The sequence below is a fragment of the Luteimonas sp. MJ250 genome, assembly GCF_039548455.1.
Lineage (GTDB): Bacteria > Pseudomonadota > Gammaproteobacteria > Xanthomonadales > Xanthomonadaceae > Luteimonas.
This window is the reverse complement of sequence record NZ_JBCLVB010000015.1, coordinates 112,264-225,667: the sequence shown is the minus strand read 5'-3', so window position 1 is coordinate 225,667 and position 113,404 is coordinate 112,264. Positions and strand designations below refer to the sequence as shown.

97 protein-coding genes, 3 pseudogenes and 1 riboswitch (2 of these 101 running past the window's edge) are annotated in these 113,404 nt (G+C 69.8%); of the genes and pseudogenes, 54 read left to right on the top strand and 46 right to left on the bottom strand.

All coding sequences use genetic code 11. The features are described 5' to 3' along the window. On the bottom strand, positions 1–310 hold the 5' portion of the coding sequence (locus WCE37_RS13615; protein WP_343279827.1) for a DUF488 family protein. 44 nt of this gene lie to the left of the window's left edge; only the first 310 of its 354 coding nucleotides appear in the window; its start codon is at positions 308–310; its stop codon lies beyond the left edge, outside the window. A 154-nt stretch (positions 311–464) separates the two neighbouring features. On the opposite strand from WCE37_RS13615, the gene WCE37_RS13610 reads away from it, so the two are divergent. Together WCE37_RS13610 and rmuC are read left to right on the top strand one after the other, a co-directional pair. After that, a complete protein-coding gene (locus WCE37_RS13610; protein ID WP_343279826.1) occupies positions 465–896 on the top strand; it encodes a hypothetical protein in 432 nt (143 codons plus the stop codon). A 135-nt stretch (positions 897–1,031) separates the two neighbouring features. After that, a complete protein-coding gene (rmuC, locus tag WCE37_RS13605) occupies positions 1,032–2,405 on the top strand; it encodes a DNA recombination protein RmuC (protein WP_343279825.1) in 1,374 nt (457 codons plus the stop codon). A gap of 32 nt (positions 2,406–2,437) precedes the next feature. On the opposite strand, the gene WCE37_RS13600 is transcribed toward rmuC, so the two are convergent. The 6 genes from WCE37_RS13600 to WCE37_RS13575 form a co-directional block, all read right to left on the bottom strand. Then, complete coding sequence (locus WCE37_RS13600) at positions 2,438–3,547, bottom strand: MlaA family lipoprotein (protein WP_343279824.1); 1,110 nt, start codon at positions 3,545–3,547, stop codon at positions 2,438–2,440. A gap of 13 nt (positions 3,548–3,560) precedes the next feature. Continuing rightward, on the bottom strand, positions 3,561–3,860 hold the full coding sequence (locus tag WCE37_RS13595) for an STAS domain-containing protein (RefSeq protein ID WP_343279823.1): 300 nt from the start codon (positions 3,858–3,860) through the stop codon (positions 3,561–3,563). Beyond that, the gene (locus WCE37_RS13590; RefSeq protein ID WP_343279822.1) at positions 3,844–4,512 is read right to left on the bottom strand and encodes an ABC transporter substrate-binding protein; all 669 of its coding nucleotides are present in this window, start codon (positions 4,510–4,512) and stop codon (positions 3,844–3,846) included. The genes WCE37_RS13595 and WCE37_RS13590 overlap by 17 nt, the downstream gene beginning before the upstream one ends. Then, the gene (gene mlaD, locus WCE37_RS13585; RefSeq protein WP_343255222.1) at positions 4,509–5,054 is read right to left on the bottom strand and encodes an outer membrane lipid asymmetry maintenance protein MlaD; all 546 of its coding nucleotides are present in this window, start codon (positions 5,052–5,054) and stop codon (positions 4,509–4,511) included. The genes WCE37_RS13590 and mlaD overlap by 4 nt, the downstream gene beginning before the upstream one ends. A gap of 64 nt (positions 5,055–5,118) precedes the next feature. Continuing rightward, complete coding sequence (locus WCE37_RS13580; protein WP_343279821.1) at positions 5,119–5,868, bottom strand: MlaE family lipid ABC transporter permease subunit; 750 nt, start codon at positions 5,866–5,868, stop codon at positions 5,119–5,121. Then, positions 5,868–6,683 carry an ATP-binding cassette domain-containing protein gene (locus WCE37_RS13575; RefSeq protein WP_343279820.1) on the bottom strand — a complete coding sequence of 272 codons (816 nt, stop codon included), beginning with the start codon at positions 6,681–6,683 and terminating at the stop codon, positions 5,868–5,870. The genes WCE37_RS13580 and WCE37_RS13575 overlap by 1 nt, the downstream gene beginning before the upstream one ends. Before the next feature lie 285 nt (positions 6,684–6,968). Between WCE37_RS13575 and WCE37_RS13570 the strand changes: the two genes are divergently transcribed. The 7 genes from WCE37_RS13570 to WCE37_RS13540 all read left to right on the top strand — a co-directional run bounded on the left by WCE37_RS13570 (position 6,969) and on the right by WCE37_RS13540 (position 21,644). Further along, positions 6,969–7,421, top strand: a complete 453-nt coding sequence (locus WCE37_RS13570; protein ID WP_343255219.1) for a hypothetical protein — start codon at positions 6,969–6,971, stop codon at positions 7,419–7,421. After that, a complete protein-coding gene (gene recC / locus WCE37_RS13565; protein WP_343279819.1) occupies positions 7,418–10,843 on the top strand; it encodes an exodeoxyribonuclease V subunit gamma in 3,426 nt (1,141 codons plus the stop codon). Before WCE37_RS13570 ends, recC begins: the two co-directional genes overlap by 4 nt. After that, positions 10,840–14,703: an exodeoxyribonuclease V subunit beta gene (locus WCE37_RS13560; protein WP_343279818.1), complete on the top strand. Its 3,864-nt coding sequence runs from the start codon at positions 10,840–10,842 to the stop codon at positions 14,701–14,703. Before recC ends, WCE37_RS13560 begins: the two co-directional genes overlap by 4 nt. Positions 14,704–14,735: 32 nt before the next feature. After that, positions 14,736–16,544 (top strand): exodeoxyribonuclease V subunit alpha, encoded by a 1,809-nt coding sequence (recD, locus tag WCE37_RS13555; RefSeq protein WP_343279847.1) that lies wholly within the window; start codon positions 14,736–14,738, stop codon positions 16,542–16,544. 323 nt (positions 16,545–16,867) lie between these two features. Further along, on the top strand, positions 16,868–17,566 hold the full coding sequence (locus WCE37_RS13550; RefSeq protein WP_343279817.1) for a hypothetical protein: 699 nt from the start codon (positions 16,868–16,870) through the stop codon (positions 17,564–17,566). A 2-nt stretch (positions 17,567–17,568) separates the two neighbouring features. Continuing rightward, positions 17,569–19,110 carry an Eco57I restriction-modification methylase domain-containing protein gene (locus WCE37_RS13545; protein ID WP_343279846.1) on the top strand — a complete coding sequence of 514 codons (1,542 nt, stop codon included), beginning with the start codon at positions 17,569–17,571 and terminating at the stop codon, positions 19,108–19,110. Further along, the gene (locus WCE37_RS13540) at positions 19,107–21,644 is read left to right on the top strand and encodes a GIY-YIG nuclease family protein (protein WP_343279816.1); all 2,538 of its coding nucleotides are present in this window, start codon (positions 19,107–19,109) and stop codon (positions 21,642–21,644) included. The genes WCE37_RS13545 and WCE37_RS13540 overlap by 4 nt, the downstream gene beginning before the upstream one ends. 171 nt (positions 21,645–21,815) lie before the next feature. Here the strand turns inward: WCE37_RS13540 and WCE37_RS13535 are convergent, their stop codons facing one another. Further along, complete coding sequence (locus WCE37_RS13535; RefSeq protein ID WP_343279815.1) at positions 21,816–22,109, bottom strand: hypothetical protein; 294 nt, start codon at positions 22,107–22,109, stop codon at positions 21,816–21,818. Between the two features lie 502 nt (positions 22,110–22,611). Here WCE37_RS13535 and WCE37_RS13530 point away from each other — a divergent pair. Then, positions 22,612–23,430, top strand: a complete 819-nt coding sequence (locus tag WCE37_RS13530) for a hypothetical protein (RefSeq protein ID WP_343279814.1) — start codon at positions 22,612–22,614, stop codon at positions 23,428–23,430. 2,311 nt (positions 23,431–25,741) lie between these two features. On the opposite strand, the gene WCE37_RS13525 is transcribed toward WCE37_RS13530, so the two are convergent. After that, entirely contained in the window at positions 25,742–26,008 is a 267-nt protein-coding gene (locus WCE37_RS13525) for a cupin domain-containing protein (protein WP_343279813.1), read from the bottom strand. 267 nt (positions 26,009–26,275) lie between these two features. After that, entirely contained in the window at positions 26,276–26,680 is a 405-nt protein-coding gene (locus WCE37_RS13520) for a hypothetical protein (protein WP_343279812.1), read from the bottom strand. Positions 26,681–26,815: 135 nt separating this feature from the next. On the opposite strand from WCE37_RS13520, the gene WCE37_RS13515 reads away from it, so the two are divergent. Both WCE37_RS13515 and WCE37_RS13510 read left to right on the top strand, forming a co-directional pair. Then, the gene (locus tag WCE37_RS13515) at positions 26,816–27,733 is read left to right on the top strand and encodes an AEC family transporter (protein WP_343279811.1); all 918 of its coding nucleotides are present in this window, start codon (positions 26,816–26,818) and stop codon (positions 27,731–27,733) included. A 71-nt stretch (positions 27,734–27,804) separates the two neighbouring features. Next, the gene (locus tag WCE37_RS13510; RefSeq protein ID WP_343279810.1) at positions 27,805–28,023 is read left to right on the top strand and encodes a polyprenyl synthetase; all 219 of its coding nucleotides are present in this window, start codon (positions 27,805–27,807) and stop codon (positions 28,021–28,023) included. On the opposite strand, the gene WCE37_RS13505 is transcribed toward WCE37_RS13510, so the two are convergent. Next, complete coding sequence (locus WCE37_RS13505) at positions 28,013–28,396, bottom strand: hypothetical protein (protein WP_343279809.1); 384 nt, start codon at positions 28,394–28,396, stop codon at positions 28,013–28,015. The genes WCE37_RS13510 and WCE37_RS13505 overlap by 11 nt on opposite strands. A 151-nt stretch (positions 28,397–28,547) precedes the next feature. On the opposite strand from WCE37_RS13505, the gene WCE37_RS13500 reads away from it, so the two are divergent. Both WCE37_RS13500 and WCE37_RS13495 read left to right on the top strand, forming a co-directional pair. Further along, entirely contained in the window at positions 28,548–28,931 is a 384-nt protein-coding gene (locus WCE37_RS13500; protein WP_343279808.1) for a YchJ family protein, read from the top strand. A gap of 60 nt (positions 28,932–28,991) precedes the next feature. Beyond that, positions 28,992–30,209 (top strand): RtcB family protein, encoded by a 1,218-nt coding sequence (locus WCE37_RS13495; protein ID WP_343279807.1) that lies wholly within the window; start codon positions 28,992–28,994, stop codon positions 30,207–30,209. Between the two features lie 19 nt (positions 30,210–30,228). Here WCE37_RS13495 and yjjJ read toward each other — a convergent pair whose 3' ends face one another. Next, positions 30,229–31,662 (bottom strand): type II toxin-antitoxin system HipA family toxin YjjJ, encoded by a 1,434-nt coding sequence (gene yjjJ / locus WCE37_RS13490; RefSeq protein ID WP_343279806.1) that lies wholly within the window; start codon positions 31,660–31,662, stop codon positions 30,229–30,231. A gap of 252 nt (positions 31,663–31,914) precedes the next feature. Here yjjJ and WCE37_RS13485 point away from each other — a divergent pair, with 252 nt between their 5' ends. From WCE37_RS13485 to WCE37_RS13475, 3 genes and pseudogenes are all read left to right on the top strand, one after another. After that, positions 31,915–32,106: a hypothetical protein gene (locus tag WCE37_RS13485; protein WP_343279805.1), complete on the top strand. Its 192-nt coding sequence runs from the start codon at positions 31,915–31,917 to the stop codon at positions 32,104–32,106. Beyond that, a pseudogene (locus WCE37_RS13480) lies at positions 32,051–32,536 on the top strand (NAD(P)-dependent alcohol dehydrogenase); the annotation flags it as partial. The gene WCE37_RS13485 and the pseudogene WCE37_RS13480, both read left to right, overlap by 56 nt. Before the next feature lie 98 nt (positions 32,537–32,634). Continuing rightward, a complete protein-coding gene (locus tag WCE37_RS13475; protein ID WP_343279804.1) occupies positions 32,635–33,639 on the top strand; it encodes an alpha/beta hydrolase-fold protein in 1,005 nt (334 codons plus the stop codon). Between the two features lie 224 nt (positions 33,640–33,863). On the opposite strand, the gene WCE37_RS13470 is transcribed toward WCE37_RS13475, so the two are convergent. The 9 genes and pseudogenes from WCE37_RS13470 to WCE37_RS13430 form a co-directional block, all read right to left on the bottom strand. Then, positions 33,864–34,268, bottom strand: a complete 405-nt coding sequence (locus WCE37_RS13470; RefSeq protein WP_343277165.1) for an acyl-CoA thioesterase — start codon at positions 34,266–34,268, stop codon at positions 33,864–33,866. After that, positions 34,265–34,606 (bottom strand): thioredoxin family protein, encoded by a 342-nt coding sequence (locus WCE37_RS13465; protein WP_343277164.1) that lies wholly within the window; start codon positions 34,604–34,606, stop codon positions 34,265–34,267. Before WCE37_RS13465 ends, WCE37_RS13470 begins: the two co-directional genes overlap by 4 nt. Beyond that, positions 34,600–35,124, bottom strand: coding sequence for a flavodoxin (locus tag WCE37_RS13460; protein ID WP_343279803.1), 525 nt, complete (start codon positions 35,122–35,124; stop codon positions 34,600–34,602). Before WCE37_RS13460 ends, WCE37_RS13465 begins: the two co-directional genes overlap by 7 nt. A 22-nt stretch (positions 35,125–35,146) precedes the next feature. Further along, positions 35,147–36,211: a ribonucleotide-diphosphate reductase subunit beta gene (locus tag WCE37_RS13455; RefSeq protein WP_343277162.1), complete on the bottom strand. Its 1,065-nt coding sequence runs from the start codon at positions 36,209–36,211 to the stop codon at positions 35,147–35,149. An 84-nt stretch (positions 36,212–36,295) separates the two neighbouring features. After that, positions 36,296–38,608: pseudogene (locus WCE37_RS13450) on the bottom strand (ribonucleoside-diphosphate reductase subunit alpha); the annotation flags it as partial. Positions 38,609–38,824: 216 nt separating this feature from the next. Beyond that, positions 38,825–39,074, bottom strand: a riboswitch (cobalamin riboswitch). 48 nt (positions 39,075–39,122) lie between these two features. Next, positions 39,123–41,276 carry a peptidyl-dipeptidase Dcp gene (gene dcp / locus WCE37_RS13445; RefSeq protein ID WP_343279802.1) on the bottom strand — a complete coding sequence of 718 codons (2,154 nt, stop codon included), beginning with the start codon at positions 41,274–41,276 and terminating at the stop codon, positions 39,123–39,125. An 89-nt stretch (positions 41,277–41,365) separates the two neighbouring features. Next, positions 41,366–42,193 (bottom strand): type II toxin-antitoxin system RelE/ParE family toxin, encoded by an 828-nt coding sequence (locus WCE37_RS13440; RefSeq protein WP_343279801.1) that lies wholly within the window; start codon positions 42,191–42,193, stop codon positions 41,366–41,368. 192 nt (positions 42,194–42,385) lie between these two features. Then, positions 42,386–42,820 (bottom strand): DUF3597 domain-containing protein, encoded by a 435-nt coding sequence (locus WCE37_RS13435; RefSeq protein WP_343279800.1) that lies wholly within the window; start codon positions 42,818–42,820, stop codon positions 42,386–42,388. Between the two features lie 122 nt (positions 42,821–42,942). Further along, positions 42,943–43,398, bottom strand: coding sequence for a PA2169 family four-helix-bundle protein (locus WCE37_RS13430; protein ID WP_343279799.1), 456 nt, complete (start codon positions 43,396–43,398; stop codon positions 42,943–42,945). Between the two features lie 169 nt (positions 43,399–43,567). Here WCE37_RS13430 and WCE37_RS13425 point away from each other — a divergent pair, with 169 nt between their 5' ends. Both WCE37_RS13425 and WCE37_RS13420 read left to right on the top strand, forming a co-directional pair. Beyond that, positions 43,568–43,840, top strand: coding sequence for a hypothetical protein (locus WCE37_RS13425; RefSeq protein WP_343279798.1), 273 nt, complete (start codon positions 43,568–43,570; stop codon positions 43,838–43,840). After that, the gene (locus WCE37_RS13420) at positions 43,837–44,061 is read left to right on the top strand and encodes a hypothetical protein (RefSeq protein ID WP_343279797.1); all 225 of its coding nucleotides are present in this window, start codon (positions 43,837–43,839) and stop codon (positions 44,059–44,061) included. Before WCE37_RS13425 ends, WCE37_RS13420 begins: the two co-directional genes overlap by 4 nt. A gap of 123 nt (positions 44,062–44,184) precedes the next feature. On the opposite strand, the gene htpG is transcribed toward WCE37_RS13420, so the two are convergent. Continuing rightward, complete coding sequence (gene htpG, locus WCE37_RS13415; protein ID WP_343279796.1) at positions 44,185–46,137, bottom strand: molecular chaperone HtpG; 1,953 nt, start codon at positions 46,135–46,137, stop codon at positions 44,185–44,187. 236 nt (positions 46,138–46,373) lie between these two features. On the opposite strand from htpG, the gene WCE37_RS13410 reads away from it, so the two are divergent. After that, positions 46,374–49,829 (top strand): amidohydrolase family protein, encoded by a 3,456-nt coding sequence (locus tag WCE37_RS13410; protein WP_343279795.1) that lies wholly within the window; start codon positions 46,374–46,376, stop codon positions 49,827–49,829. 183 nt (positions 49,830–50,012) lie between these two features. Here the strand turns inward: WCE37_RS13410 and WCE37_RS13405 are convergent, their stop codons facing one another. Further along, entirely contained in the window at positions 50,013–51,911 is a 1,899-nt protein-coding gene (locus WCE37_RS13405; protein WP_343279794.1) for a DUF885 domain-containing protein, read from the bottom strand. A 174-nt stretch (positions 51,912–52,085) separates the two neighbouring features. On the opposite strand from WCE37_RS13405, the gene folE reads away from it, so the two are divergent. Next, a complete protein-coding gene (gene folE, locus WCE37_RS13400) occupies positions 52,086–52,685 on the top strand; it encodes a GTP cyclohydrolase I FolE (protein ID WP_343255195.1) in 600 nt (199 codons plus the stop codon). Between the two features lie 32 nt (positions 52,686–52,717). Beyond that, the gene (locus WCE37_RS13395; RefSeq protein WP_343255194.1) at positions 52,718–52,954 is read left to right on the top strand and encodes a hypothetical protein; all 237 of its coding nucleotides are present in this window, start codon (positions 52,718–52,720) and stop codon (positions 52,952–52,954) included. 9 nt (positions 52,955–52,963) lie between these two features. On the opposite strand, the gene WCE37_RS13390 is transcribed toward WCE37_RS13395, so the two are convergent. The 5 genes and pseudogenes from WCE37_RS13390 to WCE37_RS13370 form a co-directional block, all read right to left on the bottom strand. After that, positions 52,964–53,302 carry a hypothetical protein gene (locus tag WCE37_RS13390; RefSeq protein WP_343279793.1) on the bottom strand — a complete coding sequence of 113 codons (339 nt, stop codon included), beginning with the start codon at positions 53,300–53,302 and terminating at the stop codon, positions 52,964–52,966. Positions 53,303–53,406: 104 nt separating this feature from the next. Next, positions 53,407–53,823, bottom strand: coding sequence for a barstar family protein (locus WCE37_RS13385; protein WP_343279792.1), 417 nt, complete (start codon positions 53,821–53,823; stop codon positions 53,407–53,409). After that, a pseudogene (locus tag WCE37_RS13380) lies at positions 53,820–54,095 on the bottom strand (ribonuclease domain-containing protein); the annotation flags it as partial. The pseudogene WCE37_RS13380 and the gene WCE37_RS13385, both read right to left, overlap by 4 nt. Positions 54,096–54,243: 148 nt before the next feature. Continuing rightward, positions 54,244–54,588, bottom strand: a complete 345-nt coding sequence (locus tag WCE37_RS13375; protein ID WP_343279791.1) for an I78 family peptidase inhibitor — start codon at positions 54,586–54,588, stop codon at positions 54,244–54,246. Between the two features lie 74 nt (positions 54,589–54,662). Next, positions 54,663–55,148, bottom strand: a complete 486-nt coding sequence (locus tag WCE37_RS13370; protein ID WP_343279790.1) for an MgtC/SapB family protein — start codon at positions 55,146–55,148, stop codon at positions 54,663–54,665. A 146-nt stretch (positions 55,149–55,294) separates the two neighbouring features. Between WCE37_RS13370 and WCE37_RS13365 the strand changes: the two genes are divergently transcribed. Next, the gene (locus WCE37_RS13365) at positions 55,295–56,605 is read left to right on the top strand and encodes a lytic murein transglycosylase (protein WP_343279845.1); all 1,311 of its coding nucleotides are present in this window, start codon (positions 55,295–55,297) and stop codon (positions 56,603–56,605) included. Between the two features lie 100 nt (positions 56,606–56,705). Here the strand turns inward: WCE37_RS13365 and WCE37_RS13360 are convergent, their stop codons facing one another. Then, positions 56,706–56,906, bottom strand: coding sequence for a helix-turn-helix transcriptional regulator (locus WCE37_RS13360; RefSeq protein WP_343279844.1), 201 nt, complete (start codon positions 56,904–56,906; stop codon positions 56,706–56,708). Between the two features lie 48 nt (positions 56,907–56,954). Continuing rightward, entirely contained in the window at positions 56,955–57,572 is a 618-nt protein-coding gene (locus WCE37_RS13355; RefSeq protein ID WP_343255189.1) for a hypothetical protein, read from the bottom strand. Between the two features lie 134 nt (positions 57,573–57,706). Between WCE37_RS13355 and WCE37_RS13350 the strand changes: the two genes are divergently transcribed. Then, positions 57,707–59,452 carry a M28 family metallopeptidase gene (locus tag WCE37_RS13350; RefSeq protein ID WP_343279789.1) on the top strand — a complete coding sequence of 582 codons (1,746 nt, stop codon included), beginning with the start codon at positions 57,707–57,709 and terminating at the stop codon, positions 59,450–59,452. Here the strand turns inward: WCE37_RS13350 and WCE37_RS13345 are convergent. Beyond that, positions 59,421–60,866 carry an Hsp70 family protein gene (locus WCE37_RS13345; RefSeq protein WP_343279788.1) on the bottom strand — a complete coding sequence of 482 codons (1,446 nt, stop codon included), beginning with the start codon at positions 60,864–60,866 and terminating at the stop codon, positions 59,421–59,423. The genes WCE37_RS13350 and WCE37_RS13345 overlap by 32 nt on opposite strands. Positions 60,867–60,986: 120 nt before the next feature. Between WCE37_RS13345 and WCE37_RS13340 the strand changes: the two genes are divergently transcribed. From WCE37_RS13340 to WCE37_RS13325, 4 genes are all read left to right on the top strand, one after another. Then, entirely contained in the window at positions 60,987–61,622 is a 636-nt protein-coding gene (locus tag WCE37_RS13340; protein WP_343279787.1) for a DUF938 domain-containing protein, read from the top strand. Positions 61,623–61,800: 178 nt separating this feature from the next. Further along, positions 61,801–62,721 carry a hypothetical protein gene (locus WCE37_RS13335; protein WP_343279786.1) on the top strand — a complete coding sequence of 307 codons (921 nt, stop codon included), beginning with the start codon at positions 61,801–61,803 and terminating at the stop codon, positions 62,719–62,721. A gap of 53 nt (positions 62,722–62,774) precedes the next feature. Continuing rightward, positions 62,775–63,557 (top strand): hypothetical protein, encoded by a 783-nt coding sequence (locus tag WCE37_RS13330; protein WP_343279785.1) that lies wholly within the window; start codon positions 62,775–62,777, stop codon positions 63,555–63,557. A 126-nt stretch (positions 63,558–63,683) separates the two neighbouring features. Further along, on the top strand, positions 63,684–63,920 hold the full coding sequence (locus WCE37_RS13325) for a hypothetical protein (protein ID WP_343279784.1): 237 nt from the start codon (positions 63,684–63,686) through the stop codon (positions 63,918–63,920). Positions 63,921–63,949: 29 nt separating this feature from the next. On the opposite strand, the gene WCE37_RS13320 is transcribed toward WCE37_RS13325, so the two are convergent. Further along, positions 63,950–67,771, bottom strand: a complete 3,822-nt coding sequence (locus tag WCE37_RS13320) for an indolepyruvate ferredoxin oxidoreductase family protein (RefSeq protein WP_343279783.1) — start codon at positions 67,769–67,771, stop codon at positions 63,950–63,952. Positions 67,772–67,991: 220 nt separating this feature from the next. On the opposite strand from WCE37_RS13320, the gene WCE37_RS13315 reads away from it, so the two are divergent. After that, positions 67,992–68,630 carry a tetratricopeptide repeat protein gene (locus tag WCE37_RS13315; protein WP_343279782.1) on the top strand — a complete coding sequence of 213 codons (639 nt, stop codon included), beginning with the start codon at positions 67,992–67,994 and terminating at the stop codon, positions 68,628–68,630. Between the two features lie 30 nt (positions 68,631–68,660). Here the strand turns inward: WCE37_RS13315 and WCE37_RS13310 are convergent, their stop codons facing one another. Then, positions 68,661–69,314, bottom strand: coding sequence for an ankyrin repeat domain-containing protein (locus WCE37_RS13310; RefSeq protein ID WP_343279781.1), 654 nt, complete (start codon positions 69,312–69,314; stop codon positions 68,661–68,663). A 96-nt stretch (positions 69,315–69,410) separates the two neighbouring features. Then, on the bottom strand, positions 69,411–70,943 hold the full coding sequence (locus WCE37_RS13305) for an Mbeg1-like protein (RefSeq protein WP_343279780.1): 1,533 nt from the start codon (positions 70,941–70,943) through the stop codon (positions 69,411–69,413). 169 nt (positions 70,944–71,112) lie between these two features. Here WCE37_RS13305 and WCE37_RS13300 point away from each other — a divergent pair, with 169 nt between their 5' ends. Beyond that, on the top strand, positions 71,113–72,156 hold the full coding sequence (locus WCE37_RS13300; RefSeq protein WP_343279779.1) for a hypothetical protein: 1,044 nt from the start codon (positions 71,113–71,115) through the stop codon (positions 72,154–72,156). 66 nt (positions 72,157–72,222) lie between these two features. Here the strand turns inward: WCE37_RS13300 and WCE37_RS13295 are convergent, their stop codons facing one another. The 3 genes from WCE37_RS13295 to WCE37_RS13285 all read right to left on the bottom strand — a co-directional run bounded on the left by WCE37_RS13295 (position 72,223) and on the right by WCE37_RS13285 (position 76,307). Continuing rightward, positions 72,223–73,011 (bottom strand): ankyrin repeat domain-containing protein, encoded by a 789-nt coding sequence (locus WCE37_RS13295; protein ID WP_343279778.1) that lies wholly within the window; start codon positions 73,009–73,011, stop codon positions 72,223–72,225. Between the two features lie 54 nt (positions 73,012–73,065). Beyond that, entirely contained in the window at positions 73,066–74,730 is a 1,665-nt protein-coding gene (locus WCE37_RS13290) for a hypothetical protein (protein WP_343279777.1), read from the bottom strand. An 89-nt stretch (positions 74,731–74,819) separates the two neighbouring features. Beyond that, positions 74,820–76,307: an AAA family ATPase gene (locus tag WCE37_RS13285; RefSeq protein WP_343279776.1), complete on the bottom strand. Its 1,488-nt coding sequence runs from the start codon at positions 76,305–76,307 to the stop codon at positions 74,820–74,822. Between the two features lie 109 nt (positions 76,308–76,416). Here WCE37_RS13285 and WCE37_RS13280 point away from each other — a divergent pair, with 109 nt between their 5' ends. The 10 genes from WCE37_RS13280 (at position 76,417) to WCE37_RS13235 (ending at position 85,520) form a co-directional block, all read left to right on the top strand. Further along, positions 76,417–77,052 carry a ParA family protein gene (locus WCE37_RS13280; protein WP_343279775.1) on the top strand — a complete coding sequence of 212 codons (636 nt, stop codon included), beginning with the start codon at positions 76,417–76,419 and terminating at the stop codon, positions 77,050–77,052. A gap of 44 nt (positions 77,053–77,096) precedes the next feature. Next, entirely contained in the window at positions 77,097–77,573 is a 477-nt protein-coding gene (locus WCE37_RS13275; RefSeq protein ID WP_343255237.1) for a histidine phosphatase family protein, read from the top strand. Beyond that, positions 77,570–78,184, top strand: a complete 615-nt coding sequence (locus tag WCE37_RS13270) for a YceI family protein (RefSeq protein ID WP_343279774.1) — start codon at positions 77,570–77,572, stop codon at positions 78,182–78,184. Before WCE37_RS13275 ends, WCE37_RS13270 begins: the two co-directional genes overlap by 4 nt. Continuing rightward, a complete protein-coding gene (locus tag WCE37_RS13265) occupies positions 78,181–80,046 on the top strand; it encodes a phospholipase D-like domain-containing protein (RefSeq protein ID WP_343279773.1) in 1,866 nt (621 codons plus the stop codon). Before WCE37_RS13270 ends, WCE37_RS13265 begins: the two co-directional genes overlap by 4 nt. A gap of 130 nt (positions 80,047–80,176) precedes the next feature. Beyond that, positions 80,177–80,398, top strand: coding sequence for a hypothetical protein (locus tag WCE37_RS13260; protein ID WP_343255171.1), 222 nt, complete (start codon positions 80,177–80,179; stop codon positions 80,396–80,398). 74 nt (positions 80,399–80,472) lie between these two features. Beyond that, positions 80,473–80,907 carry a hotdog fold thioesterase gene (locus WCE37_RS13255; protein WP_343279772.1) on the top strand — a complete coding sequence of 145 codons (435 nt, stop codon included), beginning with the start codon at positions 80,473–80,475 and terminating at the stop codon, positions 80,905–80,907. Between the two features lie 47 nt (positions 80,908–80,954). Then, entirely contained in the window at positions 80,955–81,755 is an 801-nt protein-coding gene (locus WCE37_RS13250) for a lysophospholipid acyltransferase family protein (protein ID WP_343279771.1), read from the top strand. Next, positions 81,752–82,744, top strand: coding sequence for an alpha/beta fold hydrolase (locus tag WCE37_RS13245; RefSeq protein WP_343279770.1), 993 nt, complete (start codon positions 81,752–81,754; stop codon positions 82,742–82,744). Before WCE37_RS13250 ends, WCE37_RS13245 begins: the two co-directional genes overlap by 4 nt. Positions 82,745–82,804: 60 nt before the next feature. Then, the gene (locus WCE37_RS13240) at positions 82,805–84,874 is read left to right on the top strand and encodes a tetratricopeptide repeat protein (protein ID WP_343279769.1); all 2,070 of its coding nucleotides are present in this window, start codon (positions 82,805–82,807) and stop codon (positions 84,872–84,874) included. A 31-nt stretch (positions 84,875–84,905) separates the two neighbouring features. Then, positions 84,906–85,520 carry a YbhB/YbcL family Raf kinase inhibitor-like protein gene (locus WCE37_RS13235; protein WP_343279843.1) on the top strand — a complete coding sequence of 205 codons (615 nt, stop codon included), beginning with the start codon at positions 84,906–84,908 and terminating at the stop codon, positions 85,518–85,520. A gap of 43 nt (positions 85,521–85,563) precedes the next feature. On the opposite strand, the gene WCE37_RS13230 is transcribed toward WCE37_RS13235, so the two are convergent. Together WCE37_RS13230 and WCE37_RS13225 are read right to left on the bottom strand one after the other, a co-directional pair. Further along, positions 85,564–86,409, bottom strand: a complete 846-nt coding sequence (locus WCE37_RS13230; RefSeq protein ID WP_343279768.1) for an META and DUF4377 domain-containing protein — start codon at positions 86,407–86,409, stop codon at positions 85,564–85,566. A gap of 67 nt (positions 86,410–86,476) precedes the next feature. Beyond that, positions 86,477–87,274 (bottom strand): undecaprenyl-diphosphate phosphatase, encoded by a 798-nt coding sequence (locus WCE37_RS13225; RefSeq protein ID WP_343279767.1) that lies wholly within the window; start codon positions 87,272–87,274, stop codon positions 86,477–86,479. Between the two features lie 273 nt (positions 87,275–87,547). On the opposite strand from WCE37_RS13225, the gene glnA reads away from it, so the two are divergent. Then, positions 87,548–88,957 carry a type I glutamate--ammonia ligase gene (glnA, locus tag WCE37_RS13220; protein ID WP_343256056.1) on the top strand — a complete coding sequence of 470 codons (1,410 nt, stop codon included), beginning with the start codon at positions 87,548–87,550 and terminating at the stop codon, positions 88,955–88,957. 154 nt (positions 88,958–89,111) lie between these two features. After that, positions 89,112–89,867: an N-acetylmuramoyl-L-alanine amidase gene (locus WCE37_RS13215; RefSeq protein ID WP_343279766.1), complete on the top strand. Its 756-nt coding sequence runs from the start codon at positions 89,112–89,114 to the stop codon at positions 89,865–89,867. Positions 89,868–89,949: 82 nt separating this feature from the next. On the opposite strand, the gene WCE37_RS13210 is transcribed toward WCE37_RS13215, so the two are convergent. Beyond that, on the bottom strand, positions 89,950–94,248 hold the full coding sequence (locus WCE37_RS13210; RefSeq protein WP_343279765.1) for a polymorphic toxin type 46 domain-containing protein: 4,299 nt from the start codon (positions 94,246–94,248) through the stop codon (positions 89,950–89,952). Between the two features lie 181 nt (positions 94,249–94,429). Between WCE37_RS13210 and WCE37_RS13205 the strand changes: the two genes are divergently transcribed. From WCE37_RS13205 to WCE37_RS13190, 4 genes are all read left to right on the top strand, one after another. Continuing rightward, on the top strand, positions 94,430–95,581 hold the full coding sequence (locus tag WCE37_RS13205) for an ATP-binding protein (RefSeq protein WP_343279764.1): 1,152 nt from the start codon (positions 94,430–94,432) through the stop codon (positions 95,579–95,581). Further along, a complete protein-coding gene (ntrC, locus tag WCE37_RS13200) occupies positions 95,568–97,010 on the top strand; it encodes a nitrogen regulation protein NR(I) (protein ID WP_343279763.1) in 1,443 nt (480 codons plus the stop codon). The genes WCE37_RS13205 and ntrC overlap by 14 nt, the downstream gene beginning before the upstream one ends. A gap of 71 nt (positions 97,011–97,081) precedes the next feature. After that, complete coding sequence (locus tag WCE37_RS13195; protein ID WP_343279762.1) at positions 97,082–97,618, top strand: superoxide dismutase family protein; 537 nt, start codon at positions 97,082–97,084, stop codon at positions 97,616–97,618. Between the two features lie 16 nt (positions 97,619–97,634). Continuing rightward, positions 97,635–98,267, top strand: a complete 633-nt coding sequence (locus WCE37_RS13190) for a superoxide dismutase family protein (protein WP_343279761.1) — start codon at positions 97,635–97,637, stop codon at positions 98,265–98,267. 1 nt (position 98,268) lies between these two features. Here WCE37_RS13190 and WCE37_RS13185 read toward each other — a convergent pair whose 3' ends face one another. After that, the gene (locus tag WCE37_RS13185) at positions 98,269–99,192 is read right to left on the bottom strand and encodes a hypothetical protein (RefSeq protein ID WP_343279760.1); all 924 of its coding nucleotides are present in this window, start codon (positions 99,190–99,192) and stop codon (positions 98,269–98,271) included. Positions 99,193–99,270: 78 nt separating this feature from the next. Here WCE37_RS13185 and WCE37_RS13180 point away from each other — a divergent pair, with 78 nt between their 5' ends. Beyond that, complete coding sequence (locus WCE37_RS13180) at positions 99,271–100,548, top strand: acetyl-CoA C-acetyltransferase (RefSeq protein ID WP_343279759.1); 1,278 nt, start codon at positions 99,271–99,273, stop codon at positions 100,546–100,548. A gap of 12 nt (positions 100,549–100,560) precedes the next feature. Here WCE37_RS13180 and WCE37_RS13175 read toward each other — a convergent pair whose 3' ends face one another. From WCE37_RS13175 to WCE37_RS13165, 3 genes are all read right to left on the bottom strand, one after another. Beyond that, positions 100,561–101,856 carry a heme biosynthesis HemY N-terminal domain-containing protein gene (locus WCE37_RS13175; protein WP_343279758.1) on the bottom strand — a complete coding sequence of 432 codons (1,296 nt, stop codon included), beginning with the start codon at positions 101,854–101,856 and terminating at the stop codon, positions 100,561–100,563. 82 nt (positions 101,857–101,938) lie between these two features. Beyond that, positions 101,939–102,994: a uroporphyrinogen-III C-methyltransferase gene (locus WCE37_RS13170; protein WP_343279757.1), complete on the bottom strand. Its 1,056-nt coding sequence runs from the start codon at positions 102,992–102,994 to the stop codon at positions 101,939–101,941. A gap of 32 nt (positions 102,995–103,026) precedes the next feature. After that, positions 103,027–103,803 (bottom strand): uroporphyrinogen-III synthase, encoded by a 777-nt coding sequence (locus tag WCE37_RS13165; RefSeq protein ID WP_343279756.1) that lies wholly within the window; start codon positions 103,801–103,803, stop codon positions 103,027–103,029. Positions 103,804–103,873: 70 nt separating this feature from the next. Here WCE37_RS13165 and WCE37_RS13160 point away from each other — a divergent pair, with 70 nt between their 5' ends. From WCE37_RS13160 to WCE37_RS13140, 5 genes are all read left to right on the top strand, one after another. Further along, positions 103,874–104,332: a YiiD C-terminal domain-containing protein gene (locus WCE37_RS13160; protein WP_343256068.1), complete on the top strand. Its 459-nt coding sequence runs from the start codon at positions 103,874–103,876 to the stop codon at positions 104,330–104,332. A 31-nt stretch (positions 104,333–104,363) separates the two neighbouring features. Further along, positions 104,364–104,798: a hypothetical protein gene (locus tag WCE37_RS13155; RefSeq protein ID WP_343279755.1), complete on the top strand. Its 435-nt coding sequence runs from the start codon at positions 104,364–104,366 to the stop codon at positions 104,796–104,798. Positions 104,799–104,888: 90 nt separating this feature from the next. Next, positions 104,889–105,329: a rhodanese-like domain-containing protein gene (locus WCE37_RS13150; RefSeq protein WP_343256070.1), complete on the top strand. Its 441-nt coding sequence runs from the start codon at positions 104,889–104,891 to the stop codon at positions 105,327–105,329. A gap of 57 nt (positions 105,330–105,386) precedes the next feature. After that, a complete protein-coding gene (gene secB, locus WCE37_RS13145) occupies positions 105,387–105,932 on the top strand; it encodes a protein-export chaperone SecB (RefSeq protein ID WP_343279754.1) in 546 nt (181 codons plus the stop codon). 21 nt (positions 105,933–105,953) lie between these two features. After that, positions 105,954–106,979, top strand: a complete 1,026-nt coding sequence (locus WCE37_RS13140; protein WP_343279842.1) for an NAD(P)H-dependent glycerol-3-phosphate dehydrogenase — start codon at positions 105,954–105,956, stop codon at positions 106,977–106,979. 120 nt (positions 106,980–107,099) lie between these two features. On the opposite strand, the gene WCE37_RS13135 is transcribed toward WCE37_RS13140, so the two are convergent. Both WCE37_RS13135 and WCE37_RS13130 read right to left on the bottom strand, forming a co-directional pair. Beyond that, entirely contained in the window at positions 107,100–107,666 is a 567-nt protein-coding gene (locus WCE37_RS13135) for a diffusible signal factor-reguated Ax21 faimly protein (protein ID WP_343279753.1), read from the bottom strand. 204 nt (positions 107,667–107,870) lie between these two features. Then, positions 107,871–108,485: an alkaline phosphatase gene (locus WCE37_RS13130; protein WP_343279752.1), complete on the bottom strand. Its 615-nt coding sequence runs from the start codon at positions 108,483–108,485 to the stop codon at positions 107,871–107,873. A gap of 321 nt (positions 108,486–108,806) precedes the next feature. Between WCE37_RS13130 and WCE37_RS13125 the strand changes: the two genes are divergently transcribed. Together WCE37_RS13125 and WCE37_RS13120 are read left to right on the top strand one after the other, a co-directional pair. Then, entirely contained in the window at positions 108,807–111,806 is a 3,000-nt protein-coding gene (locus WCE37_RS13125) for a TonB-dependent receptor (protein ID WP_343279751.1), read from the top strand. An 11-nt stretch (positions 111,807–111,817) separates the two neighbouring features. After that, positions 111,818–113,404 carry the 5' portion of a metallophosphoesterase family protein gene (locus tag WCE37_RS13120; RefSeq protein ID WP_343279750.1) on the top strand. The gene runs 264 nt beyond the window's last position, so 1,587 of the gene's 1,851 nt are visible here — the first part of the coding sequence; it begins with the start codon at positions 111,818–111,820; its stop codon lies beyond the right edge, outside the window.

The following is a 113,404-nucleotide window of genomic DNA, read 5'->3' as shown; positions in this document are numbered from 1 at the left end:
TGTGGTCTTTGTCGTGGGCGGCATACAACAGGGTGGCGCGGACGCCGCGGCCCAGGGCCTTGCGCAGCTCGGCCAGGCCGTCGGGGTTGGCGTCGAGTTCGGCGAAGTAGCGGCGCTTGAACCCGGGCCATTTCGCGGCCTCATGGTCGAACCAGTGGCGGAGGTCGTCGCTGGGGGCCACCGACTTCACCCAGGGCACGCCTTCCAGGTCGGCCTTCGACTTGCCGCGTGGCCACAGGCGATCGACGAGGACGCGGCGGCCTTCGCCGGGGGGCGGGTCGTCGTAGATGCGGCGGACGTGGAGTTCCATGGCGGGGCTGTTGGTGGGGCAGGACGGCCTGGGGGGCAGTCGCAGCTGTAGCTGCCCAGAATGGACTCGCAGGTGTCCAAGCCTTGTTGAGAATGGGCGGGCACTGATCGCAACTTCCGCGCACGCCGCGGGCCCTGAAGCCGGCCGCTGGTCGATGTCGCTGATCGGCGGCGTGGACGTGCCCGTCAACGGCGATGTCCACGATGGCGCCACCGCGATCGTGCCCGATCTCGGCCCGCTCAACCCCGCCCTCGCCGGCGTCGATGCCGAGCTGCGCATCGGCGCGCGCGTCGGCGCGACCCGCGTCGACGAGATCCGGGCCACGTTCGAGATCCCCGACGCCGGCATCACCATCGCCGATGCGCCGTTCAACGACTCGGGCTGGCTGGCCAGCGGCGGCCTGGACGTGGGCGTGATCGTGCCCTTCGGCGAGACCTTCAGCATGACCCTGGCCAGCGGCGTTCGTTACACCGCTGACCTGAAGGACGATGACAGCGCGATCGGTGGCCTGGGCCTGGCCACGATCAACGACACCGGCAGCCGCTTCTCGGTGCCGGTGACGCTTTCGGCACGCTGGGACTTCTGAGCGTGCCGGCGTACCCGCCGGCCGGGTGACTGTCGGCGGGTACGCACTCTCAACGCGGCAGATGCCGCGAATGCAGCAGTGCGATCGCGCCGATGAGGTCGCAGGGCATGCGACCGCGTTGGCTACACTGGGCGGATGGAAATCCAGACCTTGTTGATCCTCGTGCTGGCGGCGGTGTCGCTGGCCCTCGTGTTGCTTTTGGTCCTGCTGCTGCGGCGGCCCGAGGCGGGGCTGGTGGCGCTGCGCCAGGAGCTGGAAGAAGCGCTGCGCTCGGAGCAGCGTGACGGTCGTGGGGAGCTGAGGCTGCAGCTCGACAGCCTGGGCATGGCGCAGGGCCAGCGCATCGATGGCTTCGGCGCGAGATTGACCGAATTCAGTGCGCGCACCGACCAGCGCCTCGACGTGCTGCGCGAAGCGCTGGGCGAGGACGCGCGCAAGGCGCGCAGCGAGGGCGCCGAGGCGCAGCAGCGCTTCGCCGACCAGCTGGGCCAGCGCCTGGGCGAGCTCACCCAGCGCAACGAGCAGCGCATCGGCGAGATGCGCGCCACCCTGGAGTCGCAGCTGAAGTCGCTGCAGGCCGACAACGCGCAGAAGCTGGAGCAGATGCGCGAGACCGTGGACGAAAAGCTGCAGACCACGCTGGAGGCGCGCCTGGGCGCGTCGTTCAAGCTGGTGTCCGAGCGCCTGGAGCAGGTGCAGCGCGGCCTGGGCGAGATGCAGGAGCTGGCCACCGGCGTCGGCGACCTCAAGCGCGTGCTGGGCAACGTCAAGACCCGAGGCATCTTTGGCGAGGTGCAGCTGGCCGGCCTGCTGGAGCAGGTGCTGACCATCGGCCAGTACGAGACCAACTGTGCCACCGTGCCCGGAAGCGGCGACCGGGTGGAGTTCGCGATCCGCCTGCCCGGCACGCAGCCGGGGCAGCCGATCCTGCTGCCGATCGACGCCAAGTTCCCGCGCGAGGACTACGAGCGCCTGCTCGATGCCCAGGACCGCGCCGATCCCGAGGCCGCAGTGCAGGCGGCGACCGCGCTTGAACGCCAGGTACGGACGGAAGCCAAGCGCATCCGCGACAAGTACCTGGCGCCGCCGCACACCACCGACTTCGCCCTGCTGTTCCTGCCCACCGAAGGCCTGTACGCCGAAGTGCTGCGCCGGCCGGGGCTGTTCGAGGCGCTGCAGCGCGATTTCCGCGTGACCCTGGTCGGGCCGACCACGCTGCTGGCCTTGCTCAACAGCCTGCAGATGGGCTTCCGCACGCTGGCGATCGAGCAGCGCTCAAGCGAGGTCTGGCAGCTGCTGGGCGCGGTGAAAAGCGAGTTCGGCAAGTTCGCCACGGTGCTGGAGCGGGCGCACGGCCAGCTGGACACGGTGCAGAACAGCATCAAGCAGGCGGGCGTGCGCACGCGGGCGATCGAGCGACAGCTGAAGGGCGTGGAGTCGCTGCCGGGAGAGGAGGCGCGGGAATTGTTGGGGGATGCGGGGAGCAGCGGGGACGACGCGGCGGTGTGAATCGCCGCTATAGCGGCTCCCGCAAGTGCGGGTCAGTTGGGGGAGGAGCCGGGGATGATCGGCATCACGTCCACGGGAACGGTGGGGTTGGCTTCGTCGTCCAGCAGATAGTCGGGAAGGCCGTCCTGGTCCTGGCGGATGCGGTCGCCGTGGATCTGGTAGCTGCGGCGCTGCATCCAGGCGTCGCGCACCAAGGCGTACTCGTCTTCCGCGCCTTCGCGCAGGCGGTCGACGGCGAACAGCTGGGTGCGCAGGTCGACCAGCTGAAGGCCCTGCAGGCCGATGCGCACGGTGTCGTCGTCGACCTGGCGCAAGGGCGAGACCTGGCCGTCGCCAACCAGGCCGAACACGTCGCGCACGGTGCGCGGGCCGAACAGCGGCAGCTCGACGAAGCGCGACCTTTCCCAGCCCCAGACGCCCAGGGTCTGGCCGAAATCCTCGCTGCGGTTGGGGATGTTCATGCGCGAGGCCGGATCGAACAGGCCGGCGACGCCCAGGGTGGCATTGACCAGAAAGCGGCCCAGCGACTGCCCGGCCTGCTTCGGCTTGCCCTGCAGCAGCGCGTTGAGGGCGCTGACCGGCTGGCCGAGGTTGTTGAAGAAGTTGCCCACACCCAGCCGCACCGGACGCGGCGCCACCTTCATGTAGGCGCGCGCCAGCGGCTCGGCGACGGTCCGGTCGATGGCCATGTTGAAAGCGTGCACGCGCCGGTTCCAGCCTTCCCACGGGTCGGCGCTCGCGCCCGGAAGCTGTGCGGGCGCGGGGAGGGTCGGGTCGGCGATCGGATCGTAGACCTGGGTGCCGTACAGGGCGGCGTAGTCGAGCTCGGCCTCGGTGGGTGCGTTGGGGATGGTGCCGTTGGCTTCGAAGCCGTCGCCGCTTGCGGCGGCCGCGGCGGAATCGATGCTGGAGCCGGAGGCGCTGACAGTGTCGACATCTGCGGTGCCTGCTGCCGGGTCGACCACCGTCGCCGGATCTGCGGCCACCGCTGGTGCGACGGCCGCGTGCGGAGCAGCGGGCGTCGAAGGTCCGATTGGCGCGTCGGCGCGCGGCGCGGTGCCGGCACATGCGGCCAGCATCGCGAAGGCCAATGCGAGCGCGGCCGCGCGCAGTCGGGAATGGGGTTGGCTGTCCGTGCGCATACGTGCTCGCTGTCTAGGAGGCGAAGCCGAGCGCCGCATCAAGCCGATAGGCTGCGCGCAGGTCGGCCAGGTCGGGCGGTGTACCCGCCATTTCAATGGCGCCGCCTTGCCCGGTGGCCTTGGCCAGGACGGAAAGCAGCGCCAACCCGGCGCTGTCGAGCCGGGTCACCGCGGTGATGTCCAGGCTGCGCGCGCCCGCCGCCTGCGGCGCTGCGGCGCGCCACAGCGCGGGCACGGCTTCGCGCACGACGGCGCCGCTGACGCGCAGCGCGTCGCCATCGCGGCGCACGCCGGGCTCAGTTGGTGCCGGCATCGGCCTGTACGCGGCCGGCGCTCAGGTCGGCCGCAACCGCACGGATCGACTTGCGCGACAGCGGTGTGTCGAACTGCTGGCGGAACGTCTGCACGAAGGACACGCCTTCGACCATCACGTCGAACACACGCCAGCCGTCGGCCGTCTTGCGCATCAGGTAGTCGACCGGGATCGGCTCGCCGCCCGAGCGCAGCATCTCGCTGGAGACCTTCACGCCCAGGCCGCGCGGCAGCGGAGTTTCCGACTTCACGCGCGCGCGCAGCTGGGTGTTGAAATCGAGCAGCGAGCTGCCGTAGCGGCGCATCAGGCTTTCGGCCAGCGCATCGGCGAACACCTTGACGTCGGCGTCGCTGGCGCCGCGGCCGTGGCGGCCCAGCACCTGGCGCGCGGAGTAGTCGCGGTCGAACATCTGGTCGAATTCGCTGGTGATGAAGGCCTGGAGCTTGCCGCGGTCGGCGCTGAACTCGGCGCGGCGCGATTCCAGCGTGGAGAGCACGCGCTGGCTGTTGTCGAGCACCAGCTTGCTGGGCGATTCGCCCTGGGTGGTGGCGGCTGCGGGCTTGGCGGCCGGGGCCTGGGCCAGCGCGGAAAACGGCGCCGCGGCAAGGATGGCCGAGGCCAGCACGAGGGGAAGCAGGGGGCGGACGGTCATGGGGTGATCTCCGTGGGGGACGGGGTGTCTTCGGCGGCGGGTGCCGGCACGCTGGTGCCATCACCGGCAGCGCCATCATTGCCACCGCCGCTGAACATGTACTTGCCGACCATCTGCATCAGGTCGACGGCGGGCTGGGTGTAGACCAGTTCCTCGCCGGGCGCGAACACTTCCATGTCGCCGCCGGGCTGCAGGCCAACGTAGCTTTCGCCAAGCAAGCCGCCTGTGAGGATCTGCGCCGAGGTGTCGATCGGGATCTCGTTGAAGCGGTTGTCGATCGCCAGGGTCACGATGGTGTCGAACTTCACCGGATCAAGGTCGATCCCTGAAACGCTGCCGATCGTCACCCCGCCGACCTTGACCGGCGCGTTGGGGCGCAGCTGGCCGAGATTGGTGAAACGCGCGGTCAGCTCGTAGCTGTCGCGCGCGAAGCCGAACTTGCCGTTGGTCGATGCCACGGCCAGCACCAGCACGGAGGCGAGCGCCAGCAGCAGGAAGGCGCCGACGGCGAATTCGAGTCTTGGGCCACGGGATGTATTCATAGGGGACATACCTTTGAAAAGCTTTCCTGCCGCGCAGATCCGAGGCAAATGCTCTTTCCGCGGCTCATCGGAACAGCAGCGCGGAGAGGACGAAGTTGAACATCAGCACCAGCAAGGAAGCGTTGACGACGGCGCGGGTGGTGGCGACCGAGGTGCCTTCGATGGTCGGTTCGGCGTGGAAGCCGACGTAGGCCGCGACCAGGGCCGCGGTGCCGCCGAAGACGGCCGATTTCATGAACGCGACCAGGAAGTCGTCGCGGAAATCGACCACGTCGCGCATGGTCTGCCAGAAGGTGCCGTTGTCGACGCCGAGGATCTGCACGGCCTCGAACCAGCTCGCCGTCAGGGCCAGGCTGACAAAGAACGCGGTCAGCAGTGGCACGCAGATCACCGCCGCCCAGAAGCGCGGGGCGACCGCCTTGGCGATCGGGTCGATGGCCATCAGGCCCAGGGCCTGGATCTGGTCGGTGGCGCGCATCAGGGCGAGCTCGGCGGCGATCGACGAGCCGGCGCGGCCGATGAACAGCAGCGCGGTCAGCACCGGCGCCAGCTCGCGGTACAGGCCGAGGCCGATCAGCACGCTGACCTGGTTGGAGGCGCCGTAGGTTTCCAGCGCGCGGTAGCCCAGCAGGGTCAGGGACAGGCCGACGAAGGCGCCGCCCACGGCGATGATCGGCAGCGAGCGCGCGCCGATCTTGTAGATCTCGCGCACGAGCTCGGTGAAGAAATCGCGGGTGGGCTTCGAGGCTGCGAACACCGACAGAGAGAACAGGCCGGCGCGGCCGAGGGAGCGGATGCTGGAGACAACAGGCATCAGGAGGCCCCGGCAATGGACGACGCGGCCGAGGCCGGATCGAACGCGATCGGGCCGTCGGGCTCGCCGCGCAGGAACTGGCGCAGCAGCGGGTCGTCGCTGGATTCAAGCTCGGCCGGCTTGCCGGCGAAGACGATGCCGCGGTTGGCGGTGACCAGCACCTGGTCGGCGATCGGCAGCGTCTCGCGCACGTGGTGGCTGACGATGATGCTGGTCATGCCGAGGGTGGCGTTGAGGCGCGCGATCAGCGACATGATCACGCCGGACGCGATCGGGTCGAGGCCGGTCAGCGGCTCGTCGTAGAGCATCAGCGGCGGATCGAGCGCGATCGCCCGCGCCAGCGCCACGCGGCGCGCCATGCCGCCGGAGAGCTCGCGCGGGTACAGGTCGGCGGCGGTGCGCAGGCCCACGGCGTGCAGCTTCATCAGCACCAGTTGTTCGATGACCGGCGCCGGCAGCTTCGTGTGCGCGCGCAGCGGCAGTGCGACGTTCTCGCCGGCGGTGAGGTCGGTGAGCAGGCCATTGCCCTGCAGCAGCACGCCGATGCCCTTGCGCAGCTCGAGCAGCTCGCGATGGCGGCGCGGCACCGGCTGGCCGAAGACCTCCACCGTGCCCGCGGCCGGCACCAGCTCGCCGGTCAGCGCGGCGAGCAGGGTGGACTTGCCGCTGCCCGAGGGGCCGAGGATCGCGGTGATGCTGCCGCGCGGGACCACCAGGTCGATGTCGTCCAGGATGGTGCGCGCACCGCGGTCCAGTCGCACGCCGAAGAGGCGGACGGCGGGATCGTGCGTAGCGGATGACGCGACCTGGGGCATGGGACCTGAAGGGAGCGGGCGGGGGAATGCGATGCGCAGAACCGGCGAAGCATCGCCCGGAGCGGCTGAACTGGGGGCGAAGCAGGGTCTGGCGATTATCGCCGATCAGGATCAGCGATGCCCGGCACTGCTGCTCCCGTGGGAGCGGCTACAGCCGCGATGGCGCGCGATCGCGGCCAGATAGCCGCTCCCACAGGGGTCCTTCGCTGCGTATCACTGCCTGCGACCGGCCTGCGGCATCATGGCGGTCGGTACAGGGGGGCAGGAATGGGCGGGCTTGGGCTGGTGGCGCATCTGCGGAAGGAGTTCCGCCTCGACTGGAACGGCATCCACGGTGCGGCGCACTGGGCGCGCGTGCGCTTCCACGGTGTCTCGCTGGCCCGCGGACTCGGTCTGGACGAACGCGTGCCGGCCCTGTTCGGATTGGTGCACGACTCGCAGCGCCGCAACGACGACCACGATCCCGAACACGGGCCGCGCGCGGCGGAGTACGCCGACTGGCTGTGGCGCAAGGGCGTGATCGCCCTGGACGCGGATTCGCTGGCGCTGCTCAAGCAGGCCTGCCAGGGCCACAGCGATGGCCACGTCGATGCGCACCCCCTGGTGCAGGCGTGCTGGGATGCCGACCGGCTCGACCTCGGTCGCGTGGGCATCCGTCCGGATCCACGGCGCCTGTGCACGCCGCTTGCCAGGGATGCGGAGCGGATCGAGCGCGCGTGGCGGTGGTCGCTGCGATGAGTGGACGGTCCGATTTCCGCCTGTACCACTCGAACGCGCTGGATGTGCTCGCGGGACTGCTGTCGGCCGAGCTGCGCGTGCCGGCGCCGGGACAGGGCCTGCTCGAACCCGACGTCGTCCTGATTCCCCAGCCCGCCATGCGCCGCTGGCTGCAGGCCACGCTGGCCGAAGCGCACGGCGTGGCCGCCAACCTGGAGTTCCTGACCCCGGGTGAATTCGTGCAGCGCGCGCTGGATGCCAACGTGCCGGCGCGCGGCGAAGACCTGGACGCGGCCGCGCTGCGCTGGCGCATCCACGCGGCGCTGTCGGACCCGGCGGTGCTGCGCGATCGCGCGCTGCAGCCCATGCGTGCCTATCTGGAATCGGCGCCGGACCCGCTGAAGGCCTGGTCGCTGGCCGGCGAGCTGGCGCAGGCCTTCGAGAAGTACAAGGCCTGGCGCCGCGAGTGGCTGCTGGCCTGGGAGGCCGGCGAGGCGCCAGGCGATCCGCAGGCGGCGCTGTGGCGGCGCGTGGCCGGCGGCACGGACCACCGCGCGCGGCGCATCGATGCGTATCTGCGCGGCTTCGCGGCACCCGGCGCGCCGCTGCCCGCCGGCCTGCCGAAGCGGCTGTTCGCCTTCGCCATCCTCAACGTGTCGCCGGACGTGCTGCGCGTGATCGCGACCGTCGCGCGCGTCGGCACGCTGCATCTCTACGTGCCCTCGCCCAGCCGCGACTATTGGGGCGACCTGCAGCGCGTGCGCGGCGGTGATCCCGACGCGGCCGCCGGCGAGAACCCGCTGCTGCGCGCCTGGGGGGCGGCCGGGCGCGACTTCATGGCGGTGCTGGGCACTTACGAAGTGGTGCACCCGGACGTCGAGTTCCGCGGCGATGCCGATCCGGGCGAGGGCGGCGGCGCGCTGAAGGGCAGTCTGCTGCGGCGGCTGCAGTCGGACCTGTTCCATCGCCGGCCGTCGCCACCGCTGGCGCCAACCGCCGAGGACGCCCGTGTCCGGCTGCCGGCGCTGCGCCGCGACGACCCCAGCCTGCAGGTGCACGCCTGCCACACCCGCCTGCGCGAACTGCAGGTGCTGCACGACCAGCTGCGCGCGCTGTTCGAAGACCCGCGCTTCGATCCGCCGCTGCAGCCGCGCGACGTGGCGGTGCTGGCGCCGGACATCGATCCCTACCTGCCCTACCTTGACGCCGTCTTCGGCGGCCGCGGCCGCGGCCGCAACGAGGCCGGCTTCAACCAGGCGATTCCCTATGCCGTCGCCGACGCCAGCCCGCTGGCCGGCGAGCCTCTGGCCGACGTGTTCCTGCGCCTGCTGGCCTTGCCCGTGGCGCGCTTCGGCCTGGTGGAAACGCTGGACCTGCTGGCCAGCCCGCCGCTGGCCGAGGCCGCGCAGCTCGACGCCGCCGCCTTCGACCGCCTGCACGCCTGGCTGCACGCGGCCGGCGCGCGCTGGGGCCTGGACGCCGCGCACCGCGCGCGCCTGAATGCGCCTGCGGACGACGCCTACACTTGGGCCTTCGCGCTCGACCGCCTGCTGCTCGGCCATGCCACCGGCAGCGATGCGCCCATCACCACCGCCAGCGGCCAGGTCGTCGCACCGATGTCGGAGCTGGAAGGCAGCGCACTCGACGCCCTCGACACCCTGGTGCGGCTGCTGCGCGTGCTCGCGCGCCACGCCCGCGTGCTCGATGAAGCGCTGACGCCCGACGGCTGGCGCGAGCGCCTGCTCGGCCTGCTCGATGCGCTGCTGCCGCAGCCGCCGTCGTCACCGGCTACGCGCCGCGCGCTCGACCGATTGCGCACGCTGATCGACGATTTCGCCGCCGATGCGCGCCGCGCCGGCGTGGAGCTGCCGGTGCCGGCCGGGATCGTGCGCGCGCACTTCACCGCCGCGCTGTCGGAGGCCGACACCCGCGCGCCGCTGCTCACCGGCGGCGTCAGCATCGCGCGCATGGTGCCGATGCGCCTGCTGCCGTTCCGCGCGATCTGCCTCTTGGGCATGGACGACGGCGAGTTCCCGCGCCGCGATCCCGCCGGTGGCCTGGACCGCCTCACCGCGGATCTCGCCGGCGGCCAGCGCCGCCAGGGCGACCGCTCCACGCGCGACGACGACCGCTTCCTGTTCCTGCAGCTGTTCACCGCCGCCCAGGACGTGTTCTACGTCAGCTACCAGGGCGCCGACCCGCGCGACGGCAGCGTGCGCGAGCCGTCGGTGCTGGTGGCGGACCTGCTGGCGGCGGTTGATGCGCAGCACGTGCCGGAGGCGAAGGCCGGGGACGCGTTGGTGGTGAGGCATCCGCTGCAGCCGTTCGCACCAGCGGCGTTTGGTGGCGAGGACGAGCCGCGGCGGTTCTCGTACAGCGCGCAGTGGTGGCCGGCGGCGGCGCAGCCGTTCGCGCGGCGGCAGGCGCTGCCGGCGTGGTTCGTTGGCCAGGCGTTGCCGCTACTGGAGGAGGGCGACGGTGGTGGCGCACATCAAGAACCCGCCACGCTGTCCCTCGACGCCTTGCGCCGCTTCCTGCAGGCACCGGCCGATGTCTTCCTGCGTGAGCGGCTCGGGCTGCGCCTGGCCGAGGTCGAGGAGATCGACGAAGACGTGGAGCCGCTGCTCGCGCCCAGCCGCGGCCTGGAGCGCGTGGCGCTGCAGAAGGCGGTGTTCGAAGCCGTGCTGCGCGGTGGCGAGGATGCGGCCACGCACGCGCTGCTGCGCGCCCGCGGCCTGCTGCCGTCGGGCCCGCTGGGGCGCCGCGCGCTGGAGCAGGTGCGCGCCCAGCTCGACCCCTACGCGCAGGCCTTCGCTGCCTGGCGCGGCGATGCCGAGGCCGAAGCGCCGCGCCTCGAAGTGTCGCTGAGCGACGTCACGCTGCAGGGTCGGTTGGCCGATGCCTATGCGCACGGCTTGGCGCGCGTGCGCTTCGATCCGCCCACCGGCCAGTCGGCGATCCGCAACGGCCTGGACTGGCTGCTGGCGAGCGCTGCCGGCCTCGACACGCCGCTGGTCGAATTCCATGACGACAAGGATCGCGGCGTCGGCCCGCACCTGCGCGAGGCGCTCGATCCCGCGCAGGCGCGCAAGCTGCTGCGCATGCTCATCGCCCTGCGCGATACCGGCCTGCGCCAGCCGCTGCCGTTCGCGCCCTACAGCGGCTGGGAGCTGTTCAAGGCCGGCGACATGCGCAAGGGCCTCGAGGCTGCGGCCAAGAAATGGCACGGCAGTGATTTCAGCTGGGCGGAAAGCAGTGGTGAAGCGCTGCGGCTCGCCTTGCGCGGGCGCGACCCCTTCAGCGACGACGCGACCCAGGTGGCCTTTATCGATCTGGCGATGGGCATCTACCTGGCGGTGGTGCGCGGTGAGCTGTACGCGGGCACCGACCCGGCGGCGCTGCGTGCGATCGCGGATGCGCTGGACCTGGAGGAGGCGGAATGAGCGCGGAAACCGACCCCTACCTCGACCTCGCGCTCGACGGCGTCCATGCCATCGAAGCCTCGGCGGGTACCGGCAAGACTTTCACCCTCGCCACGCTCGTGGTGCGCTTGGTGGTCGAAGGCGGCCTGCGCGTGGGCCAGGTGCTGGCCGTGACCTTCACCGAAGCCGCCACCCAGGAGCTGCGCAGCCGCATCCGTGCGCGCTTGCTGCTGGCGGGCGAGCTGGTCGGCACGCCGCCCGCGACTGACGCCGCGCCCGAAGCCGCGCTCACCCGCGCCGTGCTCGATGCGCATCTCGCCCGCGGCACCGAAACGGCCGACGCCCTGCGTCGCCGCCTGCTCGCCGCGGCCAACGACATCGACCTCGCCGCGATCTTCACCATCCACGGCTTCTGCGCCCGCGTGCTGCGCGAGCACGCGCTGGAGGCCGGGCAGGCCTTCGATGCGCCCGAGCTGCTGACCAGCGACGCGCCGCTGTACGAGGCCATCGCCGCCGACCTGTGGCGCACGCATGGCAGCGACGCAGAGGCCGCCGACGACCTGCTGGCGCTGTGGCCGCAGGGTCCGGCGGCGCTGGCCGGCGACCTGCCTGACCTGGTGCGCGAGCGCACGCTGCGCCCGATGCTGTCCGAGCTCCCGGCCGATCCCGCGCCGCGCCTGCACGCCACCGGCGAGGCGCTGGCCGAGGCCTTCCGCGCGCATGGCGATGACTTCCGCGCATCGCTGGTGTCCGCGGTCGAGGGCAAGGTGCTGCATGGCGGCAGCTACAAGCCCGCCTGGATCGCAGAACTGTTCGACGCCCTGCACCAGTGGTGCCATGCCGGCGCGCGCGGCGCGCCGTTCCAGCACGCCAAGCTGCCGCAGCTCACGCGCGAGACCCTGGAACTGCGCACGGGCGTGAAGCACACCGGCAAGACGCCGGATTCGCCGCTCTGCGACACCGTCCCCCCCTATCTCGACGCCCTCGCCGCCATGGCCGAGTGGCAGGACGCCCGCCGCGTCGAGCTGCTGCACCGCCTGCGCGATGACGCCCGCCAGCGCGTCGCCCGCGCCAAACGCCAGCAGCGCGTGCAGACCTACGACGACTTGATCGACCGCGTCGCCGATGCGATCGATGGTCCGCAGGCCGCGGACCTGGTTGAACGCCTCCGTGCCCAGTACGCCGTCGCCCTGGTCGACGAGTTCCAGGACACCGATGCCCGCCAGTGGCGCATTTTTGACCATGTGTTCGGCGCCGCCAGTGCCGCGCTGCACGGCCAGGCGCCGGCGCTGTTCGTGATCGGCGATCCCAAGCAGGCGATTTACGGCTTCCGCGGCGGCGACGTCGAGACCTACCTCGCCGCGCGCGACACCGCCGACGAGGCGCCGCCGCTGTCGAGCAATTTCCGCTCGCGGCCCTCCGTGCTGCGCGCGGTCTCGGCGCTGTACGCGCAGGCGCAGGCGGCGGCTGACGAGGATGCCGCGGCGGATCCGGCGAAGAAGATCCCGCCGCCCTTCATCGACCCGCGCATCGGCTTCCGCGAAGTGCTGCCCGGCGGCGTGCGCCGCGACGATGACTTCCTCCGCGACGGCGCGCCCGCACCGGCACTCACCGTCTGGCGCGCACCCCTGCCGGACGAGGTCGACAGCAAGGGCAAGATCAAGCCCTACAAGGCCGGCCGCTCGCGCGAACTCGCCACCGCCGCCTGCGTGGCCGCCATCCACCGCGTGCTCTGCGATGCGCGCGCGGGCCAGGCCAGCATCGAAGGCCGTCCCGTGCAGCCGGGCGATATCGCCGTGCTAGTGCGCAGTCACAACGAGGCCACGCGCATCCGCCACGCCCTGGCGATGGCCGGCATCCCCGCGGTCGCCGCCGGCAAGCAGAGCCTGTTCGCCACGCACGAGGCGCGCGACCTGCACGCCCTGCTGCTCGCCCTGCTGCACGGCGCCGACGACGGCCGCCTGCGCATGGCGCTCTCGACCGTGCTGGTGGGCCTGGACGCCACCAGCATTGCCGCGATGGACGACGACGGCGAAGCCCTGCGCCACTGGCAGTTCGAAGCCCTGGCCTGGCGCGAGCGCCTGCAGCGCGGCGGCCCACTGGCCCTGGTCAATGCCCTGTGCGCCGAACATGCCGGCCGCCTGCTCGGCCTGCTCGACGGCGAGCGCCGCCTCACCAACTACCTGCAGCTGGCCGAACTGCTGCAGGACGCGCAGTCGCGCGCGCTGGGCCTGCACGGCCTGGTCGACTGGCTGGCGAACGCCATCGCCGACGCCAATGCCAACGACGAGAGCCAGCTGCTGCGCCTGGAGTCCGACGCCCGGCGCGTGCAGGTGGTGACCCTGCACAAGAGCAAGGGACTGGAATACCCGCTGGTGTTCATGCCCTTCGCCGCGATCGGCGCGCATGCGCGCAATCCCGGCCAGCGCGCCGTGGTCAATACCGAAGAGGGCCGCGTGCTGCACTGGAAGCTGCTGGCCTCGCTGTCCGGCTGGGAGGCGGCCAAGGATGCCTGGTGCCTGGCGCAGCGCGCCGAGGATGCGCGCCTGCTCTACGTCGGCCTGACCCGCGCGCGCCATGCGCTGTGGCTGGCGAGCGGGATGCTCTGCAATTACGACAAGTCGCCGCTGCGGCACATGGTGGCGAAGCCGGAGGCGCTGGTGGCTGCGTTGGGTGCGGAGGTCGTTGCGGTCGATAGCGACGAGCCGCCGGCTTCGCTGCCGTGGTTGCCGCCGGCCTCGACGGAAGCCGTGCCGCCGGCGCGCATCGCCGCGCGTTCGCTGGCCAGCGACTGGTGGGTCTACAGCTTCACCCAGCTCGCGAATGCCGAAGGGCAGGAGGACACCGCGGCCAGCGCGACGCAGCCGGCTGCCGGTGGGCAGGACGAGCCTGCGGGCGAGGTCGATGCCGGCATGGATGTGGCCATGTCGGCGGGCGCGAGCGTTGACGCGGGTGAGGGCAGGCGCGACGTCGCCGCCGCGGGCGAGGGCGCGCATGACGACGTCGCCGTCGCGGGCGAAGGCGCGGATGACCACGTCGCCGAGGGCGCTGGCATCAGCCCGCCCGACGCGCTGCATCCGGCGAGTGCCGGCGCAGCAGCCGATGGCTTCGACCCGCGCTTCGCCGGCACCCGCTTCGGCGTGGTGCTGCACGATGTGCTTGAGAACACAGACTTCGCGCGCTGGGCCGCCTGGACGCCCGGCGCGCCGGCGCCCGATGCCGACGCGGTCGACCTGATCGCCAAGCGCCTGCGCGCCGGCGGCTATCCGGCCGAAGACATCGAAGACGGCATTCGCGTGCTCACCCCGCTCATCGGCCACACGCTCACCGTGGCCCTGCCGGAAGGCGTGCGCCTGGCCGACGTGCCCGCGGACGCCCGCCGCCCGGAGATCGAATTCCAGTTTGCGCTCGCGCCCACCCGCGTCGACGCGCTGCTCGCGCTGCTGCACCGCCACGGCCTGCTCACCGCGCGCCAGGGCTTCGGCGCGCGACGCCGGCTGGAAGGCCTGATGACCGGCCTGATCGACCTCACCTATGTGCACGACGGCCGCTGGTACGTGCTCGACTACAAGTCCAACCGCCTGCCCGGTTACGGCCCCGCGCAGCTGGAGGCCGCGATGGCGCACAGCGAGTACGACCTGCAGGCGTTGATCTACACGCTGGCGCTGCATCGCTGGCTGCGTTTCCGCCTGGGCGATGCCGCTACCGGCGGCGCTTACGACTACGACCGCGACTTCGGCGGCGTGCGCTACGCGTTTTGCCGCGGGCTGGATGCCGCACGCACCGACGCGCAGGGTGTGCAGGCGTGGCGCTTCGATCCGGAACTGGTCGATGAACTCGACACGCTGTTTGCTGGCAAGGACGTGGAGGTGGAGGCATGACCACGTTGCCGCAGGAGCAAGGCGCACGCCGCATCGGCCTGCTGCAGGACCTCGTCAGGGCCGGCGCGCTGCGCACGCTCGACTACGCATTGGCGCAGAGCCTGCGCCGGCTGGATCCCGACACGCCGGACAGCGTGTTGGCCGCGGCTACGCTGGCCTCGCTCGCGGTTGCATCCGGCCACGCGGGCTTCGATCCCGCCGAGCCACGGCGCCTGGTGGATGCCGCGATCGACTGGCCCACGCCTGATGTTTGGCGCGAAGCGCTCGAAGCCTCGCGCTGGGTCGCCCGCCCGGACAGCGGCGATGCCGAATCCGCCGCCGACGCCCCGTTCGTGTACGAGCACGGCCTCCTCTACCTGCGCCGCTACCGCGAATACGAGCGCCGCCTGGCCGACGGCCTGCGCCGCATCGGCCGCGCCGTGCCGCACACAGGGGCGGCCGCAAGCGATGGCGACGACGCGCACGTCCCCGCACACATCGCGCCCCTCTTCGCCCAGCTGTTCCCCGAAGCCGCCACCACCGACGACCCCCAGTCCCGCGCCGCGGCCGCCGCGCTCCATCACCGCCTGCTGCTGGTCACCGGCGGCCCCGGCACCGGCAAGACCACCACCATCACCCGCATGCTGGTGCTGCTGGCCGCGCAGGCGCTCGAAGCCGGCGCGGCGCCCCCGCGCATCGCCCTGGCCGCGCCCACCGGCCGCGCCGCCGAACGGATGGCCGAGAGCGTGCGCAACGCCGTGCAGGCGCTGCCCGCGCTGGGCGTCGACGCGGCGCTGTGCGCGCAGCTGCCCACCACCGGCACCACCCTGCACCGCCTGCTCGGCACCATCCCGGACTCGCCGCGCTTCCGGCACCACGCCGACAACCCGCTGCCCTTCGACGTGGTGGTGGTGGACGAAGCCTCGATGATCGACCTGCCGCTGATGGCCAAGCTGGTCGAAGCCGTGCCCGACTGCGCGCGCCTGGTCCTGCTCGGCGATCCCGACCAGCTGCCGTCGGTGGAGGCGGGCGACGTGCTCGCCGGCATCCTGCGCGCGGCCGAAGCGGGCGCGGGCGGCACCGACTTCCCGGCGCGCCACATCCACCTCACCCGCGGCTACCGGCAGAGTGCGGCGCTCGACCTCGCGCCACTCGCTACCGCCGTCCGCGATGGCGACACCGCGACCGCACTGTCGCTACTGCGCGGCGGCACGCTCGCCGGCGTGCACTTCCACGAAGGCAACGCAGACCCGCTGCAGTCCCACCGCGACCACTTGCTCGCCCACTGGGCCGCGCTGGCCGACGCCACCGACCCCGCCGACGCTCTCGCGCTCGCCGGCCGCCTGCGCATCCTCACCGCCGTGCGCGAAGGCCCGCAGGGCGCGCGCGGCCTCAACGCCCGCATCGAGGACCTGCTGGCCGGGACCCGTCGTGGTGCCGGCCCCGCCACCGCCGGCAGCCGCCATTTCCATGGCCGCCTGCTCCTGGTCACCGAGAACAGCTACCGCCACCGCCTGTTCAATGGCGACATCGGCATCTGCCTCCGCGACGCCAGCGGCACGCTGATGGCGTGGTTCCCGGGCGATGACCCGCGCAACCCGCGTCCGTTCCACCCCGCCGCGCTGCCCGCGCACGACAGCGCGTTTGCCATGACCGTGCACAAGGCCCAGGGCAGCGAGTTCGACGAGGTGTGGCTGGTGCTGCCCGAACGCTACAACCGCGTGCTGTCGCGGGAGCTGGTGTACACGGGGATGACGCGGGCGCGGCGCGTATTGCATGTGGCCGGCAGCGAACCCCAGATCCGCGAAGCGTTGGCGCGGCATGCCAGCCGGTGGTCGGGAGTGCGGTGGAGGCTGGCTTAGATGTTCAGGGCGCGATCGCAGGAAAGGTTGCGGGCGGCAATCCATCGACGTCCTTGCTTGGTAAGCTATCCGGAAATCTCCAGAGGGAAAGCACAGCCGCTGTGACGGGAATAGGCGCGACCAATCCAATCGATGTCTTTGCTCCGCCAATCCTTGGTCTGTACTGAGCAATATGCCGGAAGGAATTGGGGCGTTCAGGTGGGCAAGTTCAATGAGGATTTCGGGTGACATCTGGTTTATTGCCTGAATCCGTCCTTGCACGTCGACGTGTTCAGTGCCTGGAGCACTGCGCGCGGGCTGGAGACACCGATGGAGGTTGATCAGTGAGTGCCGCCAGGACACTGGCCCCCGACCCGCGTGGCCAGATAAAGACGCGCCAGCGCGTGCGTGACCTCGCCGAGGTATTCACCCACGAGCGCGAGGTCAAAGCGATGCTGGACCTCATCCCCGACATGTTCCCGGCTGGCAGCACGAAGACAGTGGATGCGAAGTTTCTGGAGCCGGCCTGCGGTTCGGGCAACTTCCTGGAAGAAATCTTGCGGCGAAAACTCGCGGGTGTCCGCTTCGCCCGCGTCCACTTGGTGTCTCGCTACGAGCATTGGTTGCTCCGCGCGCTGGCGTCCATCTATGGCGTGGACATCTGCGCCGACAACGTGAACGAGTCGCGCCTCCGCCTGCTAGAAGTTCTGCGCTCGCATTACCACAACGACGCCAACACAATGGCGCCCAGCGAAGGGTTTGCCGCTGCCGCGCGCGCCATCGTGGCGAGCAATATCGTCCATGCCGACTTCCTCGCCGACGCATCACGCATTGAGGTGGTGGACTACCAGCCCGGGCGTGGCGGCACGTTCTTGCGGGTGTGGTCGATGCTGGATGACTCCGCAGAAGTCAGGCGCATGCCCGACCTCTTCCATCCCGAGCCCGCACCCAAACGCGACGAAGTTCCTGTCCACTACACAATGCTTGCCGCCAACGGCGAGCCCACGCGCGCATCCGAACTGGTCAATACGAAAGGGGGGTGACCATGTACGACGCCACGGGACGCAAGCAACACGTGCCCGACATCCTCGACTGCCTGGCGCAGTTGTCTAACGACGAAGTGCCCACGCCACCGAGACTGGCGCGCGCCATGCTGGACCTTCTCCCGGCGGAGGTTTGGTCCAACCCCGATTACCGCTGGCTCGACCCGTGCTGCAAGTCCGGCGCAATCCTGCGTGAAGTCGCCGCGCGGCTGCTGGCGGGGCTGGAAGCGTGGCAGCCGGATTTCGGCAAGCGCCGCGAGCACATCTTCCGCAACATGCTGTTCGGTACCTCGGTCACCGAGCTGACCGGCCAAGTGGTGCGCCGCAGCGTGTACTGCTCGCGCGATGCCTCGGGCGACCGCAGCGTCGTCCGTTTCGAGCTGCCAGCCGGCAACATTCCGTTTGTGCCGGCAAAACACGACTTTGGTCCGGACGGCAATGAGAGCAAATGCAGAATCTGCGGCGCGCCCGCCGATCTTGAACGCGGGGAGAAACGCGAGAACTACGCTTACGCCTTCATCCACGGCGCGTACCCGACCCAGGAGCTGTCCAAGATGAAATTCGATGTAATTGTCGGGAATCCGCCGTATCAGATTAACGATGGCGGACATAACGCGAGTGCGACGCCGGTCTACCACCGCTTTGTTGAGACTGCTATCAGCTTGAAACCGCGCTATGTCTTGATGATCACGCCGTCGCGTTGGTTTGCAGGCGGGAAGGGGCTCGGCGGGTTCAGGGAACGCATGCTGACGAGTGGGCAGGTGAGAAGGTTGGTCGATTATCCGAAGCTTTATGACGCATTCCCGAGCGTCAAGATTCGAGGCGGAGTGTCGTATTTTCTCTGGGATCGTAACCATCAAGGTACGGCTGCAGTCTCAACGCGTTGGAACGGTGAGCAGGTTGGGCCGGAAGTAGCCAGGCCACTCGATGAGTTCGATGTCTTCGTGCGTCGGAACGAGGCGGTGCCGATCCTGAAAAAAATTAGGGCCAAAAATGAAGCGGTTCTCAGCGAACGTGTCTCAAGTGCCAAGCCATTTGGGTTTCGAACCTTTTTCCATGGGCGAAAATCTGCCAGAAACCTCAAGGATCCGATCAAACTCTATGGTTCCCAAAGAGTGAGCTGGATCAAGCGGACCGACATCGTCGTCAATCCTGATTGGGTCGACGATTGGAAGGTATTAATGACCGCCGTCCAGGGTACGAGTGCTGCCGTCGAGACGCGGTTCCTAAGCCCTCCACTTATCGCTGCACCTGGTGAGGCCTGCACGGAGACGTACCTCGTCGCAGGTCGTTTTAGTGACAAACTGTCGGCTGAGCGCTTTGCCCTCTATCTTCGAACGCGCTTCGTCCGTTTTTTGGTGTCACTCCGCAAGGCCACGCAACATGCTACGCGCGATGTCTACAAGTTCGTTCCCGACTTGCCGATGGATCGCACTTGGACCGACAAGCTTTTGTACAAGCGATACAAGTTGACGCCGGATGAAGTCGCTTTCATCGAGTCCCAAGTGAAGGAATTGCCGGCGGATGGGAAGGACAACGCATGACCCGCCGCGTCTACGCCTACACCGTGATCGGCAAGGATGCTGAACCGTGGCGACGCAAGGTCGGCCGCGGGCTAATCGAGGGCGCCGGCCTGGTCAAAGTCGGCGAAACCACGAAACGCACCGCGCGCGAACGCATCAAGCAGCAACTCGGTACCGCCTATCCCGATCTGGAGGGCGTCAACATCCTGCTGGACGAGCCCGCCGCACGCGACGATGGCAGCCAGTTCAGCGACCGCGACGTGCACTTGGCACTGGTCGCAGCGGGCATCAAGAGGCCCGGCGGTGAGTGGTTCGAGTGCACGCTGGACGAGGTCAAGGCAGCCCTCCACACTGTCCGCACCGGCGCGGCCTTCGATGCCACCCGCACCGAATCGTTCCGGATGCGGCCGGAGCAGCAGGCCGCCGTGGACATGACGGCCGGGTATCTACGCCGGCACGCCAAAGGCAAGGCGGGCGGCACTACCAATGCGCGCGCTCCGAAGTTCCTGTGGAACGCCAAGATGCGCTTCGGCAAGACCTTCGCCACCTACCAGTTGGCGCGCGCGATGGGCTGGAAGAAAGTGCTGGTGCTCACCTACAAACCAGCGGTGCAGGCCGCCTGGCACGACGACCTGATGAACCACGTCGATTTCAAAGGCTGGCGCTTCATTGATCGGGACACGCCGATCGCCGATCGCGACACGGCCGCCGACAGCAGGGATCCGCAGGTGTGGTTCGCCTCGTTCCAGGACCTGGGCGGGCGTACAGCGGACGGCAGCATCAAGGCGCACAACGAGGCGATCCATCTGGTCGAGTGGGACTGCATTGTCATCGACGAGTACCACTTCGGTGCCTGGCGCAGCGCGGCCCGTGACCTGTACGACCCGACCGAGAAAGCACTGGCCGAGCGCGAGGAGCCAGAGGACAGCGTCACCGACGACGACCTCGGACTGTCGGGGGCGCATTACCTATACCTGTCGGGCACGCCGTTCCGCGCCATCACCAACGGTGAGTTCACCGAAGATCAGATCTTCAACTGGACCTACATCGACGAGCAGTCGGCCAAGGAATTCTGGAGCGCTGCCAACGGGTCCAATCCGTATCGCGAATTGCCGCGCATGGAGCTGTACGCCTACCGCATGGGTGAGCAGGCCGAGGCCTGGGCCGACGATGGCGAGTTCGACGGATTTTCCCTTAATGCCTACTTCAAGGCGAAGAAAGTGGACCCGGCCAGCCGCGATATCGGGCCGGGTGCCTACATGTTTGAGGATCCGGCACGGGTGTCGGAGTTTCTGCAGATGCTGCGCGGCAAGCTGGTCGAGCAGATGAAGTTGCAGGTGCTCGCGGTCGGAAAGAAGGCACCGTTTCCCTATGAATCGCCGGACTTCGCGGCTGCGGTCAAGCACACGGTCTGGTATCTGCCCGACGTGGCCGCGTGCCATGCGATGCGCGACCTGCTCAAGCTTCACAAGTATTTTGCCGATTTCGAGATCGTGGTGGCAGCTGGCAATGCCGCCGGACAGGGCGCGGACGCGCTGCCGCCGGTGGAGCTGGCCATTGAGACCGCGGTCAGGAGCCACAAGGCCGGGTCGATCACGCTGTCATGCGGCAAGTTGCTGACCGGGGTAACGGTGCCGGAGTGGAGCGCGATCTTCATGCTGCGCTCGCTGAAGTCGCCAGAATCGTATTTCCAGGCCGCCTTTCGCGTGCAGTCGCCGTGGGCACAGCGTGATGCCGAAGGAAATCTCGAAGTCAGGAAGGACACCTGCTACGTCTTCGAGTTCGACCCCAACCGTGCGTTGCAGCTGGTGGCCGAATACGGCATCCGTCTGGGCTCGACCGGCGAGGTCAAGCCGGCCGACGCGGTGGGCCAGCTGATCAACTACCTGCCGATCTTCGCGTTTGAAGGCGGGCAGATGCACCAGCTGGATGCGCAGGCAGTGATGGACTGGGCCACAGCTGGCATTGGCGCGTCGGCGCTGGCCGCGCGCTGGAACTCGCCGTTGCTGGTGGAAGTGAACGAGCACACCTTGAATGCGGTGCTCGATCATTCTGACCTGCTGGCGACGCTGGAACAGATCGAGGATTTCCGCGCGCTGGCGCAGAACGCCCAGCAAGTCGTCACATCGACTAAAAAGCTCAAGAAGGCGAAGCGCGAACAGGGTGGGGAGCTGGACCCGGGCCAGAAGAGGGAGCAGTCGGATACCGCGAAAAAGCGCAAGGAAATCCGGGAGAAGCTGCAGAAGTTCCTCGCCCGCATCCCGGTCTTCATGTACGTAACCGATTTTCGCGAGGAAGCGCTCAAGGATGTGATCGAGTCGCTGGACTCGGCTTTGTTCGAGCGGGTGACGGGGCTGACGGTCGCAGACTTCCAACTATTGAGCCGGCTGGGCTTGTTCAACGCCCAAAACATGAACGCCGCGATCTACCAGTTCAAGGCATTCGAGGACGCCAGCCTGCACTACGCTGACGAACACCAGCCCGGTGCGCGCGAGATGCGCATGGGGCTTTGGGATCGGATCGTTCCAGTCCGGGTTGCGGAAGATCAACCATGAACAGAAGCGGTGTTAGGTCCACCTTCTGGCATGCCCATCGCCGTCCTGCCCTTGAACCGGCAGCTTGGTGCCGAAGGCGGCACCGGACCCGCTGAGCTCAGGCGCCTCAGCGAAGCGGCAGCGACGGCGCTACCGCGTCGGGCCACCGCAGACACCAGCGTCTACTTCTCCTCAAGCTGGGTCGCGCGCGAACCAGGCGTCGCTGTCGGCACGCATGGCCTCTGGGGCGGGCAGCGCGCTGCGGCACAGAATCACGTCACGCGCCAGCCAAGCCTGAGCATAGAGCATGTTGAACGTGTAGTACTGGTCCTGCATGCCGAGATAGACCAGCCTCGGTTTGTCGATCCAGAGCACGCCCTTGTACAGCTTCCGGGGGTACAGGCGGTTGCTGGTACGCAGGATCGGTTCGTCGGACAGTAAAGGGAAGTGGCGCTGGTGGCTGGTGCACAGGATGATCGCGTCCACGTCCTGGCTTTGGGGAATTGGACTCCAGATCGCCGTGCTACTCAAAACCGGGGGGCGTAGCCTCGAGACGAACTGCCATTTGACTTTCCTGCGCATGGGACATCCCCCAAGAGAGCTGACAGCTTACTGCGGCGGCTATGCGTTCCCCTTCCAGTTGAGCGCCTCTCACGGCCGCAGTGTCCGGCTGGGCGCTGTGACTTTAGCGTAGCTTGTGGGGCAGAAATCTTGGTGCGCCATGGAGGAGCGGGTGTCGCTAGTGACGGGGGCGGCGCACTATGCAATCCTCGGAGGTCGGGGAATAGATGCTTAGGAGGGGGGGATGCCAATAGGGAACGTAGGCGGTGGCGGGCGGCGGCGTACGAAAAAATCGCTGCGAGCGTTGCGGAACAGGAAAAAGGCCCGCCGCGCGAAAGTTCCTTATCTGGTTATCGTCGAGCATCGGATACGCTTTAGGACGAACGAGCCGGTCAGCGTTGAGGCAGTGATTGCATCCCTGCGTGGGATGGAGCGCATCGTCAAGGTGCAATTGCCGAAGGCCATTTACGCCGTGACCGGTGCAAAGGTTAAGGAGGCCGAACTTCAGGTCAGTGGCCTTGAGGACGGCAGTTTCATTGAAGACCTAAAAATCAAGTTGTTGTTCAAGTCGGAGGAAGACTATCAAAAGTGTCTCGACTCGTTGTCGGATAGTGTGAAGGCCGCGTGGGAAGGAGGAACGCCAGTGCTGAAAATTGCCATCGGGGTTCTGGTTGGGGCTCTTGTGCTTAACGGTTTGGGTCTGCTTCCCGGTGGGCAGCCGAATGGGATGCTCAGCCACATTGAAGGCGACAACAACGCCGTCGTAATCATTGGTGCTGAGACCTACGCGCGCACGCCGAAAGAGTTTGAGGCAGCTATCGAATCCGCTATTAACCGCACGTCCAACCAGCGGCGGGTGCAGGCAGCGATGGACGCGACTGCTCCCGCACGGGAGCAGGGCGTGGCATTGGAGTTCGAGGGCGACAACGGGTCGCAGATTCAAGTCGTGTCTCAGAGAACCGCCGCGTCGCTACCGAGTTCAGTCGATCCGGAAGATACGTCAGAAGATGCGTCGCTCTCGCGAGTCAGGGTAAAGTTGCGAGCAACTGATAATGACTCCGCCGTAAAGGGCTGGGCCGCATCGATACCAGGGCAGATTGAGACTCGCACCAGACTAGTGTTCGCTTCTGAATCTGAGGCAAGCAAGGCTGCCTTTCGGCCCGAAATTGTGGCTGACGTAACCGTTACCTACAGTTCTCCTGCACATCAAAAAGCAGTGCTAATCATTGTCGACAAGGTTTACTAGCCTCCGGCTGACGTCAAATGAGCCAGCGTTAGCTTCAGGATCTATCTCTGACCCTGTGTTAGTTGTTGGGGCAGGCTGCTTTGTGTCAACTGACTTCCGCAGCCAGCTCGGATATAGCGTCCTTTCCGATTTGGGCCGGTCCTTTGCGCACTGCGCTTGCTTTGTAGCCACCGACTCCGCGCACATTAGGGTCACGAATGACACATCAATTAGCATCATGCTGCCATAGGCGATCGTCAAGGATAAGATCGCCGCTGCAATAGTTTTGGGGCTCCGTGGCTTGTTAGGGCCGATCAATGGGAACACCCACCAAAGAAACCTATTGATGGTCACGGCAACGTACGCCGCAAGTAGCAGGTAGAGAGTAAGCGCGAAGTAGTACAGTGCCAGGGACAAGCCCTTTTCGGCAGCCCACGAGAATGCGACCACGACGATGATCCATTCCGCAATGAAGAGGAGCTCTCGTCCTGCAGTCTGGGCATCTGAATAGAATGTCTCGGTGGAATAGTCGGACATGCCGTGCCTCTAGTGTCAGTAGCGCCCGCCATATTGAGCTGCTCTTAGACCCAAGTCATCCTTCTGCCAAGGTATTACGCGACTTTTCTGGGCACTGGGGTGGGGTTGCTCACGACCTTGGTGGACTGCTTTATGTGCTACTCCGCGCTGGCTCGGCGTCAGGCTATGACGGCGAGCGTCGCGAGTGCTGAGACGCCGGTCGCTATCCTGACGGCATGGATGACGAACAAAAGAAGTGGACCCTACGCGAATGCACGGGCGAACCGCTCAGCACGCCGATAGGGCCGGATACCCGCACGCCAGAAGAGAAGGCCGAGGCCCAAGCCAGAGAGAACGCTCACAGGAAGGGGCGCGGGCGCAAGGATTGGTGGAAGCAACCGTCAGTCCGATGAGTAGTTAGGTCACCGGGTTCTTCCTCGGCTTGTCTGGCCTTAGACGTGCGCTGGTGAGGTTTGGGCGTGCAATGGGGGCGGCGCGACGGCGGCACGTACCTGAGCCCATTTTGCCGATTCTCGCGCCAGTGCTACGGCTACTCCGAAAGCTCCGCATTGGTGTGAGTTGTAGGTCCCGAGTAGATGGCGCGTCAGGCCCTCAGGAATGGCAGATCCTTTTTCGTATGGCGAACTTGTGCCGCTTTTGCATAGCTGATACAGCGCGCGTGGCGAGCCCAGCGGATATCCCCCCATACCTCTCCTGAGTGACGCCGTCGCAGAGGTCCACGATCCGCTCGGTGCCCTGGGTACCCAATGCCAAACAGCTTCGCCAGCCGGCTTACTGACGTAGCTGCTGAGGATGGCTTTGGCTTCTGCAGTCATCAGACTCATGACCGTCTCGCGAGCGCGCCACAGTTCGTTTTCCAGTCTGCGCCGCTCCTCGGCGGCTTCCTCGTAGCGGTTGGAGCGCATGTGATCTCCTGTCGATGGGAAGGGCGCGCGGACTGCACTTCCTGCCGATTCCAACGCAGTCTAGGCCCAACTTGTCGATGCTCCAATCGAAACAACACGTTACGGTCGAAGCCGTTGATTGATGACGGGGGCTTCGACACATTGCCGTGCTGCCGCATCTCAGCCCGTGCGACTGGCATCCGTAAGCTCGATCCAGGTCGGGGGACAGCTGGAGCGGAGTGATGAACTGGAATGCGGTGATGTTTCGTGCGTTTAGGGGGCCGATTGCGCTTTGCCTGGGGAGCTTTATTGTGTCCTACCTGTTGGGTCGGTTCGGGTTGGCGGCTGCAGCCCCAGACCTCTCGAGGGTGGCGGCTCGGCTGCCACTCGGCGCTTGTACGGCGGCGGCCATCTGGCTCGCGGCCATCGGCTGGGCGCTTTACAGGTGGGAGCGAGGCGAGGGGCCGTCCTGTGACTATTGCAGCGGTCCTGCGGGCAGGATTCGCGATGGCAAACTCTACTGGGGCCGGCAGCTCTCGGACTACCGAACTTGCTACAACTGCGGCAAGAACTCGCCGGCTGCGAGCCACTAGATCCGATCGATTCGGATTACTGGCGTGTCGCCATGGCAGGTCCCCGCGGTCTTCGAAGTGCAGGAGACTAATGGCCTAATGGGCTGCAGTCTTGGCTACTTCAGCGGCGCCGAGCTTGGCCAAGGCACAATTGCGAGCTCAGTGTTGAGCAGAGGGATTTCTAACATGACTGAAGATTTCGCAGGGGCGTCAGATGAGAAGCGTTCCGCGAAAGTCGCAGCTAGTCTGGCGGAAGAACACGAGAGCGTACGGCAGGCGCGAGTGTTTGAGGCCGCAGGTTAACAAAGTAGCCGCCGAGCGCGCGCATGTCGGGTGCGCCTATCGTTCGCCGTAGCGCACCTCGCTGCCGTCGCTCGGCAGGGCGTGGGGATCGCGCAGCACCGGCTGCGGCGGGTCGTGGCTTGCGAGGGTGAAGGCCGGGGTGGTCGGCAGCAGGATGAAATCGCCGGCGCCGATGGCGAACGGCGCGTAGCCGTCGATGGCCAGGCGGCAGCCGCCCTCGAGCACGATGCAGAAGCTCGGCTTGCCGTACTCGGCGTAGCGCACCGTCCAGGCGCCGCGGCCGCTGATGACGTTGGCGAACACGGCGGCCGGATCCGTCCTGTTCGAGCTGACGGCACGCGGCGACGACGTGTTGCTGGTCCGCACCTATGATCCGGGCGCTGAAGCCAGCGACCTGCGTCCGGTGATCGATCGGCACTTCCCGATCGAGGACCTTGTGCGGCGTTCCAGCACCAGACGAGCGGTCGGCACTTCGGCAAGATTGCGCTGGATCTCTGAGCCGCCAGGCGAAGCCCGCGGTGGTGAACCTTCGTCGCCTACACGTCCTGCGTCAGGCGCGCGTCGCGCATGTCAGCGAAGGCGTCGCACCGCCGCCCGCCGCCGCCGCTCGGCCACCCCGACCCAGAACACGTAGCCATGCATGGAAGCAGCGCTCAGAGCCAGCAGCGTGAACGCGAGATCGAGGGTGACGTAAATGTTCGTGACCCGGTCGAGCATCGCCCAGCCGGAACGCTGGAACCAAAGCGACCCGGTGCCGAAGACCCGATTCATGGCCTGGTCCATCGACAGCGACTGCCAGTCGCCAATCCGCAGCACGCCCACGAACCCCCAAGCCACGCAGGCCGCCACGCCCACCGCCAGTGCGCCGCCCAACCACAGCGGCAGCTCTCGGACCCAGCGCATGCGCGGCCACAGCTGCAGGGCGCCCAGGCTCCAGGTGAGTGCGACCACGAGCAGCATGTAGAGCAGAGCCATGTGTCGTCCCGTCGGTAGGCAGGCCGACATGGTGGCGCACGTGGACACATCGGGCGACCACCGCCCAATGGCGAATGGTGCGCCAGGTCCCGGCTCTTATGATGGTTTACTTCCCCACCACGGATTACGGCCTCGATGGCCTTCGACGCCTTCGCCCTGATGCTCGCCATGCTGGCGCTGGGCATGCTGTTCGCGCGCCTGCGGGTGTTTCCCGAGGGCGCCGCCGACACGCTCAACCTGGTGGTGCTGTACGTCTGCCTGCCGGCGGCAATCCTGGTGTACGTGCCGCGGCTGCGCTTCGAGCCGGACCTGCTCGGCCTGGTGGCGGTGCCTTGGCTGCTTGCGGCGGCCAGCTGGGTGTTGCTGCGCCTGTTGGCGCCGCGCCTGCGGCTGCGTCGCGACGAACTCGGGGTGCTGCTGCTGTGCACGATGCTGGGCAACACCAGCTACATCGGCTATCCGATGGTCGAGGCGCTGCTGGGCGCGCAGGCGCTGCCCTATGCGGTGGTCTACGACCAGTTCGGCACCTTCGTGATGCTGTCCACGCTCGGGCTGGTGGTGCTGGCGCGCTACGGCGGTGACGAACCGCCCACGGCGCGCATGATCGCGCTGCGCATCGTGCGATTTCCGCCGGCCTGGGCGCTGGTGTTCGGCCTGACCCTGATGCCCGAGCACCCACCGGCGTGGATCGCCGCCGCGCTCGGCCAGCTGGCCGGGGTGATGCTGATGCTGGTGATGCTGGCGGTCGGCCTGACGGTGCAGCTGCGGCTGCCGCGCGATGAGGTGCGGCCGCTGGCGCTGGGGCTGGTGCTGAAGCTGGCGGTGCTGCCGGCGCTGGCATTGGCGCTCGCGCTGGGGTTCGGCCTGGAGGGCGAGATGCGCCAGGTGGCGGTGCTGGAATCGGCGATGCCGACCATGGTCACCGCCGCCGCGCTGGCGATCTCGCACCGCATGGCGCCGCGGCTGGCGGCCGCGCTGGTCGGCTACGGCATCGTGCTGTCGCTGGCGACGCTGCCGGCGTGGCACTTCGTGCTGCAGCGGCTGCAGGTCTGAGCGCCACCGGCCTCGCGCGAGAGCCGCATGTCGCACAATGCACGCCCACCTCGCACCAATCAGGACCTGCCATGGACGCTGAAGACCTCCTCCGCGCCGCCCTCCGCGAGGCAGGCTACGGGCCCGATGCCATCGGTTCGGCCATGCCGCAGATCATGCGCGTGCTGCACGCGGAAGACGTGCGCATCGAAGCCGGCCGCACGCTGTCGCGCAAGGAGCGCGACTACGTGCGCGTGCAGCTGGAGCTGGGCCTCGACGTGTCGGAGATCGTGGCCGGCCTCAAGCGCTGACGTCGCCGAACACGGCAACCAGCAACAGCACGTATGCCGCCACCGCGGCGACCGCATGGCCGATCACCAGGCTGGCGGGCAGCAGCCGCTGCTTCCACTTGTAGGCCAGGCTCAGCACCGCGCCGCCGGCGGCCGCCAGCAGGAACAGCAGCAGTGCCAGCAGGGCCAGTGCCGGGATGTCGCCCGCGTACCAGGCATAGGCCAGCAGGGTCACGCCGGCGCCAGCCAGCAGTCCGTGCAGCATGGCCAGCCAGGCGGGGGGATTGCGGCGGCCCCTGAAACGGATGCCGGCCATCACCAGGCCGCCGAGGGCGGCGAGGGTGAACAGCACGGCGGCGGCTTGCAGCAGGCGCATGATCTCGTCCGGATTCATTGCTGGCTCCTTTCGTGGTGGCGGTTGCGGGTCTCGCGGGAGTCTTGCGCCGGGCGCCATTCGGCCTTGTGAAAGCCTGGTCGCAGGCGCATCTGGTGCAAAGGCTCCCACTACGGACCAACGCGCGATCCCGTCGTAACCTGCCAGCACCATGTCCAGACCTTGCCCCTGCAACACTTCGGCGACCTACGCCAACTGCTGCCAGCCGCTGCACGACGGCACGCCCGCGGCCACCGCCGAGGAACTCATGCGCTCGCGCTACAGCGCCTACGTGCTCGGCCTGCGCGATTACCTCGCGGCCACCTGGCATCCATCCACGCGCCCGGATCCGTTCGAGCTGGACGACACGCCGGGCCTGCGCTGGCTTGGGCTCGAGATCAGGCGCCATGCCGGGATCGGCGACGACACCGCGGTGGTCGAGTTCGTCGCCCGCTACAAGCCCGGTGGCGCGCCTGCGGTGCGGCTGCACGAGATCAGTCGGTTCGAGCGCGTGGACGGGCGCTGGCTGTACGTCGACGGGGAGTTTCCACGGTAGGCACTGGGCGCCGGCATACGGCCACGCACGATTCATCGCCGATCGGAAACCATACGCAGCATGGACACCTCCAACTACGAATGGCTGCACGGCCACGGCGAGAAGCCCATCAAGGGCTGGGTCCGCGGCGTGCCGCTGGAAGACCAGGCGCGCGCGCAGCTGCGCAACATCGCCAGCCTGCCCTTCGTCGGGCCCTGGGTGGCGGTGATGCCGGACGTGCACCTGGGCATCGGCGCCACGGTGGGCTCGGTGGTGCCGACGCAGGGCGCGATCATCCCGGCCGCGGTGGGCGTGGACATCGGCTGCGGCATGGCGGCGGTGCGCACCACGCTCAACGCGCGCGACCTGCCCGATTCGCTGGGCCCGCTGCGCTCGGCGATCGAGCGTGCGATCCCGGTCGGCAACGGTCCGCATGGCGAGCACCGCAAGACGCCCGACAGCGTCGAGACCGCGCTTGCCGGCTCGGGCCTGTGGCAGCGGCTCGAGCGCATCAAGGCGAAGCATCCGAAGATCCGGCTCGACAAGGTCGAGAAGCAGCTCGGCACGCTCGGCGGCGGCAACCATTTCATCGAGGTCTGCCTGGACGAGGGCGAGGCGGTGTGGGTGATGCTGCACTCGGGCTCGCGCGGCACCGGCAACCTGATCGGGAGCTACTTCATCCAGCGCGCCCGCGAGGAGCTGGGCAAGCGCGTGCTGGGCTACCACGTGCCCGACAAGGACCTGGCTTTTTTCATGGAAGGCGAGCCGCTGTTCGACGATTACGTGGAAGCCGTGGGCTGGGCCCAGGACTACGCGCGCGCCAACCGCGAGGCGATGATGCAGCGCGTGCTGCACGCGATGCGCGCGGAGCTGCCGAAGTTCAAGCTGCAGGCGATGGCGGTCAACTGCCACCACAACTACGTGCAGAAGGAAACGCACGGTGGGCAGGAGATGTTCGTGACCCGCAAGGGCGCAGTGCGTGCAGGCAAGGACGAGCTCGGCATCATCCCCGGCAGCATGGGCGCGAAGAGCTTCATCGTGCGCGGCCTGGGCAATGGCGACAGCTTCGAGAGCTGCAGCCACGGCGCCGGGCGGGTGATGAGCCGCACCGCGGCGCGCAACCGCATCACGCTCAAGCAGCACCGCGAGGCCACGGCGCACGTGGAATGCCGCAAGGACCAGGCGGTGATCGACGAGTCGCCGGCGGCCTACAAGGACATCGACGCGGTGATGGCGGCGCAGGCGGACCTGGTGGAGGTGGTGCACACCTTGCGGCAGGTGGTGTGCGTCAAGGGCTGAGGCCTCACTGCGCGGGGCCTCAGGCCCGGGCGATCGGGTGCGGCGTGACCTTGGCCGCCGCAAACGTGCGCGCATACCGCGCCACGAGTTCCTGGTTGCGACGTGCCACTTGCTGCAGGTCCGCGGAGCGGATCCGCTCCGACCCGGCCACCTGGTCCCAGAAACGGATCGCCGCGTCCGCCGCGCGGGCGATGTGGCCGGTGTGTCCGGTCCGTTCCGGAGGCGCGAGAACCAGCGGCACGGCGGGACGCGCGGCGCCCGTGCGTGATGGCGCGAGGTACATCGGCAGCATGTCGTAAGCGGGTGCGAGTGCCAGCGGGCCTGCGTCGGCGAGATGGAAGCCGAGGTTGCCGGCGTGCATGTCGCTATTGCCGATGAAGCGGCCGAACCAGTGCAGCACGGCCATCTGGCCGGCCGTCTGCGCGTCGATCAGGCCTTCTGCGGCGAGCTGCTCGCCTGCCCGCGACCAGTCGTGGCCTCCGGCGCCTACGAAGGCGGTATCCAGGGCCAGCAACGAGACGAAACCCTGCCTGCCGATGCAGTCCTGGCTGCGGTCGAACCGGCGCACTTCCAGGCACAGGTGCCGGTCGGCATCGACCAGTTCCGCCTCGGCGGCGGGCAGACCGGCATCGCGCAGGCAGGCAAGTGCAATCTGTTCGCAGGCCAACAGCTCCGCCCAGCGGGCCGCCGCCTGCCCGGTGTCGTGGACGGCGAACTTCACCAGGGTGGCGTAGCGGCCATCCGGGGTGAGCACGGTGCTGGTGAATTTGGGCTGCTCGCCGCCGGGTGACGAGCCGACCTCTTCGCCTGCAAGGGCGGCTTCGGCCCAGTCGGAGTACCGCGTGCGCCGCCCGGCCGCTGCCACGGCATCGGGTGGCGCGTCGAGTTCGGCCAATGCCAGCTCGACGGCGTGGCTGCCCAGCAGCAGGTCACCGATCGCGGTGCCGCCGGTGCGGGTGATGGCGAGCAGGCTGTCACGCAACTGCCAGCGCTTGAGATCCGTGGGAACGCCGAGCCGGGGGCCGCTGCGATGGGCCAGGCTGCGGCCGAGGAAGCCCTGCGGGCGCAGGTCATCCAGGAACCACGGCAGACCGGGGAAATGGCCGGGCACGTCATCCACCGGCCGGTTGAGGTTTGGCCGCTCGCCGGCCGGTTCGAACTGGAACCGTTCTCCCCTCAGCAGGTACAGCATGCCCAGCTCCTCCAGCGTGGCATCGGGCCGCATCCGCCACAGCGGCCAGGCACTGCCGGCCTCGCTGCTGGCGCGCGCGACATAGGCCGTGGCCCGCGCCCGGCCGACGCGCAGGACCTGGTCTCCGGCCTCGCGCACCAGCCGTCCCAGCACCGGCCGGCTGATGCCGAGTTCACGAAGGATGCGGGAGGCGCGCACGGCCTGGCCGCCGGCGAGAAGGGCCAGCAGGTCGGCGAGCGTGGCGGAAGGAGGGCGGGCCATGTGGAGCCGCTGTTTCTTTACGGTTCCAGATACGATATCAGGCGCCTGTTCATGCGTCGAACCGCGCTCCAGCGAGGCCATGCGGGCCAAAGCTAACCGGTTTCTTTACGATTCTATTCTACGGGCCGCTGCTGGCGACCGACAGGTCTCGCACAGCAGGGCGCTCCGGGAATTTACAGCCGCACAGGCATGCTGGTCGCAGACCCATCGCAGCGCCGCAATCCGCGGGCGCGGCCCATAAGGAGTTTCCCCATGAGCATCAAGACCATCCACATCCCCGCCGGCGGCGGTTTCGAGCACGTCACGGTCGGCAGCACGCAGCCGGTGGAGCCGGGACCGGGCGAGATCACCGTGCGCGTGCGCGCCAGTTCCCTGAACTTCCATGATCGCGCTGCAGCTGGCGAAGCTGGCGGGCGCGCGGGTGATCGCGACTTCGTCGAGTGACGCCAAGCTCGAGCGCCTGCGCGAGCTGGGCGCGGACGAGGTGATCAACTACCGCCAGGACCCGAAGTGGGGCGAGACCGCGCACCGGCTGGCCGGCGGCCGCGGCGTCGACCACGTGCTGGACGTGGCGGGGTCGGACACGCTGGAGCAGTCGATGCTCGCCTGCCGCGCCGGCGGCCATGTCTCGCTGATCGGCGTGCTGACGGGCGTCGAGGTGCGCTTCCCGCTGGGACTGGCGCTCGGGCGCCAGCTGCGCCTGCAGGGCCTGGTGGTCGGCAGCCGCCGCCAGCAGCAGGACCTGGTGCGCGCGATGGAAGCGAGCACGCTGCGTCCCGTCATTGACCGCCACTTCGCTCTCGATGATCTGGTTGCGGCGTTCCGTCACCAGGAAAGCGGGGCGCACTTCGGTAAGATCGTGCTCGATATCTGAAAGCTACAGTCGGCGCGGAAGGATACGTCAGCGGACTAGAATCCCGGCTGCGTCCGCGGCCCAGGGCCGTGGCACCGACTCCACGGAAAAGGATGTCCATGCTCCGCACGCTCGCACCGCTGTCGCTCTGCCTGTCATCGCTGCTGGTCGCCGGCATCGCGGCCTGCGCCAAGGACGAAGGCGCCATCGCCGCACCCGTGCCAGCCGATGCCGGCAACGAGTCCGGGACGGTTGCGGCGGCCACCCCGTCGAAGCCGGCCGGGGTGTTGCCATCCGGCACCCAGCGTGGCGAGGGCCTGCCCTACGAGATCGCCGGCACCGAAGTCTGGACCGTGCCCGATCCGGTCTCCGGCCGGGACTACCAGGTCTTCGTCTCGCTGCCCGCCAGCTACGCGGAGCGGCCCGACCATCGCTACCCCGTGCTCTACGTCACCGACGCGGACTACGCCTTCCCGGTGGTCCGCAACATTGCCCGGCGCTTGAACGGAGACGGGCCCGCGATCGAGGACTTCATCCTCATCGGCCTGTCCTATGCGCTCGGCGACGGAGCCATGACCAGTCGCCGCCGTGACTACACGCCGACCCCCGGGCGCCATGGCCCGGCCGCCGCCGTCGATCCGCACGGCGAGGGCGCCGCCTATGCCGCCTACCTGCGCGACCAGGTGCTTCCCTTCGTCGCGTCCCGCTTCCGCAGTGACGAGGCTCGGCAACTGCTGCTAGGGCACTCCTATGGCGGACTGCTGGGCGCGCAGATCCTGTTCTCCGAGCCGGCGCTGTTCTCGGGCTACGTGCTGGGAAGTCCGTCGTTCTGGTACGACGGCAACGCCATCGACGACTTCGAACGCCGCTATGCCGCCGTCCACGCCGACCTGCCCGCCTCGGTCTACATGTACATCGGCGAGTACGAATCCCCCGCCTCCGGGAAGCGCTACGACATGGTGGGCGATGCGCGCAGGATGGAAGCGACGTTGGCGGCGCGGGGTTATCCCTCGCTGCGATTGCGGCTCGACGTCCTGGAGGACGAAGACCACCTGACCGTCGCGCCGCGTGGCTTCATCCGCGGGCTGAGGTTCCTGCTGGGCACCGGACAGGACCGCGGCTGATGCGCGTCGCTGGAGCTGCTGTCCGGCGATAGAATCGCCACGATCGATGAGGACGGCACGCGGGCAGGCGTCGGCTTCGAGCATGCGCAACCGCGCGACTTCGACCTCCTCGTCGCCTCGTTCGCCGCCGATGCCTATCCGCACCGCAACGGCAACCACCACGTGGCGCACCCGGCGCCTGGCCGGTTGATGGGCCGCTACTTCCGCGATGGGGGCCTGCCGGACTATGGGATCCGAGCCGGCTGGACGGTGGGGACGTCGGGCACCGCCTGCGGCCGCCCCTCCGGATCAAGCGCGATCATCACGAAGCGCCCCCGCGTGCAGGTCTGCCGCTCGCCGCTCAGCAGGTCCTCGCTCACCAGTTCCACTTCGACCTGCATGGACGTCCGGCCGACGCCCACCACGCGCGCGATGGTCTCCACCAGCTGGCCCTGGCGGATGGGCCGGCTGAAATCAACCTGCTCGGAGCGCGCGGTGACCACGGTGCTGCGGGCGTAGCGCGAGGCGGCGATGAAGGCCGCCTTGTCCATCCACGCCAGCGCCTGGCCGCCAAACAGGGTGCCGAGGTGGTTGGTGTGGTCCGGAAAGACGATGTCCAGCATCCGCGCTTCGGTCGGTGCGGCTGTCATGCGCTGGTGCCGGCAAGATGCGTTTCGACCATCCTGGCGATTTGCGCCGGCGTCTGGTAGCCGGGCAGGCGCGCGGCTTCGGCGCCGTCGACATGCAGCGCCAGCGTCGGCGTCTGTCGCAGGCCGAGGCCTCGGAAGCAAGCTTCGCCGACGGTTTCCAGCTTCACCTTCAGCAGCACCAGATCGCCGGCGACGGGGGCGGCGGCGAACTTCTGCAGCGACATGTCCAGCATGCGGCAGGCCGGGCAGTCGTCCTTGTAATAGTCGACCAGCAGGCGCGGATGGGCGGCGATGGCGGCGTCGATGCCTCCAGGCGACGAGGCGTCGATGATCAGCATGGAACATGTCCTTGGCGTCGGGTGTGGAGGAAGCCGGCGCCGGTGGTGGCGCCTGCGGTTGCCGGCACACGCGCGCCCGCGACGGCCGCGAGGATCCGGTCGGTCCAGCGCTGGACATCCAGCACGTCACGCGCGCCATGCGGCATCTGCTCGATCTCCAGCGGCGGATGGCGGCTGTCGAAGAAGCGGGCCATGCGCCGCAGCGCGCCGCAGTAGTACTCCGCGCCCCACTGGGTTTCGCCGGTCCCGAAGACGGCGAGCTGCTCCGGCCTGCCGACGGCTTCGACAAGCTCGGCGATGAAGCGCTTCATCGCCGCAGGCGTTCGCCCGGCGTTGTCGGTCCAGGTGCCCAGCAGGTAGAGGTCGTGCCGCGGGTCGGGACCGGCATCGACCATGGCCTGGATGCCTGTCTCGATCCAGGTCACGGCGTGGCCGCGCGCCTCGCAGCGCGCGCGCACCATGCGCGCGAGATCGCGGGTATTGCCGCTCAGCGAGTCGTAGGCGATCAATATGCGCATGGAGCAGCTCCAACAAGGCGAATCAGAGGTCGTCGAAACCGTTGTCGAGATTGGTCTTCTTGTATGACGCGTTGCGCATCTCGAAGAAGTCGGTCTTGGTCTCGGTGAAGTTGTCGGCGTAGGCGCGGATCCAGGGCATGACGTTGCCGGTGGATTCCGGATAGAGGCTTTCGATCCCCAGCATCCCGGCCATCTTGTTGGCGCGGTACTTCACGTACTGGATCATTTCGTCGACGTTGATGCCGTCGATGCCGTCCAGCACTTCGCCGGTCCATTGAACCTCCAGCTCCACGGCGTGCTCGAAGGCCCGGTGCACGTATGCGGTCAGTTCGTCCGTACGCAGCTCCGGGTTCTCGCCGACGATGGCGCGGATCACCTCGCTGATGAACTTGGTGTGGGCCAGCTCGTCGCGGTTGATGAAGCTGATGATCTTGCCGGTGCCGGCCATGCGGTTCTGGCGCACCAGGTTGTAGAAATAGGCGAAGCCGGAATAAAAATTGATGCCTTCAAGGATCGAGGACTGGATCAGCGAACGCAGCAGGGTCTCGGCGGTCTTGTCGCGCATGAAGTCGTCGTAGGACGCCATGATCGGCGCATTGCGCGCGATGATCGTCGGGTGCGTGCGCGCGATCTCGAAGATCCGGTTCTGGTTGGCCAGGTCGGTGATCGAGGCCAGCACGTAGCTGTAGCTCTCGTTGTGGATCACTTCCTGCTGGCCGATGATCGCGGCGTTGGCGTGCGCGGCCGGGTCGGTGATGTATTCGGCCACGTTGTAGATGAAGCGCGTCTGTGGCGAGTCCAGCGTGGCCAGCAGGCCGATAATCGAGTCGTACGCGTTCTTCTCGCGTGCCGAGAGGTCGCCGTACTGGCGGGCATCGGCCTTCATGTCGACCTCGTCCGGGATCCAGAAGTTGGTCGAAAGCTCCTTGTACGCGCGATAGAACGACGGATACGGAATGTCGTTCCAGTTCAGTATCCCGGACGTGCGCCCGTTGATGATCCCGGTCGACCGGTTCGGATGCCGCGGCTCGAGGATCCGGATGCGCTCGAGCGGCGTGGCGGTACGCGGTGCGGCAACAGCATTCATGGTGTTTCCTTGTCTGGTCGCAGGCAAGTGCAGGGCCCACGGTTCGCCCCGCGAACCGTGCAAGCTGAAAGCGCCAATGCGCGATCAGCTACTGCACCACTCGCATTCGGTGATGTCGATGTCGTTCGAGCGGACGTAATACGTGGTCTTCAGGCCTTCCCGCCACGCCGTCATGTGCAGTTCCAGCAATGTGCCGGCGCGGATGGTGCTCGGCACATAGAAGTTGAAGCTGATCGACTGGTCCACGTGGCGCTGGCGGCGCGCGTTCTGGCGCACGCTGGCGAACTGGTCGACCCTGTACGCGCCCTTTTCGTAATAGGGCCAGGTGTCCAGCGACAGGCCTGGTGCGGCCACCGGGCGGCGGTAGTCCTTCTTCTCCTCGTAGTAGAACGCGGAGTAGACCGGGTCGATCGAAGCCGTGCTGCCGGCGATCTGCGCGGTCGACATGTTGGGTGCCACCGCCAGCAGCCAGCCGTTGCGGAGTCCGTGCACCGACACCTGCGCCGCCAGCTCAAGCCACTGCGGGCTGTCGTAGCCGCGGTCGCGGAAGTAGGCGCCAGTGTGCCAGTCGCTACCGGCGAACATCGGATAGCTGCCCTTTTCTTTCGCCAGCGCCATGCTCGCCTGCACGGTGAGCCGGTTGATGCGCTCGTAGAGGACGTCGCTGTAGTCCTCGGCTTCCGGCGAGTCCCACTGGATGCCCTTTTGCGCCAGCAGGTGGTGCCAGCCGAAGGTGCCGAGGCCGATCGCGCGGTACTTCCGGTTGGTGATCGTGGCCTGCGGCACGGGCAGCTGGTTGAGGTCGATGACGTTGTCGAGCATGCGCACCTGGATCGGCACCAGGCGCTCCAGCACGTCGGTGATCAGGTCGCCCTGGCCGTCCTGCGGCAGGATCGCGCGGCCGAGGTTGATCGAGGACAGGTTGCAGACCACGAAGTCGCCGGCCTGCTTGGTGGTCACGACCTGGTTGCCGCTGATGATCTCCTGCATGAGCGTCGTCGGGCTCATGTTCTGCAGGATCTCGGTGCACAGGTTCGACGAGTACACCATGCCGGCGTGCTTGTTCGGGTTCCTGCGGTTGACCTCGTCGCGGTAGAACATGAAGGGGTTGCCGGTCTCAAGCTGGCTCAGCATCAGGCGCTTGAAGATGTCGATGGCCTTGACCGTGCGGCGGCTGACGCGTTCGTCGGCCACCACCTCGTCGTACCTGCGGCGGAACGAGCCCTCGCCACGGGTCTCATCGAAGAAGTCCTGCAGATACCAGCCCTTGATCCGGTGCACCTCGTGCGGATCGAACAGGTACCAGTCGCCGCGGCGCTCCACGGCCTCCATGAAGATGTCGGGGATGCAGACGGACGTGAACACGTCGTGCGCACGCAGGCGCTGGTCGCCGTTGTTGAGGCGCAGGTCGAGGAAGGCCTCGATATCGCGGTGCCAGACATCCAGATAAACCGCCACCGCGCCCTTGCGCTGGCCGAGCTGGTCGACCGAGACCGCGGTGTTGTTGAGCTGCTTGATCCACGGCACCACGCCGCCGGACGAGTTGGGCACGCCGCGGATCGCCGAGCCCGAGGCGCGGATGTAGCCCATGTAGGCGCCCACGCCGCCGCCGCCCTTGGACACGCGGGCGATGTCCGTATTGGAGTCGTAGATGCCCTGCAACGAGTCGCCGACGGTGTCGATGAAGCACGACGACAGCTGCCCGCCGACCTTGCCCGCGTTCTGCAGGGTCGGCGTGGCCACGGTCATGTACAGGTTCGACAGCGCCCAGTAGGCCTCGCCGACCAGGCGCATGCGCCGTTCGCGGTCGCCGGGTCCGCTGCCGCCCTCGCCCTGCATCAGGTACAGCGCGATGGTGAGCCAGCGCTCCTGCGGCAGTTCGTACACCGCGCGCGAGGCGTCGGTGGCGAGGTAGCGCGTGGCCAGCAGGTACAGGCCGTTGTAGGTGAACAACAGGTCGCGCGCCGGCTCGATCATCCTGCCCGCCTCCTGCAGCTCCTCGCGCGAGTAGGCGCGCAGGATGTCGTTGGAATAGACGTTGCGGTCGGCGAGGCTTTCCTGCAGCCCGAGGTAGGGGCCATACGCCTGCGCCACGTCGTAGAAACGGTTGCGGCTGGCGCGCTTGTACAGGCGGTGCAGGTAGAGGCGCGCGGCGAACAGTTCCCACTCCGGCGCGGCCACGTCCACGCGCGCTTCGGCCTCGCGGATCAGATGGTCGACCAGGTCGTCGGCGTTGACCGCGTCCTTGCGCTCGACGAAGTCGAAGACGCCGCGCTTGTAGTCGTCGATGCCGAGCCCGGGGAACTCGCCGTGGATGCGGTCGATGGCGCGCTCCAGGCGCTCGCGCCGGTAGGGGAGGCGGCGGTTGCCGGCGTCCTTGGTGATCCAGGTGGCGACGGCGGTCGCGGTGCTGGCGTCGGTGTCGCTCATGGTTGTGCTCCCGGTGCATGCGCACGGCCGCTGTCCCTCGACAGTCGGCGGGCCTGGGAGCCACAGGGTGGGAACGCGGCGTCGCAGCGCCCGCGACGCGCTCCGCTTGGACGGATCGCGATCGCATGCGTGCTTCACCAGCCATCTCCCCCCGGAGATTCCGCAGCCGGCACCGCGCGATGTGCTTTGCGCGCGGCTGTCGGCAGGTCTTCGGGCTCGTGGATCCGGGGGTCTTCGGCGTCATGCCGTGGACTCCTCGCCTTGGTCGCCGCTTCCCGGGACCACCGTCCCAGTGCGTGTGCAACCTCGTTTCCACCTACCGCTGCGGGGCAGCGCCGGGATGGGCGGTGGCCGGATGACCCGACCACGCCGCACCGGCTTCCCTTTTCATCCCGAGCCCTGTGGCGCGGGAACCGACGGGGCACAACATATCGGGGTCTGCGCCCGGCGTCAACGCAATATGTTGGGCAAGTCGAAAGTCCTACTTCAGCCCGCGATGCTCCAGCAGCGGCTCCACGCTCGGCTCCTTGCCGCGGAATTCGCGGTAGGCCTCGGCCAGATCCCGCGAATGTCCGATCGACAGGATCTTCTCGCGGAACACCTGTCCGTTCTCGCGCGTCAGCCCGCCGTTCTCCCGGAACCACTGGAAGGCGTCGTGGTCCAGCACCTCGGCGCCAAAGTAGGCGTAGTAGCCGGCCGCATACCCGCCGCCCCAGATGTGGCTGAAGTAGTTGCTGCGGTAGCGCGGCGGCACCGCGGCCATGTCCACCTTGTACTTCGCCAGCGCCTCGCGCTCGAACGCGTCCACGTCCTTCTTCGCGTCACCGGCCGGCAGCGTGTGCCAGGCCATGTCGAGCAGCGCGGCCGCCAGGTATTCGGTGGTCGCATAGCCCTGGTTGAAGGTGCGCGCGCGCACCATCTTCTCCACCAGCTCCTGCGGCATCGGCTCGCCGGTCCGGTAGTGCCTGGCGTAGTTCGCGAACACCTTCGGATCCAGCGCCCAGTGTTCGTTGAACTGCGAGGGGAACTCGACGAAGTCGCGCGGCACGTTGGTGCCGGCCAGGCTCGGGTAGGTCGTCTTCGAGAAGATGCCGTGCAGGGCGTGGCCGAATTCGTGGAACAGCGTGGTGGTGTCGTCGAAGCTCAGCAGCGCCGGCTGGCCCTCGGCGGGCCTGGTGTAGTTCTCGACGTTGTAGATCACCGGGATGTCGCCGGTCAGGCCGTTCTGCTCGACGAAGTTGCCCATCCAGGCGCCGCCCTGCTTGCTCTCGCGCTGGAAGGGGTCGAGGTAGAACAGGGCGAGCTGGGTGCCGTCGGCGTCGAAGATGTCGAACACGCGCACGTCGGGGTGGTAGACCGGCAGGTCGCTGCGCTCCTTCGCGGTGATGCCGTACAGCTGCTCCGCCGCGAAGAACACGCCGTCCTTGAGCACGCGATCGAGCTCGAAGTAGGGCTTGATCTGTTCGGCGTCCAGGTCGAACTCGGCCTTGCGCACCTGCTCGGCGTAGAAGTCCCAGTCGGCGGCGCCGGCGGTGAAGCCGCCGCCCTGGGCGTCGACCAGGGCCTGGATCTTCGCAAGCTCGGCGCTGGCGCGCGCGGTGGCTGCGGGCACGGTGTCGGTCAGGAGTTTCAGCGCGACTTCGGGCGTAGCCGCCATCTGGTTGGCGATGCCGTAGGCCGCGTAGCTGGGAAAGCCCAGCAGCTCGGCTTTGCGTGCGCGCAGTTCCGCCAGGCGCTGGAGGGTGGCGCGGGTGTCGTTGGCGTCGCCCTTTTCGGCGCGCGCCAGCGAAGCGGCCATGACCTGCTCGCGCAGGCTGCGGTCGGTCAGCGAGGCCAGCACCGGCTGCTGGGTGGTGTTCTGCAGCACCAGCAGCCACTGGCCGTCCTTGCCGTCGGCCCTGGCGGCTTCGGCGGCGGCGGAAATCGTGGCTTCGTCGAGTCCCTCGAGCTTCGCGACGTCATCGACCAGCACGCCGCCGGCCTTGGTCGCAGCCAGCAGCTTGTTGGAGAAGGCGGTGGTCAGCGAGGACTCTTCGCTGTTGAGCTTGCGCAGCTCGGCCTGGCTGTCGGCATCAAGCTCGGCGCCGGCGCGGACGAAGTTGTCGTAGGTGTGCTCCAGCAGGGTCAGCTGCTCGGTGGTCAGGCCGAGATCCGCGCGCTGGGCGTAGAGGGTCTTCACGCGGGCGAACAGTGCGGGATCAAGGTGGATGGCGTCGCCGTGCTCGGCGAGCTTTGGCGCCAGGGTTTCTTCAGCGGCCTGCAGCGCCTCGTTGGTATTGGCCGAGGTCATGGCGAAGAAGATGCCTGCGGCGCGGGTCAGCAGGGCGCCGCTGCGCTCAAGCGCTTCGATCGTGTTGGCGAAGTCCGGCGCCTCGCTGCTGTCGGCGATCTTCCGCACTTCGGCCAGGTGCTGGCGCATGCCTTCTTCGATCGCGGGCTGGTAGTGCGCGTCTTCGATGCGGTCGAACACGGGGGCCTGGAAGGCCAGGGTGCTGGCGACCAGGAGCGGGTTCTCCGCCTGTGCGGGGGCGGTGGGCGTGGTGGTGGCAGTTGGCATCGGCGGCTCGGTGGCGGTGCGGTCGCAGGCGCCCAGGGCGAGGGCGATCGCGGAGGACAGCAGCAGTGTACGCAGCATGGAATGGTGCTCCGGAGGGGGCGGGACAAGGGGCGACAGCGCAAGCGTGTGCCTGCAGCGCCCGCGGGGGACGTGCCGTTCGGCATGGTTCATCGGTACGGGCCCGGTCCGCTCCACAGCAGTTCGCCCTGCCGGTACACGCGGTCCATGGTGATGACCTTGCGCGCATCGCCGATGTCGGCCAGCCCGGGGTCGTCCGGTTCCACCAGGCGGCAGGGGCCGGATTCGCGCCGGAGCGCGGTTTCAAGCGGGCAGACCATGAGCCTGCGCGTGCCCGGCAGCGGCAGGTAGAGCTCGGTCATGCCGGCGTCGCGCCATTCGCGCAGCCTGGTCTCGCCCAGGAGGTCGTAGATGACCTGGAAACCGCCGGCTTCCATCGCGGTATCGGCAGCGGACGCGTTGTACCTGCGGCCGCGATCGGTGGCCTGGCTGCGCGCGGGCCCGGCGTTCACCTGCGCCTGGTATTCGGGCAGCATTCCCGGCGGCTGGCCGCGGACGTGGCGGCGCACTCGCGACGGCATCGCCGCGTTGGCGGCAGGCGCCGCGGTCTCGCCCGTGGCCTGCGCATCCGGCGGTAGGGGTTCCTCGGCCTCGACGACCCGGGTGACCTGGAGCGGCGAGGCGGCCGATGGGCGGGTCGGCTCGCGCGGCGGCAGGCGCTTGCGCGGCGTGTCCGGTGGCGAAGGTGGCTGCTCCGGCGGCGACGGGATGGGGTCGGCCACGTCGATGTAGGTGACGTCGATCCGGCTGCCGCCCGCGCTGCCTTCGGGGTTGGACATCGTGACCGGGGCGGCGGACATCGCGAGCAGGGCCAGCAGCAGGTGGACCAGCGTGCTCAGCAGCGCGGCGATCCAGGGCTGCAGGCGCTCGATCCGGGGCTCGGTACCGGCGGCGGCCCGGCGTGAGGTGTTGCTCATGTGCCCGGCGGTGCGACGTAGGTGCGGGCCTTCATGGGGAATCTGCAGGGTGGGGCGGAGGGGCGGCATCGTAACGCGTCCGGTCGCGGCGCCGCGCTGTCGGGCGAGCGGACGCAGGACGCCCCGACCGGGGCCGGGGCGTCATGGGTCCGGGAGGGCGCCGCGACGTGCTCGCGCGGCGCCGCGCGCGGCTCAGTCCTTCAGCGAATCCGGAACCTTGCCGCCGTTCTCGGCCAGCTTGCGCATTACCGCCCTGTGCAGGGCCAGGTTCTGCTCGGCACTGCCGTGTGCGCCGGCGTTGACCTCGAGTTCGGCCGCCAGCTCCTTGCGCGCATCCAGGCTGGAGTCCAGGTCGAGCAGCTTCAGCAGGTCGACGATGGAATGGCGCCAGTCGCTCTTGCCGCCCTTGTCGTCGGCCATCCCCGACAGCACCGCTTCAACGTCGACCGGGGCCGCGGCCGGCGGGGCCGCGATGGGGGCGGGTGCAGGCGGCGCCACCTTGGGGTCCTGCGGGCTGCCGCTGAAGATCACCGGTGCCGGTTTGCTGCCAGTGGCCGGAGCGGGAGTGGACTCCGGCGCGCTTTTGCGGCCGAAGATGCGTTCGGAAATCCTGGAGAACAGGCCCATTTCAACACTCCGCTTGATGAGAGATCGATTGTGCAGGCGCCACGGGTAAAAACATAGGAAGGCGCCTTCCGGATGGGAGAAGGCCCCGGCACATGCCGGGGCCCAACGCAACGCAACGCAACTCAGCTGGCGTTCTTCAGCGCCATCTTGCGGTTGCGCATGATGTCGTGGCACTCGACCACGCGCGGCATGTACTTCTGCGCGGCAGCCTTGGCCGCGGCGGGGGTATCCGCGTCGTTGAGGGTGTCCTTGAACGCGTGCAGCAGGCGGTCTTCCAGCTCTTCCAGCTCGGCGACATACGCATAGCTGGTGTCGCCCATCGCCGCGCGGGCCTTGGCATAGACCTGGCGCATCGAACCCACCATGGTGCCGTGGTCGGCGGGATTGCCGCCGGCAGCGGTCACGTCGGCGGTGAGGCCGTTGACGATCTCGCGCTTGTGCCCGGCCATCTGCGTGAAGAGGGTGGACAGTTCGCCGTTGTCCACCTTGCCGGCGGCTTCGGTGTAGAACTCGCTGCCGTCGCGGGCGATTTCGATCAGATCGTTGAGGGTGTGCTGGATTTTCTTTTCGTTGGTCATCGGGGTCTCCTTGGAAAGTGATCACCACTCTCCACCCCGGCCCATGAAATTCCCGTGCAATCCCGACCCTGGCTGAACAGTGATGCGCCGCGCGTTGGGTTTCGTGCAGCCCGCGTGTTGATCCGCGGATTCACGCCGGAATGCGCAGCGCGGTGCGAATGTCGTGCGAATGGGCACGCACGAGCCAATCCTGTACCTGGTGCACCTGGACATCGACGTCGCCGGTCATCCGGAGCCGTCGCCAGATCTTGTCGAACTGGCACCGGGGCTGTACCTCACCGAGTCGGTGCGGACGCGGTCACAGGTCTACCACGCGATCAAATGGCGCTTCGATCCGCAGCGCCTGCTGGTTGCGCCCCTTGCCGGCGACCCGAAGTTCAAGGGCATGCGACCCGGCGTGCTGTCGTGGCTGCGTGCACGGCGTGGAATAGAGCCGCGATGAAGCGCTATGGCGCGGCGCGCGATTCCGGAGTGGCGGCGTATGACGTCGGCCCCGGTTGGATCGTCATCCGCTTCCACCACGGGGGAAGCTATCGCTACGACGAAAGCCACCCCGGCGCGGAGCATGTGCTGGAGATGCAGCGCCTGGCCGATGCGGGAGAAGGCCTGAACACCTATATCAACCGGTTCGTGCGGGAGGATTATGCGGCGAGGCTGAGTTAGGGTCCGGGCTTCGGGTCGCAGCTGTAGCTGCTCCCGCAGGCTGGCTGCTTCGTGTTGCGCGAAGCGCGTTGGCTGCTCCTCCAACAGGGGAGCAGCCATGGCGTGGGCGTCCAGCTGTTCGTGTCAGTCGACGAGCAGGCGGTTCATGCGCTGCACGAAGGCGGCGGGATCGGGCAGCGGCGCGCCGGCGGCAAGCTCGGCCTGCTCCAGCAGCAGGGTTGCCAGGTCGGTGGCGCGGGCGTCGTCGGCTTCGCCCTGCAGCTTGCGCACCAGCGCGTGCTGCGGGTTGATCTCGAGCGTGGGCTTCTGCTCCGGCACGTCCTGGCCGGCTTCGCGCAGCAGGTGGGCGAGGTGTGGTGCCATCTCCCACTCCGACAGGGCAAGGCAGGACGGCGACTCGGTCAGGCGCGCCGAAACGCGCACGGCCTCGACGCGCTCGCCCAGCAGCGCCTTGATGCGCTCCAGCAAAGGCGCGGCGGCGCCAGCGGCGTCTTCGAGCTTCTTCTTCCCGGCCTCGTCCAGCGGCAGTTCGCCCTTGGCGACGTGCTTCAGTGGCTTGCCATCGAACTCACGCAGGTGGCCAAGCATCCATTCGTCGATGCGGTCGGACATCAGCAGCACTTCGATGCCACGTGCCCGGAAGGCCTCGAGCTGCGGGCTGCCGGCGGCGGCGCGATAGCCGTCGGCGGTGACGTACCAGATCGCGTCCTGGCCCTCCTGCATGCGGCCGATGTAGTCGTCGAGCGAGACGCTGCGCGCATCGCCTTCGCCCCTGGTGGACGCGAAGCGCAGCAGCCTGGCGATGCGCTCGCGGTTGCTGGCGTCTTCCACGATGCCTTCCTTCAGCGTGTTGCCGAAGGCCTTGAGGAAGGCGGCGAACTTTTCCGGCTCGTCGCGCGAGAGGCGCTCGATCATGTCGAGCACGCGCTTCACGCAGGCGCCCTTGATGCGCTCCAGCTGGCGGTTGTGCTGCAGGATCTCGCGGCTGACGTTGAGCGGCAGGTCGTCGGCGTCGACCACGCCGCGCACGAAGCGCAGGTAGTTGGGCAGCAGCTCTTCGGCCGCGTCCATGATGAAGACGCGCTTGATGTAGAGCTTCAGGCCCTTGCGCTCGTCGCGGCCGCCCATCATCAGGTCGAACGGCGGCTGCGCCGGCAGGTACAGCAGGGTGGTGAAGCTCTGGCTGCCCTCGACGCGGTTGTGCGACCAGGCGGCGGCGTTGTTGAAGTCGTGACCGAGCGACTTGTAGAAGTTCTGGTATTCCTCGTCGCTGATCCCGGCCTTGGGGCGGGTCCACAGGGCGGAGGCGTCATTGACGGTTTCCCATGTGGTCGCCGGCGTCGCCGCCTCGTCCTTGCCTTCGTCGGTGGTCTCGGCCGTGTCGGTCGTTGCGCCTGCATCGTCGAGGCTGTCGCCGTCCGCGTCCGCAGCTGCGTCCTTCGGCATCCGGATCGGGAACGCGACGTGGTCGGAGTACTTGTGCACCAGCGAACGCAGGCGCCAGGCATCCAGGAACTCGTCCTCGCCATCCTTCAGGTGCAGCACCACGGTGGTGCCGCGCCCGGGCAGCTCCACGGCGTCCAGCGTGTATTCGCCGCGGCCGTCGCTTTCCCACTTGACGCCGGTCGCATCCGCGGCGCCGGCGCGGCGGGTCAGCACGGTCACGCGGTCGGCGACCACGAAGGCGGAGTAGAAGCCGACGCCGAACTGGCCGATCAGGCGCGCGTCGGCCTTCTGCTCCTGGCCCATGGCCTCGAGGAAGCGGCGGGTGCCGGAGCTGGCGATGCTGCCGATGTTGGCCACCACCTCGTCGCGGTCCATGCCGATGCCGGTGTCATGGATGGTGATCGTGCGCGCGTCCCTGTCCCAGCTGACGTCGATGCGCAGCTCGGGCTGGCCGGCCAGCAGGTCCGGGTTCGCGATCGACTCGAAGCGCAGCTTGTCGCAGGCGTCCGATGCGTTGGAGATCAGCTCGCGCAGGAAGATTTCCTTGTGCGAGTACAGCGAATGCGTGACCAGGTGCAGCACCTGGGCGACTTCGGCTTCGAACTTGCGGGTCTCGGTGGTCGTGGTCATGGCGCGTGTCCTTTGCAAAACGGCAGGCAGGCTGCGGATATGCGTGCCGCGGCGCCGATTTCAAGCGCAATGCGGAGAACGCGGGGCTTGACTCGGCGGGGTGCACGGCAGATCCCGCAGCGTCCGGGGGGGCATTGATCGCCGAAGGAAGCCGGGCCGGACCGGGACTTTCGAGCGATGCCCCGCGCGGGCGCGGCGATTATCGTGGATGGTTTGGCCCAGACGGATATCGCTGCATGACACGCAACGCCCTTGCCCTCGCTCTCGCCGGCGTACTCGCCACCTTCCCCGCGCTGGCCCAGGACCCGCCGCCGGCGCCGCCGGCCCCGGAGCCCTCGCAGCAGCAGGACGACCGCGCTGACACGCAGGACAGCGACCGCAGCGACAACGTCGAGCTTGAGCAGGAGTCGCTTGACGCCGCCGGCGCCAACCAGGCCGACGCGCCGCTGGACAGCGCCCGCGGCCTGCGCAGGGACGCCAAGGGCGACGAGGAAGCGGCCAAATGGAACGTCGAGTCCACCCAGGGCACGCCGAAGACCGTCCGCTTCGAAACCGGCGAAGGCACCTGGATGGACGTCGACGTCTCGCCCGACGGCCGCCAGCTGGTGTTCGCGCTGCTCGGCGATCTCTACCGCATGCCGATCAGCGGCGGCGCCGCCACCCGCGTCACCACCGGCCGCGCCTGGGACGTGCAGCCGCGCTGGTCGCCGGACGGCCGCCGCATCGCCTTCACCTCCGACCGCAGCGGCGGCAACAACATCTGGACCGTCGCCGCCGACGGCAGTGATCCGCGCCAGGTGACCGAAGAGGACTTCCGCCTGCTCAACAACCCGACCTGGACGCCGGACGGGCAGTACATCGTCGCCCGCAAGCACTTCACCTCCACGCGCTCGCTGGGCGCCGGCGAGCTCTGGCTGTACCACGCCGCCGGCACCAGCGGCGGCATCCAGCTGGTGGAAAAGGCCAACGAGCAGCAGGACATCGGCGAGCCGACGGTTTCGCCCGACGGCCGCTACGTCTACTTCTCGCAGGACGTGAGCTCCGGCGGCGCCTTCGACTACAACCGCGACCCGCACGGCGTGATCTATGCCATCAAGCGCTTCGACCGCCAGACCGGCAAGACCGAAACCGTGGTCGCCTCGCCCGGCGGCGCGGTGCGGCCGCAGGTGTCGCCGGACGGAAAGACCCTGGCCTTCGTCAAGCGCGTGCGCGACGCCAGCGTGCTGCACCGCATGGACATCGCCAGCGGCGAGGTGCGCCCGGTCTGGGACGGGCTGAGCCATGACCAGCAGGAGGCCTGGGCGATCTTCGGGCCCTACAGCGGCTTCAACTGGACGCCGGACTCGAAGTCGGTGGTGGTCTGGGCGCAGGGCGGCTTCTGGCGCGTGGACATGGCCAGCGGCGCGGCATCGAAGATTCCGTTCACCGCCGAGGTGGAACAGGTGGTGTCCGAGCCGCTGCGCTTCGCGCAGACCCTGCCCGAAGGCCGCTTCAACCCGCGCATGATCCGCGACGTGGCCACCTCGGCCGACGGCGGCAGCCTGGTCTTCCACGCGCTGGGCCAGCTGTGGCGCAAGCCGCTGCCGGGCGGCACGCCGGTGCGCCTGACCGGCAACCGCGATGTCTACGAATACCAGCCCAGCTTCAGCGCCGACGGCCGCCAGCTGCTGTACACGACCTGGTCCGACACGGGCCTGGGCGCGATCCACGTGCGCAGCGCCGGCGGCACCGCCGAGGGCCGCAAGCTGACCCAGGAGCCCGGCTTCTACTACCACCCGCGCTTTTCGCCGGATGGCAGGAACGTGGTCTACAGCCGCAGCAGCGGCGGTGGCCTGACCGGCAGCCTGTGGTCGGGCGAGCGCGGCATCCACGTGGTACCCGTGGGCGGCGGCAAGCCGGTGCGCGTGGCCGAAACCGGGCAGTCGCCGCAGTTCAACCATGACGGCACGCGCGTGCTGTACCTGGCCGGCAACGGCATGGAGAAGAAGCTGATGTCGGTGGGCCTGCACGGTGAGGAGCCGCGCGCGGTGTTCGACCTCAAGTACGTCGACTCGGTACAGGTGAGCCCGGATGGCAAGTGGGTGGCGTTCACCGAACTCTTCAATGCCTATGTCGCGCCGATGCCGGAAAGCGGCCGCAGCATCGCGCTCGACCGCAAGACCAAGGCCGTGCCCGTGCGCGCGATCAGTGCCGATGTCGGCAGCTACCTGCACTGGGCGGCGGACTCGAAGTCGCTGCACTGGATGGTGGGCGACCGCTACCACTCGCGCCGCCTGGACCAGACCTTCGACTTCCTGCCCGGCGCGCCTGCGGAAATCGCGAAGCCGGCACCGGGCGGCGGGATCAGCGTGGGCCTGGAAGCGCCGGTGTACGCGCCGCGCGACGTGGTGGCCTTCACCAATGCGCGCATCGTGACCATGCGCGATGCCGAGGACACGCAGGAAGTGATCGAGGGCGGCACGATCGTGGTCGATGGCAACACCATCACCGCCATCGGTGCGGCGGGTTCGGTGCAGGTGCCCTCGGGTGCGCGCGTGGTCGACGTGGCCGGCAAGACCATCATCCCCGGCATCATCGACGTGCATGCGCATGCCTCGAACTTCGGCCAGGGCGTGGTGCCGCAGCAGAACTGGGCCTACTACGCCAACCTCGCCTTCGGCATCACCACGCTGCACGACCCGTCGGCGACCAGCGAGTTCGTCTACTCCCAGTCCGAGCTGCTGCAGGCCGGGCGCATGGTCGGCCCGCGCATGTTCTCCACCGGCACGATCCTCTATGGCGCCGATGGCGGCTTCAAGGCCGAGATCGATTCCCTGGATGACGCCCGCAGCCACCTGCGCCGCATGCAGGCGCACGGCGCGTTCTCGGTGAAGAGCTACAACCAGCCGCGCCGCGCGCAGCGCCAGCAGGTCAACCAGGCCGCGCGCGAGCTCGGCATGCTGGTGGTGGAGGAAGGTGGTTCGACCTTCCACCACAACATGACGATGATCCTCGACGGCGCCACCGGCATCGAGCACAACCTGCCGATCGCACCGCTGTATTCGGACGTGGTCAACCTGTGGAAGGAAACCGACGTGCGCAACACGCCCACCCTGGTGGTGAGCTACGGCGGGCTGTCGGGCGAGTACTGGTTCTATGCGCGCGACAACGTCTGGGAAGACGCCAAGCTCAACCGCTTCTTCCCGCGCGAGACGCTGGACGCGCGTTCGATCCGCCGCGAGACCGCGCCGGACTGGGACTACCACCACATCGACGTGGCGAAGGCGCTGAAGACGCTGCGCGACGCCGGGGTCAAGGTGCAGGTCGGTGGGCACGGCCAGCTGCAGGGCATGGCCACGCACTGGGAGACCTGGATGCTGACCCAGGGCGGCTTCAGCAACTTCGAAGCGCTGCGCGCGGCCACCACCGATGGTGCCGACTACCTCGGCATGTCATCGCAGCTGGGCTCGCTGGAGGTCGGCAAGCGCGCGGACCTGGTGGTGCTCGACGGCAATCCGCTGGAGAACATCCGCCATACCGCCGACACGCGCTACGTGATGGTCGATGGCCGCCTCTTCGACGTGGCCGCGGACATGGCCGAGATCGGCAACCAGGCGGTGCCGGCACCGACGTTCTACTGGCAGCACCATGGGCATGGGCAGACGTTCGGGGAGACCTTCGGGCCGACGTCGATGTGCCATGGGGTGCATTGATCGCGCAGGGCTTTTTGCCACGGATTTGCGCGGATTGGCCGCGGATCCGCGTGGATCAGGCGGGTGAAAAGATCGGAGCCGCTGCGGCGGTGAGGTGATGTGCGAAGGGCCCGGAGATCCGGGCCCTTCTTTTTTTAGGACCGCCCCCATGGGGGTCGCTTCAGTCCAGCTCGGGGAAAGGAATCAGGCCTGCTTCCGGGAGGCGATCCAGCGGTCGACGCGCTGTTCCAGCAGGTCGAGCGGCATGGCGCCGCCGCCGAGGATGGCGTCGTGGAAGCCGCGGATGTCGAAGGCCTCGCCCAGTTCGGATTCGGCCTTCTTCCGCAGTTCCTGCATGCGGATCATGCCGATCTTGTAGGCCGTGGCCTGGCCCGGGAACACCAGGTAGCGCTGGATCTCGGAGCGGATGGCCGCGTCGGGCACCGAGCTGTTCTCGCGGAAGTAGGCCACCGCCTGCTCCTCGGTCCAGCCCTTGGCATGCATGCCGGTGTCGACCACCAGGCGGATCGCGCGCCACATTTCCGACATCAGGCGGCCGTACTCGGAATACGGATCCTGGTAGGTGTCCGGCATTTCCTTGGCCAGCCACTCCGAGTACAGACCCCAGCCTTCGTTGTAGGCGGTGTCGAAGCTCTGGGTGCGGAAGGTCGGAACCCCGGTCAGCTCCTGCGCGATCGAGATCTGCATGTGATGGCCGGGCAGGCCCTCGTGGTAGGCGATCACCTCGAGCTCGGTCTTCGGCATGGCGTTCATGTCGGAGAGGTGCGCGTAGTACACGCCCGGTCGCGAACCATCGGGCGAGGCCGGGTTGTAGTGCTGGGCGGCGCCGTCCTGCTCGCGGAAGGCCTCAACGCGCTTCACCACCAGGTCGGCCTTGGGCAGCAGGCCGAAGTACTTCGGCAGGTGCTGCTTGATGTTGTCGATCGCCTTCGTCGCGTCGTCGATATAGGCCTGGCGGCCGGCGTCGGTGTTCGGGTACAGGCGCGCCGGGTCGGCCTGCACGTGCCTGAAGAAGGCCTGCAGATCGCCTTCGAAGCCGATCTCCGCCTGCACCTTCTCCAGCTCGCCGCGCAGGCGCGCGACCTCGGACAGGCCGAGCTCGTGGATCTCGTCGGCCGTCATGTCGGTGGAGGTGTTCTCGCGCAGCTGGTAGGCGTAGTAGGCGGCGCCGTTGGGATGGGTCTGGCCGACGCCGGTCGGGTTCCCGGCCGCCTTGGGCAGCTCTTCTGCGGCGAGCGCGAGGATGCGCTCATAGGCCGGCTTCACCTCGTCCACCAGGGCCTTGCGCGCCTCTTCCTTGAGCTCGGCGGCACGCTCGGCGGTGATCTTGCCGGACGCCGCCAGCGCGTCGGCCTTGGCGCGGGCGTCGGCCCAGAAGGCGCTGTCGGGGCCATCGTCGAAAGGTGCGCCGGCGATGATCTTTCGCGACTGGTCGGCCACGCCCTCCCAGGCGAACTTCGGCGGGCGGATGCCCTGCGCCGCCGACGCGCGGGTGCGTTCAAGCAGGATGTCGAAGGTTGCCGGCAGCGCGCGCAGGCGCGCCACGTAGGCCAGGAAATCGGACTCGTCGTCGACCTTGTGGAAATTGATCATGAAGGTCGGCGCCATGCTGTGCATGCCGTTCATCTGGTCGAAGGAGTAGCCGTCCAGCAGGAAAGGCATGCCGTCGCGCGCACTTTCGTACTGCTTCTTCCACAGGTTCCAGGACAGCTGCGCCTCGGGCTCCAGGCGGTCGTAGTCGAACTGCGCCTCCATCTCCTCCACCGAGGCCTCCATCCACTCCAGCTGCCTGCGGATCCCGGCCTCGGAGACATCGTCGATCCGGTCGTAGAGCTCCTTGCGACCGAGGAAGGTCAGCTGGATCGGGCTGAACTGCAGCTGCTCCTCGTACTTCTCCTCGAACCAGGCGTTGAGGCGCGCGGTCTCGGCTTCCGGGTCGGCCGCCGTGGCCCTGGTGGCGGCCGTGGTCGCCGGGTCGCCGGCGGGCGCGGCGGTGCCGGGGTCGTTGCAGGCGGCCAGGCCAAGGGGAAGGACCAGCGCGAGGGCGATGGCGAGGGGCGAGCGGGCGGAAGCAGTGCGCATCTGGGGCTCTCCGGAGGGAGGGTTGGCGAGGATCCCGGCCCGGGGGCACGGTCGTGGCCCGACTTTCCCATGAATGGGGATGCCGGGTCAGGCCCATTGGCCCGGGCGCGCCCGTCCTGGCCCGTGTCCGCGGCGCGGTACCATGGCGGTTTCCAGGCGACAGGAAGCAGGGCGATGGCCAATCCGGACGATCAGCGCAACGGCGTGGGCCGCGACGAGGCCGAGGCCGCCGTCCGTACCTTGCTGCGCTGGGCCGGCGACGATCCCGCGCGCGAAGGCCTGCTGGACACGCCCAAGCGGGTGGCCAAGGCCTACGGCGACTGGTTCAGCGGCTATGCCGACGATCCGCGCGAATACCTCGAGCGCACCTTCGAAGAGGTCGCCGGCTACGACGAGATGATCGTGCTGCGCGACATCGAGTTCGAGAGCCACTGCGAGCACCACATGGCGCCGATCATCGGCCGCGCCCACGTCGGCTACCTGCCCGAGGGCAAGGTGGTGGGCATCAGCAAGCTCGCGCGCGTGGTCGACGCCTATGCCCGCCGCTTCCAGGTGCAGGAAAAGATGACCGCGCAGATCGCCGCGGTCATCCAGGACGTGCTCAAGCCGCGCGGGGTGGGCGTGGTGGTCGAAGCCAGCCACGAGTGCATGACCACCCGCGGCGTGCACAAGCGCGGCGTCAGCATGGTGACCTCGAAGATGCTGGGCGGTTTCCGCGACGACGCGCGCACGCGCTCGGAGTTCCTCCGCTTCATCGGCGATCCGCGCGCCTGAACCACAGACCCACCCACAGAGAGGAGAGTCCCATGCGTGCGATGCGCTTCACCCTTGCCGCCTGCGCCGTGGCGCTGGTCAGTGCCTGCGCGGCGACGCCCGAGTTCTTCGACACCAACGCCGCGGTCGATGCCAACCCGCTGTGCGTCGGCGCCAGCGACCGCCCCGGCGAACCGGTCTCGCGCGACTGCCTTCGCGAGAGCGGCGGCCGGATCAGCAGCGACCGCCCCAGCCAGCCGGTCGACTTCCGCAAGGGCGACGACGACTGACGCCGCGGCTCAGCCAGTCGGCGGCTCGCTGGCCATTGGCGAATCCACCGGCGGTGGGGGCCGCTGGGTTTCGTCGATCGGCGGTACCGTGGGATCAATCGGCGGCGTGGCGGGGTCTACCGGCGGCAGGCTGGGATCCACCGGTGGCGGCAGTGCCGGGTCGATGGTGGTCGGCGCCGGGGCGGGCGCGGCATCGTCGACCGGCAGCGCACCGGGATCGGTGCGCTCCGCGGGCGCGTCCTGTGCCGAAGGCAGATCATCCACCGGGGTGTAGGCCTGGCTCGGGTCGCTGCAGGCCGCGAGAGAGAGCGCCAATGCGGCGCCGGTGATCGGGAAGAGTCGCTTCATCGCAGAGGGTCCACGGTCAGGGCTCGCGGCCGAGTATCCGCGCGTGGACGTATGTGGGGCGTCCTTTTTTCGCTAAGTCCGCGTGCAGGGCAGGTGTACGCCGGTCACGGCGTCGACACCGGCAGCAGCACCCAGAACGGCACGCCCGCGCGGGCGTGGCTGCGGGCCGCCTCGTCGAGGATGTCGAGCAGGGTGGCGAAGTCGTCCGCGGCGCCCTCGCGCAGGCCGGCGCAGTGATCCAGCAGCAGCAGGTAGCCCGGCGCCGGCAGCCAGGACAGGTCGCCGAGGCTGTCCGCCAGCGCGTCCCAGTTGCCGCCGAAGGTCGGCGGGAAGTCGAGCGCGGCGGCAAGTTCATCGAGCACGGCGGCCTTGTCGTCGGCGAACTCGAGGTCGGCCGCACGCACCGTGAAGTCCAGCGAGGTGGCCGATTCCACCAGCGCGGCACGATCGTGGATATCGACGAAGTAGGCCGCCGCCTGGCTGGCATCGGCCAGCATCGCGCCAAGCTCCACTGCGTTCATGGCCGGTCCCCGCGGTCGAAGGCGCGGAAGCTGCGGTAGTGATCCGCCGTGTAGTACCACTCCGCGGGCGGGTCGCCGCCGGTGACGATGCGGCGCGCGCCGCGGTCGCGCGAGCCCGGGGTGGCGACGGTGAATTCGCGGTAATGGCCGCGCGGACGCTGCGGCAGCAGGCGTTCCCGGTTCTGGAACACGCCGCCGTCCTGGCGATGCGGATACGGCCCGCCGCGGTCGATCAGGGCCAGGGTGGCATGGGCCTCCGCCGGCAGGAAGGCGAGTGCCGGTCCGGTGCTGGAACCCGCCGGCAGCGGCGGACCGTCCCGGCGTTCCAGCAGCTGCCACATGCCGACCAGCAACAGCGCCGCGACCAGCCAGGTCCAGCTTCGCGGCGCGCGTTTCCCCCGGCTGCGGCCTGCCATCGGTCTAGCCGCAGCTGACCTTGGTGATGCGCCCGTCGTCGTCGACCTCGATATTGAGGCGTCCGGCGCGGTAGTCCATGGTCACCGCCATGCCCGGTCGGATGACGCGAACGCCGCGGGCCCCTGTGGCCGCCTTGGCGCGCTCGCCCACGGCTTCGTCCAGCATCTGGCCGACGTATTGCTCGGCCGCCTTGGCGTCACAGCTGCCGCCAAGCCCGCCATCGACGATCTTCGGGGGTGCACCGTTCACGGGCGCGGGCTCGCGTGCGGGCGAGCAGGCGACCACGGCGAAGGCCAGTGGCGCGGCCAGCAGCACGGCAAAGTGGCGAGCGGAGTGGAAGCGGGACATATGCGGCTCCTCGGGGTCATGGCGCGATCATGCCGCATGCGCGGCGGGGGTGCTGGGTGGGTACGGCTGCGCCGTCATGAGCGGTCGTCCCCGGGTTCGTCGGTGCCCAGCCGTGACTCCACCCGGCGGAACACCGCCAGCACCACCACGCACAGCAGCGAAGCACCCAGCGCCAGCAGATAGTTGCCGAGCCCGGCGGCGATCCCGATCGCGGCCGCCATCAGCAGCGAGCTGGCGGTGGTCAGGCCGCGCACCTGCTGGTCGCCGCGCGCGCGCAGGATGGCACCGGCACCGACGAAGCCGACCGCGGCCACCACCGACTCGATCAGGCGGCCGGGGTCGATGCGCAGCAGGTCGCGGTACTGCTCCTGGGTGAAGTGTTCGGCGACGACATCGCCCAGGCCGACGATGAGCGCCGCGGCGCCGGCGATCATCATGTGCGTGCGCAGGCCGGCGGCGTGGCGGCCCAGCTCGCGCTCGATGCCGAGCACGCCGCCGAGCGCCATCGCCGCGGCGACCCGCGCCAGGATCCAAAGCTCGGTGTTCTGAAAGAGGTCCATCGTGTTTCCCTGTCGTCCGGTCCGCGATGACAGCGCAGCGGCGGTCTGCCGGCCGTGAAGTCGCCTGTTCATCGCGCGTGACGCCAGCGCTCGCGGGGCGTGCCTACAATCCCGCGGGTCGAACACGGAGTTTCCGGATGCGCCTGATGCCCCCGCTTGCCACGCTGATCCTGGCCCTGCCAGCCGCCGCCGCGATGGCGCAGGCGCAGGCACCCTCGCCGCCCGTCGCGCCCGTCGCGCCCGTCGCGCCCGTCGCGCAGGTCGCGCAAGCGCCGGCGGTCCAGCCGGGGCCGACGGCTGCCGAACTCGCCACGTACGGCACCTGCATGGCCAGGCTGCGCGGCACCGCCGCGGGCAAAGGCGTGGATGCCGGCAGCTTCGACCGCCTGACCGCCGCGCTGGCGCCGGACATGAGCGTGCTGCCGCTGCTCGACCAGCAGCCCGAGTTCAGCACGCCGATCTGGGACTACCTGGCCGCGCTGGTCGACCAGCAGCGCATCGACGACGGCCGCGCCATGCTCGCCGCGCACGCAGCGACGCTTGCGCGCGCGCAGGCGGAATACGGCGTGGACCCGGCCACGGTGGTGGCGGTGTGGGGCGTGGAGAGCGACTACGGCCGGAGTTTCGGCAAGCGCCCGCTGCTGGTCTCGCTGTCCACGCTGTCCTGCTTCGGGCGGCGGCAGCCGTTCTTCCAGGGCGAGCTGATCGCCACGCTGCAGCTGCTGGCCAACGGCGACCTGGTCGATCCAGGCATCACCGGATCCTGGGCGGGCGCGTTCGGGCACACGCAGTTCATGCCCAGCACCTACCAGCGCATCGCCGTGGATTTCGACGGTGACGGCCGCCGCGACCTGGTGGGCAGCATCCCGGATGCGCTGGGATCCACGGCCAACTACCTGAAGCGCTCCGGCTGGCGCACGGGCGAGCCCTGGGGCTACGAGGTGCAGCTGCCGCAAGGCTTCAATGCCGCGCAGGCGGGTCGGACAAGTCGCAAGCCGCTGTCGGAATGGGTGAAGCAGGGGGTCAGGCGCGTGGATGGAAGCGCCGTGGGTGGAGTGTCGGCGGACGCGCGCGCCGCTGTGATCCTGCCTGCCGGCGCCAAGGGTCCGGCATTCCTGGTGTTCAAGAACTTCGACGCGATCTATTCCTACAACGCGGCGGAGAGCTATGCCCTTGCCATCGCCCATCTGGCTGATCGTCTGCGCGGCGGCGGCGCCTTTGCCACCGCCTGGCCCACCGATGACCCCGGCATCGGACGTGCCGAGCGCCGCGAGCTGCAGGAACTTCTGCTGGCGCGCGGCCATGCGATCGGCGAGGCGGACGGCATGGTCGGCACGCTGACCCGGCGGGCAATTGCCGCCGAGCAGGCGCGACTGGGCTTCACGCCAGCCGACGGGCGCGCAGGGCTGCGCATACTGACGGCGCTGCGGGCTGAAAAGACGCCCGCCGCACAGTAAGCACGCGACGGCCCCCGCGACGACCATGCAGGGCCGCAGCTGCTTCTGCGGCGGCCGCGCGCGGACAGGCGCCAACTGCCCTGGCGGCGCTCACGGCGCTTCACGGCGTCTTCCAGCGGAACACATCCTCCACGCCCACGCCGAGCGCGCGCGCCAGCCGGAACGCCAGTTCCAGCGACGGTGCATAGCGGCCCGCCTCCAGCGCGATGATGGTCTGCCGGGTCACCTGGCAGGCATCGGCCAGCTGCTGCTGGGTCATTCCGGCGCGCTCCAGGCGCAGGCGCCGGATGTCGTTTTCCAGCGGAGTGCCGGTCATCGCGTCAGCACCCCGCCAATGACGGCAGCGGCATCAGCGGCGGTCCCGCCAGTAGGTGAGCGCGATCGCCGCAGCCTCGACCAGCCAGCCGATCATCAGCACGAAAACCAGGATGTTGCCGATCGCGAAGTGCGTGGCCCACTGCAGCTTGTGCTCCGGCGACAGGCCCAGCGTTACCGCGAGGGAGATCACCCCGACCACGAGCGCGCCGCGACCCCAGGCGGCGCCGCGTGTTTCGATCTCGCGGTCGCGTTCGTCCTCCTGCACGCGATCCTTCCAGCGCGAGGCCATGAGCCGCGACAGCACGGTCCACGCCACCAGCAGCAGCACGAGATTGGTCGCCACGCGCCGCGCCGCCGCGCGGTCATCACCGCTGAACGCCTCGGCGTGCAGGACGAAGTAGAGGGTGGCCACCAGCATGAAGGCGAAGCCGATCCAGGCCTTCCACTCACCGGGTGAGGCGCCTTGCTCGAACTCGCCGCGCGGAATTGACGAGGCGGTGTACAGCGCCACCCACGTACAGCCGATCAGCAGGGTCATGCCCAGACCGCCGATGTCGTGACCGAACACACGTCCGCTGCCCAGCAGCAACCACAGGCCGGTGCCCGCCACGGCCAGCAGTCCGATCCACCCCCAGCGCCCGATCGTCACGACAGTTCTCCCTTGGCTTGATGTAAACAAGTTTTTACATTGCGATGGGGTCATGTCAAGTATTTTTTACATGTGGACGACGGGAGCCCGGCCCATGCGCACAATGGCGGTCTTCTGCAAACGGAATGACGCCCATGGCGCGTGCATCGGGATTGGCATTCGTGGCGGTGCTTTTGGCCGCCTGTTCGAGCGGACCGGCGGACCGGATCGCGCCGGACGGGGCCGCCGCAGCCGACAGCCGCGCGGCCGGCGTCGCGGACACCGCCGCCGCCGGCACCGCGATCAGCAGCGACAACCTTGCGGCCCACCTGCGCATGCTTGCCTCCGATGAATTCGAAGGCCGTGCGCCAGCGACGCCGGGCGAGGCGAAGACCATCGCCTGGATCGCGGAGCAGTTCGCCGCCGCAGGGCTCGAACCCGCCGGTGACGACGGCACCTGGCTGCAGGCGGTGACGCTTGCGCGCAGCGAAATCCACGGCGATGTCGCCACCGGCTTCACCGTCGCCGGCCAGCCGATGCCGCTCGTCAACGGCGACGACATCGCGCTGGAAAGCCTGCACCCCGCGCCGCGCGTTGAATTGTCCGGCGTGCCGCTGGTGTACGCCGGCTACGGCATCACCGCGCCCGAACTCGGCTGGGACGACTACGCCGGCATGGATGTGCGCGGCAAGATCGTGGTCGTGCTGGTCAACGATCCCGACTTTGAAACAGCGCCGGGAAAGTTCGGCGGCCGCGCCATGACCTGGTACGGGCGCTGGGCGTACAAATACCTCGAGGCCGCGAAGCGGGGCGCCGCCGGCGTGTTGATCGTGCACGAGACCGAACCGGCCGCGTATCCCTGGGCCACCGTGCGCAACGGCCGCGCCGCGCCGCAGTTCGATATCGTCCGCGACGACGCCGACAGCCACCACCTGCGCGTGCGCGGCTGGATCCAGCGCGCCACCGCGGAGCGGCTGTTCGCCGCCGCCGGCCTGGACTTCGACGCCGCCAAGCGCGCCGCGCAGCAGCCGGACTTCAAGGCACATGCGCTGGGCGACGCGCGCTTCAGCGCCGCCTTCGACGTCGAGCACGCACGCATCACCAGCCACAATGTCGCCGGCCTGCTGCGCGGCGCTTCGCGTCCGGACGAGACCGTGGCGCTGTCGGGCCACTGGGACAGCTTCGGCATCGGCGCGCCGGACGAAAGCGGCGACGCGATCATGAATGGCGCCGTCGACAACGCCACCGCCGTCGCCTCGATCATCGAAATCGCGCGCGCGCTGCATGCAGGTCCGCGCCCTGCACGGAGCGTGCTGTTCCTGGCGCTGACCGCCGAGGAGAGCGGCCTGCTGGGCGCCACGCATTACGCCGCGCATCCGCTGCGCCCGCTGGCCACCACGGCCGCCGTGCTGAACCTTGAAATGTGGAGTCCGGACGGGCCGACCCGCGACGTTTCCTCGTGGGGGCAGGGCAAGGTTTCGCTGGAGCGCGACCTGGTGGCGGCGGCCGAATCGCTGGACCGTACGTATTCGCCGGACTCGAACCTCGAGGCCGGTTTCTTCTACCGCGCCGACCATTTCGCATTTGCCCAGGCCGGTGTGCCGGCGATCACCATCGGCCCCGGCATGGACCAGCTGGAAGGCGGCGTGGAAGGCGGCATGGCCGCGCGCGCGGATTACTTCGCCAGGCGCTACCACCAGCCCGATGACGAGTTCGACGACAGCTGGGACATGCGCGGGCCGACCGCGGATACGGAAGTCGTGCTGCGGCTGGCACGCACGCTGGCCGAGTCGGACCGGTGGCCGAGCTGGGACGAGGACAGCGAGTTCCGCGAGGCGCGTGAAGCGAGTGCATCCGCGCGTCGGTCCTTCAGGCCGCGGCCGCGCGTGCAAGCCCGGTGACCACGCCCAGCGATGCATCGCCGCGCACGATCTCGACGCCCGGGAACACTTCGGCCACCAGCGCCGGAACGTAGGGCGAGCGCGACATGCCGCCGGTGAGATAGACCACTTCCGGCGCCTGGTCCGCGCCGGCGCTGGCTTCGCGCATCAGCGCGCGCAGCTGCATCAGGAACGGACGTTCGGCGGCGGCCTCTAAATGCGCGTGGTCGATGTCGCAGCCGAGGCCGTGCTCGATGTAGCCGAGATCCAGCGGCACGCGTTCGCTGCCGCTGAGTTCGATCTTGGCGCGCTCGACGGCGCGGTTCAGGCGCACCGTGTGACCGCCCTGCTGCAGCGCCACCAGGCGCTCGCGCCAGGGCGCGTCGACATCGTCGAAGTTGGCGCTGCGGAAGTTGTTCTGCCGCTGCAGGTCCTGCACGTGCGAGGCCTCGTAGTAGCGATGCACGGGCGTCCTGGTCACGTTTTTCCCGAACAGCGGCATGACCGCGCGCATGCTCAGCTCCAGGTCGACGTCGGTGCCGCCGACGGGCTCGCCCCAGGCGCCATGAACGACCGGCGCCGGTGCATCGCCCCCCACCAGCGCAAGCGCCATGTCGGTGGTGCCGCCGCCGATGTCGAGGATCATCGTGCGGCGAATCTCGCGGCTGCGGCGGTGGTAGTCGTAGGCGGCCGCGGCCGGCTCTTCAAGGAATTCGATGGCCGCGAAGCCGGCGGCCAAGGCAGCGTCGGTGAGGATCTCCAGCGCCTGCTCGCCGCCGGCCTCCTGCATCGAGCTGCGGAAGCGGACCGGGCGGCCCATGACCGCCGAGCGCACGTCCGCGCCGAGCTGCGCCGAGGCGGTGGTGCGGATGTGGCGCAGGACATGGGTGGCGATGCCCAGCAGCACGTCGCGCGCATGTGCGTCGAGCCTGTAGCCGAGCATCGACTTGGGTGAAACCACCAGGTGTCCTTCGCCGGCGGACAGGAAGGCATCCACCGCCTCGTCGCCATACAGCGCATCGCCAAGGTCGGCTTTCGATTCCATTGCCTGGCGGATCTCCGCGGCGACCCAGCTCCGGCGCACGGCGCCCATGGCCGAGCGGCGGAGTTCATCGTCGCTGCGACGGCGCAGCGACGGCACCTGGGCCAGCGCATCGTCGCGCTGCTGCGGCGGCAGCCGCATCGCCGACTGCCGCAGGCCCTCGAGGCGCGCAAGCTCGCGGGTCTGGTCGCTCCTGGCGCTCGCTACCCAGCGCGCCACCTCGGCCTGCAGTGCGTCGGTCAGCTCGAACTGGCTGACATCGGGCAGGCGCTGCGGAAAGAACGCCGTGGTCCGGAACTGCTCTGCATCGCCGAACCGGATCAGCTGCACCTCGCCGTCCACCACGGCACCCGCGGCCGAATAGCTCGTGCCGAAATCGATTCCGATCCGCATGTCCAACGCCCTGCAGGAAGTGTTGCGACCGCCATTGTGCCGGTGCCGCGTCGTCATTCCGAGCGCAGGCACGATTGTTTCCCGGCTTTGTATGCTTGCAGCGCCGCCGCCGGAAACGATATGCACCAGGAACCCAGCAAGCCCAACGCCCCGTCCTGCGATCGCAACCGCGATCCGATCCTCGCGGTCCTGCGCGAGCGCTTCGCCGGCCACCGCCGCGTGCTCGAGATCGGCAGCGGCACCGGCCAGCACGCAGTCCATTTCGGCGCGGCCATGCCCTGGCTCGACTGGCAGTGCTCCGAGTTCGCGGACAAGCTGGCCGGCATCCGCCTCTGGCTGGACGAAGCCGCGCTGCCCAATACGCCGGCGCCGATCGCGCTCGACGTGGCGCGTGGACCCTGGCCCGCGGCGGGCGGCTTCGATGCGGTGTTCACGTCAAATACCCTGCACATCATGGGCTGGCCCGAGGTCGAGGCCTTTTTCGCCGGCGTCGGCCGGGTGCTGCACGACGCGCCGGGCGGCACCCTGGTCGTGTACGGGCCGTTCAACTACGGCGGCGCGTATACCAGCGACAGCAATCGCGATTTCGACGGCTGGCTGAAGGCACGCGATCCGCGTTCGGGCATCCGTGACTTCGAAGCGGTGGCGGCGCTGGCATCCAGGGCCGGCCTGCACATCGCGGCCGATGTCGCGATGCCCGCCAACAACCGCTGCCTGGTCTTCTCGCGCAGGGCGGCCGGCCGCTCGACACCCTGACCCTTCGAAGGGCGCTGGCACCGGCGCCCGTGCAGGACGCGCAGCTTTGGCATCCCACTGGAGCGACGAGGCAATGTCCGCCCGGCGCATCGGGTGGCGTATATCTCCGGGACCCGCCCGCGTGGCTTCGCGCCACGCGAACGGAACTTCTCTTCATGCCCGGGAAAGGATGCCGCCGATGATGCCCATGCGCCCACTGTTGTTTGCCTGCCTGCTGAGTACGGGCACCACCCTCTGCTTCGCAGGGTCGCCGCCGGCGCCGCCTGCCTGGGCCAGTGCCGCCGGCTTCAGCCCCGTCGATGCCGACGCCGTGGAAAGCGCGGCGTACTACAGCGCGGAGCGCTTCCCGGGGCAGGGCGCGTCGGCCTTCAATCCCGATGCCGACCTGGCGCCGCCGGTGCGGGCCCTGCTGCTGGTCGAGCACCGGGAAGGACTGCTGCCGCACGCGCGCTACCGGGTCAGCTGGCACGTCGCGGCCGATGCGCAGGCGCCGGACCGGAACCTGGACTACGTCGAAGTGCAGCGCTTCAACCTCGGGCCGGCGCGGCACGAGGACCTGCGCGGATCGGTGCCCGACGAGCACCTGGCCGATGTGTCCGAATTCGGAGTCGGGCCGGACGTGGCCTGGCGGTTCGTGATGGCGCAGCGGCAGGGAATGCGCGCCGGCGTGGAAGAAGCGGCGCGCAGGGAACTGTCCGCCGGCGAATCGACCGCGATGGACTGCCTCGGGTCGCCCTGCGCTGCGCTGGCGGGTCCTGCCGGGCCCGAAGGCGAATGGTTCGGGCGTGACGTTTCCGCACCGCCCGATCGCTATGCGGCGGTGGCCGGGGACGGCAGCCCGCATCCGGCGCGTGTCGCCGGGGACCTGGTCCTGGCCATGGGCGAAGAGGCCGATCGCCCAGCGCCGTTCAACCCGGCCGCACCGCGCTTCATGTTCGTGATCTCCGCCAACGTGGACGGCCAGGACCTTGCGACCACGGCGCTTGCGCGCGACACGCTGGTGTTCGATGACGACATCGGCACCATCTGGGCCCGCTGGCACCAGGTGTCCGGTGCGACGCCCGAATCGGCGCTGCTGTACCAGTCGCGCACCCGCTGATCCTCCCCGATCCACGACCAGCCCGCGAGTGATCGCGGCAGGAGATCCACGCCATGCACACGCCTTTCCACCACTCCCGCCCGCGGTCCGTCCGCAGCTCTCTCATTCCGGTCGCGTCCACGGCCACGCTGGCGCTGCTGCTGGCCGGCTGCGGCGGGGATGGCGCCGCCGTGGCCGGAAGTGCCGGTGCCGGTGCCGGTGGGACAGGGGCGTCGACGTCGGCCCCGGCCCGGTTCGATCCCTCACTGCGCGATTCACCGTGCAGCGTGGTCACGGTCGACACCGTCGCGAGCGTCTTCGGCCTGCCGGCGGGCGAAATCGAACAGCACGAATCCTCGGGCATGTGCCTGTACAACTGGAAGGGAGCGGGCATGGTCATGGACGCCACCATCCATGTGACCCAGGTTGCCGACGATGCCGCGGCCGCGGCGCAGCACTTCGCCAACGTCACCCGTGGAATGAGCAGCGACGAACTCGGCAAGGCGATGGACGGCATCAGCGAGCAGGCGCGTGCAAGCGCGGGGCCGGACAGCGCGGCGGCCGGCGCGCTGCTGGCGGGAGCCGCGGACGCCACGCGCAGCGCTTCGCGCGGAATCGAGTTCAGCGACGTCGACGGCATTGGCGACCAGGCCCGCATGCTGGTTGGACGCGGTGACCTGAGGGTACTGGTCGACAACCTGCATTTCAGCGTCACCGCCCATCACGGCGAACGGATGACGGCGCCACCCGACCTCACCCAACTGGTGGCGGCGAGCCGGGCGTGGCACCAGACCACCCTGGCCGAGCGTGAAGAGCAGACGATCGCGCTCGCGCGGGCCGCAGTCGCGGCGCTTTAGGCGCTGGCGCGGGGGCTTCGGCTCCCGCTCTTGCCTGCGGTTTGACCTGGATCATCGCGGGCGCGCCGCAGGCGTCGCAGCATGGGGCCATCGGCGCCGTGGGCGCCGCCTCAGCAGGAAACGACGATGGAATTCCATGTCCGCGCGTCGCGGCCGCTGCCGCCGCTGGTGGTGATCGAGGATGCTCTGCTGGCCTTTGATCCGGCCGCGGTGGTCGACATCGATCCGGCGCAGGGCCTGCGCGTGAACGCCGCGATCGACGCTGCGCAGCTGGTGGGCCTGATCAACGAGGTCGGCGGCGATGTGCAGCCGGCCGACGTCGAGCAGCAGCCCTCGGTATGCTGCGGCGGCTGCAGCGGCTGAAGCCCGCACCCGGGCTCCAGGTCCAGGCGTCAGGCCGCCTGCACGATGCGCAGCGGGTTGGCCCACTCGCGCAGCAGGTCGGCTTCGCGCGCCTTCGCTTTCTCCAAGTGCGCATGCTTGACGTGGCCATAGCCGCGGATGTGCTCGGGAATCGAGGCGATCTCCGCTGCCAGCGCCACGTTGCCGGAGTCCAGCGCGTCGAGCAGGCCGCCCACGGTGAGCTCGTAGCCGTCGATCAATGCGCGCTCGGTGCGCCGTTCCGCGGTGTAGCCGAACACGTCCAGCGGCGTGCCGCGCAGGCCCTTGAGCTTCGCCAGCAGCTTGAACGCGCTGAACACCCAGGGACCGAAGGCCTTCTTCTGCAGCCGGCCCTCGGCGTCGCGCCTGGCCAGCAGCGGCGGCGCGAGGTGGAACTCGAGCCGGTAGTCGCCCTCGAACTGCTGTTCCAGCTGGCGCTTGAACTCGCCGCTGGTGTACAGGCGCGCCACTTCGTACTCGTCCTTGTAGGCCATGAGCTTGAAGAAGTAGCGGGCCACGGCCTCGCTGAGATCGGTGGCTCCGGGCGCGCGGGTTTCTTCGGCTGAGCGCACGCGGGCGACGAGGTCGGAATAGCGACGCGCGTACTTCGCGTCCTGGTAGTCGGTGAGGAAGGCGACGCGGCGGGCGACCAGTTCATCAAGGCTTCGCGACAGGCGGGCATCGTCCAGCGGCAGGAATGCGATGGTGTCCGCCCCTGCAGGCAGGTGGCGAAGGTCGTCTTCGGTGCGCTGCGGCTTGGGCGCGCTGGTGGCGCCCCATTCGTTGCCTTCCCAGTCACCCGGCGGCAGCGCGTCAAGCAGCGTCGGCGTGGCTTCGGCGGCGGTCCGCGGGTTGCGCACGATGCCGGCGGCCTCGTACACCGCTTCGATGTCGACCGCGCCCAGGCGGCCCCAGGCAAACGCCGTCTTGTTCATCTCGATCGCGGCGCCGTTGAGCTCCACCGCGCGCATCAGCGCGTCCAGCGACAGCGGCACCAGGCCGCGCTGCCAGGCGTAGCCGAGCATGAACAGGTTGGCGGCGATGGCGTTGCCCAGCAGCGCCGTGGCGAGCTGGGTGGCGTCGACGATGCGCAACGCATCGGAATCGCCCGCCGCCGCGGCGACGGGGCCGCGACCGGTACCGGGACCGTCACCCGCGCCCGCGCTTGCGGCAGGGATACCGGCATCGTCCATGCCCAGCGCGGTACGCACCGCGCTGATGATGTCGGTCGCCGGGAACTGCATGTCGGGCCGCGTGGTGAACGTGCCCGGCATCGCTTCGTAGCTGTTGACCACCACCTGCGAACGGCCGGCGCGCAGCTTGGACAGCGTCCAGTAGTCGTTGACCACCACCATGTCGCAGCCCAGCACCAGGTCGGCCTCGCCGGCGGCGATGCGCACCGCGTGGATGTCCGACGGTGCGCCGGCAATGCGGATGTGGGTGGTGACCGCGCCGCCCTTCTGCGCCAGGCCGGTCTGGTCGAGGACGCTGGCGCCGCGGCCTTCCAGATGCCCGGCCATGCCGAGCAGGGCGCCGATGGTGACCACGCCGGTGCCGCCGACGCCGGTGACCAGGATGTTCCAGGGCCGCGCCCCGTCGCTGGCGAACACCGGATCGGGCAGGTTGGCCAGGCGCGACAGGCCGGTCGCGGCCTTGCCCTTGCGCGGGGTGCCGCCGTGCACGGTGACAAAGCTCGGGCAGAAGCCTTCGACGCAGCTGAAGTCCTTGTTGCAGGCCGACTGGTCGATCTCGCGCTTGCGCCCGAACTCGGTTTCCTTCGGCAGCACCGAGACGCAGAACGACTTCACGCCGCAGTCGCCGCAGCCTTCGCAGACCAGCGAGTTGATGGCCACGCGCTTGGCGGGGTCGGCGATCTTTCCGCGCTTGCGGCGGCGGCGCTTCTCGGTGGCACAGGTCTGGTCGTAGATGAGGATGCTGACGCCCTTCACTTCGCGCAGGCGCTTCTGCACGGCGTCAAGCTCGCGGCGGTCGTGGAACTCGACGCCGGCGGGGAAGATCGAACGGTCGGACCACTTCTCGATTTCATCGCTCACCACGACGATCGCCTGCACGCCCTCGCTGCGCACCTGGTGCGCGATCTGCGGCACCGACAGCGTGCCGTCCACCGGCTGGCCGCCGGTCATCGCCACCGCGTCGTTGTAGAGGATCTTGTAGGTGATGTTGACGCCGGTCGCGACCGACTGGCGAATCGCCAGCGTGCCGGAGTGGAAGTAGGTGCCGTCGCCGAGGTTCTGGAACACGTGCCGCGTTTCGGTGAACGGTGCCTGCCCCGACCAGGTCACGCCTTCGCCGCCCATGTGGGTGAAGGTCTCGGTGCTGCGGTCCATCCACGTGACCATGTAGTGGCAGCCGATGCCGGCCATCGCGCGCGAGCCTTCGGGCACCCGGGTCGAGGTGTTGTGCGGACAGCCGGCGCAGTAGTGCGGCACGCGCGGGAACTGCGCGCGCGGCAGCGCCAGCGCACCTTCCTTCTCTTCCATCCAGCGCAGCACGTCGGTGATGTGCGCGGAGTCGCGCGCGTCCATCGGAATGCCGCGCTGGTGAATGCCGCCGTGGAGCCGACGCGCGATCACGCCGGCGATGGTGGCGGGCGTGAGCTCGCCGGTGGACGGCAGGATCCACTCGCCGGCCTCGTCGTATTTGCCGACGATCGACGGACGGCGGCCGCCGTCGAGGCCGAAGTCGAAGTTGTAGAACAGCTCCTTCATCTGGCTCTCGATGAAGGCGTGCTTTTCCTCCACCACCAGGATGTCCTCGAGCCCGCGCGCGAACGCGCGGATGCCCACCGGCTCCAGCGGCCAGGTCATGCCGACCTTGTAGACGCGGATGCCGAGCGCGGCGCAGGCCTGCGCGTCCAGGCCCAGGTACTCCAGCGCCTGCAGCACGTCGAGGTAGCTCTTGCCGGTGGTCACGATGCCGAGCCGTGCGGCCGGCGAATCGATCACCACGCGGTCGATGCGGTTGGCGCGCGCGAAGGCCTGCGCGGCCTTGACCGCATAGCGGTGCAGGCGCATCTCCTGGTCCATCGGCGGGTCGGGCCAGCGGATGCCGAGGCCGCCGGGCGGCATGTCGAAATCGTCCGGGGTCACGATCTCGAGCGCGAACGGATCGACGTCCACCGACGCCGACGACTCGACCGTTTCGGCGATGGTCTTGAAGCCGATCCAGCGCCCGGTGTAGCGGCTCATCGCCCAGCCCAGCAGGCCCATGTCGAGGATGTCCTGGACGCCGGCCGGGTTGAGGATCGGCATCAGCGCGCTGGTGAACTCGCCTTCCGAGCCGTGCGGCAGGGTCGACGAGCGGCAGGCGTGGTCGTCGGCGGCCAGTGCCAGCACGCCGCCATGCTGCGAGGTGCCGGCGGCATTGGCGTGCTTGAACACGTCGCCGGAGCGGTCCAGGCCCGGGCCCTTGCCGTACCACATGCCGAACACGCCATCGACGGTCGCGCCCGGGAACAGATTGGTCTGCTGCGTGCCCCAGACCATGGTCGCGCCGAGGTCCTCGTTGAGGCCGGGCTTGAAATGCACGTTCGCACCTTCCAGATGCCTCCGCGCGCGCCACAGCTCCAGGTCGAAGCCGCCCAGCGGCGAGCCGCGGTAGCCGGACACGAAGCCGCCGGTATTCAGCCCCGCCGCCTGGTCGCGCAGGCGCTGCATCATCGGCAGCCGCACCAGCGCCTGCACGCCGGACAGGTAAATGCGGCCCTGCGTGCGGGTGTACTTGTCCTCCAGCGTGTAGTCGTGGTCGGTCACGCCAGGGGTCAGGCCGGTGCTGGCGGAAGCGGGCGAGGAGAGTTCGGCGGTGCTGGTCATGGCAGGGCCCTGTGGCGTGCGTGGACGCTGGCGGAGGCGCGCGCCGGCCGTCGCACGGCTGCGCGAGGGCGCGGATGCGCGGAAGCGGCGCGGATTCTAGCAGCGGGCGGGCTACGCGAGCTGTCGCGGGCACCGGTGCGACGGCGGAGGCTGAATCCACACGGTGCACCCGGTACCATGCGCCCCGGAGTACAGGGGCTCCGCCAACCCAAGTGACGCCATGAACCGCTTTGCCACGCGCCTGATCGGCGCCCTCGTGCTAGTCGTCCTGCCGCTCGGCCTTTTTGCCCAGGACATCCCCAGGCCAAAGGAATTCTATTTCGAGGCCGACACCGACGTGACCCGGCCGCTTGAGCTGTATCCGGCGGCGGATGGTGAAGACGTCGTCGCCCGCCTGCTCCAGGTGCGCGACCGCGGTCGCCGCGATGCGGCCCTGGCCGGCGCGCAGTTGGCGCACATCTCCTATGCCACCGGTCGCGCCGACACCGGCGCGGCGCTCTACGCCGAGGCCTTGCAGCGCGCCGAGGGCGCACGCCAGCGCGACGCGATGCATTGGAACCACGGCTGGGACCTGTACCGCGACGGCAATTTCGCCGGCGCCCTCGAACAGTGGCGCATTGCCGGCGCCGAGCGGCTCAAGGGACCGTCCTGGCTGCCGCCGACCCTGGCCCTGGGACTGTGGCGGCTGGACCGCCGCGACGAGGCCGTGCGCTGGTATGCCGCCGCCGTCCGCACCGAACCGCGGCTGTGGCAGTCGCCGGACCTGGCGCGGCTGCTGCCGGACTGGACCGAGGCCGATCGCGCGCTGCTGGCCGAGGTGGCCGCGGCCTGGCGCGTGGCGCCGCCGAGCTGGCCCTGATCGCGGCAGGCTGACGCTGCGGCCTGGCGGCTACTCGCCGACGCCGGCCTCGAGCGGCACGTCGTGCGCCCTCAGCCAGTCGATCACCGCTTGGCGCTCGCCGCGCGCGCGCTCATTGAGCAGCGAGTCGCTGAGCTGGAAGTAGTACGGCTGGAAGGTATCGCCGGCGCCGTTGGTGGCGTGCGCGGGCGCGCCGGACTCCAGCAGCAGCATCACCATCGCGCCGGCGTTGATCGAACCGGCCGCATGCAGCGGCGTGGCGCCGTTGTCGTCGGCGGCGCCAGGGTCGGCACCGGCGTCGAGCAGCATCTTCACCTGGGCGTCGCCGCGGCCGAGGATGGCACGCACCAGCGGGGTTTCACCGGTCACATTGTTGCGCAGGTCGGGATCGCCGCCGTGGTCGAGCAGGGCGCGCAGCAGGGCGGGATCGTCGCCGAATGCGGCCGCGTGCATCGGGCTGCCGCCGCCGGGCGACTGGCGGTTGGGATCGGCACCCGCGTCCAGCAGCGCGGCGACGGTGGCAGGTTGCCCGGCGGCCACGGCCAGCTGCAGCAGGCTGGTGCCATCCTTGCCCGGCGTGTCCGGGTTCACTCCCGCCAGGCCGGCGCGCAGCGTATCGGCGTCGCCGCGCAGCGCCGCGTCGGCGAGCGGGGAGAGCTGCGGGTCGGTGAAAGGATGGTCCATGGTCGGCGGTCCACTGCATGCGGCCGCGCTTGCCGCCAGGAGAAGGATCAGGGCACTGGTGCGCATCACCGGGGATGGTGCCATAGCGACGCGCGGTCAGCGGAACCAGTTGCGCACGGTCTGTGCGGCACCGCCGAGCAGGTCCGCGGCCTTCTCGACCACGTTGCCGCTGAAGTCGGCCACGGCTTCGACCGCGCGGCCACCGGTGGCGACCACGCCCGCGGCGGCGTCGCTGAGCGGGCCGTCGAAGCGGTCGTCGATGCGCCGGGCCAGCGATTCGGCGCCGTGGCGCAGGGTGTCGCCGCTTGAGTTGAAGACGCCCTCGGCGACGTCGCCGGCGATGCGGAAGCCGCCCTGCACGCCGTTGCCGCTGGCGAAGTCGGTATCCACCACGTCGATGATGTCGCCGGCAAGGTCGTGGGTGTTGCGCGCGAAGTCGTCCTGCAGCGCATCGGGGACCATGTCGACCAGGGTTGCGCCGGCTCCCTGCGGCGGGTTCCGGTAGCCGGGCTCCCAGGGCTGCTGCTGGATCATGGCTTCCGTGAGCAGTTCCGGGCTGTGGCTGACCGCGCCGCGCACCAGGCCGGCGACATCGCCCAGCACCGGGACGTTCAGGCGGTCCAGCGCTTCCAGGCCGGCGCCGAGGCCGATGGCGACCGGGGTCGGCAGGCCGGTCTCGAGGGCCAGGCCGCGCGGTACCAGGGTCAGGTCCTGCACGCCTTCGGCCTTGACCACGATCTGCGTGCCCAGCGCATCGGGGGCGGCGAGCGCGATCGGGCTGCCCTCCTGGACGTTGGTCAGGAGGTCGTCACCCAGCGAATAGCGGCGGATCATGCCGCCCTCGGCCATGTCACGCGCGGCCTGCGGGTCGATGCCCATGCGGTCCAGAGTGTTGGGATGGATGCCCGAGGCGTCGAAGGTGACCGCCGGCACGCCGGAGGCCAGCGCGGCCACCGAAGCCAGGCCGCCGCCCTGGGAGTGCCCGGTGATGGCGAGGTTGGTGGCGTTGCCGTCCGCGTCCATGGTGCCGAAGCGGCGCTCGAACTCGACCGCGGTGCGGGTGGCCAGGCCGCTGAACTTGTCGATCTGGTCACTGGTGGTGAAGCCGGCGCCCTGGCGGAAGTTGTTCATCCAGTCGGCGCCGCTGCCGTCGGTGCCGCGGTAGGCGAGCACGAAGTTGCCGTTGCAGTCCCGGTAGACCTCGGCCTTGAAGTGCTGCGCGACCAGCTGGTCGCCGCCGTCGAGGTACTGCGCGCGCCACGCGGCGGGGTCGTCGATGCCGGCGGCGGCGAGATCGGCGTCGGTGACCGCGCTCCAGCCGGCCGGGGGCGCCGGGCGGCCCTCGTAGACCGCGGTGGCCAACTGCGACAGCACCACGTCGAATTCCTGCGCCTGCTGCCCGCCGGCCACCGCGGACAGCTCGCCGGGACCGACGCCACCGGATGCGCACTGCGGCGCCGCGGTGGGCGACAGCGCGGACAGCTGCGGGTGGTATGCGGGTTCGTGGCGGCCCTGCAGCGGCTGCGCCGCGGGCGCGTTCGCCGCGTCGGTCGCGGGCGGCGGCGCCTGCCGGAGCCTGTGCAGGTGGACCGCGGAGGCGGAATCGGTGTCCAGGCGCATCGGCTGCATGACGGCGGTCCAGCGAGGGTCTGCAGCCAGTGGACCGCCGGTCGCGGCCGCGTTCAATCGGGGGCACACCCTAGGTCGGATTCGCCGTGTCTGGCGCGCGTGGCACCGGGATCGCATTCACCGGCGCGCGGATATGCTGCGGTGATCGACCACGCCGATGGAGTCGCCCATGCGCATCCGCTTCCTGTTGCCCCTCCTGCTGCTGTCGGCGCTGGCCGCGCCCGCCCTTGCGCAGACGCCGTCGGAGTCCGCGCCCACGGAAGCGGAGCTGCAGCGTGCGCAGCAGCGCGCCGAAGCCTGGCAGGCCTATGGCCTGCGCGTGGCGTCGGTGCTGGGGCGCTCGGACGGCGCCCGCGACCTGGCGCTGGCCGCCCTGCTGGAAGCGATGGCGCAGCCGTATGACCCGGGCGGGCGCGTCGCCGACGGCGTGGACGCGGACCGCTGGCGTTCGGACGCCGGGGCCAGGGGCGCCGGCGACACCATCAGCCAGCAGCTGCTGCTGGCCGCAGGCACGGTGGCCGGTGAGCAGGCCGCCGCCAGCGCCGCCGCGCGCCGCTGGCAGGCCCTCTCGCCCGGCAACCTGGCGCCGCTGCTGCACCAGGGGCTTGGGCCGGAAGCGGTGCTGTCGGCGGCCGCGCAGTCCACGCGCAATGCGCCCGAGCCCTATCCGATGCTCCGCTGGGTTGCCGACACGCTGGCCAGGCATCCGCCCACGCGGGCGGAATGGGCGGCGTTCGGCGAGGGCAAGCAGCCGTCGCCGGCGGCGCATGCCGCGGTCTGGGCTTCATCGCTCCACGGGGTGCTGCTGCCGGACTACCGCGAGGTGCTGGCTGCCTGCACCGGGCGCCAGCTGCGCACGGCTGGCCGCGCGGACGCGTGCCGCCACATGGCAGGCCTGCTGCTAGCGCGGCCGCAGACCGTGCTCGATGAACGCATCGGCCTGTCGATGGCGCGCGCGCTGACCCGCAGCGCCGCCGAGCGCGCACCGCTGGATGCGCGCCGTCGCGGCGTCGACTGGCGACAGGAGCAGCTGGCGGAGCTCGCAGGGCGGGACGAGGCCGGTAGCGGCGACGCCGACCTGCTCGCCCGCCTGCTCGCCGATCCCGCGATCGATACCGAAGACGCGCTGGTCAGGCGCACCCTGGCCGAGGCCCGTCTTGCGCAGGAGCCGCCGGCAGGCTGGCGTGCGCCATGGCAGCAGCCGCGACGCTGATGGCGTTCGCCGCGCCCGTGCCCGTAACCGCGCACGTGTGGGAGCGGCTATGGCCGCGAAGCGGCTTCAGCCGCGTGGGGTGACCGCGACGCCGTTGGCCTCAAGCCAGGCGTCGATTTTTTCGAGGTCGCGGCGGGTGGCGACGTCGAGCAGCCTGGGGTCGCCGCGGAACAGGTAGTCCTGGAACGTGGCGCCGGTGCGATCGGTGGCGCGCGGGTCGGCGCCGCCCTCGAGGAAGCGCAGGACCGCGCCCGAGTCCTTGACCAGGGCCGCCTGGTGCAGCGGCGTGGTGCCGTTGCGGTCGGCCACGTCCAGGCGGGCGCCGGCGCGCAGCAGCAGCGCGATGTTGTCCTCGCTGCCCGCGCGGAGCGCGTCGAACAGCGGCGTGGCGCCGGTGGTGGTGTTGGGCGTGTCGGGCGACATGCCGTGTTCGAGCAGCGCCTCCAGCCAGCCGGGGGTCTTGCCCATCGCGGCAAGGTGCAGCGCGGTGCGACCGTCGGCATTGCCCAGCGCCGGGTCCGCGCCCAGCGCGAGCAGCAGGCGGAACGCACCGCGATCGCCCTGCTTCATCACCCACTGCAGCAGCGGCTGGCCCTGGTCGTCGACGCTGTTCGGGTTGGCGCCGGCGGCGAGCAGTTCGCGCGCGAGCGCTTCGTCGCCGCCGGCCACGGCGTCGGCAAGCTGGGCGTTGCCGGGGTTGTCGAAGCCCTTTCCTGGAGTCACGTCTGTCCCTTGCCGGGCGCAACCGGCGGTGGAGGCGAGCATCAGCGACGCGGCCAGCACTACGCGAACGCAGCGCGACGCCATCCTGCAGGAGGGCGCCGCGAGCGGAAGCACGGGGGCTGCGTCGGTCATGCGGGCCACGTTACTACGTCACGGCTGCAGCTTGCCTGGCGCCGGCGCGACGGCTCAGAACCAGTTGGTCGGGTTGAGCTTCTCGCCCAGCCATTCGACGCCATCGGAGGTCGCCTGGCCGACGTCGCCAATGAAGTCCGACACCGCCTCGACGCCGTCGCCGATCACGTCGGTGACGGTGTCGACCACGTCGCCCGCGCCGTCGGCGATATCGCTTACGACCTTGCCGGTGCCTTCAACGAATCCGGCCACGGCGTCGAGCGGTGCATCCAGGCCGGTGGCGTCGCCGATGTCACGCAGCAGCCCGCCGCCGGCATTGGCCAGGTTCTGGGTGGTGTCGCCGACCAGGCCCAGCGCGCCGTCGGCCAGGTCGCCGACGCTGTCGACGGCGAAGTCGAGCACGTCGCCGACCACCTGCGCGGTGCCGTCGACGTTGTCGCCGTTGGCGAAGGCCTCGCGGCCGGCGTCGCGGATGCCGTCGATCATCTCGGCGCCGTTGTCGCGGATGTCGCCGACCACTTCCTGGCCCTGGCGGATGACGCTGCCGAGCTGGTTGAGGTTGTACTCGCCCACGCGCTCGAGGCCGTCGCGGCCGATGTTGCCGACCACGCCGATGGTGCCGCCGGCGATGTCGCCACCGACGTCAAGCGCCTGGTCGACGGCCCAGCCGAGGATGGGCCGGCCGCCTGCGGACAGGGCGTCGTTGGCGAAGTCGCCAAGCCGGTCGAGACCGCCGTCGACGGCGCTGCCGGCGCGCTCGGACAGGCTGGGCCGGGTGGACGGATCGTAGGCGGTGTTCTGCTTCAGGGCGTCGACGTAGGAGGCGTTGTCGCCACCGCCGCCGTGCAGGGCGGCAAGATCGCCGATCCCGCCCATGCCGGCGGGTGGATCGATGCGCAGCTCATGCCCGACCGCGTTGGGCGGCGACATGCCCAGGATCGGGATGATCGGCAGGTCCTGCTGCGCGCCGTTCAGCGGATCGCCGTTGACGATGTAGCGGCGCAGCTGGCCGCTGTCGGCGGCGTCCTCGCGCACGGCGTTGGGATTGAAGCCGAGCGATTCGAGGGTCTGGTCGCTGAGGCCCGACGCGTTGAAGGTCACGCCCGGCACGCCGGTGGCCAGCGACGCGGCGGAGGCGAGGCCGCCACCCAGCGAGTGCCCGGTGAAGGCCACGTTGCCGTCGCCGAAGACGCGGTTGGCGGCCTCGGCCAGGGCCACGGCGTCCTTGTACTGGCCGCTCTCGAAGCCCAGGCCCTGCTGCGCGTTGTCGTCGGCATCGCCGGACGGCGCCAGGCCCCAGTCGTCGGTGCCGCGATAGGCGACCACGTACTGCCCCTGGTCGTTCTGGTAGATCGCGGCGTCGAAGCCTTCGGAGGTGCTGAGCAGGGCGGGATCGATCGGGATCTCGTTGCCCTGGGCATCGACCAGTGAATTGCCGTCGGCGCTGGGCTCGAGCGCGGTCCAGCCGGCATCGGCCAGGGCCTGTTCGGTCTGCGGGTTGTCGGCGGCGTAGACATCGTTGGCCATCATCGCCATCTGCAGGTCCAGGTCCGGCTGCGGCTGGGTGCCCGCCACCTGGCCGGCGAAGCTGCCGTCGCCCTGCGGATACTGGTTGGCGACCTGCTTCAGCTGCGGCAATGGCTGCAGCGCGCTGGCGAACTGGTGGCCCACGCGCATCTGCTGCGCGATGGACATCTGGCTGGACACCTGGAAGCTCATGGCCGACTCCACGGATCGATGCCATGAAGCCTAGCCAGCGCGGCCGCTGGCGCCAGCTGGGAGTGACCCTAGTGAATGCGGCTGCGCGCTCAGTCCGCCGGCACCGTCCGCCCCAGCGCCCAGCCGCGCAGCGCATCCACCTGCTCGGCCATCACCACCGACAGCGGCCGCGTGCGCTTGAGCTCGGCGCGCAGCAGGAAGTCATTGAGCGGGGTGCCGGCTGCGTGCGCGGCATACAGGCCGGAGACGATGGCCTGTTCGATCTCGGCGCCCGAGAACCCTTCGGCCGCCGTGGCCAGGCCATCCAGGTCGAAGCCCGCCGGTTCCAGCCCGCGCTTGCCGAGGTGCAGCGCGAACAGCTCGCGCCGCGTCTCCACGCCCGGCAGGTCGACGAAGAAGATCTCGTCGAAGCGGCCCTTGCGCAACAGCTCCGCCGGCAGCTCGTGGACCTGGTTGGCGGTGGCGACCAGGAACACGTGCGACTTGCGCTCCGCCATCCAGGTCAGCAGGTAGCCCAGCACGCGCCGTGAAACCCCGCCGTCGCCGTCGCCGGTGGACGAGGCCAGGCCTTTCTCGATCTCGTCGATCCACAGCACGCAGGGCGCGAGCAGCTCGGTCGACTCCAGCGCCGCGCGCAGGTTCTTCTCGGTCTCGCCGTGGAACTTGTCGTACAGCGTGCCGAAGTCCAGCCGCACCAGCGGCACGCCCAGGCCGCCGGCGATCGACTTCGCCAGCAGCGACTTGCCGCAGCCCTGCACGCCCAGCAGCAGCACGCCCTTGGGCGGATCCAGCCCCGGCGGCGCGCTGCCGGAGGTGAACACCGAGCGCCGCAGCTCGATCCAGCGCTTCAGCGCGCGCGCGCCGGCGACGTCGGCGAATCCCGCGGTGTCGTATTCGTAATGCAGGTGCCCGCTGCGGTTGAGCAGCTCGAACTTGAGCTTCGCCAGCTGCGGCAGGTCGTCGCGGCCGAGCGCGCCGTCGTTGAAGATCAGCTGGCGGGCGATCCGGCGGGCGTCGCCCAGCGAAAGGCCCTGCAGGTTGCGCACGATCAGCTTCACCGCGTCGGCGTCGGCCTCCACGCGGCGGCCGCCGTGTTCCGCCTGGTAGCGCACGGCCTCTTCGCGGACCAGCTTGAGCAGGGCGTTGGCGTCGGGCAGGCGGATGCCGAAGCGCACCGCCCGGGCTTCGAGCTCGGCGGGCAGCTCCACCTTGTGCCCCACCAGCACCAGCACGTGCGGCTGGCAGCCGCGGCGCTGGACCAGGTCGCGGAGCATGCGCTGGGTGCCGGCGTAGCCCAGGTAGGGATGGAAATCGAGCAGCAGGTAGACGCCGCGCTGCTCCGCGCCATGGATCGCGCGCAGGGTGCTGGTGGCGTCGGGTGCGTCGTCGGTCGGGTCCTCGCCGTCGAGGTCCAGGCGGCGCAGGCCTTCGGTGATGGTCCAGCGGTACAGCGCGCGCCAGACGTGCAGCAGCGACTGCCGGAACAGCTCGACCACCCTGGGCTCGTCCGGGGTTTCGACGATGATCAACGGCGTATCGGCGCGGATCAGGGCCGCCAGGTCCTGCAGGTCGCTCATCGGGTACGTGCTGCCAGTGCTCGGGAGTCGGTGCATTCTAGGTGCGCGATGTCGTGTCGGGCGGTGTACCCTCGACTGCCGTACGTTGGCGGACGTGACCGGAGAGCGCATGAAGACGGTGCTGGTGGCCAGTTCCAAGGGCGGTGCAGGCAAGACCACGATCGCAACCCACCTCGCCGCGCACGCGGCCGTCGACGGCCTGCGGACAGCGATCATCGACGCCGATCCACAGCAGTCGTCCACCCGCTGGGCCGAGCGCCGCGCGGGGCTTGAAAGCGCGGTCCTGCCGATCGCCGGCGCCAGGCGCGCCGCGACGGCCTGGAAGTCGCTGCCGGAAGACACCCAGCGGGTGGTGGTGGACGCACCGGCCGGCGCCATGGCCGACGATCTCGCGATCTGGCTGGAACATGCCGACGCCGTGGTGGTGCCGGTGCTGCCGTCCGCGCTCGACCTCGACGCCACCGTGCACTTCCTCGACTCGCTGGCCCGGCACGCGAGGGTCCGCCGCGGCGACCTGCGCGTGGGCCTGGTCGCCAACCGCATGAAACCGTGGACCAACGCCTCGCAGGCCACGCTCGACCTGCTGGGGCAGTGGCCCTATCCGGTGGTGGCTTCGCTGCGCGACAGCCAGGCCTATGTGCTGCTGGTGGGCCTGGGGCGCAGCCTGTTCGACTACCGTTCCGCCCAGGTACGCAACCACCAGGCGGACTGGGCACCGTTGCTGAAGTGGCTGCGCAAGGCCTGAGCCGTTCGCGGCGGACAAAGGAGAATCGACCGATGGCAACCGACGTGAGGGACATCCTGCTGCTGCGCCACGCCCATGCCGAGGCGGCGGGGCCGGGGCAGGCCGACCTCGATCGCCCGCTTTCGCCGGAAGGCCAGGCCGAGGCCGAGGCCGCCGGGCGCTGGCTGCTTGAGCACAGGCTGCTGCCCGACCAGGTGCTGTGTTCGCCGGCGCGGCGCACGCGCGAGACGCTTGAAGCGGTATTCGGCGTGGTCGGCTACGTGGAACAGCGCCTGGAACCTTCCATCTATGACGCCACCCCCGGCACGCTGGCGGCGCTGGCCGACCAGCATCGCGATGTCGGCCGGCTGATGCTGGTCGGCCACAATCCCGGGCTGGAGCGCCTGGTGGCGCTGCTGCACAGCGGCCAGTCCGGGGAGTACCGCGGCATGCCGCCGGGCTCGATCGCGATGCTGCAGCTGCCGGTGGGCGCCGAGGTCGAACCCGGCGCGGCGCGGCTCATCGACTTCTGGTGGCCGTGAGGCGTGTCCCGGTCGCCGCCTGCGCGCTGCTGGTCGCACTTCTCGCCGCCGCCCTGCCGGCAGCTGCTCCGCTCCGCGCCGCGGACATCGACACCGCGAGCTCGGAAGTCGGCTTCAACCTTGTCACCCGCTGGGGCGAAGTGGTCGAGGGCCGCTTCCCGGTCTTCGAAGGCCGCCTGACGCGCCTGGCCGATGGTCGCCAGCAGGTGCGGCTGTCGCTGTCGACGACCGACGTGGAAATCCTCGGCAGCCGGCGCAATACCCAGCTCACCCGCGGCAGGGGCTTCTTCGACGCCGAACGCCATCCCTGGCTCAGCTTCGTGTCCGACCCCTTCGATCCGCGGCTGCTGGTGGACGGCGGCGCGCTGCCGGGCGTGCTCAACATCCGTGACGTGCAGCAGCGTGAGGCATTCACGGTGTTGCCCTCGACGTGTGCGCGTCCGGCGCTGGACTGCCCGGTGCTGGCGGCGGGCCTGATCGATCGCAGCCACTACGGAATGAACCGCTGGAGCGTTGCGATCGGGCGCAAGGTCCGCTTCCAGCTGCGCATCCGGGCGACGGAGGGCGGCGGCGGGAACGCGGACGCGCCCGGGGCGGGGGGCGTGGGATGAAGGCCGTGCTGCGCCTCTTGCTGCTGGCCGCCGCGCTGGCAGCCGGTGGCTGCGCCACGCTGTCGCCGGAACAGGCCGAGGCCGCGGCGCGCGTGGCCGGGCAGGCGCGCCCGGTGCTGGTCGACTGCCTGCGCGAAGATGCCTGCGCCACGCCTTCGGCACTGCGCAGGCTGGGGCTCGACGCGATGGCGGACAGCGCCCCCGGCGCGCCGCGCCACCACGCGCTGATCCTCGACTACGGGCAGGATGCGCTGCTCGCGCGCCTGAGCATGGTGCGCTCGGCGCAGCGCACCATCGACGTGCAGACCTACATCTTCGACGAGGACGACGCCGGGCATCTGTTCCTCGACGAACTGCTGGCCGCAGCGCGGCGCGGGGTGCGGGTGCGGGTGCTGGTGGACCAGCTGTCGGCGCTGCGCGAGGTCGAGACCCTGGCCGCGCTGGCCGGTGCCCATGCCAACTTCGAGATGCGCATCTACAACCCGGTGCTTGGACGCGCGCGCATCAGCTATCCGCAGTACGTGCTTGCCGCGGCCTGCTGCTGGCGGCGGCTCAACCAGCGCATGCACAACAAGCTGCTGCTGGTCGACGACCTGGCCGGGATCACCGGCGGGCGAAACTACCAGAACAGCTATTACGACTGGGACCCGGAGTACAACTTCCGCGATCGCGACCTGTTCGTCGCCGGGCCGGTGGTGGCGGACATGGCCGCCAGCTTCGAGCAGTACTGGGGCGCGCGGCTCACGCGCACGCTTGCCGGGCTCGGCGACGTCGGCCAGCTGCTGCTGCGTGAAGGCGTGCCGCCGCTGCCGCATGCGCCGTTCGAGCTGCCGGCGCGCGTGGAACAGATCTCGCGCGATGCCGACGACGGCCGCCTGGTGGATGCGCTGGCGGCGCAGGCGCTGCCGGTCGCGGCGGTGGAGTTCATTTCCGACCCGCCGCAGAAGCATCGCCGCGACTATGAAGGCGTGGCGCCTTCCACCCGCGGCCTGCGCGAGCTGATCGAGGGCGCGCGCGAGGAGGTGCTGCTGCAGACGCCCTACCTGGTGCTGTCGCCGGTGGCGCAGGACCTGTTCCGCGAACTGCACGGGCGCGAGGATCCGCCGCGGGTGCTGGTGTCGACCAACAGCCTGGCCGCGACCGATGCCTTCATCACCTATGCGCTGTCGTACAAGTACAAGCGCCGGCACCTGCGTGAATTCGGCTTCCAGATCCACGAATTCAAGCCCTTCCCGCAGGATGCGCCGATCGACGTCGAGGCCACCGGCACGGTGGTTCTCGACGGCGGCGACGGTGAGCGTGCGCGCATCCGTCCGCTCGAGCGCGAGTACTCGGCGCTGCGCTGGTCGGGCTTCTCGGCGCACGAGCGCGTGCCCTTGCACCGCGGCGGCGTGCGCTTCGGCCTGCACGCCAAGTCGCTGGTGGTCGATGAGCGCATCGGCGTGATCGGCACCCACAACTTCGATCCGCGCGGTGACAACTACAACACCGAAAGCGCCGTGGTGATCGAAGACGCGGCATTCGCACGCGCGCTCGCCGCCAGCGTCCGTCGCGACATGGCGCCGGCCAATGCCTGGACGATCGCGCGCCGCGACCGCCCGTGGCTGCTGCCGGGCCTGGACTACTCGCTGGGCAAAGTGTCCGAATCGCTGCCGGTGTTCGACCTGTGGCCGACGCGCTACGCGACCAGCTACGAGTTCCAGCCGGGGCCGGGCTGCGTGGAGCCGCCGCCCCCGGGCGATCCGCGGTTCCGCGCCTGCCACGAGCCGGTGGGCGACTTCCCCGAAGTGCGGGTCGGCCTGCGCGGCCTGTTGACCCGCATCTTCACTGCGTTCGGTGCCGGGCTGGCCCCGATTCTCTGAGCGTTCCCCTGGACGACCGTTCATCGGCAAGACCGCCGAAACGGGCCGCTGTGACTTTTGTCCTATTGCGGTAGGGCCGTGGTGTGGTACGTTACCAGCACACCAAGTCACAACCCCCGAGGACACCGCCATGTACCGCACCGACGCCAACGTTTCCTTTGCCGCCAGCCACGCTGCCAGTCATGCCGCCGCGAGCGTCAGCGGCTCCGCGAAGTCGGGCAGCGCCACCGGCCTGGCGCCGCGCTACCGCTCACGCGACTTCGGCACCGGCTACGGCAGCAGCAGCGGCTACGCCGCCGCCCGTCGCTACGCACCCGGCGGCCAGCCGGCCCCGCGCTTCCGCCTGGTCTGATCGGATTGACCGCGGGGGAGCCCGGTCCTAGGCTGGCGCGCCGCGGCGCCAGCCCGGGGCCATCGGAGCCCTCCATGACCGTCCCACCGTCGATTTTCCGCCGCGGCCTCGACCTCGCTGCGCTCAATGCCCTCTCCCGGGGCACCGCGATCGAAGCCCTGGGCATCGAATTCGTCGACATCGGCGATGACCACCTGGTCGCGACCATGCCCGTGGATGCCCGCACCCGGCAGCCTTACGGCCTGCTCCACGGCGGCGCCTCGGTGCTGCTGGCCGAAACCCTGGGCAGCAGCGCCGGCAACATGTGCGTGGCCGAGGGCGAGGTCTGCGTCGGCCTCGAGATCAACGCCAACCACGTGCGCGCCGCCCGCGAGGGCCTGGTCAGGGGGACCGCGCGCGCGCTGCACATCGGACGCAGCACCCAGGTCTGGGAGATCCGGATCGAAGACGCGCGCGGCCGCCTGGCCTGCATTTCTCGCCTGACCCTTGCGGTGGTCGCCGCGGCCTGAGCGCCGCCAAGCTACCCGCGCCGGAAGCCATCCGGTATCGTTTCGCGATGCGTCCCCCCACCGCTTCCACCGCGTCCGCCGGCGCCCCGCTGGCGCGCGCGGGCCGTTATGTCCTGCGCGTACCGATGCTGCTCTGGCACGCGCTCGTGCACCTGCCATTGGTGATGATCGGCCTCGCGCTGCCGACCGACCGCATCGGGCTCGGCGGCGAAAGCCTTCGCGACCGCCTGGCCCGGGCCTGGCAGGGCGGGCTGCTGCGGGTGTTCGGCCTGCGCATGCGCCGCGTCGGCACGCCGCTGCCGGGCGGCACCCTGTTCGTGGCCAACCACGTCAGCTGGATGGACATCTCGGCGCTGCACAGCCAGCGGATGATGGGCTTCGTCGCCAAGCGCGAGATCGACGGCTGGCCGCTGGTCGGGCGCATGGCCCGTCGCGGCGGGACCATCTTCCACCAGCGTGGCAGCCAGGAATCGCTTGGCGGCGTGCTCGGCGTGATGGTCGAGCGCCTGCGCAGCGGACGTTCGGTGGGCGTGTTCCCGGAGGGGCGCACCCGCGACGGCGTCGAGGTCGGACCCTTCCACGCCCGCATTTTCACCGCCGCCGTCGAGGCCGGGGTGCCGGTGCAGCCGGTGGCGCTGCGCTACGGCGCGCGCGCCGAGGGCCAGCGCGTGGTCGCGTTCCATCCACACGAAAATTTCGTGCAGAACTTCCTGCGCCTGCTCGGCGAGCCTGCGCGCGTGGTCGACGTGGTCTTCCTCGAGCCGGTGCTGCCGGGCCAGGCCGAGGGTCGCGCCGCGATCGCGAAGATCAGCCGCGAGCGCATCGTCGCCGCGCTGCGGGAGCCGTGAGCCCGGTCACGACCAGTCCCTATCGGCCGCCGCGCTGGCTGCGCAGCGCCCACCTGCAGTCCGTGCTTGCCGGCAGTCCCCTGCGCCGCCGCCGCGGGCTGGCCGCGCTCGCCGCCAGCGGCGCGCTGACCCGGGAGGTCGTGGTCGATGGCGGCGGGGATGTGCGCCTGCTCGGGCTGCACACCGCGCTGCCCGGCGTCGAGCCGCGCGGCATGGCGCTGCTGCTGCACGGCTGGGAGGGCAGCGCGGAGTCGGCCTATGTCTGCCTGGCCGCGGCCGGCTTCCTTGCGCGCGGCTACGACGTGTTCCGGCTCAACTTCCGCGACCACGGCGGCAGCCACCACCTCAACCCCGACATCTTCCATTCCGCGCGCATCGACGAAGTCGTGCACGCCGCGCGGGACATCGCCGGACGCATGCCGCGGCCGCGGCTGGTGGTCGCGGGGCATTCGCTCGGGGGCAACTTCGCGCTGCGCCTGGCGCTGCGTGCGCCCGCCGCCGGGCTGTCGCTGGACGGTGTGGCCGCGGTCTGCCCGGTGTTGGACCCGGCGCGGACCATGGAAGCGATGGAACGTGGACTGCCCCTGTACATGCATCACTTCGAGCGCAGCTGGCGGCGCTCGCTGGTGCGCAAGCGCGAGCTGTTTCCCGATCGCGTGGGCTTCGACGACGCGGTGCTGCGCCTGCGCATGCGCGCGCTCACCGAGTGGCTGGTGCTGCGGCACACCGACTTTGGCAGCCTTGCCGCCTACTTCGACGGCTATTCGATCGCCGGCGACCGCCTGGCGGGACTCGCGGTGCCGGCTTCGATCCTGACCAGTGCCGACGATCCGGTGATCCCGGTGGATGACTTCCATCGCTTGGCCCTGCCTGCAGGGGCGCGGCTGGAAGTCGCGGCCCGGGGTGGCCATTGCGGCTTCATCGAGGGACCGCGGCTGGATGGCTACGCCGAGCGCTGGGTGGTCGAACGCCTGGCCGGCCAAGGCTGAGCGGGCCGGACGGCTACAATCGGGGTTTTCGGCGCGCCGCGCCGGCAGGACGGCCTTCCCATGCAAGAAAAGATTCTCGACGCGCTGCGCCGCGGCGACACCCGGACCGCGCTGGATGCGGCGCGCACCCATGCGGCGGACGCGCCCGGCGACGTCGACGCCCAGCGCCTGCTGGCCTTGGCGCTTCGTGCCAGCGGTGATCTCGACGCCGCGCGCGAGGTGATCCTGACGGCGATCGCGCTGGCTCCCGATTCCGCTGAACTGCACATGGAACACGCCACCCTGCAGCTCGGCATGCGTGACCTCGAGGCCGCGCGACAGGCGATGGACGCCGCGGCGGGCGCCGACCCCAACCACTTTGCCGCCTATGCCATGCGGGCGCACCTGGCGCTTGCCGCCGGGGACATCGCCGAGGCCGAGCGCCAGCTGCGCCTGGCCGGGAGGGTCGAGCAGGATCATCCCGAACTGCAGGCGCTCGGCGGCATGATCGCGCTGCGCAAGGGCAACAACGGCGCCGCCATCGCGCAGCTGTCGGCCGCGCTGCAGCAGGCACCCGGCGATCCGCTCACCATGCAGGCGCTGGCGTTCGCGTATCTCAGGGAGGAGCACTTCGCCTTCGCCGAACAGGCCTTCCGCAAGCTGCTCGATACTCCGCCGCTGGCCAATGACGCGCGCCTCATGCTCGCGCTCACGCTGGCGCGCCAGGGCCGCCCGGTCGATGCCATCGACGAACTCGCCCCGCTGCTGGCAGACCAGGCCACGGCCACGCTGCAGGTGCGGCGTTTTGTCGGCGAGCTCGAACTGTCGGCGGGCCGGCCGGCGCGCGCGCTGCAGCACCTGCGAGAAGTGTTCGCGGTGCAGCCTGGCGAGCTCCGGGCCACCACGGCGATCGCCGAGGCCTGGCGCCGGCTTGGCGCGACCGACGAAGCGCGGAACATGCTCGATGCGGCGCTGGCGACTTCGCCCGGTATCGATCTCCTGTGGTACGTGCGCCTGGTCTTCGATCCGCTGGGCGACGTTGCCGCCGGGCTGATCGAGCGCTGGCGCCAGCACAGGCCGGAATCGATCGATGCCCTGGAAGCGGAGATGAAGCTCCACGCCATCGAAAACCGGCCTGCCGGCACCGAGGCCGCTGCGCGGGCGCTGCTTGAACTCGAGCCGGACCACTTCGACGCCGGGATGAAGCTGGTGGACGCACTGCTGGTGACCGACCCTGCCGAGGCGCTGCGGCGCATCGAGTCGCTGCTGGCGCGGGACGACCTGCACCCGGACGCCAGGGCGACCCTGGACATGGGACTGGGCCTGGCACGGCACCGCACGGGTGACTTCGCCGGCGCGCTGGATCACTGGAACCGGCGCATCGCGGCGGGACCGGGCAACCGCTTGGCATTGCCCAGGGCCACCCCGGCACCGGCCGAGTGGCCCGAAGCCGCGGCACCGGTCGCCGACGCGCCGCCGGCGGTGTTCCTGCTCGGCCTGCCGGGTGCGCTGGCCGAGCGCGGCGCGCGGCTGCTGAAGGTCGTGCCGGCGTTCCGCGACGACCGCGTCGGTGCCAACCCGCCGGCCGATATCTTCCAGGACATCGGGTCGTGGGCGAATGTCGCTTCGGGGACCTTCGATGCGCCCGCCGTGATCGCTACCTGGCGCAAGGCCCTTCCCGGGCGCGGCATCCATGACGCCGTGATCGACTGGATGCCGTGGTGGGACAACAGCTACACCGCAGCGGTGCGCGCGGCGCTGCCCGAGGCGCAGCTGCTGGTCATGCTGCGCGACCCGCGCGACATGCTGATGGACTGGATCGCATTCGGCGCGGGCACGCCGTTCGCGGCGGAATCGCCACAGCTCGCGGCCGGCTGGCTTGCCGCCGCGCTCGACCAGATCGCCACCCTGCACGAGCAGAACCTGGTGCCGCACCGCCTGCTTCGTGTCGACGAGGTCGCCGACGACCCCGTGGCAATGGCGGCCCTGATCGGCAGCGCCCTGGGCAGCAGCCTGCCGCCGCCGCCGGCCGGCCTGTTCGGCACGCCGCGCTTCGCCGCCGGCGATTGGCGCCGCTATGCCGACCAGCTTGCCGGTCCCTTTGCCAAGCTGGCGCCGGTCGCACGCCGCCTCGGCTATCCCGAAGCCTGACCACGAGGACATCCCCATGACCGTCACCGCCATGCACATCGCCAGCGAAAGCTTCGACCACGGCCAGCCGATTCCCGCCGCGTTCGCCTTCGGCACGCCCGAGGGCTTCGGCGGCAACCGCAATCCGCAGCTGTCCTGGGGCGGTGCGCCGGCGGGCACGCGCGCGTTCGCGCTGCTGTGCATCGACGCGGACGCGCCCACCGACCCGGCCCTGGTCGCCAATGACAGGGTCGACATCCCGGTCGAACACCCGCGCGGCGACTTCATGCACTGGGCGATGGTCGACATCCCGCCGCAGGTCACCTCGATCGAAGCCGGCAGCTGCAGTGACGGCGTCACCAAGGGCGGCAAGCGCACGCCGCCGGGGCCGTCCGGCACGCGCCAGGGCCTCAACGACTACACCGGCTGGTTCGCCGGCGACCCGGAGATGGGTGGCGACTGGTCCGGTTACGACGGCCCGTATCCGCCGGCGCACGACCTGCGCCTGCACCGCTACTTCTTCCGCGTGTTCGCGCTCGATGTCGAGCACCTGGAACTGCCGGAACGCTTCACCGCCGGCGACGTGCTGCGCGCGATGCAGGGCCACGTGCTGGCCGAAGCCGCAACCTGGGGCAGCTACGGCCTGCATACTTCGCACGCCGCGTAACGACATGGCCGCGATCACCGGGACAAAGGTGATCCGACCGCACCTACTCGGTGCGGCCGACCTGCTCGCTCTCCACCACCATGTCCAGCACGTTCACGATGGAAGAAGCGTCCGCGGGCACGTCCTGGCGCCGGAAGCGGTCCACGCGCAGCACGTTGCGGACGCCGGGCTGGTGTTCGTAGCCTTCGATCTCTTCGTACAGCGGGCCCCATTCGCCGGTGCCCTGCTTGAGGCCGTCGGCGTCGTACTCCAGTTCGCGGACCTCGAGGCAGCGATGGTCCGGCATCAGCGGATGGTTGCAGTCGATGCGCTCGGCCGCGACCTCCAGGAACACGCGTTCCGGGTCACCTCCGTGGCGGGTGCGCGCGTTCGGCGCGCCGGTGAAGGCCAGCGTGTCGCCCAGGGCGTTGACCAGCTGCAGCCGCGGCGGCTCGCCGGCTTCGACGTCGAGCGCATGGCTGCCGGCCAGGCGGGTATGGGCTTCGCGCTCCATCGCCATCAGCGGCTCGGCGCAGGCCATCTGCGTGCTGATCATCGGCCCCAGGGTGAGTTCGCCGGCGGCCAGGTTGAAGTCCGCGCCCATGCCGTTGCAGGCGTTGGCCACCGACACCCGGCCGTCGGCGAAGTCCAGCTGCAGCGGGGCCTCGGCATTGGCGAACAGCGCGTCGATGCGGGCGCCGTCGGCGGCGGTGGCCGAGTCCAGCTGCCAGTGGTAGCCACCGAGGGTGGCCGCGACGTCGGGGACGGGCGCGTGGCCCGGGGGAGCCGGAGCCGGTTCCGATGCCGGCGCGGTGGCGGGCGTCGAAGCCGACGGATCGTCGCCGGTGCCGGGCGAACAGGCCGCGAGCGCGAGTGCCAGCGGCAGGGCGAACAGGGACGGATGGTTCATCGGGCGATCTCCAGGGGCAGGGACAGGGGCCAACGCGCGGCGGCGCCCGACGGGGTCGGGCGTGGCGTCATTCGCCCATCGGCAGCCACAGCAGCAGTGCCGCACCCAGCAGGATGCGATACACGGCGAAGCCGGTGAACCGATGGTGCTCGATATACCCCAGCAGCCATTTGACGACCATGAAGCCGGTGATCGTGGCCGCGGCGAAGGCGATGCCGACGTCGGCCCAGGCTTCGCCGCCCAGGCCGCCGTCCATCGCCAGCTCCAGGAAGGTGTAGGCGCTGGCCGCGAACATGGTCGGGATGCCGACCAGGAATACGAACTCGGCCGCCGCCGTGCGCCGGCTGAGGCCGAACAGCATGGCGATGAAGATCGCCGCCGCCGAGCGCGAGGTGCCGGGAAAGACGCCGGCGACCACCTGCGCCAGGCCGACCAGGACGGCGATCGTCCAGGTGACCCCGGTGCCGTCGGGGTTGCGACGTTCGGCCACGCGTTCGGCGACGATCATCCACACGCCGCCGATGATCAGCGCCCAGGCGATCGGGCTTACGGTTTCCGGCAGCTCCCAGCCCAGCAGGCGCACCGGCAGGCCGACGAGCGCGGTGACCAGGAAGGCCACGGCCAGCTTCATCGCGTAGTCGCGGTTGCGGGCCTCGCCAAGGCCGGTGACCAGGCCGGTGATGCGCTCGCGGAACACCAGGGTGATGGCGAGGATCGCGCCGGCCTGGATGACGATGTTGAAGAAATCCGAGCGCGCGCCCAGCCAGTACTGCGCGATCAGCAGGTGGCCGGTGCTCGAGATCGGCAGGAACTCGGTCAGGCCTTCGAGGATGCCAAGGAGCAGGGCGGCCAGCGGGTCGGTCATCGGCAGGGATCCAGCGGTGCGGTGCGGATGGGTGCGGCGGCACGGGCTGGATGAGCAGGTCCCCGTGCGGCGCGCGTACAAGCGCGGGAGCATAGCGGATCGGGGTGGGCACCAGAATGGTGCATCCGTGTCATATATGCACCAAGGGAGGGCGTCGCGCGCGTCCACCCGCCCTGAATTCACGTCAAATCAGGCGCTTGTGTGATGGCATGGCACTTGCGTTCAACCGCCCGATGCCCGGCCTTCCGGGCCCCCTGACCATCCGGAGCCACCATGTCCATCGAAACCGTCGAAAAGCTCATCAGCGACCACCGGGTCGAATTCATCGACCTGCGCTTCTCAGACATGCGCGGCGTGCAGCATCACGTGACCTATCCGGCGTCGATCATCGAGCCGGCGCTGTTCGAGGACGGCAAGATGTTCGACGGCTCCTCGATCGGCGGCTGGCGCGGCATCCACCAGTCCGACATGGTGCTGCTGCCCGACCCCGACACCGGCTTCCTCGACCCGTTCACCGCGGATCCGACCCTGGTGCTGACCTGCGACGTGCTGGACCCGACCACGATGCAGGCCTACAACCGCGACCCGCGCGGCATCGCGCGCCGCGCCGAGGCCTACCTGAAGTCCAGCGGCATCGCCGACCAGGCCTTCTTCGGCCCCGAGCCGGAATTCTTCATCTTCGATTCGGTGCGCTATGCCAACGACATGGGCCACACCTTCTTCCACGTGGATTCGGAAGAGGCCGCGTGGAACTCCGGCCGCGAATACGAAGGCGGCAACACCGGCTACCGCCCGGGCGTGAAGGGCGGCTACTTCCCGGTCGCGCCGCTGGACTCGCTGCACGACATCCGCGCCGAGATGTGCAAGACCCTCGACGCCATGGGTATCGAGACCGAGGTCCACCACCATGAGGTCGCCAACGCCGGCCAGTGCGAGATCGGCACCCGGTTCAACTCGCTCACCCGCAAGGCCGATGAGCTGCTGACCACCAAGTACGTGGTCAAGAACGTGGCCCACCGCAACGGCAAGACCGCCACCTTCATGCCCAAGCCGCTGGTCGGCGACAACGGCAGCGGCATGCACGTGCACCAGTCGCTGGCCAAGGCCGGCGTGAACCTGTTCGCCGGCGACGGCTACGGCGGCGTGAGCCAGACCGCGCTGTGGTACATCGGCGGCGTGTTCAAGCACGCGCGCGCGATCAACGCCTTCTCCAATGCCAGCACCAACAGCTACAAGCGCCTGGTGCCGGGCTTCGAGGCGCCGGTGATGCTGGCCTACTCGGCGTCCAACCGCTCCGCCTCCTGCCGCATCCCGTACGTGAGCAATGCGAAGGCGCGCCGCATCGAGTTCCGCTTCCCGGACGCGATGAGCTCCGGCTACCTGCTGTTCACCGCGTTGATGATGGCGGGCCTGGATGGCATCAAGAACCAGATCGACCCAGGCGGCCCCAGCGACAAGGACCTCTACGACCTGCCGCCGGAAGAGGCCAAGGGCATCCCGACGGTCTGCCACTCGCTGGACCAGGCGCTGGAAGCGCTGGACGCCGACCGCGAGTTCCTCAAGGCCGGCGGCGTGATGAGCGACGACTTCATCGATGCCTACATCGCGCTGAAGATGAAGGAAGTCACCGCGTTCCGCTCGGCGACCCATCCACTCGAGTACCAGATGTACTACGCGATCTGACGCGGGTGCGGGACGGCGCGGCGTGGCGGCGGGGGCCTTGGCCCCCGCTGCGCGGCAACGTGCGGTGGCTGGTGGGAAAAGCACGGGTTTCTGCGCACCTGCAGCCGAAGCGGGGCCACTTGCACTCCGCCGCGATCCCGGGTTCGATTGCGAGATGAACATCAAACCCCTTGCGGCTGTCCTCTGCCTCGCCCTGCTCGCCGGCTGCGTCCACCAGCCGCCGCGTAATCCGATGGCGACCTGGGTGCCATCGCCCAACCATGACGAGCGTCGCCCGGTTGTCATCGTCCTGCACTACACCGAGCAGGACTCGGTCGAACAGAGCCTGCGCACGCTGAGTACCCGCAACAGCGGCGGGCCGGTGAGTTCGCACTACCTGGTCGGCGACGACGGCGCGATCTACCAGTTGGTCGCCGACTCGCGTCGCGCCTGGCACGCCGGTGGCGGGCGCTGGGGCACGATCACCGACCTCAATTCGGCGTCGATCGGGATCGAGATCGACAACGACGGCCGCGAACCCTTCACCGAGCCGCAGGTGCAGGCGCTCTTGCGCCTGCTCGAGGACCTGACCACGCGGCTGCGGATTCCGCGCAGCCAGGTGATCGGGCATTCCGACCTGGCGCCTTCGCGCAAGATCGATCCGGGTGCGCTGTTCCCGTGGAAACGGTTGGCCGAAGCCGGGTTCGGCATCTGGCCCGCCGATGACGCGCCACCGGCGCCGGATGGCTTCGATGCGATGCGCGCGCTGCGGCTGGTCGGCTATGTCGTTGACGATCCCGCTGCGGCGATCCGGGCATTCCGCCTGCGCTTTCGCGGCGATGCGCTGACCACGTTGGACGAGGAAGACCTGCGGATCCTGCACGCGCTGACGCTGCCGGAGGGCGCCGGGTTGCTGGACCCGACGCCCTAGACAATCATCGCGCGGGCGTTGCGCCGCGAAGTCCGCACGCCGCACCCCGCATTCCGCATTCCGCCGTTACCGGGTTACGGCGTTACGGGGTGGACCCGCCCAGGAACCAGTTGCCGGGCCAGGTGGGGCCGTCGGGATCGGGCGCCCGCGTGGTCCACTCGCCGCTGGCCGGATCGATGTACAGGGTTCCGACGTCCGGGTCGATATCAGGCACGCCGTCAGGGAAGCGCTTGGCGAATCCCTCCTGCAGCGCGGCGGTGCCGTGCCCGAAGGGGAAGTTGGCCGGCAGCCCCTCACGATGCCCCAATGCACTGGGCATGCCCGGGACGCGGTCCTGGAGCAGGGTGAGCTCGTCGTTCCTGACGATGTAGGCGCGCACCAGGCCGCCTTCGCCGGCGTAGTACGGGGCCAGCTCGCGACCGTTCGCGAAGCTGCCGCCCTCGGCCGCGTGCTGGACGCCACCGCCGTCCTGGAACAGCGGGTTTTCGCGCGCGAGGTTGCGTGGATGCACCGCGGCCGGGTTGAACACGATCGCCGGCAGGTGGCCGGCGCCCGCGGCCATCGCGGCCTGCGAGGCCAGCCCGCCGCCCAGCGAGTGCCCGGTCAGCACCAGGTTGTCGCCGTAGGCGGCATGCGCATGGCGCGTGAGTTCGACCGCATGCGTGTACTGCCCGGTCGGGAAGCCCAGGCCCTGCACGACGTCGGCCTTGATGTCACGCAGCGACGTGGGCGAGGTGCCCTTGAACGCGAGCACGAACTGGCCCTCGCCATTGGTGTAGATCGCGGCGCGCAGCCCGGACGCATGGTCGAGGTCGGCCGCGCTGATGCCCGGCGGCAGGTCCGCTTCGCCCAGCTGGCGGAAGCCGCCTTCAAGCGGCGTGCCGTCGGCCTTGTACACATGCCTGGCGATCTCCAGGAAATCGCCGTCCAGCCGGTGCGGCCCGGTGCCGAGCACGTCGTCGGCGAAGGTCCGGCCGGGTGGCACGGCGTATGCGGAGACCGCGCCAGGCGGCGTCGTCGCCGGTGCCTCGGCGCCGCGGACCAGCGCTTGGAACGCGCCGCCGTCGCCGGTGTAGATCTGCAGCCGGCCGCCCTCGGTCGGGATGGACGTCATCGAGCGGTCGGGGATGGCCCAGGTGTCGTTGACCTGGCGCGCGGTCGAAACCAGCACGTCGGTGTCGCGCGTCACCACGTAGGCGACGCGCGTCTTGTCGACGATCCCGCCGGGCGTGACCTCGATGGCATGGGCGGGGTCCATGCCGCTGTAGGTGCCGTCGGCGTGGCGGACCGGCGCCGGCGCCTGTGGATCGACGTTGCGGAGGGTTTCGGAGACCTTCTGGTACACCTCGGGCCGCACGCCCACGCTGGAGATGCCGATATCGGTCGGCCGTGCGGTAGGCGAGGGCGAGAAGTAGCTGCCCTGTGGTGCGCCCGGCGCCTGCCACTGGTAGACCACCGTGCCTTCGCGCAAGGTCTGCACCTCCACCGGACGGCTGAAGTCGATGCCGCCGAGGTGCGCGGGGTCGGCCGGGCGCCCGGTCGCGCGCTCGTAGAACGCGGCGGCGGTGGCCTGGCGCTGGGCGAGGAGCTCGGGCGTCGGCGCGGCCTCGATCGCCAGGCGCGGCGGCGGAGCCTCGATGCCCTGCCGCGCCGCAGTGCCGCCCGGCGGCGCCGCATCGGTGATCGTGTACGTGCCGTCCGGACCCGCCGTGGCGAGCCGCGGCCCGGTCGCCGGCGCGTTGACCGGCCGCCCCTGCTGGTCCACGTAGCGCGCCGTGGCCAGGTTGTCGGCGGCGCCGGCGATGTTGTCGGCCGCGCCCGCGCCCCCGGGCAGCCTGATCTTGGGGATCTTGACCGGGATCAGCATCGACGCGACGTCGAAGGTGATGTTGCCCAGGGCCTCGCCGTAGCGGCCATCGCCCCAGGCTGCGCCGATGTGCGCAAACATGTGCGGCAGGCCTTCGATCATGGCCTTGCCCGTGTCCTGTCCACGCTGCGCGCTGGGCAGGAAGGCGGGGCCGTCGCCGCCGGTGACCAGGTCGCTGATGATGCCGGCGCCGGAGAGGTCGTAGGACGTCCGTGCCAGCACGCCCAGCCCGACCACGAAGCCCACGCCAGCGTCCTTGACGCCGCCGCCGAAGCCCTGCAGCTGGCCCATGAAGCTGGTCTCGCCGTTGCCGCGGATGCCGGTGATCACGTCCCGCATTTCGGGAGTGAATGACTGGTTGCCCGCGGTGGCGCGGTCGATGATGCCGTCACGCAGCCAGTTCAGGCGCGCATCGGGATCGGCCTGGACCACCTGGCGCATCAGTGCCGCCTGGCCTTCGGGGTCGAGCTTGGCCATTTCGGTCACCAGCGCCTGCACGCGCTCTTCCTGGTTGTCGACCATGAAGCGGCGCACGCCGGCATCCATTACCCGGTCGCGCGCGGTCAGTACGTCCTCGCGCGAATCGGCCGCGGTCTCCAGGCGGTTGCCCATCAGCACGTGGTAGGCCGCGTTGTCGATCCCGACCACGCCGGCATCCTTGTAGAGCGACAGTCCGGTGTCCTTCGCCTCGGCCAGGGTTTCGTCACTCAGGAAGCCCTCGACGAAGGCATCGCCGTGCATGCGCTCGTACAGCGCGACAAACCGGGCCTGTGCCTGGGGATCGCCTGCGCGCGCCTCGTGTTCGGCCATGAAGGCCTGCAGCTGGCCGGCCTCCTGTTCGTCGCTGGTGGCCGCGTACTCGCCGTACTCGCCGGTGTACTCGCCTGCGTCCACGTCCAGCTCGTGGATGGTCCTGATCGCCTCCAGGTCGTCGGCGGTGGTGCCGGGCACGCCGGTCATGATGTCGAGGCCGCCGCCTTCGAGCAGCGACAGTTCGTCGCTCTTCAGGTTTTCCAGGATGCCCGTGCGGAACCAGGACTGGCCCATGCCCGGGTCCTGTTCCTGCAGGGCGCCCAGCACCATCTGCTGCGAGACCGGGTCGAGGTCCTGCAGGGTCTCCAGGGCGTAGAGCAGGCGCTTCTCGTAGTTGTCGCTCCACAGGTGGCGAACGCCGACATCCAGGATCTCGCCGGCGACCTCGTCGGCGCGGGCGGCGTCGATGCGCTCGCCCTTGAGCGAGCCGACTTCCTGGACGGTGGCGCCATTGGCGTCGATCTCGCGGATGCCCAGAGGTTCGCCGTCGGCGTTGTATTCGGTCACCACCTGGCTGCCATCGGCGGCGGTGACGGTCTCGCGGCTGGCGACTTCCGGCAGGCCGTCCAGCGACACACGGGTGAGGGTCTGCAGCAGGGCGCCGTCGGCGCCGTAGGCGCGGGTGCCTGCCAGCTGGCCGTCGGTGCCGAGGTTGTAGACGGTGCGGCTGCCGTCGGCGGCGGTGTCGGTGATCTGAAGGTCGCCCTGCGGACCGGAGGTTTCGGTCCGGGTCACGCCGGTGGATTCGAAGACGACGCTGCCGTCTTCGGTGGCCAGTGCCTGCGAGAGCATCGCGTCCGGCACGCCCTCGCTGCCGGCGGGTGCGGCGTGGATGGCGTACTCCATTCGCATGCCGCTGTCGTAGGCATGGCTCACGGTCGAGACGCCGGGCCGCCCCGGCACGGCCGTGGACGACACGTGGTTGACTTCGCCGGTATCGAAGGCTACCGTGCCGTCGGCGGCGATTTCGCGGATGCGCAGCGCGGGCGGGACGTCGGCCTCGGCGCCGCCGTCCAGCAGCGTCACCGACTGGACCTGCTGGCCACCGTCGGCGGATGGCAGGACGACATGGCGCACCACGCGCTCGGGCGCGCCGGACGTATCGCCCCAGGTGTCGGTGATCACCGTGGCCTGGCCGTCGGCGGCCTGTTCCACGCTGCGCTCCGGCAGCCCGCTGGTGGTCGAGGTGCCGTTGGCGACCACGGTGCGGCTTTCCAGCGGCACCTGGGCCGCGGCGCCGGTCGCGCCCGCCTCGAACACCTGCGTGGTGGCTACCGCGTTGCCGCGCGCATCCACGCCTTCGGCCTGCACGACCCGGGTGCCATCGGCGTGGGTCGATGTCCGGATGCTGCGTCCGTCCGCCGCCTGGGCGGTGCCGGTGTCGACCGCCGGGCCGGACCGCGTCTGGTAGGCGATGTCCGCGGCGTCGAGGCGTGCCAGCGCCTGGTCGAAGGCGGTATTGATGGTGCTGATGTCGCCGCCGCGGCCATCCTGCATGGCCTGGTCGATCGCCGCCTGGCGGCTCTCGGCGAGGTTGGCCTGTGTATCCGCATGGGTAGTGCCGTGCACGCTGCCACCGTGGTCGTGCCTGGCCTGTGCAAGGGCGTCCTCGGCCTTTTCGATCTTCGGCGGCGGGGGCGGCGGCGGCGGAGGGGGCGGCGGGGCGAGGCGGGTGTATCGATCAGAGACAGGATTGTTCATGGCGACTCTCCAGGCCCTGCGCCGGCGTGCCGAGCGGGCGAAATTCGGACGGCACCCCCCACCGGGCCGAGGCCATGCGGGTGCGCGGGTACGAGGGTTGCATCGCCGGCCCGGGGGCTCAATACGGGGTAACCCCATGCGCCGCTGTCGCGAAGCCGGCTTCTTGCACTAGATTGGTGCAATGTCGCTGCCCGCCCACGACTTCGAATCGCTCAGTACGCCGGTCCTGGTCGCCGCCGGCGATGGGACCGTGATCGCCGCCAATGCCGCCTGCGCGCAGTGGCTGGTGGTCAGTGCGCGGCGCCTGGCGGGCGTGCCGCTGGCCTCGCTGGAGTTCGAGGGCGAGGCCCTGGCGCGCGCGCTGGAGGCCGCGGAGCCGCGCGAGTCCAGGCGCCTGCAGCGGCTGGCACTGGCCGTGCCCGGCGCCGCGCCCCGCTTCGCGGACGCGTGGCTGGGACCGCACGGCAGTGGCTGGCTGCTGGAGCTGCATCCGGTGGACGAATTCCCCGGTGGTGACCCGGTCGCGGCGCTGCCGCTGGCACTGTCGGCGGCGTTCAGGGGCCTGGCGCATGAGCTGCGCAACCCGCTTGCGGGCCTGAAGGGTGCCGCCCAGCTGCTGGCGCGCCGCATGCCCGGCGACGACGCTTCGGCGCGGGAACTGCTGGACCTGGTCGATTCCGAGGTCGCACGCCTGGCGCAGCTGGTCGACCGCATGCTTGACCCGGCGCCGCCGGTGCCGCACGCGTCGCTCAACGTGCACGCGGTGCTTGAGCGCGTGCTGCGCCTGGCCGAGGCCGACGCCGGTTGGGCGGTGAAGCTGGTGCGTGACTACGACCCCAGCCTCCCGGAATTCGAAGGCGGCCATGACCGCCTGGTGCAGGCAGTGTGGAACCTGGTGCGCAACGCGATCGAGGCCGGGGCGGGGGAAGTGACGCTGCGAACCCGGGCCGAGCACGGGGTACGCATCGGCAGCGAACTGTATCCGCTGGCGCTGCGCCTGGACATCGTCGACGACGGTCGCGGGGTGCCCGACGAGCTGGCCGAGCAGGTGTTCGTGCCGCTGGTCTCCGGCCGTGCCGAGGGCAGCGGCCTGGGCCTGGCGCTGGCGCAGCAGGTGGCGCGCGAGCATCGCGGCAGCCTCGCCTATCGTTCGCGCCCGGGACATACGGTATTCACGCTGCTGTTGCCGTATCCGCCGGTGCCCGCAGCCGGTGCGGACGCCGCCGGCGGAACTGTAGCCGGAGCTTCGAAGGATGGGGTGGAGAGGGCCGGTGCAGACGTGAGCGCGAATGCGAATGCGGAAAAACAGGAGGCCCGCGATGACAGGCAGTGACGGCGCACGTATCTGGGTGGTCGATGACGACCGCGCGGTCCGCTTCGTGCTCGCCACGGCGCTGCGCGATGCCGGCTACGAAGTCACCGGCTTCGAATCGGCCGCTGACGTGCTGTCCACCCTCGATCGCGGTGCCGCGCCACCGCGGCTGCTGTTCACCGACGTGCGCATGCCCGGAGACGACGGCCTGCGCCTGCTCGACGCGCTCAGGCAACGGCTGCCGGGGCTGCCGGTGGTGGTGATGAGTGTCTACACCGACATCGCCAGCACCGCGGGCGCGTTCCGCGGCGGCGCCCGCGATTTCCTGCCCAAGCCCTTCGACCTCGACGACGCGGTGGCGCTGGCGGCGCGCGCGCTGGGCGCCGGCGATACGCCCGTCGATGGCCGGGGGCGCGACACCGGCGGCGGGGAAGCCGCGGCCGACGACGACGCGCTGGTCGGTGACGCACCCGCGATGCAACAGCTGTTCCGCGCCATCGGCCGGCTGGCGCAGGCGCCGCTGTCGGTGCTCATCACCGGCGAGACCGGCACCGGCAAGGAGCTGGTGGCGCGCGCGCTGCATCGTGAATCGCCGCGTGCGCGCATGCCCCTGGTCGCGCTCAATACCGCGGCGATCCCGTCGGAGCTGCTGGAGAGCGAACTGTTCGGCCACGAGGCCGGCGCCTTCACCGGCGCGAGCCGGCGCCACCTCGGCCGCTTCGAACAGGCCGACCGTGGCACGCTCTTCCTCGACGAGATCGGCGACATGCCGCTGCCGCTGCAGACGCGCCTGCTGCGGGTGCTGGCCGAGGGCGAGTTCTTCCGCGTCGGTGGCCGCGAGCTGATCCGGGTCGACGTGCGTGTGGTCGCCGCGACCCACCAGGACCTGGAAGCGAAGGTGCGCGACGGCGGCTTCCGCGCCGACCTGCTGCATCGCCTTGACGTGGTGCGCATGCGCCTGCCGCCGCTGCGCGAGCGCCGCGAGGACATCCCGCGGCTGGCCGAACGCTTCCTGCAGCGCGCGGCGCGGCGCTTCGCAGCGCCGGTGAAGCGGCTCGCGCCCACGGCGCTGCAGCGCATGCAGGCGCACTCCTGGCCCGGCAACGTGCGCGAGCTGGAGAACCTGTGCTGGCGGATGGCCGCGCTGGCGTCGGGTGACGTGGTGGAGATCGCTGACCTCGACGAGGCGTGGGGGTCGCATGGTGGGCACGGCGACGCTGCGCCGGGCGGCGAAGACGACTGGGAGGCCGCGCTGCGCGGCTGGACGCGGGCGCGGCTGGCCGCCGGCGCCGAGGGCATCCACGCCGATGCCCGCGAACGTCTGGACCGGGTGCTGCTGGAAACCGCGCTCGACCAGGCGGACGGCCGCCGCAGCGAGGCCGCCGCGGCCCTCGGCATCGGACGCAACACGCTCACCCGCAAGCTCGGCGCCCGCCGTCCCCGGTCCTGAACGCCGGGATCACGCACCCCATACCCGCCGGGCGCTACGCTATCGCGCTCGCCCATTCATCGATGAGCCGAATGCGTCGCCTGACCGCCCTTATCTTCGCCACCGGAGTGCTCGCCGGCTGTGCCGGTGCGCCAAGCGCGACGCGCGAGCCGCCCCCGCCTCCGCCGCGGGCAGACGCCGGAACGGCTGCCAGCGCGCACGCCAACCTCACCGCGGCCTCGGCGACGCTGGCGAGCGGCCGCATCGTGCTGCGCGCCGAGCCGGGCGGGGTTCGTCTGTCGGGCGACGTCGGCGGCCTGAGCCGCAACGGCGCCCACGTGCTGCAGGTGCACGCGCGCGGCGACTGCAGCGCGATCGACGCATCCAGCGCCGGTCCCTGGTTCGATGCCAGCGGCAGCGGCGCGCTGGACGGCGGCAGCGACCGCATCGTCGCCAACGAGCGCGGCGTGGCCCATGTCGACCAGCTGGTCCCGGGGGCCGTGCTCGGCGGCGCCGCGGCCAACGACATCGCCGGCCGTTCGCTGGTGGTGCTGGGCTCCACCGCCGGCGCCACCGGTGCGCGGATCGCCTGCGGCGTCATCACCATTGCGCCCCCGGGCGCACCATAGGAAAGGAGTGCCACCCATGCGTACGATCCCCATGACCCTGCTTGCCGCCTCGCTCGCCCTCGGACTTGCCGCCTGCAGCGAACGCCAGGACGGCTACGACGACGCCGCGACCCCGCCGGCCGCCACCGAGGCGCCGGCCGCGCCGGTCGCGCCCAGCACCCCGGCCGCGACCGCCGACATGACCACCACGCCGGCCGCCGGCACGATGGCGATCCTGGCGGCGACCGAGGGCAATTCGGTGACCGGCGAGATCACCTTCGCGGCCGTCGACGGCGGCGTCGCCATCACCGGCCAGGTCAACGGCCTGTCGCCCAATACCGAGCACGGCTTCCACGTGCACGAGACCGGCGACTGCAGCGCGCCGGACGGCACCAGCGCCGGCGGCCATTTCAATCCGACCGACAGCGCCCACGGCCGCGTCAGCGCCGGCGAGCACCATGTCGGCGACACCGACAACATCAGGGCCGACGACACCGGCGTGGCCAGGGTCGACACCCGCCTGGACGGCGCCACGCTGGCCGATGGCGCGCCGACCGACGTTCTCGGCCGCGCGGTGATCGTGCACGCCGATCCCGACGACTACGCCACCCAGCCCACCGGCAATGCCGGCGCGCGCCTGGCCTGCGGCGTGATCACCCAGGCGATGTGATTCAGCGCGCGGGCGGGGCCTCGAGCTCCGCCCGCGCGTCGCCCTGGCAGTGGATGAACTCCACGGCCACGCCGTGCGCGCGCAGCAGGCTGGTGAACTGGCGCTGGCGGGCTTCGAAATGCGCGTACAGGCGCGCAAGGCCGGTTTGCGCCTGGTCGCTGTCTCCGGTCGCCGGTGCATGCGGTGCGTAGCGCGCGCGCCAGGCGGCGGGCTTGAACATCGCCATCCGCACGATGCCATCGGCGTAGCGCAGCAGGGGCTCCGGCGGTGCGTCGAGCCAGGCCTCGCGGGCGGGCGACAGCAGGGCGGCTTCCAGCAGCGGCCACAGCGGCGCCAGGCCGGCATGCTCGTACTGCATCGCGGTCAGCGCACACAGGTCGTGCACGGTGAGGTGGCGCGCGTGCTCCACGCGCATGCCGAAGGCGTCCTGCATCGCCAGCGCGGCGCCGGCGCCGGCCATGCCTTCTTCCATCAGGTCGGCTTCGCAGCGGGCCGCAACGCGCGCGACCGTGGCCGGGTCGCCATCAAGCACATAGGGCAGCAGCCGCAGCGGGCCGCCGGAATACTCCGGTGCGCGCGACAGCGCGCCGGGCAGCCGGCCTTCGTGGCTGCCGAACGCGAGGATGCGTGGCCCACCACCGGGCGCGCGCGGGGCCTTGGCCGCCAGTTGCCACAGCTCCTGGTGCAGCGGCCAGCCCGGGCGCAGCAGCTCCACCGGATCGAAGTGCGCCGCGACCAGGGTGCAGTCGAGGCTGGCGGCTTCCGGTGCGAATTTCGCCAGGTCGGCGGCGACCAGCGCGGCGAGGTCGCCGGCACCGGCCTGCGCCACCGCATCGCGCGCGGCGCGGCTGCCCGGCACGAGTTCAAGTGCCAGCGCGCCAAGCACGCGGCTGGTCCGGGGAGTGTTCTCTGCGGTCGTGTTCATTGGCCCTGCGCATGGGCGGCGCTAAACTCGCTGCCATTATGCCTGCCACGGTCGGTGGGCAGACTGCGAGGTCCCCAGATGCTGCATGGTCGCCCGGTCGCCGTCCTCGGCGGTGTTCGCATTCCCTTTTGCCGCCAGAACACGGCCTATGCCGATGTCGGCAACCTCGGCATGTCCGTGCGCACCCTGGGCGCGCTGGTGGAGAAGTTCGGCCTCCACGGCCAGCGCCTGGGCGAGGTCGCGATGGGCGCGGTGATCAAGCATTCCAGCGACTGGAACCTCGGCCGCGAGGCGGCGCTGTCGTCGGGACTGTCGGCGTTGACGCCGGGCATCACCCTGCAGCGCGCCTGCGGCACCTCGCTGGATTCGATCATCACCATCGGCAACAGGATTGCCGCCGGGCAGATCGACAGCGGCATCGGCGGCGGCAGCGACACCACTTCCGACGTTCCGATCGTGTACGGCAAGTCGCTGCGCCGGCGCCTGCTCGCGGCGAACGCGGCGAAGACCACCAAGGACAAGCTGGCGCAGTTCAGTGGCTTCCGCCCGGGCGAACTCAAGCCCGACTTCCCCGGCGTGGCCGAGCCGCGCACCGGCAAGTCGATGGGCGAGCATTGCGAGGACATGGCCAAGGAGTGGAGCATCTCGCGCGACTCGCAGGACGAGCTCGCGGTGGCCTCGCACCACAAGCTGGCCGCGGCCTACGAGCGCGGCTTCTTCGATGACCTGGTCGTGGCCTTCCGCGGCGTCTCGCGCGACAACGTGCTGCGCGCCGACACGTCGCTGGAAAAGCTGGCCACGCTCAAGCCGGCCTTCGATCGCAGTTCCGGGCTTGGCACGCTCACGGCCGGCAACTCCACCCCGCTCACCGACGGCGCCGCCGCCTGTCTGCTGTCGACCGACGAATGGGCCGCCGCGCACGGACACGAGGTGCTGTGCCACGTCCGCGACGCACACGTGGCCGCGGTCGATTTCGTGCACGGCGAAGGCCTGCTGATGGCGCCGACGGTCGCGGTCGCCGAGATGCTCGCGCGCAACGGCCTCACGCTGCAGGATTTCGACATCTACGAGATCCACGAGGCCTTTGCCGCCCAGGTGCTGTGCACGTTGCGCGCCTGGGAGAGCGAGGACTACTGCCGCAGCCGCCTGGGCCTGGATGCGCCGCTGGGCCGGATTGATCCGGCGAAGATCAACCCCGTCGGCTCATCGCTGGCCACCGGCCACCCGTTCGCCGCCACCGGCGCGCGCGTGGTGGCGACCGCGGCCCGCCAGCTGCAGGAGCGCGGCGGCGGCCGCGCACTGATTTCAATCTGCACCGCCGGCGGCATGGGCGTTGTCGCGATCCTCGAGCGCTGAGCCACCCGCAGCTCAATCGCGGATGCGGGGGAACCCGTGCTCGTCGCGATCGTCGATCGCGGTGCGGTCATCGATGACGACGCGGTCCGCGCCCGCCACGCGCTCATCCCGCATGGCCTGGATGTCCTGCTGCGGTGCATGGCCCGGCATCGGCTCGGTGGCCTCGCCGCGCAGCGCGCGCAGCGTGTTGGCATAGGCGATCCGCGCGCGGGCGTCATCGCCCATCGCGGCGTGACCGTCGCCAAGCTGTTCCCAGGCTTCCGCGCCAGCACCCTGGGCCAGGGCCCGGTGCAGGTGGTCCTCGGCCCGTGGCCACTCGCCGCGGGCGCGCGCCAGTCGCGCCAGGGTCAGCAGCAGGGCGGGGCTGCCGGGATGCTGCTGCAGCCAGCGGCTGGCGTGGGCCTCGCGATGTTCGACGCGATCGATGGGCAGGCGGCCGTAGCACGCGGCCAGGCTTTCGTCCCAGCGCGTGTCCAGCGCGTGCTCGATGCTTGAGGTGGCGGCGTCTTCCCAGCGCAGCGCGGCGGCGCGCTCGGCGTAGGCGGACACCACCGCGGGCTCGGCGCGCAGCGCCTTGGGCACGCTTTCCCAGCGATCGGCCAGGGCGTTGGCATCCGACGCCTCGGCCAGGGCCTGTGCCGCCCAGGCGCGCTCGCGCTCGGCCAGGGCCGCCTCCGGCAGCGCCTGCTGCTGGCGAAGGGCGCCGAGCAGGGCATAGGCATCGCCCGCCTGGCGTGAGGTGGCCAGGGCGTCGGCGCGCAGGGCGAGCCCGCGCGGCGACAGCGGCTGCGCAGCGGGGTCGTCCAGCGCGACCAGGGCGTCGGTGGGGCGGTGTTCGGCCAGCGCCAGTTCGGCGCGACCGATGGCCCGGGTCAGGGCGTGGCGGGTGTCGATCGCATCAAGATGGCTGCGCGCTGCGGCGTGGTCGCCGCGGGCCATGGCGGATCGCGCGGCGGCAAGGCGTGCGACCGCGGCATCGCTGTCGTCGCCGGCCTGCGGCAGCAGCTTCTCGGCGCGCGCGTAGTGGCCCTGGTGCAGCGCCTCGAGGCCGGAGCCCAGGCGGGCGCGCGACTGCTGCTCGCGGCGGCGGCGGAAGGCGCGCAGCGGCAGCGCCACCAGCGACCACAGCAGCCACAGCGCGAACAGTCCCGCGACCACGGCCACCGAGACCCAGAGCAGGTTGGTGGTGTAATCCCAGCCGCGGTAGCGCACCAGCACGTAGCCGGGGTCCTGGGCCAGGAGGTGCCAGGCCAGGGCGCCGATGATCGCCAGCAGGATCCAGACAAGCAGGGTGCGGAAGAGGTTCATGGCGGGTCTCCAGATGCTGGCGCCACCGTAGCCCCGCCGGTGTCGCGACCGTGTTCATGTCGCTGCGCGTGGGGTAGCCGGCTCAGCGGGGCAGGTCCGGGGCGGCGTCCGGGAATGCGCCCGGCGCTGCGCCCGGCACCGCGGCTGCATCATTGCCGCGGAGCCTCCGCAGCTGTTCCAGCGACGTCCCGAGCTCGGGCAGGGCCAGGGTGAGCGGCTGCGCGGCCATCGCCTCGAGCTCGCGCGCCAACGCGTCGCGCGCCGGCGAACCGGGTCGGAGCCGCGGCAGCCACGCCGATGCGCGTGCCAGCGCGGCGGCATGGCCGTCCGCGTCCCGGCGCTCGGCGGCGGTGCGCGCGAGCGTGAGTTCCAGACGCAGGGCGGCATGGCCCGCGGCCTGTTCGCCTGAGTCCACGGCCAGGCGATCCTCGCTGGGGCGCACCGCGACGATGCGTCGTGCCAGGCGTCGCCACCACGGCGCGCCGCTGCCGTTCGCGGTCTCCGCCTCCTCCGCCTCGGAAACCCCCGTCGGGCCGGCGTCGAAACCGGCTTCGAAGGCATCGATGCGCATGATGGCGCGGACCCGCGGATCCTCGCCCAGGGCATCGAGCATGGCCCGCTCCTGGACCAGCGCCTGGCGCAGGTCGATGTCGCCGGGGGCGGCCAACGAATCGGCCAGGCGCGCGGCCAGGGCGTAGGCACGGCGGGCGCCACCGAGGTCGGCCGCCACCAGCAGGCGCTGCTGGCCCTGGGCAAGCAGCAGCTCGATTTCATCCATGCGCAGCGCCCGGGCGGCGTCGTGCGCCGGGTCGGCCAGCCGCTGCACGCTGTCTTCGAGCAGGGCTGCGCGCTGGCCCATCGCCAGCAGCTCGTCGCGCAGCAGGCGATTGGTGGCTTCGGACTGCTGCATGCGCTTGCCCTGGGCCTGCTGGTTGTCGCGCATGATCGCGACCCGCTGCGTGAGGGCGTCCAGGCGCAGGGCCTCCTCTGCGTCCGCCGCGCGGCGGGCTTCGGTCTCCGCCTGCCAGGCGCGCCAGCCCAGGGCGCCGGCGATCGGCACCATGACGAGCAGCAGCAGCCAGGCAAAGCCGGAGGTGCGGCGCCGCGGTGCGGGCGCAGGGGGCTGGGGCAGGTTCACGGTGCGCGGGAGGGGGTGGCGGAGCGTCTATGTTAGGGCTTTGCCGCCGCTCCGACGCAGGCTGCAAGCATCGCTGAAGGCCGTGCGCTGGACGCGACCGCGGCCACCTGCAGGCCATGTTCGCGGGCAAGGTCGCCAAGGCGCTCGCTGGCTGCGACCACCGGCGTGGCGCGCAGCCGCGCCAGCGCGTCGCCAGCCACTGAGGAAAGCACGTGTTCCAGGGCCTCGCCGCTGCTCAGCAGCAGCCATGCCGGCGCGGCCAGCGCGCGCAGCGCGGCCAGTGACCGCGGCGAAGGCATGACAGGCACGCGCTCGTAGACGTTCGCGCGCAGTACGCGCGCACCGCGTCCGGCGAGGGTGGCGGCGATCACGCCGCGGCCGCCCGGTGCGGTCACCAGGCCGACGTCGAACCCGCGCACTTCGCGGAGCGCGGGCATGGCCAGCAGGCCTTCGCTGTCCATCCGCTCCGGCGAGGGGATGTCGCCGGCGCCGGCCTGGGCAAGCGCCAGCGCCGAGCCTGCGCCGACCGCGACCCAGGCCTGCCCGGGCCTTGGCCGCAGTGGTTCGAGCGCCGCTGCGGAGGTGACCGCGGCAGGGCTGGTGAACACCACGCGCGGTGCCGCCAGCGCGCGGCGCAGGCCGGTGCGCGCGTGGTCATCATCGAGCCGCGCGATGCGCCACGGCGACAGCGCGAGCGTGCGCGCGCCCAGCGCGGCCGCGGCGCGGCGCACGGGCTGGTGGCCACCGACCGGGCGCAGCGAGATGACGTAGCATCCGGTCAGTGGCCCGGTGGAGGCGTGCGCAGGCATCGCGCAAGCTTGGTGCCTCGCGCCGGCGCCGGCAAGGCGCCGGTCCCGCAACCCCGTATGGAACGGCTGCATGCAAGTGGATGACGAACTCCGCGCGCTGGATGCGCACTACCGATCGATGCCGCCGGTTGCGGCCATGGACATCACCATCGCCGGCCGCGAGGGCGACACGCTCGCCCTGCGCGCGCCGCTGGCGCTCAACGTCAACGACAAGGGCTGCGCCTTCGGCGGCAGCCTGGTGTCGCTGATGACGCTGGCCGGCTGGGGCCTGGTGACGCTGCGCTGCCGGCAGCTGGGCATCGCCGCCGACGTCTACGTGGCCGACAGCGAGATCCGCTACCTGGCGCCGCTGTACACCGACCTGCAGGCCACCGCGGCGCTTGCCGACGGCAGCGGCTGGGCACCGTTCGACGCGGCCCTGCGCAGCCGCGGGCGCGCACGGGTGCGCATCGCCGCCCGCGTGCCGCTTCCCGACGGCGGCATCGCCACCACCCTGCGCGCGGGTTACGCCGCCATCGCCAAGGGGTAGCATGGCCACCGACGTTCCGCGGACACTGCCCATGCGACTGACGCGCCACCGAACCGCCCTCGCTTTCATCCTGCTGATTGCCTGCGCGCTGCTGCTGCCGGCCTGCGCCAGCGGTGCCGGCAAGGGCGAGGCCCTGCATCGCGCCCAGTACGCCTGGTCGGCGGCCATCCGCTGGGGCGACTTCGAAGGGGCGTGGAACCTGGTCGATCCCGACGTCCGCGAACAGCACCCGCTGAGCGAGCTTGAACTCGAGCGCTACAAGCAGGTCCAGGTCTCGCACTACCGGGAAATGGGCGCGGCGCAGGTGGCGGGCGACACCGCCCTGCGCGACATCGACATCGGCGTGATCAACCGCCACACCATGGCCGAACGCGGCATGCGCTACCAGGAAGCCTGGCGCTACGACGAAGAAGCCCGCACCTGGTGGATCACCGGCGGCCTGCCGGACTTCTGGCGCGGGCAATAGCACGGCCGGCGGCGGGGGCCGCCGACGCGGCTTTGCGCCACCGCCGGCGCTGGGCCACAATCGCTGCCCGCCGCCAAGCAGCCAAGCACCGTGAATCCTGAAGAACTGTGGGCCTTCCTGGGCCGCAACCCCATGCTTTCGCTGGCCTTCGCCGGCATCCTGGTGGCCCTGGTCTATACCGAAGTCGCGCGCCTGTTCCGCGGCTTCAAGAGCCTGCGCCCGGCCGAGCTGACCGCGCTGATCAATCGTGAAAACGCGCTGGTGGTCGACCTGCGCCCGGCGGCGGAATTCGAGAAGGGGCATATCCCGGGCTCGAAGAACGTGCAGATGGCCCAGTTCGATCCCGAGAACAAGGCGCTCGCCGGCGCGAAGGCGCTGCCGGTGGTGGCCGTGTGCAAGGCCGGGATGACCGCGATGGATGCCGCCAAGCGCCTGCGCAAGGCCGGCTTCGAGCGGGTCCATGTGCTCGACGGCGGCATCGGCGCCTGGCAGCAGGCGGACCTTCCGCTGGCCAAGGGGCGCGGCAAGTAGCCGCGACCGACGTGCGATAATCCCCGTCTTAACCGAATTCCGCTGGAGTTGACCCAGATGTCCGAGCAAGAAGCCACGAACGCGAACGGCGCCGCCGGTGCCGTTCCCGAGCAGCCCGCGGGCGCGCAGTTCACCGTCGATAAGATCTACGTCAAGGACGTCTCGTTCGAATCGCCGAAGTCTCCGCAGACGTTTTCCGAGCAGGGCCAGCCGCAGCTGCAGATGAACCTCAACCAGCGCGTCAACCGCATCGGCGACGCTGCCTTCGAAGTGGTGCTGGGCATCAACCTGACCTGCAAGCTGGGCGAAGACCAGGTCATCTACCTGGTCGAAGTGCAGCAGGCCGGCCTGTTCAACATGTCCGGCTTCGACGAGCAGTCGCTGGACGCGATGCTCGGCACGCACTGCCCGGCGATCCTGTATCCGTATGCGCGCCAGCTCGTCGGCAGCCTGATCCAGGCGGGCGGCTTTGCTCCGTTCGTGCTGCAGCCGATCAACTTCGACGCGCTGTATGCCGAGGGCCTGCGCCAGCGCGCCGCCCAGCAGGCGCAGCAGCCGGCCGGCACCGACCTGGCCAGCAGCGAGACCGGCGGCAACGCCTGACCCGTGGTGACGCAGCCTTACATCGCACCGCCGGGCAAGCCGGCGGTCGCGGTGCTCGGCGCCGGCTCCTGGGGCACGGCGCTCGCGGCGCTGACTGCGCGCCACGGCCACGCGACCCGGCTCTGGGGGCGTGACGCCGAGGTCGCGGCGGCGGTCGACTCGCGACACGAGAACCCGCGCTACCTTCCGGGCATCGCGCTGCCGGAGTCGCTGCGCGCAAGCACCGACCTCGCCACGGTGCTGGCCGGCGCCGACCTGGTGCTGGTGGTGGTGCCGTCGCATGCCTTCGCCGAAACCCTGCGCGCACTGGCGCCGCTGCGTCCCGCGCACGCCGGCGTGGCCTGGGCGACCAAGGGCTTCGAGCCCGGGTCCGGGCGCTTCCTGCACGAGGTGGCCGGCGAGGTGCTGGGCGCCGACGTGCCCCTGGCCGTGGTCACGGGACCCTCGTTCGCGAAGGAAGTCGCCGCCGGCCAGCCGACCGCGGTCACCGTGCACGGCGATGACGAGGCCTTTGCGCAGGCGGTCGCCGACATCCTGCATGGCCCCGCGTTCCGCGCCTACACCGGCAACGACATGCGCGGCGCCGAACTCGGCGGCGCGATGAAGAACGTGCTGGCGGTCGCCACCGGCGTCGCCGACGGCATGGGCCTGGGCCTCAACGCCCGCGCCGGCCTGATCACCCGCGGCCTGAACGAGATGCTGCGCCTGAACATCGCCATCGGCGGCCGGCCTGAAACCCTGATGGGCCTGGCCGGGCTTGGCGACCTGGTGCTGACCTGCACCGGCGACCTGTCGCGCAACCGTCGCCTGGGCCTGGCCCTGGGCCGTGGCCAGAGCCTGGACGATGCCGTGCGCGAGATCGGCCAGGTGGTGGAATCACTGCAGACCGCCGACGAAGTGATGCGCCAGGCCGAAGCGCACGGCGTCGAGCTGCCGATCTCGGTCAATGTCCGCGCCGTGCTGCATGGCGACATCACGCCTGCCGAAGGCCTTGCGCGGCTGCTGGCGCGCGAGCAGAAGGCCGAGTACGCGGGCAAGCTCATCTGAGCGCCGGCCGCCCCGCATGCGGGCGCGCAAAAAAAGAGACCCCGGCCTTTCGGCCGGGGTCAGCAACGCGGATCGGGGAGAGAGTCGGGCCGCGGTGTGTCTGTCTTGCGGGACGCGCGCTTACCAGCGGAAGCGCGGACCCACGAACCACTCGGTGACGTCGCCGTTGAACTTGACGTCGCCGTTGAGGCCCCAGTTGGCGTTGAAGGCCACGTTGGCGCCCAGGCGACCGTAGAAGTCGCCGTCGATGCCGCCGTCGTAGTCCTCGTAGCCGACCAGCGCGTAGCCGTCGAAGTTGTTGGCAAGCAGGCCGCGCACGCCGACCTCGGTGCTCCAGCCGTCGAAGTCCAGGTCGTTGCCGAGCACGGTGCCGGCGTCGAGCTTCTGATAGGCGACGCGGGCCAGCAGGTCGGCGCGCGGCGAGATCTCGAGGTTGTAGCCGAGGCCGATGTTGTACTGGTCGACGTCGAAGCGGGTGTTGTCGATCTCCTGGCTGCCGAAGCCGCCGAAGACGTGGAAATTGTCGTGGAACGCGAACGAACCGCGCGCCGCGTAGCCGTCGGCGTCAAGGTCGCCGTTGGAAGCCACATAGCCGGCTTCAAGGTAGTTGTAGGAGACGCCTTCGGCCGCGTTTGCGGCGAACGGAGCTGTTGCCGCCAGTGCAATGGCGATCAGGGTGCGCTTCATCAGGGGGAAGTCCTCTGTTTGTTCTGGTTCTGCGAAGAGGACCGGCCACGGGAAGCAGGGGAGGGAGAGAACCGATCGGGGAAATCGGATACCGCCCGTGGCCGGTAGACGCATTCTGCCGATGCGGGGACAACGTCACCTGAATAATGAACCCGGGAGTGCAGGAACTTTTCCGGATCCGCCTGGACCTCCGGCCGGCCTCAGTCAGTGTCCCAGCCCCAGGCCCCCAGTGCCGGCCGCGGCGAGCTGGCTGCCGATCTTCTCGCGCCCGGAGCCGATCAGCACGTCGACACCGTCGCCGTAGCGCGGCGAGAACGCCTGCGGGAAGATCTCGCCCCACTTGCCGCGGTCGTTCGAGTGCGCATAGGTCGCGGCCGGCGTGGCATCGGCGACCGACTGCGTGCTGACCACCCCGGTGCGCAGGCCGCGCTCCTCGGCGTATTCGAGCAGGGTCCTGGTCGGCGTGCCGTCCTTCTCGCGACGCACGGCATCGGGACCCTGGCTGATGACGCCGTTGCGCGTCTTCACGCCGGTCATGATCGACGACATGCCGTTGGCCGAATCGGACACCCATTTATCCACCGGGCTGGTGTCGCTCAGGCCGAGGTGCGGCCAGCCCTGGATGTGCAGCTTCAGCGGCTCGCCGTAGCCGTGCAGGCTGGCACCGTGGAGGGTGGAGACGCCGGCGGCGTCGGCCAGGAAGACGATGACGTTCTTTGCCCGGGCTTCGCCGGCATCGTGCGCGGACGCGGCGTGGGGAAGGGACAGCATCGTGACCAGCGCGGCAGCGAACAGCGGACGGGGGGAAGAAGGTTTCATTGATCGGCTCCTGATTGAACCGGGCATGGTCGGCGGCCCGGGTGACGGAGCCATGACCGGAACGGCCCGGGCGCCCATCGCCGATGTGTCACCGCACTGAAACCTTGCTGTTCGGCCGCTGACATGGTGCGTCGCGACAATGCCTCCCGTTCCGGCCGGGGCGTGCCTTGGGCCGCGCCGGGGAACGCCGGTTCGTGAGCAGCCGGACCTGTCCGGGGATTCGGACATTCCAGGGCCCTTCGCTTGAAGACTCCCCCATCTGCCGTCCGCCTGGTGCCTGCCGGGTCCGACGGCTGCGCCTCATTCCCAAGGGACACGTAGATGCACAAGACCAGCACTCTCGCCGCGGCGCTTGCCACGATCCTCGTCATCCACGTCCCGGCGCATGCCGGCGACGTGCCGGGCCCGGCAGCTGCCGGCATCGGCATCGGCGCTGGCACCGGAGCCGGACAGCAGCTCGCCCGGGGCGAGGCGGGCTCCATCAGCGGCGTCGTCACCGACGCCGGCCGCGGCGGCTACCTGGCCGGTGCCGAGGTCCGCATCGCCGGTGAGGAGGTGGTTGCGGTCACCGGTTCGGACGGCCGCTTCTCCCTGCATCGCGTGCCGGCCGGTCGCCACGAGCTCACGGTCAGCTACATCGGTCGCCCGGACCAGAACCAGGCCGTCGACGTGGTTGCCGGCCAGTCGGCAAGCGTCCGCGTCGATGTCCCGCTGGCCGGCGCGGTCGCCACCGAGTTCGATTCGGTGGTGGTCCGCGCCAAGCCGATCGCGGAATCCGAGTTCGCCGCGCTGCAGGCGCAGCGCTCGTCGACCTCGCTGGTCAACGTGGTCGCCGCCGACTCCATCGGCCGCTTCCCCGACCAGAACGTGGCCGCCGCGCTCAGCCGCCTGCCCGGCATCGCGGTCGAGCGCGACCAGGGCCAGGAGCGCTACGTGAACCTGCGCGGCGCGCCGTCGCGCTGGACCACGATCGCCTTCGACGGCGTCAACGTGATCAGCCCGGCCGGTCGCGTCGCGCGCCTGGACACCATCCCGTCTTCAATCGCCAGCCAGGTCATCGCCCGCAAGGCAATCACCGCGGCCATGCCCAGCGAGACCCTGGCCGGCAACATCGACATCATCACCCGCAGCCCCTTCGACTACGAAGGCCTGAAGATCGGTGCCGACGTCGGCATCGGCTACAACGACCTGGGCGGTGGTTCGCAGTACAACTGGGGCGGCTTCATTTCCAACAAGTTCGCCGACGACCGCTGGGGCCTGCTGGTCTCCGCGTCCAAGTATTCGCGCGACATGGTCACCGACAACTTCGAGTCCGATCCGGAGGTTGCCGACGAGGACCAGGAGCCGGGCGGCGAGGGCCGCGTCTGGTTCGATGCCCACCAGAACAAGCTTTACCGCTTGACCCGCGAGAACGAGTCGGTGAGCGGCCGCCTCGAGTTCCGTCCCGACGACGACAACCATTTCTTCCTGAGCACGATCCTCACCAGATTCAGCGACCATGAAATGCGCAACGCGTGGGAGTTCGACTTCGACGCGGATGCGGTGGAGACGTCGAGTGGGGCCCGGGGCGACGGCTACGCCGACGTCCGCAGCGGCAACACGCCGTACCTTGGCACCGTGCATGGCGTGGAAATGGATGCCACGCAGAACATCGGCAATTCCGAGCAGAGCATTTTCACCACCACCCTCGGTGGCGACCAGAACATTGGCGACCTGCGCGCCAGTTGGCGCCTGAACTACACCAGGGCGGAAGACGAGGGCGGCCCGGGCTTCGGCTCCACCTGGGTCAGCCCCGAAGACCGGGCGCTGCGCCCGACCGTGGACTACGACTTCACCAACCGCGAACTGCACCGCGTCACCCTGTGGGACACCATCGTCAATCCGGACGGCTCGTTCTCCAAGGGCAAGCTCAAGCGCTCGCTGGATTCACACGACTACGACTTCGTGCGCCTGACCTCGGGCGTCGACAGCGCGGTCACCGATTCCTACAGCGCCCGCCTGGACCTGTTCAAGGACATCGACCTGTTCGGCCGCCCGACCGGGCTGCAGTTCGGCTTCCAGTACGACGACCGCAGCAAGGAAATGCACGAGACCGAGTTCATGATCGACGCCGGGCACCTGGCGGCCGCGGGCATCGCCATGCCGACCATGAGCGACATTGCCTCCGACAAGCCCTACCAGGGCAGCCTGCCGCTGGGCTACAGCTTCCGCTACCACGACCAAGCCCGCGCCTGGGCGCTGCTCGACAGCCTGCGTTCGCAGGGCGTCGGCGAGTATGACGCTGCCGTGCCGCTGGAGGAGTGGTACCGCGTGACCGAGAAGGTCGGCGCCGTGTACGGCATGGCGACCAGCCACTTCGACTGGGGCAACGTGGTCGCCGGCGTGCGCGGCGAGTACACCCGCAACGAATCCACCGCGAACACCGAAGACGACGAGGGCAACTTCGCCCCGGTCACGATCAGCGAGAGCGGCGTCGAGTTCTTCCCCAGCGTGCACGTGAACTGGGACCTCAACGACGAGATGAAGCTGCGCTTCTCCGCCAACACCGGCGCCGCGCGCCCCGACTACACCGACCTGCGCCCGAACTTCGCGATCAGCGACGAGGACCGGGAGATCGACGGCGGCAATCCTTATGCCGAGACCGAGAAGTCGGTGGGCCTGGACGCATACTTCGAGTGGTACATGCGCCCGCAGGGCTTCTTCTCGGCCGGCGTGTACTACAAGGACCTGCGCGACGTGCTGCTCGACGTCGAGATCCCGCGCTTCGGCAGCGACGACCTCAACACCCCGGACATCGACCGCTCCGAGTACACCTACTACACGCTCGCCAACGGCGGCGACGGCTACCTCCGCGGCATCGAGTTGGCGTACTCGCAGAAGCTGGGCCCGCTGGCGGAGCGCTTCAACCTGCCGATGTGGGTGGGCGACTTCGGCATTGCCGCCAACGTCAACTTCAACGACAGCGAGGCGAACACGCCCGACGGCCGCAAGGTTCCCCTGCCGGGCACCTCGGACGTGACCTACAACACTTCGGTGTACTACGAGGCCCACGGGCTGTCGGCACGCCTGAGCTGGCAGCACCGCAGCGAGTGGATCGACGGCATCGGCGACGGCGACATCATGGGCGATGAGTACTGGGACGACGTCGGCCGGCTGGACTTCTCGCTGCGCTATGCCTTCAACGACAACGTCGAGATGTACTTCGACGCCAACAACCTGCTCGACGAGCCGGGCATCCGCTATCAGGGCGACCACCGCCGGACCACCGAGTTCGAGCAGTTCGGCCAGCGCTTCATGGTCGGCATGCGGATGAGCTTCTGATGCAGACCACGATGACCGTTCAACGCGCATTGGGCACGCTGATTCCGGGCGTGCTTGCCACAGCCCTGCTGGCCGCGTGCCAGCAGGCCCCCGAGGGCGCACAGGCCCCCGCCACCGCTGCCGCCGCGCAGCCCGCCACGACCGCCGTCGAGGACGTGGCGTCGGGTGAAATCACGGCAGCGGTGGACGCGATCCGGTCGCGCATGCTCGAGCGCATGCCCGCCGCGGAACTCGCCGATGCCACGTCGGCCGACGTGCTCGCGCTGGCCGACGAAGCCGGACTGCAAGCGCTGTCGACCGGGTTCCTGCGCTTCAGCGTCGATGTCCCCGCCACCGTATACGTCATGCTTTCGCCGGACTCCCGTGAAGCACCGTTCTGGCTCGCCGAACAGGGCTTCGAGCGCACCGGCCTGGTCGCCACGGTGGACGGCGACGACCAGTTCCGCGCCTGGAAAAAGCCGGTCGGGGCGGGCGAGGTCGGGCTTGGCGTGCACTCCCTCGAGAGCGGCGTGAAGCCCTATTTCGTGCTGGTCGGCCCGGCCGCGGAGGGCGGCGCGCAGCCGGTGGTGTCGGCGCCGGCCCCGGAGCGCATGGGTCTCGCCACGGCGACGATCGGTGTCCGCGTGTTCGCCGACGACACCGATATCCTGGACGCGATCGATCCGGCGCTCCAGGGACTCGCCCTGCTGCAAACGCTGGAAAAGCGCGAGAACGAGGCCGCCCTGCTGGGCTGGTTCCGCAACACGCCCTATCCCGGAGGCGCCGCGGCCGACCAGGTCGTGCTGACCTGGGCCGGCGATCCCGCGACGACCCAGTCGATCCAGTGGCGCACCGCCACCGGCAGCGGCAACGCGCACCTGCGCTATTCGGCGGGCGAGGGCACCCCGGTCGTGGTCGAGGCCGCCAGCGCGGAGCTGCACACTCCGGACATCGCCAACGATCCGCGCACCCTGCGCCACACCGTCGCCCTCGAAGGGCTGCGGCCCGGCACCACCTACCGCTACGCGATCGGCGACGGCGCGGCCTGGGGCGAGGAGCGCAGCTTCACCACCGCGCCGGCGCAGGCCGAGCCCTTCACCTTCATCTACATGGGCGACGCCCAGAACGGACTCGACACCTGGGGCACCCTGGTGCGCAAGGCCTACGCCCGGCACCCGCAGGCCGCGTTCTACGTCATGGCCGGCGACCTGGTGAACTGGGGCGAGCGCCGCGACGATTGGGACCTGCTGTTCCAGAACGCCGCCGGCGTCTACGACCACCGCCCGCTGGTGCCGGCGATCGGCAACCACGAAGTCGACATGGGACATGTCGATCTGTACGTGGGCCAGTTCGACCTGCCGCGCAACGGGCCGGCCGCCATCGAGCCCGAGCGCGTCTACTCGATGGAGTACGCCGACACGCTGTTCGTGGTGCTCGATTCCAACCTGGAGCCCGGGCCGCAGGTCGAATGGCTGGACCGCACGCTCGGTGCCTCGGACGCGACCTGGAAGTTCGTCGTCTACCACCACCCGCTGTACTCGACCAAGCCCGGCGACCGCGGCCAACCGGAGCTGAAGGCGGCGTGGGCGCCGCTGTTCGAGAAGCATGGCGTCGACCTG

Bases quoted from the DNA above. Each gene is read 5' to 3' on its own strand.
- WCE37_RS13610 (WP_343279826.1), top strand. From the start codon at position 465: ATGTCGCTGATCGGCGGCGTGGACGTGCCCGTCAACGGCGATGTCCAC.
- rmuC (WP_343279825.1), top strand. From the start codon at position 1,032: ATGGAAATCCAGACCTTGTTGATCCTCGTGCTGGCGGCGGTGTCGCTG.
- WCE37_RS13600 (WP_343279824.1), bottom strand. From the start codon at position 3,547: ATGCGCACGGACAGCCAACCCCATTCCCGACTGCGCGCGGCCGCGCTC.
- WCE37_RS13595 (WP_343279823.1), bottom strand. From the start codon at position 3,860: ATGCCGGCACCAACTGAGCCCGGCGTGCGCCGCGATGGCGACGCGCTG.
- WCE37_RS13590 (WP_343279822.1), bottom strand. From the start codon at position 4,512: ATGACCGTCCGCCCCCTGCTTCCCCTCGTGCTGGCCTCGGCCATCCTT.
- mlaD (WP_343255222.1), bottom strand. From the start codon at position 5,054: ATGAATACATCCCGTGGCCCAAGACTCGAATTCGCCGTCGGCGCCTTC.
- WCE37_RS13580 (WP_343279821.1), bottom strand. From the start codon at position 5,868: ATGCCTGTTGTCTCCAGCATCCGCTCCCTCGGCCGCGCCGGCCTGTTC.
- WCE37_RS13575 (WP_343279820.1), bottom strand. From the start codon at position 6,683: ATGCCCCAGGTCGCGTCATCCGCTACGCACGATCCCGCCGTCCGCCTC.
- recC (WP_343279819.1), top strand. From the start codon at position 7,418: ATGAGTGGACGGTCCGATTTCCGCCTGTACCACTCGAACGCGCTGGAT.
- WCE37_RS13560 (WP_343279818.1), top strand. From the start codon at position 10,840: ATGAGCGCGGAAACCGACCCCTACCTCGACCTCGCGCTCGACGGCGTC.
- WCE37_RS13545 (WP_343279846.1), top strand. From the start codon at position 17,569: ATGTACGACGCCACGGGACGCAAGCAACACGTGCCCGACATCCTCGAC.
- WCE37_RS13540 (WP_343279816.1), top strand. From the start codon at position 19,107: ATGACCCGCCGCGTCTACGCCTACACCGTGATCGGCAAGGATGCTGAA.
- WCE37_RS13530 (WP_343279814.1), top strand. From the start codon at position 22,612: ATGGAGCGCATCGTCAAGGTGCAATTGCCGAAGGCCATTTACGCCGTG.
- WCE37_RS13520 (WP_343279812.1), bottom strand. From the start codon at position 26,680: ATGGCTCTGCTCTACATGCTGCTCGTGGTCGCACTCACCTGGAGCCTG.
- WCE37_RS13515 (WP_343279811.1), top strand. From the start codon at position 26,816: ATGGCCTTCGACGCCTTCGCCCTGATGCTCGCCATGCTGGCGCTGGGC.
- WCE37_RS13510 (WP_343279810.1), top strand. From the start codon at position 27,805: ATGGACGCTGAAGACCTCCTCCGCGCCGCCCTCCGCGAGGCAGGCTAC.
- WCE37_RS13505 (WP_343279809.1), bottom strand. From the start codon at position 28,396: ATGAATCCGGACGAGATCATGCGCCTGCTGCAAGCCGCCGCCGTGCTG.
- WCE37_RS13500 (WP_343279808.1), top strand. From the start codon at position 28,548: ATGTCCAGACCTTGCCCCTGCAACACTTCGGCGACCTACGCCAACTGC.
- WCE37_RS13495 (WP_343279807.1), top strand. From the start codon at position 28,992: ATGGACACCTCCAACTACGAATGGCTGCACGGCCACGGCGAGAAGCCC.
- yjjJ (WP_343279806.1), bottom strand. From the start codon at position 31,662: ATGGCCCGCCCTCCTTCCGCCACGCTCGCCGACCTGCTGGCCCTTCTC.
- WCE37_RS13485 (WP_343279805.1), top strand. From the start codon at position 31,915: ATGAGCATCAAGACCATCCACATCCCCGCCGGCGGCGGTTTCGAGCAC.
- WCE37_RS13475 (WP_343279804.1), top strand. From the start codon at position 32,635: ATGCTCCGCACGCTCGCACCGCTGTCGCTCTGCCTGTCATCGCTGCTG.
- WCE37_RS13470 (WP_343277165.1), bottom strand. From the start codon at position 34,268: ATGACAGCCGCACCGACCGAAGCGCGGATGCTGGACATCGTCTTTCCG.
- WCE37_RS13465 (WP_343277164.1), bottom strand. From the start codon at position 34,606: ATGCTGATCATCGACGCCTCGTCGCCTGGAGGCATCGACGCCGCCATC.
- WCE37_RS13460 (WP_343279803.1), bottom strand. From the start codon at position 35,124: ATGCGCATATTGATCGCCTACGACTCGCTGAGCGGCAATACCCGCGAT.
- WCE37_RS13455 (WP_343277162.1), bottom strand. From the start codon at position 36,211: ATGAATGCTGTTGCCGCACCGCGTACCGCCACGCCGCTCGAGCGCATC.
- dcp (WP_343279802.1), bottom strand. From the start codon at position 41,276: ATGCTGCGTACACTGCTGCTGTCCTCCGCGATCGCCCTCGCCCTGGGC.
- WCE37_RS13440 (WP_343279801.1), bottom strand. From the start codon at position 42,193: ATGAGCAACACCTCACGCCGGGCCGCCGCCGGTACCGAGCCCCGGATC.
- WCE37_RS13435 (WP_343279800.1), bottom strand. From the start codon at position 42,820: ATGGGCCTGTTCTCCAGGATTTCCGAACGCATCTTCGGCCGCAAAAGC.
- WCE37_RS13430 (WP_343279799.1), bottom strand. From the start codon at position 43,398: ATGACCAACGAAAAGAAAATCCAGCACACCCTCAACGATCTGATCGAA.
- WCE37_RS13425 (WP_343279798.1), top strand. From the start codon at position 43,568: ATGGGCACGCACGAGCCAATCCTGTACCTGGTGCACCTGGACATCGAC.
- WCE37_RS13420 (WP_343279797.1), top strand. From the start codon at position 43,837: ATGAAGCGCTATGGCGCGGCGCGCGATTCCGGAGTGGCGGCGTATGAC.
- htpG (WP_343279796.1), bottom strand. From the start codon at position 46,137: ATGACCACGACCACCGAGACCCGCAAGTTCGAAGCCGAAGTCGCCCAG.
- WCE37_RS13410 (WP_343279795.1), top strand. From the start codon at position 46,374: ATGACACGCAACGCCCTTGCCCTCGCTCTCGCCGGCGTACTCGCCACC.
- WCE37_RS13405 (WP_343279794.1), bottom strand. From the start codon at position 51,911: ATGCGCACTGCTTCCGCCCGCTCGCCCCTCGCCATCGCCCTCGCGCTG.
- folE (WP_343255195.1), top strand. From the start codon at position 52,086: ATGGCCAATCCGGACGATCAGCGCAACGGCGTGGGCCGCGACGAGGCC.
- WCE37_RS13395 (WP_343255194.1), top strand. From the start codon at position 52,718: ATGCGTGCGATGCGCTTCACCCTTGCCGCCTGCGCCGTGGCGCTGGTC.
- WCE37_RS13390 (WP_343279793.1), bottom strand. From the start codon at position 53,302: ATGAAGCGACTCTTCCCGATCACCGGCGCCGCATTGGCGCTCTCTCTC.
- WCE37_RS13385 (WP_343279792.1), bottom strand. From the start codon at position 53,823: ATGAACGCAGTGGAGCTTGGCGCGATGCTGGCCGATGCCAGCCAGGCG.
- WCE37_RS13375 (WP_343279791.1), bottom strand. From the start codon at position 54,588: ATGTCCCGCTTCCACTCCGCTCGCCACTTTGCCGTGCTGCTGGCCGCG.
- WCE37_RS13370 (WP_343279790.1), bottom strand. From the start codon at position 55,148: ATGGACCTCTTTCAGAACACCGAGCTTTGGATCCTGGCGCGGGTCGCC.
- WCE37_RS13365 (WP_343279845.1), top strand. From the start codon at position 55,295: ATGCCCCCGCTTGCCACGCTGATCCTGGCCCTGCCAGCCGCCGCCGCG.
- WCE37_RS13350 (WP_343279789.1), top strand. From the start codon at position 57,707: ATGGCGCGTGCATCGGGATTGGCATTCGTGGCGGTGCTTTTGGCCGCC.
- WCE37_RS13345 (WP_343279788.1), bottom strand. From the start codon at position 60,866: ATGCGGATCGGAATCGATTTCGGCACGAGCTATTCGGCCGCGGGTGCC.
- WCE37_RS13340 (WP_343279787.1), top strand. From the start codon at position 60,987: ATGCACCAGGAACCCAGCAAGCCCAACGCCCCGTCCTGCGATCGCAAC.
- WCE37_RS13335 (WP_343279786.1), top strand. From the start codon at position 61,801: ATGATGCCCATGCGCCCACTGTTGTTTGCCTGCCTGCTGAGTACGGGC.
- WCE37_RS13330 (WP_343279785.1), top strand. From the start codon at position 62,775: ATGCACACGCCTTTCCACCACTCCCGCCCGCGGTCCGTCCGCAGCTCT.
- WCE37_RS13325 (WP_343279784.1), top strand. From the start codon at position 63,684: ATGGAATTCCATGTCCGCGCGTCGCGGCCGCTGCCGCCGCTGGTGGTG.
- WCE37_RS13320 (WP_343279783.1), bottom strand. From the start codon at position 67,771: ATGACCAGCACCGCCGAACTCTCCTCGCCCGCTTCCGCCAGCACCGGC.
- WCE37_RS13315 (WP_343279782.1), top strand. From the start codon at position 67,992: ATGAACCGCTTTGCCACGCGCCTGATCGGCGCCCTCGTGCTAGTCGTC.
- WCE37_RS13310 (WP_343279781.1), bottom strand. From the start codon at position 69,314: ATGGACCATCCTTTCACCGACCCGCAGCTCTCCCCGCTCGCCGACGCG.
- WCE37_RS13305 (WP_343279780.1), bottom strand. From the start codon at position 70,943: ATGCAGCCGATGCGCCTGGACACCGATTCCGCCTCCGCGGTCCACCTG.
- WCE37_RS13300 (WP_343279779.1), top strand. From the start codon at position 71,113: ATGCGCATCCGCTTCCTGTTGCCCCTCCTGCTGCTGTCGGCGCTGGCC.
- WCE37_RS13295 (WP_343279778.1), bottom strand. From the start codon at position 73,011: ATGACCGACGCAGCCCCCGTGCTTCCGCTCGCGGCGCCCTCCTGCAGG.
- WCE37_RS13290 (WP_343279777.1), bottom strand. From the start codon at position 74,730: ATGAGCTTCCAGGTGTCCAGCCAGATGTCCATCGCGCAGCAGATGCGC.
- WCE37_RS13285 (WP_343279776.1), bottom strand. From the start codon at position 76,307: ATGAGCGACCTGCAGGACCTGGCGGCCCTGATCCGCGCCGATACGCCG.
- WCE37_RS13280 (WP_343279775.1), top strand. From the start codon at position 76,417: ATGAAGACGGTGCTGGTGGCCAGTTCCAAGGGCGGTGCAGGCAAGACC.
- WCE37_RS13265 (WP_343279773.1), top strand. From the start codon at position 78,181: ATGAAGGCCGTGCTGCGCCTCTTGCTGCTGGCCGCCGCGCTGGCAGCC.
- WCE37_RS13260 (WP_343255171.1), top strand. From the start codon at position 80,177: ATGTACCGCACCGACGCCAACGTTTCCTTTGCCGCCAGCCACGCTGCC.
- WCE37_RS13255 (WP_343279772.1), top strand. From the start codon at position 80,473: ATGACCGTCCCACCGTCGATTTTCCGCCGCGGCCTCGACCTCGCTGCG.
- WCE37_RS13250 (WP_343279771.1), top strand. From the start codon at position 80,955: ATGCGTCCCCCCACCGCTTCCACCGCGTCCGCCGGCGCCCCGCTGGCG.
- WCE37_RS13240 (WP_343279769.1), top strand. From the start codon at position 82,805: ATGCAAGAAAAGATTCTCGACGCGCTGCGCCGCGGCGACACCCGGACC.
- WCE37_RS13235 (WP_343279843.1), top strand. From the start codon at position 84,906: ATGCACATCGCCAGCGAAAGCTTCGACCACGGCCAGCCGATTCCCGCC.
- WCE37_RS13230 (WP_343279768.1), bottom strand. From the start codon at position 86,409: ATGAACCATCCGTCCCTGTTCGCCCTGCCGCTGGCACTCGCGCTCGCG.
- WCE37_RS13225 (WP_343279767.1), bottom strand. From the start codon at position 87,274: ATGACCGACCCGCTGGCCGCCCTGCTCCTTGGCATCCTCGAAGGCCTG.
- glnA (WP_343256056.1), top strand. From the start codon at position 87,548: ATGTCCATCGAAACCGTCGAAAAGCTCATCAGCGACCACCGGGTCGAA.
- WCE37_RS13215 (WP_343279766.1), top strand. From the start codon at position 89,112: ATGAACATCAAACCCCTTGCGGCTGTCCTCTGCCTCGCCCTGCTCGCC.
- WCE37_RS13210 (WP_343279765.1), bottom strand. From the start codon at position 94,248: ATGAACAATCCTGTCTCTGATCGATACACCCGCCTCGCCCCGCCGCCC.
- WCE37_RS13205 (WP_343279764.1), top strand. From the start codon at position 94,430: ATGTCGCTGCCCGCCCACGACTTCGAATCGCTCAGTACGCCGGTCCTG.
- ntrC (WP_343279763.1), top strand. From the start codon at position 95,568: ATGACAGGCAGTGACGGCGCACGTATCTGGGTGGTCGATGACGACCGC.
- WCE37_RS13195 (WP_343279762.1), top strand. From the start codon at position 97,082: ATGCGTCGCCTGACCGCCCTTATCTTCGCCACCGGAGTGCTCGCCGGC.
- WCE37_RS13190 (WP_343279761.1), top strand. From the start codon at position 97,635: ATGCGTACGATCCCCATGACCCTGCTTGCCGCCTCGCTCGCCCTCGGA.
- WCE37_RS13185 (WP_343279760.1), bottom strand. From the start codon at position 99,192: ATGAACACGACCGCAGAGAACACTCCCCGGACCAGCCGCGTGCTTGGC.
- WCE37_RS13180 (WP_343279759.1), top strand. From the start codon at position 99,271: ATGCTGCATGGTCGCCCGGTCGCCGTCCTCGGCGGTGTTCGCATTCCC.
- WCE37_RS13175 (WP_343279758.1), bottom strand. From the start codon at position 101,856: ATGAACCTCTTCCGCACCCTGCTTGTCTGGATCCTGCTGGCGATCATC.
- WCE37_RS13165 (WP_343279756.1), bottom strand. From the start codon at position 103,803: ATGCCTGCGCACGCCTCCACCGGGCCACTGACCGGATGCTACGTCATC.
- WCE37_RS13160 (WP_343256068.1), top strand. From the start codon at position 103,874: ATGCAAGTGGATGACGAACTCCGCGCGCTGGATGCGCACTACCGATCG.
- WCE37_RS13155 (WP_343279755.1), top strand. From the start codon at position 104,364: ATGCGACTGACGCGCCACCGAACCGCCCTCGCTTTCATCCTGCTGATT.
- secB (WP_343279754.1), top strand. From the start codon at position 105,387: ATGTCCGAGCAAGAAGCCACGAACGCGAACGGCGCCGCCGGTGCCGTT.
- WCE37_RS13135 (WP_343279753.1), bottom strand. From the start codon at position 107,666: ATGAAGCGCACCCTGATCGCCATTGCACTGGCGGCAACAGCTCCGTTC.
- WCE37_RS13130 (WP_343279752.1), bottom strand. From the start codon at position 108,485: ATGAAACCTTCTTCCCCCCGTCCGCTGTTCGCTGCCGCGCTGGTCACG.
- WCE37_RS13125 (WP_343279751.1), top strand. From the start codon at position 108,807: ATGCACAAGACCAGCACTCTCGCCGCGGCGCTTGCCACGATCCTCGTC.